The sequence below is a fragment of the Reichenbachiella ulvae genome (assembly GCF_025833875.1).
GTDB classification, from domain to species: domain Bacteria; phylum Bacteroidota; class Bacteroidia; order Cytophagales; family Cyclobacteriaceae; genus Reichenbachiella; species Reichenbachiella ulvae.
The window spans coordinates 4,946,201-5,052,500 of sequence record NZ_JAOYOD010000001.1 but is presented as its reverse complement, the minus strand read 5'-3'; the positions used below and the strand labels follow the sequence as shown (position 1 = coordinate 5,052,500).

The window sequence follows — 106,300 nt, the reverse complement described above, 5'->3', positions numbered from 1 at the left end:
TTTGAACCTCTTAAATGCTCCGAAAAACATCCAACCTCAAGGCTCAAAACCTTCATCATTTTGCCAACATTTCAATTCAAAAACAACCCTCTTAGCTGTCTCTCTCCCAAACGGGACGCAAAGATAAAAACACTCTGCGCTAACTTCCAAATAAGAATTGAGATTTATTTTTTTAATTTTTCTAACCCTTCAGAGATCTCCCTAACGCTTTATACCTGCTAGCTTCTCCCCTATCAATTCTATCCTTCTTCAGTAAACTTTCCAGCACTCTGCTAGTGCCTTTTCCCTCAAACGGGACGCAAAGATAAACACACTTTTCCCTCTTTTCCTAACACCGAAAACAAATAAATCTAAACTTTTAATACACATCACCTCAACCCCTTGAACACCTGAAACTTATAACCTAAATTATTTTTGAATACTGTTAACAGTGCACCTCAAAGACTTACTTATTGGTCCATTGACTATGGAAATACTTGGAAAGGGGTTTATCCTTTCTTTGGAATGTATGAGCACCGAAGTAATCTCTCTGCGCCTGAATAATATTAGCAGATGATTGCTCATTAGTAAAACCATTGAGATAATTCAAAGCTGCAGCATATACTGGCAATGAAAGAAACATCTGTAATCCCTCTGACACAGCTTCTGTCAATTCCTTACGACTTCCTTTTAACAAATCCACAAAGGAAGGTGCCAAAAGCATATGTTCTTCAGGAGAAGCTTTGAAGCTACTCACAAGCTCTTCCATCAAACTAGAGCGAATGATGCAACCATTGGTCCATATCCGAGCAAGCTGGGAAAGATTGATTCCCCAGTTGTTTTCTTCAGAGGTCTTCTTGATCATCTCAAAACCAATGGCATGGTTGATAACCCTAGCAGACTGATAGGCTTGTTTGATTTTGGGGATCAGTGTTTGCAAATCCCGTTCAATGACTGGCCTCTCACCGTAGAGCCTGGAAGCCCTTATCCTGAGCGGCTTTTGTGCAGAAAGGCATCGGGCCATGACCGATTCGGAAATCGTACTGAAAGGAACACCCACATCTAGCGCTGCTGTGGTAGACCATCCTCCTGTACCTTTTTGCCCAGCAGCATCATAAATCAGATCGATTAGGTATTCATCTCCATCCTTTACCGTCAGTAGATCAGCAGTAATCTCTAGCAGGTAGCTTTTTAAGTCTCCTTGATTCCAGTCCTCGAATAACTCAGCCATTTGATCGATGGGCATTCCTGCGGTTCTCAGCATAGCATAAGTCTCTGCGATCAATTGCATCTCTGCATATTCGATTCCATTGTGTACCATCTTTACAAAGTGGCCAGCACCTTCTCGTCCTATATAGGTGCAACAGCCTTCATCATTCTTGTCTCGGGCCGCAATCCGTTCTAAATAGGGAGCAATCTTTTCATAGGCCTCCTTATCTCCGCCTGGCATCATGGATGGTCCTTTGAGCGCGCCTTCCTCTCCACCTGACACACCGCAACCGACAAAGTGGATTCCCTTTTCTTTTAAATAGTCATTTCTTCGTTTGGTATCATGATAATGAGAATTGCCTCCATCGATGATTATGTCCCCGGGATCCAATGAAGGCAAAAGGTCTTCAATCACAGCATCCACGGCTGCACCCGCATTGACCATCAGCATAATCTTGCGCGGAATCTCTAGCTCAGAGATAAATTCCTTTAGCTGATTGGTTGCGCGAAGATTTGGCTTATCAGAATTCTCCGACAAAAACTGAGGAACAATGTGCTCTTCTCCTTCGGCCTGCCTATTATAAGCCAATACCTCTACTCCATGATTGGCCAGATTCAAGGTCAAGCTCTTTCCCATCACACCCAATCCTATCAATCCAAACTCTGATTTCTTACTGCTCATTGATTCTAAAACTGTATTAATAATCTCTTCGGGTGAATCCTCCACGTTCACCTCTATACCATATTTCGGCTTTTCGAGAGTTGCCAACTGAGAGTCCAGCAATGCGGGATTGAAAAAATGCTGCTTGCGCTGCTGCAATCTTTCGGTCAACACCTCCTTTGTCCCTGCCAAATGAACCCAATGGATTTTCTGATCCCCTGAAGACAAAATCTTCCTGTATTTTTCCTTCAGAGCTGAACAAGCCAACACCAAGCCTTTCTCCTTGTTCTCATCTATCAGACCCGCCAAGTCAAGTAACCAGGATTCTCGATCCTGATCATTGAGTGGCTGGCCTGAAGCCATCTTGTCTATATTCTTCTGAGGATGATAGTCGTCGGCATCCGCAAAGGGCACCGACAAATGCTGACTCAGGAGCTGACCAATGGTACTCTTACCAGACCCACTGACTCCAAAAACTATAACTATGGGCTTATCCGTTGTCTTTTGCATCTATCAATTCAAACTTCCCTTCTAATCCTTCTGCCGCATTGGGACCTATCCAAATCTTGAAGGTACCAGGCTCTAACACCCATTCGCCTTTTTGATTATAAAACTCAAGATCCTTTAAAGCCAATTCAAACGCTACGGTTTTACTCTCACCTGGAGCAAGGCTTACACGCCTAAAACGTTTCAATTCTTTGACTGGGCGTGTCAAGCTAGCAAACATATCCTGTGCATACAACTGTACCACTTCGGTCACTTCTTTATCTCCTACATTTTTTATAGAAGCAGACACTTTGATTGTCTCCTGATCTAAAGAAATCTCGGAAGGAAGTGAAAGCGCATCATATTCAACCTGACTGTAGGTCAACCCATAGCCGAAAGGATATAATGGATGAAACCCTTCGTCCAGGTAATGGGACGTATTGCCCAAGGAACTTTGCCATGCATGAATCGGAATGTCATCGATATGAACAAAACTTTCCTCGCTAGCTGGTCGCCCTGTACTCTTGTGATTATAATAGATCGGAATTTGCCCTACTGACTTTGGCCAGCTGACCGGTAGTCTGCCACTAGGAGAAGCCTGTCCTGTAATCAAATCGGCGAGAGCAGGCCCAGCCATTGTGCCAGGATGCCAGGCAAAAAGCACAGCATCCACTTTGTCTAAAACATTGCCCAACGTAATGGGCCTGCCCGCCAAAATAACCAAGACGATCTTCTTGTTCGTCTCGGACAGCTTAGTAATTAATTTCTCTTGTGCACCCGGCAAATTGATGTTCGCCCGGCTATGTGCCTCCCCTGATAAGATAGCCTCCTCTCCTGCAATGAATAGTACCACATCTGAAGCTTCAGCCGCTTTGATGGCGTCTGCAAATCCCTCCTCAGTCTGGTCTCTACTAAAACTTAAACCTTTGGCAAAGGTCATTCTCTTCCCAAAAGCTTCCGAAAGGCTGGTACGCGGGGTAACTGAATGTTTTTCATCTCCATCAAATATCCAGGTTCCCAATTGCTCCCGTGGTGCATCTGCTAAGGGACCAATTACGGCTACTTTCGACTTTTTAGGATTAAGAGGCAAAATATTGTCCTTATTTTTCAACAAGACCATGCTCTGCATCGCTGCTTCTTTGGCGTCTGCCAAATGGTCCTCTGCATAAAGTACGTCTTGTTCAGGATCGAAATAGGGATTATCAAATAGTCCCATTCTAAATTTGATCCGAAGGATGTTTCTCACTTTTTCGTCCAATTGATCCATGGACAAGCGCCCCTCCTCGATCAACTCTTTCATGTGCTTCTCATAAGCCTGGCTGGTCATCTCCATATCAAGTCCTGCCTTGGCCGAACTGAAAGCCGCTTCTTTGGCGTTCGGGCTGAAACCGTGTGCAATCATTTCTGTGATGCTGTTCCAGTCGCTCACCACAAAACCATCAAATCCCCAATCCTTTCTCAACACATCTTTTAATATGTATTCATTGCCTGTGGCTGGCACCCCATTGAGTTCGTTGAAAGAAGACATGAAGGTCGCCACACCTGCATCCGATGCAACTTTGAAAGGTTTCAAGTAGACATTGTGCAAAAGCGGGTCGCTGATATCGGCGGTATTATAGTCCCTACCTCCTTCGGCAGCTCCATATCCAACAAAATGCTTGGCACAGGCAGCCAATGAGTTGCCATTACTCAGATCATCAGTTTGAAACCCCTTAATGGCCGCTTCCCCCATAATAGAAGACAAATAAGGATCTTCGCCAGCTGACTCTGCGATTCGTCCCCATCGAGGATCTCGAGCTATATCGATCATCGGTGCAAAGGTCCAGCGGATCCCCTGAGAACTCGCCTCAATCGCCGCTACTCTAGCACCACGTTCTACTATATCTGGATTCCAGGTAGCAGCTTGTCCCAGAGGGATCGGGAAAATGGTTTTGTATCCATGTATCACATCTCGAGCAAAAATGAGCGGGATGCCATTGGGACTTTCCTCCACGGCAATTCTTTGGAGTTCCAGGATGGATTCCTTGCTCTGCACATTGAGAAACGAACCAACTTTTCCCGCTCTGACACTGGACTTAAGTTCTTCTGAAATTCCTCTTTCACGTGAGGACGTTCCTCGCTGGTTAAGTTGTCCTAATTTCTCCTCTAAAGACATTTTGGATAATAGCGCTTCGATGCGCTGATCTTCTTCGGGTCGAGAGGTATTAGGGTGATTCCAACTAATAGCGACCAAAGCAATGGCTATGATCACCAAAATCGCCGGATGTTTTAAGTACTTATGATTCATCTTGATTTATTCGAGTTTTCAGAAATCAAAACTAGAAGGACTAATCACGGAATCGTTGCATAAATATTTCAGATTGGAGGGGTAAATCTATCAAAGCGATAAAAACTCGCTTTTATCGCTTTGATAGCCTATTTATTTGGATTGAAAAATCTGCAATGGTCCTTGATTGCTGGCTATGGCAAACTTCTTTGATTCCATATCCAATAATTGAATCTTCTTGGTATCATGAGGAACTAACAATCCAGATTCAGCTAATGTCAGGGAGTTAAACGCTCCATTTCCATCTCCGAGCATCACTAACCCAATGCTGGAATCATTTCGAGGCGTTTCGACTTCAGAAGCATACAGTCCTCCCACCGCGATCAGATCCTTATTGCCATCATCATTTACGTCCAGAACCAACCAATCATTGATCGGTGAAAATTGGGCTTCAAACGGAAGTGCTGTGGAAATAAATTCACCCGCTCGGTTTTCTAAATAAATACTTGAAAAATCTTCGACTTGAAAATGATAACTGTTTGCCAGCTTTTCATCTCCGAAGATATCCTGAACGCTCGCAGTAGAGAAAGAATTGTAATCCTTGTAGGCCACTTTGATAGCAGGGATCTGCTGTGAGGAACACTGCCTACCGCGCACAGGGTATTCTTCCCCTTCACTGTGATAGCTCAATACAATATCGCTCTTTTCATTGTTATCAAAATCATCTGCATAAATAGCGAAAGGAGCCTCTTTACTCGCCTGGTATTTGTAATTCCTTCCCAGATTACCCAAGACATAATCCAAATCGCCATCTTGATCAAAATCTGCTTGCTCTATACTAAACCACCAGCCATTGGTATTCCCTGGGAATAGTTCGTCCGACTGATTTTCGAATCCTTGAGCTGTACTGACGAATGCAGTAATAGGCATCCACTCTCCTACTAGCAGCAGGTCTTTTCTTTCATCTCCATTCAGATCAGTCCAGAGCGCATCCGTCACCATCCCAATGTTTTGCAAACCATCAGCAATTGAGCCGGTCACATCTTCGAATTTCAATTGTCCAGATTCAGACTTGTTTTCTAATAAATAACTGTGTCCCGGAAAAGGATAATGCTGCGCTTCATGTCGACCACCCACAAACAAATCCAGATCACCATCTTGATCATAATCAAATGGACGAACACATGATCCACTATGATACATCATAGGTAGAGCCCCAGCAGCTAATTCAAAAACTCCATCCTGATTCAATAACAACCTATCCTGATAATTTTGATGACCATCGGCATCCTGATTGCCTCCGCTCACTATATATAAGTCCAGATCGCCATCCTGATCTGCATCGAAAAACGCTGCGTCTAGATCTTCGTGCCAAATATTTTTCTCTTTAAGTTCCTGTGCAGTAAAGGTCCCATCTGCATTTTGCAGATACAAACTACCTAAATAACCAGAAGCCGCTCCATAATAAAAATCCAACAAGCCATCTCCATTGATATCTCCTGAGGCCATAGCTGGACCAAAATTCGACATCTTATGAGGAAGCAGTACCTGCACCTTGAAATCATCGAAATCGTTTTCAACATGTTTGACTGGAGTAATCAGCTCATCGGTCAACTCTGTGAGCAGGACTTTTGTGGCTCCTTCCGATGGTCTTAGTCCTTTTGATTCTGAATTGGTGCTTATAGTTAGAGTCTGGTTGGCAGCTACATCATTCATTGTTTTGACCAACTGACCAAACTTGAATACCTGAATAGAATCCACGGTCGTATATTTCCCCAATCCAAAATGAAGGATTGGCTCTACGGATGACTGAAAGCCTCTGGATACATTGAGTTGCTGCACCTGATGCAAGCCATTATTATATAGGTGAACTTCTGAACCAATCGCCAATGGATTTTGCTTTGATCCTTCCAGCCTTATTTTCAGGTAATTTCCAAGAGCCAATTCATTGCTATTACTTTTATAAATCAAGGCTTCATCATCATAGTTGTTGATGATTATTTCTAAATCACCATCATTATCCAAATCAGCTGTAGCGACACCATTTGAAAAGCCCTTATAAGCTATCCCCCAATTCTCATTTTCCTTCTGAAAGCCCTTACCTGATTGATTGCTATAGATGTAATTCTGAATAGGTTCGGAGGGTAACAAATCCGTTAACTTCTTCAACTCCTGATCAGAGGCACGCGCAATTTCCTTTTCATGCTTTTTGAAGAAATCCTTGTTGTTAATTTCTTTTCTGGTGCCATTGGTCACAAACAAGTCTTTGAAACCATCCTGATCAAAATCTGCAAAAAGCGGGGCCCAACTCCAATCCGTAGAAGACACATCAGAGATCCATGCCACATTGCTCATTACTGGCACCCCATTCACAATACCACGGTTCAGTTGAAGAGAGTTATACATATACTGATAGTGAAAACCATTATTGACCGTAGACCAAAATAAGTCAGGATTCATGCTGGCCATATTGGCTTTTTGCCTTCGGTTATCTTCCGCAGACATATCTACCTGCATCAGATCAATCAGCCCATCATTGTTGATGTCTGCGGCATCTGTCCCCATCCCATAAAAAGAGGTTTGCTGGGTGATTTGCTGCAACTCATCCTTGAAAGTCCCGTCTCCCTGATTGATATAAAAGTAATCAGGAGAGCTAAAATCATTGGAGACATAAATATCCTGATAGCCATCCTGATTGTAATCCGCCACTGCTGCACTTAACGACAGCCCAAAAGACAGCAACCCTGACTCGATAGTTACATCTTGAAAATCACCTTCTCCATCATTTCTGTATAAATGGTCGCTCTTTTCTAATGTCACCGTGTTCATCATATGCTTGTACTGCATAGATGAGGTACTGAAACTGGTGATTGGGTAGTTAGCTATATAAACATCCAAATCGCCATCATTGTCATAATCAAAGAAACTAGCCTGTACCGAATTGCCAGCATCTGCCAGTCCATATTCCTCAGCGGACTCTGTAAAAGAAAAGTCTCCGTTGTTAATGTATAATTCGTTTTTGCGATCCTGACCCAGACCAGCGACACTCACATAGATATCCATCCAACCATCTGCATTGATATCCACCGTGGTTACTCCAGTGTACCATTTATGTTTTCGGCCCTGAATACCGGCTCTTTTGGATACATCTTCGAATCTGAGACCAGAAAGGTTTTTATAAAGTGCATTAGAAACCATATTCCCAGTAAAGAACAGATCTTGATAGCCATCATTATCAAAGTCTGCAATGGCTACTCCTCCACCCATGTAGAGATAGGGATATTTAAAATAGTTCAAAGTATCACTTTCAGTCACATCATTTGAGAATGTAACACCCGAATCTTCACTACTAATCGATTCGAATCGCGATACGTTTTGTTTTTTTTGGTCTGTCTGACAGGAAAATATTAGGGTGGAAATAAAGGTTACGAATAGTAAAGTATTGAATTTCATCATTCTGTTTTGAAATAAGAGGGTTTAAGCTAACAAAACAAAAATAGGCTGGACATAGCCAGCCTATTAATTTATTAAATCTCACAAAGTTCTTTCATCATTATTGTGCAGCTGACCATTCAGGGTTCTGAGTCAGATTTTCTGCAACATCAATAGCTCTCAAAGGAATTGGGAACACTTCGTGCCTATCCTGAACTGTACCAGTCACTAATGTAGAAACGGTTCTTACCTCATTGGTGAAAAATTCATTCATCACTTCAGGTAATATTCCCCATCTAGTCAAATCAAAGTATCTGTGACCTTCCATGGCCAATTCCAACTTTCTCTCGAATCTTACAAGCTCCACGGCATTAGCTGCAGTAAAATCAGTCGCCGTGTAAAGAGCAATACTATAATTAGCTGCATCGTTCGTTGGATTAGCTACATCTTTAACAGTTGTCATATCAATGGCTCGTTGTCTCACGCGATTCACCAATGCCATCGCTCCTGCCGCATCACCTAGTTCCGCTTTCGCTTCTGCTGCCATTAGCAATACATCAGCAAATCGAATCACATTATAATGAAGACCTGGAACCTGCTGTCCCCAGCCTGCAGTACCGCGAGTATTATCTTCACCAGCTTTGTAGGTATTCTTTTTAGGAAGATAAGGTCCAGCATCTGCCTGAGCTCTTACCCAGTCGAAACCCACATGCTCTCCCCAACCATTGTAGTCTATCCCTCTTCGGCCTACTGTATAGTCAATTCTCGGGTCCAACTCGCCCGCATATGGAGTAAATGGATCTGCAGAAGCTACACCATAATCATTATCTATATCCGAATTATTGTATGTGTTTGGTTGTGGAAGTCCACCTGTAGTTTTAAAAGCATTAGCCAAATCCTGTGTTGGCTGATAGAATCCACAGCATGAACCATAAGGTCCTCCACCTGGGAAATTCAACTCTCCACCTTTGTTACCATTACCGTTGTTGGTAGCACCATCATTCGCTTCATGTTGAATAGAGAACACTACTTCTATACCATTCTTACCCGCTCCATTGAAATTATCTACAAATTCAGCATTCAAATCATACGGTCCATTGTTGATCACATCATCAAGAATCGTCTCTGCATTGGTCCATTCCTCTTGATAGAGGTGAACCTTACCCATATAGGCCTTAGCTGCCCATGAATTGGCTCTACCCGGTCCAAGATCTTCAGGAAGGTTTGTGATTGCAAATTGAAAATCTGCTTCAATCTCATCCCACAATGGACCATTATTAGCCACGTCAGGATTTTCAATCGTTGCTATCTCATCAATATAAGGAACATTTCTCCAAATACGAGTTAACTCAAAATTGAAATGGCCTCTCAAGAAGCGAGCCTCCGCAATCTTCTGAGTCAAATCTACATCAGTGATACTGTTTGCTAGATTGATTACAGCATTACATCTATTTACACCTGCATATAGACCTTCCCATTTCAAAAAGAAATAGTTGTTACTGGTTGACCAATTGCTATAAGTCTGTAGATCATGAAGTATCGCCTGGTCACCATTCGTACTTCCTTTATGTGCCTCATCAGTCAAGACATCTATCCACCAGTTGTCTCCTGATCTTTCCCTGTTCTGTCCGTCAACCGAACCATCCAGTATACTATATGCAGCAGTCAATAGCAGATCGACTCCTGTTTCATTTTGAAGAGATTCATCACTAAGGGTACCTTTTTGCGTCCCTTTGAGAAACTCATCGCTACAGCCCATGCCTATGATAGCTGACAGAACTGTTAGAATGAATATTTTTATATTTTTTTGCATTTCTTTAGTTCTTTAAGATTAAAAATCAACACTTAAGCCTATAAGATAAGTCTGAGAAGTAGGGTAGCTACCGAAATCAATACCTGTATCAATATCATTGTTATTGAACCTTCCAATTTCTGGATCCAATCCACTGTAATCAGTGATGGTAAACAAATTAGAAGCTTGTAGGTAAATTCTTGCTCTCGACATCCCTACTGTAGAGATGATATCTTCTGGAAGAGAATAACCAATCTGCAAGTTTTTCAATCTCATAAAAGAGCCATCCTCTACATAATAACTACTTGGCTGTGTTTCATTATTTTGAACACTTTGGCTCAAGGCAGGAACCGAACCACCTGGGTTATCTGTCGGATGGAATGCATCCAATACCCTTCCACTTCTGTTACCATTGTAAAATGTTGGGAAATCTGTCAAAGCTTTGGTGTAGTTATAAATTTCATTGCCTTTAGACCCATTAATGAACAAGGCTAAATCAAAGCCTTTGTATTGAATATCAAGGTTAAACCCATAGGTAAAATCTGGGTTAGGGCTACCTAAGGATTTTCTATCCATATCATCAATTGAACCATTGCCATCCAAATCTGCATATTGGAATCTACCCACTCCATCGGCATCCGTGGCAAAACCATGATCCGGCGCAGCAGCTACTTCGGCCTCAGATCGGAAAATCCCTACTACCTCTCTACCGTAGAAAGAAGAAATAGGCCCCCCTACTTCAGAATTGGTAAAAGTGATGCCTCTGATATTACCGCCAACCAATGAATTGTCCTGCTCATCTGTTTTCAATATTTCATTTCGATAACGAGACACTTTTAGACCCACTTGATATTTCAACTCTGAGCTACTAGAATTATTCGCATAAGAAAGTGCCAGATCAATACCCTTGTTACTTATTTCACCCAAGTTGAAATAAGGATTAGTCGGTGCATAAGGTCCTGTGGTAACAGTAGGAGGAGCTATTATATTATCCTGACTGACAATGTCAAAATAATCAAAAGTGAACTCAACATCTCCACCCAGCACGGCGACATCCAAACCTAAGTTTTGCTGCACTGAAGTCTCCCAAGTCAAGTTAGGGTTACCAGGGTTTTGAAGAATAGCACCTGGTGTGTTAGCCCCACCAAAATTATAAAATGCGTATTCATCATTCAGAACACTTATATTACTAACAGGATTGGCAGTCGGTAAAGATTGATTACCCATCTGTCCATAAGACCCTCTTACTTTTAAATTCGCAATAAAATCAGGAATAAAAGCTTCTTCACTCAACACCCAACCCAAACTGAATGCAGGAAATACCCCAGTATTGTTTCCTTCTAAAAACCTAGATGTTTCGTCTCGTCTCAGAGTTGCTGAAAGTAGATACTTATTGGAGAAATTATAACTCAACTTACCAAAATACGAGAACAAAGAAGAGCTTGTACTCGAATTAGAACCTTGAGGTGCACTGATAGGACCTGTTCCAGCACCAATCAATCGGAAGTCCACTACATCATCACCAAGCAAGAAGTTAGTTTGCTGAATAACTGAGATCTCAAATGAATTTTTGATAGCCTCTACACCTCCAAAGAAAGAGACTGTATGGTTACCAAATTTCTTATCATAAGAAAGGTAATTCGACCAAACATATCCAGAACTTACAAATTTACCTGTCGACAACATATTGCTAGTAATGGCTTCACTATGCTCAGGATTCAAGGCTGTGTAGATATTTCCAACCCCTGTTCTGTAATTTACCCCGATGTTAGATTTTAATACTAACCCATCGATTGGTTCCACTTCTATAAAAGCATCACCATAAACTCTAAGATTTGCATTGTCGTTATCTTTTGCTCTAGTCATTACAGCCACTGGGTTTTGCGCATTACCCAACCCAGCTGAACTTGCAAATGTTCCAGCAAAATTTCCACCTTCATCATAGACAGGCATCAATGGACTGGCTCTGTAAGCCAATGCAATAGGACTGTCATCCCCATTCATACCTGGCTGCAACACTTGATTAGAATATGCTAAACTTAAATTCTGACCAATTCTTAATCGATCGTTTATAGCAAATTCGGTATTGGCGCGTCCAGTGTATCTGTCATATCCTGTCCCTAACAAAATACCTTCTCTCTCCATGTAACCCATGGACATCATGTATTTGCTAGATTCGGTTCCACCATTCACTGATAAATAGTAATTCTGATATCTCGCATCATCGAACAACTCGTCGAACCAATCAGTACCATTGCTAGTTCTTGCGAATCTGTTGTTGTCTGCATCATATGGCTGAGAGGAATCGAATCCAGGCTTACCCATAAATTGAGACAATTGTGGAGTATCACCATCACCGAACTGTGGATGTCCCCAAGCATCATCCGCACTGGTCAAACCATCATTTTCCATACTTTGCCAGAACACTTCACCTAGTTGCTCAGAATTAAGCATGTCGGGAAACTCTATTGGAGTTTGAACCCCATAAGACATATCAAATGTTACGGTTGGCTTGCCTGCGTTATAAGAACCCTTTCTGGTCTTAATTACAATTACACCATTGGTAGCTCTGGCACCATATACAGAAGCCACTGCTGCATCTTTCAATACCGTTACACTTTCTATATCACTTGTATTAAGATCTGTAAGAAAGTTCGGATCATTGGTTTGGAAACCATCGATGATATACAATGGATCATTGTTACCCGTAGTTGCGATACCACGTACTCTTACAATAGGAGCTTGTCCCGGGCTACCATCAGAAGTAACAGTAACACCAGTTAAACGTCCCTGGAAACCTTCGGCTGCAGATGTAGATGGAATAGAGAAGGCCTTCTCGGCATCTAAAGCATCAACAGATCCAGTAATGGTTTGTTTTGATTCAGAAGAATAACCTGTCACTATCACCTCTTCTAGTGATGCCACATCTTCTTCCATGGTAATGTTAATCACAGATCTGCCTCCGATAACTGCTTCCTGGGCCTTCATCCCAATGAAAGAAAATACCAAAATATCATCTGCTGAATTGGCTTTCAGGGAATAGTTCCCCTCTGCGTTTGTAACTGTACCTTGAGAGGTTCCTTTAATAAGAACACTCACCCCAGGTAATTCTTCGCCCATAGTGGAGGTAACCTTACCACTAATAGCTATGTCCTGCGCCATGGCACTATACCCAGATAGTGCCAGTAGCAACAGAGACATTCTCATTAGGCCATGCAACCTAACCTTAGTTTGTCTAAGTTTAATCATGCTAATAGATTTAAAAATTAGTAAATAGATTTAGTAATAATCGTATTCCAAACTTCCTTTTTAAATCATGGATTAGCACACGGGATTTATCACAAAGGGATGGGGTAATTGTTTCACACCCTGCTTAAATCACTCTATTTAAGGATTTTATAAGGTTTTTTCAGTTACCCCTTGCGAATATTCAGAAGGATTCATCCCATATTGTTTCTTGAAACAATCCCTGAAATACTGCAAATCATTGAATCCTACTTGATAGGTAATCTCAGAAATATTCAGTTCTCCTTGCTTGATGAGTTGCGCTGCTCTTTTGAGTCGAATGGTTCTGATGAATTCATTGGCTGACTGCCCAATCAGACCTTTGAGTTTTCTATATAGCTGCATGCGACTCATCCCTAGCTCTTTGCCCAGATCGTCTACATAAAATTCCGAATTAGAAATATTCTCTTCAATGATAGAAACGGCTTTTGTGATGAACTCTTCATCGCGCGAAGCAATTTTTACATTCTTAGGTTCTATATTCAGCGTATTGTTATTGAGCTGCCCACGGATTTGATCTCTGGTATTGAGTGCATTCCTTACTCTAAGACTCAGCAGTTTGGGATTGAAGGGCTTGGTAATATAATAATCTGCTCCTAACTCGAATCCATCCAAGGCACTGTCATTGGAGGCCTTGGCTGTTAATAGAATTACCGGAATGTGACTGGTCTTCACATCCGACTTGATGCTTTTGCACAACTCAAAGCCATCCTTACCAGGCATCATCACGTCAGTAATGATCAAATCCGGAATCTGTTCTTTAGCTGTCTCTATTCCTTGTACCCCATCTTCAGCCTGAATAACCCGGTATTCTGAATTCAAGATCCCTTTGATGTAGGTTCGAATATCAAGATTATCCTCTACCACTAATATAAGAGGTAGTTTTTTATCCTCTTCTTCTTCCAAGGACTCATTGGAAGAAGAAGACTGAATCACCGATTCCTCCAGTTCGTACACCCCTTGGTTTTCTCGACTCACCATGACAGCTGTCTGCTCTTGATGCTCAAAATCTTCCTCATCAAAATGAGCCTTTCCTTTGAAAAGGTGCACCTCAAAACTGGTCCCTTCATTTTCACGACTAGTAAATTCTATATGACCATGGTGTAGCTCAACCAACTCCTTAGTCAAGGAAAGCCCAATACCGGTACCTTTGCTTTTTTTCTTTTTATTGTCCCGAACTCTATAATAACGATTGAAAATAAAGTCCTGTTCCTCATCTGGAATTCCAATCCCGTCATCTTTCACCTCTAAAATCACCTTGTCAGGAAAGTCATGAAGCGCTACCTCTATCTTTCCAAAATCATTGGTATACTTAAAGGCATTGGAAAGCAGGTTAACTGCTATTTTCTCCAACTTATCCCTATCAAAAGACAATTCTACAGGTTTAGAGGGCATAACCACCTTAAATGCCATATTGTTTCTATTGGCCATGGATGAAAAGGAATGGATGATTGGTTTCAGAAACTCATTGACATTCATGGTTACTAGTTCTAGTCTCATCTTTCCAGACTCTAGCTTAGACAACTCCAATAGCTGATTGATTAGATTCAAAAGGTTTTCAGCATTGCGGAGCATCATGGCGACCTGCTCTCTGGTACTATTAAAATCCCCGTTTTCAATCATGGCTTTCAGTGGCCCCAGAATTAGGGTCAGAGGAGATCTAAACTCATGGGAGATATTGGCAAAAAAGCTGGACTTCATCTGATCCAATTCTTGCATCTTGGACAATTCCATATGCTCCAGCACCAGTTTGGTTTGGAGTCTTTCCCTATTCAAAACAGTCTGAAAGGCATAATAAAGAATCCCCATAACCAACAATCCATAGAGTAGGTAGGCCCAAATCGTAGCATACCATGGCGGACGAATAGTAATGGCCAATGATGCATGCTTCGTACTCCATTCTCCACCATTATTGGTTGCTTTCACCTCAAAAACGTAATTACCAGGAGGAACATTCGTATAGTAAGCCTCACGTCTGCTTCCAGATTCTTGCCATCCCTTATCATAATTTTTTAATCGATAAGCATATTGATTTTTTTGCGATTGATTAAAGTTGATCTGAGCAAATTCAAAATTGAAATCATTTTGATTGTAGTTCAATTCTACCTGAGCATCGATCATCAACTCACCAGAATATTGAATATCATCAATTTTCTTAACCGACCGGTTAGATAGTCTAAAGTCCACAAGGTAAACCTGTGGTTCATCAAAATCGTCAGACACCTGACCAGGCTCTATCACGTTGAACCCATCAACTCCACCAAATAACATCTGACCATCGGACAGTTTAAAACTAGAATGCTTAAAAAATTCCATGGCCTGAAGACCATCATTTAGATCAAAATTCCTAACCTTCCTGGTCTCTGGATCAAATCGAACGATCCCTTTATTGGTGCTAATCCAAAGATTGTTATTTTCATCGATCTGCATCGAGTGTATGACCTCATCTGCAAAACCGTTTTCTTCGCCATAATGGACAAAGGTTTGATTCGTTTCATCATAAAGATTCAAACCTCCAGAACTGCCTACCCAGATCCTACCCTTCGGATCCTCTATCACACATTGAACCGTGTTGTTACTTAAGGTCGTACTGTCATCCTGATTATAATAGAATCGCTTGAATTTACCTCGTGAAGGATCAGTCAAAACATTGAGACCAGCCCCTTCGGTACCAATCCAAAATCGACCTTTACTATCCTCGAATACATGTCGAACATCATTAGAACTGATAGAGCTTGAATCATATTCGTCATGAGCATAGCTTTGAAAAACATCACTCGCAGGATCATAGTACAACAACCCTCCCCTAAAAACCGCAAACCAGATGCGCCCTTGAGAATCCTCCTTGATTGCAAATACATTTTCACGGTCTCTCTGTAAATCAAAATTGTGTTCCATCTGAAAGGGCACAAAGTCCTTTTGCCCCTTTTTCTTAACCAAAGCTCCGCCTTGCCAATTCCCAATCCATACCGATTCGTTTCGATCTATCATCACACTCAGCACTTCATCCACCATATTCGGATTACTCTCTTTTCGATAGTGTTTGAAGGTATCCTTTTTCCTATCCCAATAATCGACTCCTCCACCATCTGTGGCGATCCAAACATTTCCTTGATCGTCTTCATAAAAAGAGCTGACAGCATTATGCGTCAAGGATTGCTCATCATAAGGGTTGTGCTTGTATACCGGAAACTTCCAATTTCCTTCATCCAATTTATAGAGTCCCTTATTAAAAGTACCCACCCAAATGATACCCTGAGAATCTTCCATCAGCGCCCATATAGAATTGTTTTTGATGCTGTATTCACTTTTGGACTGACTGGCATACCAGTGATGATCACCCGTTTCTAAATCGACTACACAGGCTCCATGATTTTCACTACCTATCCATAGTCGATCCTGGCTGTCTTCTAGTATAGTCAAAACAAAAGGGTCCTCTCCTCTATTACTCTTAATAGGCAGATGTTCAAATTCATATTTACCCGATCTATTGTAGGTGACTTTATCCACGCCTCGATCCGTACCTAACCACAGGGTACCATCATTTCCTTTGGCAAAGCACCGGATGATATTGGACTGAGGGCCATTGTCTCCATCCTTCATAAAATGAATAAAGCGCTTCGTATTGTTATCAAAAAGATTCAGTCCCCCGCCCCAGGTAGAAATCCATAAATTGCCTCGATCATCCCCTACTATGCCAGTTACTTTGTTTGAGGAAATTCCCCAGGCGTCATTTTCATTATGGCGATATTGAACAAAGACCTGTTCCTTCTTCTTCCACATGAATACTCCTCTATGTTCTGTACCCATCCATATATTCCCTTCTTCATCTTCGTAGAAGGTATTGATGGTTGATGTCGCTAGTTCTAGCGGTTCTTTCTTAGAAGGTAGCTTGGTGAATGTTTCGGACCTCTCGTCGTACACACAGTACCCTCTTGCCAATGTACCAATGATGAGTTTTTGATTTTGGGTCAGGTATAAACTCCTTATATAATTGCTGCAAATAGACAAGCTGTCTTCTCCATTGAACATGAAGGTTTTCATGTTGATCCCATCATAGCGATTGAGTCCACTTCGTGTACCGATCCATAGCAGGTCATTTTCATCCTGAGCCAATGCGGTCACCGTGTTTTGAGACAGTTCCTGTTGGATAGAAACGAACTGATAATCCGAAACACTCTGCTGGGCATTTATAGACGGAGCAATACACCAATAGAAAAGAAAAAATATCCTCGCTGCTTTCATAATACATTCTTTACCGTAAATATTTTCAAAATATTCCTTAGTGCGAAGGGGCTGAACAAATCACCTATGTTGTTTGGTATATATACCTCTCTACTCAGGATTTAGCCTCCAGCATCTTTGTGACACATATTTTTATTAATGTAGTTCACAAAAAATGATTTCAAAATATACAAAGAATATCGCGGCATTATTAGCGATTTCATTATTCTGTTTGATAGGATGCGAAACTCCTAGTTCACCGACTAGCGAGACAGCTTCATCATCAGCGAAAGATGAGCGAGTGGTAGAGCTCCTCAAAAAAATGTCTGTTGAGGACAAAGTGGGGCAGATGACTCAGATCACTTTGAGCATGCTCATGAAAGACAATCAACTCAATATCGAAGAGTTGAAAAATGCCATTATCAACAAAAAGGTAGGATCTATCCTCAACGTAAATGGTGTTCCGCTTTCATTGGAAGAATGGCATGATTTACTGACGACCATTCAGGACATTGCTACGAAAGAGACGGAACTTCAAATCCCTATTTTATATGGAATTGATGCCATACACGGAACTACATATACCAAGGGTTCTACGCTATTTCCTCACAACATAGGAATGGGTGCGACCAGAAATCCAGCACTGGTAAAAGCCTCCGCCAAAATCACTGCAGCAGAAACTCGCGCCTCAGGAATCCGATGGAATTTCGATCCGGCTCTTGGGATTGCCAGACAACCGCTATGGGCTAGATATGAAGAAATGTATGGGGAAGCCACCGTGCTTTCTTCTGTATTAGGCTTTGAAGCAATCAGAGGCTATGAAGAAGATGGTTTGGATCAAATATCAGCCGTGGCTTCATGTATGAAACACTATTTGGGTTACTCAGTACCACTGAGCGGAAAAGACCGTACTCCGGCTTACATACCTGACACTCAACTGAGAGAAATCTTCCTACCTCCATTCGAGGCAGCAACATTGGCTGGAAGTAGTACTGTTATGATCAATTCTGGCGAAATCAACGGCATCCCAGTTCATGGTAGCAAATACTACCTGACCGACATCCTGAGAGGTGAGTTGGGTTTTGAAGGACTGGCTGTATCAGACTGGGAAGACATCATTCGTCTACATAGCAGACACAGAATAGCAGCTACTCCTAAAGAAGCGGTGAAGATAGCCGTAAACGCTGGAGTAGACATGAGCATGGTACCGGTAGATTATAGCTTCTTCGACTTGCTAGTTGAATTGGTCAATGATGGCGAAGTACCCATGAGTCGCATCGACGAAGCGGTCTACAGAATCGTAAAGCTTAAATTCGACCTGGGTCTTTTTGAAAATGCTTACCCGGAAGAAGAAGCCATTGCTCTTTTTGGCAAGGATGCTTACAAAGAAGTAGCGCTTAATGCAGCGTTAGAATCTATTACCTTGCTGAAAAATGATGACAAAACCTTACCTCTCAAAGAAGGCGGAAAGGTATTGTTGATGGGACCTGCTGCTAATAGCAAAGGAGCTCTTCATGGATCATGGTCTTACACCTGGCAAGGAAGCGACGAGAATCAATTTCCAGAAAGTACGATTACAATCAAGCAGGCTTTAGAAAATAGAATTGGAGCAGCTAATGTGATTTCCAATTCTACCAATGATTTCGAAGACCCGAGCAACACAGATATTGCCTTTTTGAAGCAGAATGCAGCCAAAGCTAGAGTCATTATTTTGGCAATCGGTGAAAAGTCCTACGCTGAATCTCCAGGAGGAATTCATGATTTGAATTTGAATGACAATCAAATCATGTTGGCAAAAGCGGCCTACAGCACAGGCAAGCCAGTTGTACTGCTACTTGCACAAGGCAGACCGCGTGTCATCTCAAAGATCGTAGATGGTGCTGATGCCATTGTAAATCTCTATCGTCCTGCCAGTCAAGGAGCTGAAGCCACTATGCAGATATTGTATGGAGATGTGAACCCTTCAGGAGTTTTGCCTTTTTCATATCCAAGATACTCAGGTGATGTAGTACTGTATGATCGCAAACATACAGAGGAAGTAACTGAGTTCATTCCAGACTCTTATGGAGGAGGCGGATACAATCCTCAATGGAAATTTGGACATGGTCTGAGCTATACCACTTTCACATTTGGAGAAATTCAATTGGATAAAAAATCTTACACCAAGAGTGATGAGATAAAGGTAACTGTAGAAGTAAGCAATACAGGTGATCGTGCTGGTAAAGTAGCAGTTGATCTTTTTGTATCTGATCTCTACGCCTCGGTTACTCCTAGCTACAAAAAACTCAAAAAGTTCACTAAGATTTCCCTGGAAGCGGGTGAAAGTAAAAATGTGTCCTTTACACTCACTGCTGATGACCTAAGCTTCATCAATGCAGCCAGTGAAAAAACAGTAGAAGCAGGGGAGTTTAGTGTAAGTGTTGGTGATAAAAAATCAAATTTTGAATTGAAGTAACCCTTCAGTTTGATTTGGTTTTCGCTTTTTTGATTTTAACACTTAATAAAAGTACCAACCTACACTTTCCCTGTTTCTCATTTTAAGAAAAGAGGGTAAGCCGGGAGGGACACAGGATTGAACATTCAGCAGAGTTTTAAGTTTTGATCTTAAGAATGACCCAAGACTAATTTAAATCCTCTAATAAATGTAAAGCCAATCGAGTTCTCCCTGGCTTTTTCCAAAGACTGGTTAATCAACAGTTCAGTTTTTCATTCAACTAAAAGCCCCGAACCTACTTGGTTCAGGGCTTTTTTTTAGGGTCCTCTTAAAACAAAAAGCCTCTGGCAGAATTCTACCAGAGGCCTTCCATTTTTATTATTTCAACTATCAGTTAGCTGCTTTGAATTGATCAAATTCTGAAGTCTTCTCCACTCTTGGGAAGATATTGTCTTCAGTATTAACGTCAGCTGTTTCTTCCTTTGGATCGATCACGATATTGGTCACTTTCTTTTCTTTGACAAACACCTTCTTGACTACATTTTCATTCATTCTCCAGATTTCTGCTGGGATATACTCAGTCTCTACACTTCCATCTTCGTAAGTCCACTCGATGATGATCGGCGTTACCAAACCACCTTTGTTAGAGAATGTCAATTCATAGAAGTTCTTGTTTTCATTGGCCAACTTCACTGCATCGTCATCCACACGATTCATGAACTCACGATAACTTCTATCAGAGGTGTTTTGGAATTCGAACACATCCGCTTCATCAGCAAACTCAAAAACCTTTTCACCAGACTCAGAATTTTCTTCAGACACTTTTTTGCCTTTCTTCCCTTTCTTAGGCTTATTTTCCACTGTCTCTTCAGGAACACCCATTTTGTACCAGGTCACCTTGTCCAGGGACACATCCACATGATCCGTTGTATAAAACCAACCCTTCCAGAACCAATCCAAATCAACTGCAGAAGCATCCTCCATTGTACGGAAGAAGTCTCCTGGGCTCGGTCTCTTGAATGCCCATCTTTCAGAGTAAGTTTTGAAAGCATAATCGAACAACTCTGGCCCCATAATGGTCTCTCTCAACACGCTCAATGCCGCAGCTGGCTTGCCATAAGCATTGTTACCAAACTGAAGTATCTGCTCAGAATTAGTCATGATAGGACGGATAAACATTTTATCTCCTTTCATATAGTCCACTATCAACTTAGCCTCTCCTCTTCTCAAAGGCTTCTCTGGGTAGTACTCCTTTTCAGTCAAAGATTGTACGAATGTATTCAACCCTTCGTCCATCCAGGTCCACTGTCTTTCATCAGAGTTGATGATCATTGGGAAGAAATTGTGACCCACTTCGTGGATAATTACACCAATCATTCCCCATTTCAAACGATCAGAGAACTCACCATTCTCATCAGGACGACCATAGTTGAAACAGATCATCGGGTACTCCATACCTATAGACGCTGTATGAACGGAAATCGCTTTGGAGTAGGGGTACTCGATGGTGTGCTTAGAATAAGTCTTGAGCGTATTTACCACCGCTTTCGTAGACTCATCTTCCCATAGTGGGTTTCCTTCTTTAGGATAGTAAGACATGGCCAATGGCGTCTTGTCACCAATTTTCACCGCTTGCACATCCCAGATAAACTTACGAGAGGCAGCAAATGCAAAATCACGGATATCATCTGCCTGGAAAGTCCAGGTTTTCTTAGCAGTTGATCTTGAAGATTCGTTGGCAATCGCTTCCTCTTCAGTCACGATGAAAACTGGTTTGTCAAAAGTTTGCTTAGCCTTTTCGAATCTCTTCAATTGAGTAGCAGTCAAAACTTCTTTTGGATTCTGTAGCTCTCCGGTAGCAGCCAACATAAAATCAGCAGGAACCGTCAAATTCACTTCATAATCTCCGAATTCCAAAGCAAACTCTCCACGACCAAGGAACTGCTTATTTTGCCATCCTTCCAGGTCATCATAGACTGCCAATCTTGGGAACCATTGTGCAATGGCATAGAGGTAGTTATCATCTTTTGGGAAATACTCGTATCCTGATCTACCCCCCATGTTCATTCTGTCCTGAACGAAGTATGACCAAGCGATCTTGAAAGAAACACTCTCTCCACTCGCCAATGGCTCTGGTAAGTCTACTCTCATCATGGTTTTGTTGATCATGTATGGAAGCGCTTTATCCTTCGCATCCTTCACATATTCGATATTGAATCCACCTTCATAGTCAAATTCTTTGGTCAAATTCTGCAATGACTTTCCTGACATTGAGGATTTCATTTCTGATGACTCGACTAACGGTGTGTCTGAATCCTTTCCACGCATATTTTGATCCAACTGTACCCATAGATACCCTAATTGGTCTGGGGAATTGTTGGTATATGTGATGGTTTCTTTACCGATGATCTGATGAGTTTCATCTATCAGCTCCACATCGATATTGTAATCCACCTTTTGCTGCCAATATTTGACCCCTGGAGCTCCAGATGCATTTCTATAATCGGTAGGAGTAGGCAACATAGTACCTAACTGCTCAAATTTCTGATCCCATTCTCCCTGTGCCCAAGTAGTCAAGGGCAGCAGCGCTAGGGCTACAATCAAAATTCTCTTCATATAATTCATTATTTAAGTAGAATCCTCAGTGCTCACGCACCTCCGTATTATTTATAATTAATCACCAAAATTTAGTCTCTATCATCAAGGTCAGGGCAATGGCTGCAACTCCCGAAGAAACTGCCAGTATCCAATCGCGTCTTTGCACATGAACAAAGAAATTGAGCACGGCAGCAACTCCCATGAATATCAAAACAATCAATATCTGACCAAACTCCAATCCTACATTAAAGGCAAAGAGTTGGCCAATGATTTCGCTATCCTTTCCCAACAATGCCTTCAGGTAATTCGAAAATCCCATGCCATGTATCAATCCAAAAAACAACGCGAAGAAATAATTCGTTCGAGAGGTTTTAGAATGAAAATCTGTGTTGCGCTTGAAAATATTTCCAACCGCAGTGATAAAAATCGTCACAGGAATCAGGAATTCGATAATTGAAGAATTGACACTGATCACATCTAAAGTCACTAAGGCCAGGGTCAACGAGTGCCCTAAAGTGAAAGCCGTAACCAATATCAGGACCTTTTTCCACTCCGACACCTGATAGATCGTACATAGTGCGATCACAAATAAAATATGATCATAGGCCGTAATATCCATGATATGCTCTCGCCCCAACCCAAAATACAGCTCAAAATCTGTCATCTCTTTCCAATCACCGTTCGTAAAATACCTTCATCAGCTGGACCGATGTTTGCTTACATTTGCCCAAGCTATTATTGTAAACATAATTCAAAAAGCCATTTCAATGACGCTCTATTCATTTGTGTTGCTAATAAATTATATAAGCGGTATGCTCATGCACGATTTCCATGTATCGGTCATCGATTTGGAGCATGATACTAAGGCCCAACGACTGGAAATCAGTCAAAGAATATTCATCGATGACATGGAAAAAGCCCTCATCAATTTTGACAAGGACAAAGAGTACAACATCATAACGACAGAGGACTTTACTGAGCTCAACCCACTGATAGAAAAGTACATGCTTGAGCGCTTCAAAATCTATGTAGACGACAAAGAAGAAGAGATCAGTTACCTGGGCTCAAAGGTAGAAGGCGATGTGCTGATGTGCTTTATTGAGGTGCCAAAAATCAAAAAGATGAAATCCCTAAGAGTGGAAAATCTAGTTCTTTTTGAAATGTTTTCGGATCAGATTAATCTAGTGCACATCACTACGGAGGCTGGAAAAAAAAGCTTGAAACTAAGCGTTCGCCAACCATCCGACCAGCTGGATTTCAAATAATTAGAACTCTGCCAAGCGCTCCCACTTCTTATTGATGTTTTTTAGAAGTGTGAAACCCTTCACATTCATTACTGCCTCGAACTCCCTCTGAGAAAATTCTTCCATCACCTCGGGGAATAGAGATTTTTTCAAATCCCGAAAAGCAATGGTAATGTGGGGGTGAAAGCCCAGATCCTTGTAGGTATCATTAAAGATATTCAACTCACGACGCACATGGTCAGACAATTGTTTCTGAAGCAGACGTAGAGATTCGTTCTCATCCACATGAATAAACACCACTCTTGGCGGAAAGAAATCGAAATTCTTTAAACTAACCGCTATCGGAAAAGCCTTAAACTCGAATTGACTGATCGCCTGAATCAACTGCTGTTCACGATCTTCTCTCCACTGAAAAGGCATATGAAGCGTGATATGCGGTGGTGATTTGAGGGCAGCTTGTGAATGATACTGCTCTGCCGCTGATAATTTTATCTGGTGAATCTCCTTTCGCAAGCCCTCCTCGGGGATTATCGCTAAAAAATACAAATTCTTCTTAGCCATCGGCAAGTGATATGTTTAGACCTTCGCTGCAGTTTTGACAAATATCGATATTGGATCGGGATTTGAGTATAGCCCGACGAAAATTTTGATAAGAATCACTCGTCCATATTTCTTTCATGCTTTGTTGATTCAAATCACCCAGCACATGAGCCGCATCCTTGTCAAAGCAACAGGGCACCACTTTTCCATCCCAGGTTACCACACAGCTCTGCCACATCTTCCAGCATTCATTCAATAAAGGATTTTTCAACTCAAATTTCCCGTCTGATTTGCGTCTATATCTCGAAAATTTCTGGTTCGTTGGGATGAGATCAGAGCCATTTTCAAAATCATAGATTTGCGCAGTTTTAAATTGAATTTCATCTACCCCTACTTCCCTGGCCAGTCGTCGGGCCTCTTCGATCTGATGTTCATTGGGCCCCACCACCAAAAATTGAAAGATCAAATGAGGGGTCCTGCTTCTCAACCTGTGCTTTTCTTTCACCATGTTTCGGGTTCCCTCTAGCACTTTTTCCAACTTACCTCCTATGCGATAGTCTTGATAAGTCTCCTGTGTAGTACCATCTATGGAGATGATCAATCGGTCAATTCCTGACCTAACGGTAGCCTCTGCGTTTTCACGATCCAAATAATGGGCATTGGTACTCGTGGCAGTATAAATGCGCTTTTTGGAGGCGAAAGAAACCATATCCAGAAACTCAGGGTGCAGAAAAGGCTCGCCTTGAAAATAAAACGCCAGGTAAATCAGATGATCCTTCATCTGCTCGATCGACTGCTCAAAAAAGCCTCTATCCAGCATCCCAGTTGGTCTGGTAAAGGAACGCAAACCGCTCGGGCACTCCGGACACCTCAAGTTGCAGGAAGTCGTCGGCTCAAAAGCAATACTCAAGGGTAAGCCCGGTTGAACAGGCTCCGTTGTGCGACGGCTCTTCTCATAACTACGCCAGACTCGCCATGCATTTTGCAGTTTGGGATAATCTACCTTGGACAGCAGATTAATATAATCTCTTACTTGTGACATTCTTAGGGCTAAGTCTGCATTTTAGTTGATATAAAATTTGATTCAAAAATTGCGTCCTGTTAATTTACCATCCAAACAGACTCAATTACATGTTGCGCTATCACTCCCTATTATTTCTTGTTTTAATCCTATTTTGTGCTTCGACACTTCAAGCACAAGCACCAACCCTTAGCGATAAATCAGAAGTGATCCTGATGACGATGAGCCCGGGACAGGAAGAGCTGTATTCGGCTTTTGGACACAGTGCGCTCCGCGTTCGTGATGAGCCTAATCGCATAGACATTGTTTTCAACTACGGCATTTTTGATTTCGATCAGCCCAATTTCTATCTCAACTTTGCCAGAGGTAAACTGCTATACAAACTAGGTACGGGTCCTTACTCACGCTACAGAAGATACTACATGAGTATCAACCGAACGATCATAGAGCAAAGCCTCAATCTGAATCAAGAACAAAAGCAGGCCATTTTCGATCGACTGATTGAAAACGCAAAGCCTGAAAATGCCGACTACTACTACAACTATTGCTACGACAACTGCGCTACAAAAATCCGTGACGTCATCAACGCCACACTGGGAGATAAAATCAAATACAACTACAACTACGCCAGAGACTCCATGAGTTACAGAGACCTGATGGATCGCTACCTCCATGAGCAGCCCTGGGGTGATGTGGGGATCGACTTTTGTCTAGGACCCGAGATCGACAGAAGAGCGGATGGACCGGCATATATGTACATGCCCGAATACCTCAAAATCGCTCTAGATGGTGCAACTGTAAGGAACGATTCGACGCAAATTCCGCTAGTAAAAGAAAAGAAAACCATCAATGTAGCCGCAGACCAACCGAGTATGGCCAGTGCCATTCGTCCTTTCCATGTCTTTGTTTTGCTGTTTTTTGTTGTGGGGATCTTCATCCATCGCAGCATGAAATACCAAATGAATTATCGATTTGTCGATGTGATCTTGTTTGGTGTGACAGGAGTATTAAGTATTTCCTTACTATTCCTGTGGTTTGGAACCGACCACTTGTCGCAGCATAACTATAACCTGATTTGGTGCACCCCACTGAATCTAATTGCGCTCATACTATTGATACGCAAAAAGAAAATCAAGGCTCTCCGATACTATTTTATCACCTATGCGATTGTATTGATTGGACAGATTTCGTTGAGTGCTGCTCTTCCTCAGCAGCTCAATGATGCCTTTATCCCATTGTTACTGGCACTGATGATTCGAAGCTTTTATCTGGGATATTGGTTGAAAAACGTAGATCAATAAAAGAACAATAGAAAACCAAGCAATCCCACGATAGAGACACTGATTATCGCTGCTTTGATCTTTCTTCTGATTTCCCTTTTTCTTCTGTATTGCAGTTTCCGATGAAGCTCTGCCATGTATTCAGGAGTGGCCTCCTTAAACACACGGGGTTTCCTGGAAATGATATAATCGGTTATATAAGATTTATCGAAGTTCTTGTAAGTTGCATTACCATCTCCTCGTAATAACTGTCTATTGTTCTTGTTCGTTCCTGCAGCCCACCTAGCAAATCCTTCTCCTCCCATATAGTTAATGTTGTTTAGATCAAGATAGAAATTTTCCCACATCCTTACAAATAGGGAGACTTAGTAGCTCTCCTTATCGCTTGGAAAATTCTGATCCTTTACGTCTTTGATGTAGGCTTCTGCGGCTTCTTTCATCACTTGACCCACATTGGCATATTGTCTCAAAAATCTAGGCTGGAATTCCTGAGTTATTCCAAGCATGTCATGCACGACCAAAACCTGACCATCTACATGCGGTCCTGCTCCTATGCCGATGATTGGAATAGATACTTCTTCAGCCACACGTTTGGCCAGTTGACTTGGGATTTTCTCTAGTACGATGGCATAGCAGCCACACTCTTCCAGGATTTTAGCATCTGAGATCAACTTCTCTGCTTCTTCTTCTTCTTTAGCTCTTACGGTATAGGTACCAAACTTATAGATCGACTGTGGCGTTAACCCTAGATGCCCCATGACTGGCACACCTGCCGTCAGGACTCTTTCGATACCTTCTCTCACCTCTGCTCCCCCTTCGAGCTTCACACTGTGCGCACCCGATTCTTTCATGATTCGAATGGCCGACTCCAAAGCCTGTCTAGAATTGCCCTGATAGCTACCGAATGGTAAATCCACCACCACAAAAGCGCGTTTAATCGCTCTTACTACACTTTGGGCATGGTAGATCATTTGATCTAAAGTAATTGGGAGAGTCGTCTCATTACCTGCCATCACATTAGAGGCAGAATCCCCTACAAGTAACACATCCACCCCTGCCATGTCTAATATCTTGGCCATAGAGTAGTCGTAGGCCGTTAGCATGGAGATTTTCTCTCCACGGTTTTTCATCTCTTGCAGTTGGTGAGTGGTGACACGTTTAATGTCAGAATTGTGTACAGACATAGGGGTATAATGTTATAAGTCTAAGTTTCAAATTTAGATCAAACTGAAGCTTTAAACTTTAATTTTTAGGACTTAATTCGCTTTCCACTTGATATTGCAGCCCATACTCGGGAACTGTCCTCGATCAATTGGCAAGCCATCTACGAGCATATCTAAGGCTCTCCTCAAATCTTCTCCTGTCACAGGTTGGTTGTTGCCCGGAGTAGATGGATCCATTCTGCCTCGGTATACACACGCATCTGATCCATCAAAAACATAAAAATCAGGCGTACAGGCTGCCTGATAGGCTTTGGCAATCTCCTGTGATTCGTCGTAGAGATACGGAAAACTGAAACCATACTTATCAGCATGCTCTTTCATCAATTCTGGAGAATCATCCGGATAGTTCTCTACATCATTAGAACTGATCGCTACAAACCCCAATCCTTTTTCAGCATACTCATTCGCTATTTTCACTATTTCGTCCTGGACGTGAATCACATAGGGACAGTGGTTGCAAATGAACATGACGACTGTGCCTTTGTTTCCCTTGATATCTACAAAGGTCTTGTCAGTGGATGAAACAGTATCTGGAAGCAAAAATGCCGGGGCTTGCGTCCCCAAAGGCATCATATTGGATTCGGTTCTTGCCATGTGAATTTTAGTTAAGAGTTATTAGGGGAATAATAATAGGGTTAAAACTATTCCTTTGTTTAACAAAAAAGACATCAGAGCTATGCTCCAATGTCTTTTTTCATTTCTTAAAACACGATTGATTAACAGTACTCATCGAAAACGTTTACCAAATGATCAGCGATCATTTCAGCACTACGACCTTCGATGTGATGTCTCTCTACAAAGTGCGCCAATTCACCATCCTTGAAAAGCGCGATAGATGGAGATGATGGAGGGTAAGGTAGCGTAAACTCTCTTGCCTTCTGTACAGCCTCTGCATCTACACCAGCGAATACAGTTGCCAAATGACTCGGCTTCTTCTCGCTATTGGCTACAGCCATTTTCACTCCTGGTCTGGCAGCACCTGCCGCACATCCACATACAGAGTTAATCACTAATAGTGTTGTTCCTTTATGCTCAGTCAAGTGACTGGTAACTGCATCTGCAGTTTTCAATTCTTCAAATCCAACTGAGGTCAAATCCTCACGCATTGGGGCTACTAATTCTTCTGGGTACATAATTTTATTTTGTCTGCTGGTCTGCTGGTTTGCTGGTCTTCTCGACAGATCTTAATAGACCAGTTGACGAGAGGACTAGCCGACTAGTCGACCATGATTACATAAATCCTAATTCTAACTTGGCAGCTTCAGACATCATGTCTGTTTCGTATGGAGGATCAAAAGTCACCTCTACATTCACATCACCGATGCCCTCAATTCCCTGAATCTTCTGCTTAATCTCATCCGGAATCTGCTCAGCGGATGGACAGGCAGGAGAAGTAAGTGTCATCAACACATATACAGAGTTGACTGGGTGAATGCTGATCTCATAGATCAGACCCAGCTCGTATACATCCACAGGGATCTCAGGGTCATAAACCTGCTTGATCGCCTCTACTACTTTGTCTCTTAAATTATCTTCCATCTTAAGCCTCGATTTTTGCTTTCAATGCCAATGCATATATCTGCATTTGCTTTATCATCGCAGCAAATCCATTGGATCGCTGAGTCCCGATGAAACGGTTCATTCCGATGCGCTCCTTAAAGAACAAATCGGCATTCAAAATATCGTCCGGCGTCTGCCCAGACAAAATCGTCAACAACAAACTCACCAAGCCTTTGGTAATCGCCGTGTTGCTATCTGCTTCATAGACGACTTTATCGCCATCAAGTTTCGCATGAAGCCAAACTTTTGACTGGCATCCCTTGACAATATTTTCATCAGTACGCTGGTCTTCAGGGAAGTCAGGCAATTTACTCCCTAGCTCCATGATATAACCGATGGTCATTTCCATGTCGCCATCCAGCATTTCAAAATCTTCTATAATTGACTCTTGAATCGAACTAATAGTCGCCATATTACTTGAACATTTTAATGGCAGACTTTAAAGCCTCCACAAAAGTTTTAATTTCTTCTTTGGTATTATAAACAGAGAAAGAAGCTCTAACAGTTCCTTCAATCTCAAATCTCTCCATCAACGGCTGAGCACAGTGGTGTCCCGTACGTACTGCAATTCCTTTGGCATCCAGTATCTGTCCCAGATCGAAAGGATGAACCCCATCGATCAGAAAAGAAATCACACTTGCCTTATTATCTGCGGTACCTATAGCCTGAAACCCTTCCACCTCTGACAACAGCTCAGTAGCATACTCTAGCAACTCATGCTCATAGGCTGCAATGTTTTCCAAGCCTAACTCTGACACATAATCCAAAGCTGCCTTTAGCGCAATCACCTCACCGATATTAGGTGTACCTGCTTCAAACTTGTACGGGATATCATTGTATGTCGTACCTGAGAAACTCACATCTTTGATCATCTCTCCTCCGCCTTGATACGGCGGCATAGCTTCTAACAAAGCTCTTTTACCGTACAAAGCCCCCACACCAGTAGGACCATAAACCTTATGAGCAGAAAAAGCCATGAAATCACAATCCAGGCCCTGCACATCCAAAGTAGCATGAGGAGCAGCCTGTGCTGCATCTATTAGCACCTTCGCGCCTACACCATGTGCTTTGTCAATGATCTCTTTTACCGGATTGATAGTACCGAGCGCATTCGAAATATAATTGACCGATACTAATTTGGTCTTGTCCGAAAGCAGCTTGTCATACTCCTCCATGATCAGCTCTCCCTTGTCATTTACAGGGATTACCTTTAATACTGATCCCTTTTCCTCACATAGGATTTGCCAGGGAACAATATTGGAGTGGTGCTCCAATCCTGATATGATGATTTCATCTCCCTCACCTATGAATTTTCGTCCATAGGTAGCAGCCACGAGGTTAATCCCTTCGGTGGTTCCTTTGGTAAAGATGATTTCTTCTACTTCGTTGCTATTTAGGAATTCTGCCACAGCCTTTCTCGTGTTCTCGAAAGCAGTAGTTGATCGCTCTGCAAGCGTATGAATCCCTCTATGTATGTTGGCATTGTCCGTATTGTAGTAATGCGTCAATGCATCTATCACAGATTGAGGCTTCTGAGAAGTCGCCGCATTGTCAAAATAAATCAAAGGTTTCCCGTTGACTTCCTGATGCAGGATTGGAAAGTCCTTTCTTATTTTTTCAATATTCAAATCTGTCGTTACCATATATTCTTAAACGTGTAATCTTTCCATCACCTTGTCAGTGATTTCCATTTTCAACCAACCCAAATGCATCTGCTCAATTACCTCCGCAGCACTGGCTAGCAAAATCATAGATTTCGCTTTATCCTTATCAATACCTCTTGCTCTTAGATAGAAGATCGCCTCTTCGTCGAGCTGACCAGTTGTACAGCCGTGCGAACATTTCACATCGTCTGCCCAAATCTCCAACTGTGGTTTGGTATTAATAGTTGCAGTATCCGACATCAAAATGTTGCCATTAGACTGAAATGCATTCGTTTTCTGTGCTGCTTGTCGTACAAATATCTTTCCGTTGAACACACCACGTGCCTGATCATCAATGATACCCTTATACAACTCATTACTGTTCGTATTAGGCTGCATGTGATCGACAGAGGTATGGTTGTCTATATGTGTCTTTCCTTTGGCCAGGTACAATCCGTACATGTTGCTCTCACAACCTTCTCCATCCACTTTGATGTTTAGGTTATTTCTAACCATCTCACCATCGAATGTGAATACGTAGGAAGAAAACACGCTGTCTTTTTCCTGATACACGTTGGTGTTACCTACATAGACCGACTGGCTAGACTCTTCCTGTACTTTGTACAAGCCTACTTTAGCGTTGGCCTTTACCAAATAGTTCTTAGTCTCATTCACAAAAGTCGCTGCTTTGCCAGCAGAGAGGTGAAAGTGAACAAAGTCCGCCTGGCTACTTTCGTTTGCCAAATAGATATTCTTCACAAAGCCAAAGTTGGCACCATTGTCAACCGAGATATAATAACAAATCACCGGCTGTGCCACTTTCTTATTCTTAGGCACCTCGATGACTACCCCACTATTGACGTAAACATTGTTTTGCGCCTGAAACGGATCGCTGTTTTCTGCAATCCACTCATCTGCATCTGCTCTATCTGCCAACGAATCTATTCTCAATTCATCTTCTTTGGACACAATCTCGGAATGCTCCGTATTGTAAACCCCATTGATGAAAAACAGAATGTTAGCTCCTTTGTGTCTAGACTTTAGGTCTTGGATTTTCTCCAAAGGAAGCTCTTGATCCAGTATCGGCTTGGCAAAATCAAATTTCCCCGAAATGGCCTTTGTCAAACGAGTAAATTTATACTCCTCTGCCTTAGGTCCAGGAAAACCATATTCCTTCAAATAAGCCAGTGCATTGGTTCTGTTTTCTTTCAGGTGGGCAATTGCATTCCCATTTAGATTAGAGAGATACTGCTCAGCCTGATCTACCAGTTCCTGACCAAATATTTTTTCTTTACTCATGTTTATGCTTCTGCTCCTTCCAAATCCTTGATGATCCAATCGTATCCTCTTTCTTCCAGCTCCAGTGCTAGATTCTTGTCACCAGACTTCACGATTCTACCCTTGTACAATACATGTACAAAATCAGGCACGATATAATCCAACAAACGCTGATAGTGAGTCACTACGATGGTTGCATTGTCTTTGCTCTTCAAGGTGTTTACCCCATTCGCCACAACTCTCAATGCATCGATATCCAAACCTGAATCAGTCTCATCCAGTAGGGCTAGTTTCGGCTCTAGCATCGCCATTTGGAAGATCTCGTTTCTCTTCTTCTCTCCACCTGAGAATCCTTCATTCAACGAACGACTCAACAAAGATTGGTCAATCTCTACAAGCTTCATTTTTTCCTTCATCTGCTTTAAGAAAGCCACTGCATCCAAAGGCTCCAGTCCTTTGTGCTCTCTGATTTGGTTCAGAGCAGTCTTCATGAAGTTAGTAGTAGTCACACCAGGAATCTCAACTGGATATTGGAAAGCCAAGAAGATGCCTTCTCTGGCTCTTTCTTCTGCCGCCAGATCCAGAAGATTTTGTCCGAGATACTCTACTTCTCCTCCAGTCACTTCATATTCTTCACGACCTGCCAAAACGGATGCGAGGGTACTCTTACCAGAACCATTCGGTCCCATGATGGCATGTACCTCACCCGGCTTCACCTCCAAATTAATTCCTCTAAGGATTTCCTTCTCCTCTACTTTTGCTTGTAAGTTTTTTATGCTTAGCATAATATTATTTGATATTTGAGATTGGAAATTAAAAATTCACTAACCTCTACCTCTAAATTTATTCCCTTTTATATCTGAACTCTTCAAGTACTTGATAAATCCAGCTAAGTTTTTACTTAAAATTTCACCGTCACTTTTCAGTGACTCAAATTCATTTTCATTGATGTAATTCCGATCAAATGCTCTATAAAGCTGGGATCGTGTTTCACCAATGGACGCTTTGGCAATAGCTAAGAATTGAACAAACTCCTTATTACCTTCTCTTTCGAACCCTTCAGCAATGTTATCCATACAAGAACCTGCAGAACGGTTGATCTGATCAGATAGACTAAAGTCCTTTAATTCTTCTCTCAGCTTTTTTACTATTGGAAATAATTTCGAATTAAAATCTCGTGCCTTTTGCCAAACTTCTAAATCTTCGAATTTTGAAAAGGTCGCCAATTTCTAATCTCTAATTTCCAATTTCAAATCAACTTAACCCACAGACCCTTCAAGCGTTAATGCCAACAGCTTTTGTGCCTCTACAGCAAACTCCATTGGGAGCTTATTCAGCACTTCTTTGGCATATCCGTTGACGATCAAGGCTACTGCATTTTCTTCGTCGATTCCTCGCTGCGTACAGTAGAAGATTTGATCCTCTCCGATTTTCGAAGTGGTCGCCTCGTGCTCTACCTGAGCCGTCGAATTTTCAATATCTATATATGGAAAAGTATGTGCGCCACACTGATCACCGATCAGTAAGGAATCACACTGTGAGAAGTTTCTCGCTTTTTCGGCGCGCTTCATCACCTGTACTTGTCCTCTGTATGAATTCTGAGATTTACCAGCCGAAATACCTTTGGATACGATTCTTGACTTGGTATTCTTTCCGATGTGAATCATTTTGGTACCTGTATCCGCTTGCTGGTAATTGTTGGTTACCGCTACAGAATAGAACTCCCCTACTGAATTATCTCCTTTCAGTATACATGATGGGTACTTCCAGGTAACTGCAGAACCTGTCTCTACCTGTGTCCACGAAATCTTAGAGTTGTCACCAGCACAGATCCCACGCTTGGTCACGAAGTTATAAATCCCTCCTTTACCATTTTTATCACCTGGGAACCAGTTCTGAACGGTTGAATATTTCACTTCTGCATCACGATTGGCAATGATCTCCACTACAGCCGCGTGCAATTGATTTTCATCTCTTTGTGGAGCCGTACATCCCTCAAGATAACTTACATATGATCCTTCTTCTGCCACTATCAGGGTTCTCTCGAACTGACCTGTATTAGCTGCATTGATTCGGAAATAGGTAGAAAGCTCCATTGGACACCTTACTCCTTTCGGGATATAGCAAAATGAACCATCTGAAAATACCGCTGAATTCAAAGCAGAGAAGTAGTTGTCCGATACCGGCACAACTGAGCCCAAATGCTTTTTCACCAGTTCAGGGTGGTCTTTTACTGCTTCACTAAAAGAGCAGAAAATAATTCCTAATTCTCCGAGCGTTTCTTTAAAGGTCGTAGCAACAGAAACTGAATCGATCACAGCATCTACAGCCACACCCGTCAGACGCTTTTGTTCATTTAGAGATATCCCTAGTTTCTCGAAAGTTTCGATTAACTCAGGATCTACATCGTCAAGGCTATTCACCTTCTTTTTCTGCTTTGGCGCAGAGTAATATTTGATGGCTTGATAGTCTATCTTCGGGTATTTCACATTAGACCAATCAGGCTCCTTCATGTTCTTCCACTTAGCGAAAGCACTCAGCCTCCACTCCAGCAGCCATTCAGGTTCCTCTTTCTTTTTTGAAATAAACCGAACAATATCCTCGCTTAGACCCGCAGGAGCTTCATCAGCTTCCAGGTCTACAGACCAGCCATGTTCATATTCTTTTGAGGTGAATTCCTCTAATATTTGATCGTCATTGCTCATTCGCTACGAATTATTTGGAATTACTTTAAATAAGTGCAAAACTACTACGATTATCATAGGATGTCAGTTTTGAGCCTATAATTTTTTTCTACTGGCTGATAAACTACATTTATGACAACAAAACATTTAGCTTTGATTGGCGCATTTCAATACTCATATGAATCAGATCAAAACGCACATTCACGTACTAGTATTAATCGGCTTAGCGGCCCTGATGTTTCAATCTCAGCCCGCCTTTTCTCAAACAGACCTAAATGAGCTCAGGTTCACACGAGCTACTTTGATCGTTCGTGACCTCAAAACCTCTGCCGCATGGTATCGAAAATTCCTCCAGTTTAAAATAGAAGAATACCGCCCTAACAAGCATGTAAAAATGCGTAACAATGACTTTCAACTGATATTAACTCAGGGAAATGCCACTTTGCTGAAGTCACAAATTCGCTTCAAAGAAGGAAAGAAATACATCAATGGGATTACCAAAATAGGGTTTGACATCAACCAGTTTGACAGCTTGCATCTTTATCTCGAGAGATATGAACAAAAGTTAGCAAAAGACACTTACAAAGATAAAAACCTGAGCCTGAACACTTTCATAGCAGAAGATCCAGACGGCAATCTGATTCAATTTTTCGATGTTCCGGACAATAACACCAAATACACCGTTACCCCCAGTTTTTTCACTATCCAGTCCTCAGACTACATCAACACCTTGAAATGGTATACCAGTCACCTGGGCTTTGAAGAAATCGAAGTTGTGGACGATAGCAACATTCATTATCAAAACTTCCTTAAAAAAGATGACATCACGCTGGAACTGATTCATCTCCCATACGAATCGATGGAGACCACCGAATTTATGCCTGTAGACAGAGACCTGGCCATGATCGAGGAACTCACCTTCAAGATCGGAGTGGCGAAAAACAAGGCGTTTGAGCTTGACAATAACGGGAATAAAATTGTTTATATGAGATAATTAGATGCTAGAACCAAGACTCAAGACTTCTTGATTCTAAAAATCTTGATTCTTTCTTGCTTCCTAAAAAAACTCTGATATACCTTTGCAGCAGTTCTATTTTTAATGGATGACTTATCAAGAAAGGTGGAGGGACTTGGCCCTGTGAAACCTTAGCAACCCCCGCAAGACGGTGAAGGTGCTAATTCCAGTCTCGACAAAGGTCGGGAAAGATAAGCGAGAGGAATGACATCTTTTAGATCAAAATATATCATCCCTTCTGGCTTGTCTGGAAGGGATTTTTTATTTCCCGCCAGACACAAAATCCTTGAAAAGTCTCCTTGTAACTTTTAAACATTAAAGACATGCAAGAGACAACAAACATTCTCCACAGTATCCCAACGGATCCATTGACTGGTGCGCTATCCGTGCCGATCTATCAAACATCGACCTTCCAGCAGGAAGCGCCGGGTGTCAACAAAGGCTTTGACTATAGCCGATCCAATAACCCCACGCGAAAAGCGCTAGAAGACTGTATAGCGCAGTTAGAAAATGGGATAGCTGGATTTGCCTTTGCCAGTGGACTGGCTGCAGTGGATGCGGTGATCAAGCTATGCCAATCGGGAGATGAGATCCTGGCAGTAGATGACATCTATGGCGGCACATTTCGTTCGTTTGAAAAACTCTACAAGAAATTTGGCATCACAGCCCGCTATGTAGACACTTCGGATCTGGATGCGGTTCATCAGGCCATTCGACGCAAAACAAAAATCATTTGGCTCGAAACACCTACCAACCCGACACTCAAGATCAGCGATATTCAAGCCATTGCCGAAATAGCCAAGGTACATGGCTGTCTGCTGGTGGTGGACAATACTTTTGCCTCCCCGGCCTTGCAAAAGCCCCTGGACCTGGGAGCAGATATCGTGCTGCACAGTGGCACGAAGTATCTGGCGGGGCATTCGGATGTGATCGCAGGACTGATAGCGGTCAAAACACAAGAACTGGCAGATGAAATCAAATTCATTCAGAATGCTACTGGTAGTATTTTGGGACCATGGGACAGCTGGTTGACACTGAGAGGAATCCAGACGCTGGAACTCAGAATCGAAAAGCAATGCCGCACCGCTCTAGAGGTGGCCAGACATCTGGTATCTTTGGATGCAGTGGATCAGGTCAACTATCCAGGCCTATTTTTCCATCCTAACCACGAATTGGCTGGAAAGCAACAAAAGCAATATGGTGCAGTGATCTCTTTTTCTTTTAAAGAAGATTCAAAAGAAATAGCGGAAACCTTCGTCTGCAACACAAAACTGTTCAAATTGGCCGAAAGTCTGGGGGGTGTAAAGAGCCTCTGCTGTCATCCTGCTAGCATGACGCACAAAGGCACGCCTGCAGAAACCAGACAGAAGGCTGGAATCAGCGATTCGCTGGTGCGACTGTCTATCGGACTGGAAGCGCCAGAGGATTTGATCAATGACCTGGACGAAGCAATTAAGAAAATAAAAGTAGAACCTGAATTGGTTCAATAAAGCATTTAAAGCTGACAGGATTCTCTACAATTAGGCGAGAATCCTGTCAGCTTTTTTCACATAAGAATATAGAAATATGAAACTAGGAATTTTTGGTTTTGGAGTAGTGGGACAAGGTTTGTATCACGTCCTGCAGCAATCGAATTCGATCCAGGCAGAGATCGAAAAATTTTGTATCAAAGACATCACAAAGCCCAGAAGCCTGGACAAGGCCTTGTTTACCGACGACAAAAACGAACTGCTACACAATGACAAAATCGATGTGATCGTAGAGCTGATCGATGACGCAGAGGCAGCCTTCGAGATTGTAAAAGAAGCCATGAACCGTGGCAAGCATGTGGTCTCGGCTAATAAAAAAATGATTGCCGAGCATCTGGAAGAGCTCTTAGAACTGCAGAGAAAAAACAAAGTCTCCTTGCTGTACGAAGGGTCATGCTGCGCGAGTATTCCTATCATTCGCAACCTGGAAGAATATTATGACAATGACCTGATGACCTCTCTGGAAGGCATCTTCAACGGATCGACCAACTTCATCCTGACTAAAATGATCAACGAAAGTGCTTCTTATGAAAATGTACTCAAGGAGGCCCAAGATTTAGGTTTTGCGGAGAGTGACCCTACGCTGGATGTGGAAGGGATCGATGCACGGTACAAATTGTGCATCCTGCTTTATCACGCATTTGGTCTCATCACCAATCCTGATGAGCTCTTCACATTGGGCATCACCAAGATCAACACTTTCGATATTGAGTTCGCTCAAAAGAACAACTACGAAATCAAATTGATCGCCCGAGGCAAAAAAGTAGGTGACTTTATCGATGCGACGGTACTGCCTACCTTCGTGCATCAATCGTCCATCCTGGCTCAAACTAAAAACGAATACAATGCCGTAATTCTGGAAAGTGCCTTCTCCGAAAGTCAATTCCTTTATGGCAAAGGAGCCGGAGACAAACCTACCGGTTCGGCTGTACTGTCAGATATCTCAGCGCTAGGCTATGGCTACCGATACGAGTACAAAAAGGCCTCCCGTACCAATAACTTCGCGCTACACGAGGACTTTGAGATGAAAGTCTATGTGCGATTCAAAGACCAGCACCCGAACGAATCAGATTTTATCGAAGTGGTTGAAAAATACTCAGGCCCAGACGGGAACTACTGGATCGGCTATGTATCCAGACAGAAAATGAAAGATGCCAAATGGCTGGAAATTCCAGATTTGAATGTGATTGCTTTGGGGTAGATTTTAGATTGTTAGATTTTAGACATAGGACTTCTTGTTTTTTCAAGAAAACCCACCCCTGCGCCCCTCCGAGGAGCAGGGCTGTTGCATTCTAATTGATTAGTTTGTTTAGAGTCTCAATATCATTGGCTACCAGTCTGGTGGCCTTTGCTATTTGATTCATGCCTTGTTTTCTAAATATATTCATTGCACCATTTTTAAGCGTGGATATAATTGATGGAGCGTTGCCTAATCTGATTTTAGAGGCATCTTCTTTCATCGTTACATCTTTGGTCCAGTGTAGACTGTTTTCAATGTGCCAATGATTCCTTATCCCATAGTTGTATAATAATGCACTTCCATTCTTTATGCTGCTTAAATAATACGCGTTTTCTTCCCTGTAGCGTCCATTGACTTTTACTTCTCTTCTAATTTTGATGCCGTGTTGTGCACCAGTCCATTGTTTTTTTATTTCCTCTGGCAAATTGAACACTGTTACATCTCTATTTTCTATTCTTCCTTTGTTTCTCTCTAGCTGAGAATAATAACCTATAGGCTTTTCTTGGGCACACTTTTCGATGCTCTGGTAGAGTGTCTTTTGATTTTTCTTCACTCCAATTACATAATTATTTCCACTAGCTATAATCACTTCTACCGTTTTTTTTGACAATGAAGAGCATCCATAGTAAAGACCACATCTTTGAGATCCAGCATCTCTATTAATTGACGAACTACAGGTATTTCACTCTCTTTTGAGTTAATGACTTCTCCATTGGCTAATACCATTTTCTGTCTGGAAACGAATACGGTCACTAGATTGATGAAATTCTGATACGACTTTGAATAATCACTCATTGTACCACCGATGGCCTTGCCATCTACACTAAGCCACTCTCCAGACTCTATCGAAACATAGGCTTTACTCCACTGATAGAATTGATGAGAAAAGGAATCAAAATCCAATCCCATCAACACTCTTCGAATAGTATAAAAAGTCGGTAATCTGTCTTGTTTGGGCTGAAAAGTAGACAATAAGTTCTCTCTATTTCTTTCTATAAAATCTCCAATAGCACGATAACCATAGTAGCCGCTCATTACCGACATCAGCACGATGACCAGTACCAATTCCAGAGAATGTCGCTGACCCGCACCACGCCTGTGATCCTTCACTTTTCCTAAATACCAAATGATACTTTCTGATGCCATTTTTAATTTTCAAGTTAATCCATTTTTTAGAATGCAACAGCCCTGCTCCGAGGAGGGGATTATGGCAGATTGAAAACCAATGCTGAATCCGGCATTCTAGAGTCAAGATTTTTAGAGCCGAGAATATAGACAGTTCTAAGAATCAAAAAGGATTGAATCCATTTTTGACCTTCATGTAAAAAAAGAAAATCGTCATTCCCTTGGGGTCAAGCAAGGAGAATGACGAATGTTCAATTATCGAGTTCTTTAATGAGCCTTATAGTTGACCTCTGTAAACATCGAGGATTTTCTTTCTAAAGACGATTCTATATTTGGCATTGACCAGTTCGATCTCTGCGCGATTTTTATTGTTTAGGCTCTCCAGATAGGTGTAGAAATCGGTATTACCATTTTCGTAACGGGTGGCCACATATTCGAATGATTGGTTGAGGGCCATCAAGTTTTCCTCAGCTGCCTTGTATGTTTCTTGTGCTGACACCAAATCCAAATACACCTGCTGAATGGTATTGGTCATGTCCAGTTCTGTCTGTTTCAAATCCAATGAAGCATTTTCTCTGTTGATCTTCGCGACTTGTGTGGCGTTGCGCAGACGCCAGTTGTAAAAGATTGGAAGAGACACCGACAGATTCACATAATCGTAGCGGTTCCAGTCCATCTGCTCACCAAATGTCGCATTCGCATCGTTCACACCATTTTTAGGATTTCTGGCACCATTAGACGAATAGGAAGATCCTATGCGAGCAAAAAGTGAAACAGTCGGGAGGTGTTGAGCTCGTGCACTCTTGAACTGATAGCTAGCCGATTCGGCATTACTCATGGCTCTTTTGATTCCGGGGGAGTAGGCTATCGACGACTCTAGCACTTCGTCGAAACGCTCGATCTCTACCAAATCAGGATCCAAATCAAAATCATAGGGAGCCACGTCATAGTCACGAGACACCTCCAACTGCAAGGTCTGCAAGAGTCGGAGCATATCGGTCATCAGGGCGTTTTTTCGGTTGACCAGGGTTAGGTTTTCATTGGCCAGTTGGGACTGAAAGTTGTAAACCTCCTCCAGATTGCCCACCCCAATTTCATTTCTTTTCTTCTCTCTCAAGAGCTGCGATTCGAGCAGGGCAATTCTTCCTTCAGAGATTTTGATGTTCTCTTTGTCCAATACCACGCTGAGGTAGGCTGCCAGCACATTGGACTCTACGCTTTGCTTTTGCTCCTCCACGGCATAGGTCGAAGCTTCCTTTTGATTCAGGGCCGATTGGCGGTTGTAGTGGGTACTGAAACCATTGAATATCGTCCAAGAAGCATCCAGTCTGGGACTGGAGGAGTTGGTCACTTCGGTCACTTGCCTGGCGGCTGTATTATCAAAGAAAGTACCATTGTACAGATCATAGTTCATGCTCACTCCTACTGATGGCAAAAACTCCATCAGGCTCTGAAAGTAGTTGGCATCTGCGATGCGAGCATCGTTCTGCACACGTTTCAGCTGAATGTTGTTGTCCATAGCTACCTGCATGCACTCGTCCAGCGTCAAGACTCTCACCTCACGATTCAGAGAATCTACGGGCTGCGCACAAAGCCAATACCCCATCAACAACATGATTACTACTAATATACTTTTCATTTTTCTTGGGCAAAAGTGTTCCAGTCCAACAGGGATGCCCGCGTATCACGAACGGGCATCCTGAGGATTCTACTTATCACTAAACTAATTTTTACTTGACCTTGGGGCTGGTTTTACACCAGTACTTTGTCCTTGCTATTGATGTTTTCAGATACAATCTGACCATCAAAGAGATGAATCACACGGTGTGCATATTCTGCATCGATCGGTGAGTGCGTTACCATGATTACTGTGGTTCCTTTTTCATTCAGCTCGTTCAAAAGCAACATCACTTCCTGACCATTGGCTGAATCCAGGTTACCCGTAGGCTCATCGGCCAAAATCATGTTAGGCTTGGCTACTACTGCTCGAGAGATCGCCACGCGCTGCTGCTGTCCACCTGACAACTGCTGTGGAAAGTGATTGCGGCGGTGCATGATCTTCATTTGCTCCATTACCTCCTCCACTCTTTTCTTTCGCTCAGCAGCAGAGTACTTCAAGTAGATCAATGGCAATTCGATGTTTTCGAATACTGTCAATTCATCGATTAGGTTAAAACTCTGGAATACAAAACCAATGTTTTCTTTTCTTAGGTCGGCTCTTTTTCTTTCGTTGAAGCCGGAAATTTCCTGATCCTTGAAGAAGAACTCCCCTTCAGAAGGATTGTCTAATAACCCCAGAATATTCAGCAAAGTAGACTTGCCACATCCTGATGGTCCCATGATCGCCACGAACTCCCCGTCTTTGACCTCAAGGTTCACGCCTGCCAGTGCAGTAGTTTCGATTTCGTCCGTAAAGTAGATTTTCTTTAAGTCGTTCGTTTTGAGTAGTGTAGTAGGATTTTCCATTGTTATATGATTTGATTTTGAGTTCTTTTTTTCTTCTATCGATTAAGAGATAAGATACTGAGTCTAAAAGTTGTATCTCGGCTCATTTTTATTTTTCAATTACTTGAATACCAGTCGATCTTTGTCTTCATAGCCTTCATATGAGGATACCACCACCTGATCTCCCGCTTCCAGTCCTTCCAGCACTTCATAGTATCTCGGGTTTTGTCTACCCAGTCTTATCTTCTTGCGAACTGCATCGCCACTTTCCTTGTCTATGACAAATATCCAATTGCCCCCAGTCGTCTGATAAAAACTGCCCCTTGGGATCTGCAAGGCCTGAATATTTTCGCTCAACTGCAACTTGATCGGACGAGTCAAACCTCTACGCACGCCTTCTGGCGCTTTGCCTTCGAAGGCCAGGTCCACAGAGAACAAACCGTTGTTGACTTCAGGGTAGATCTTGTAGATCTGCAGCTTGTGACTGCCTCCATCAAAATCAAAAGTCCCCTGCAAGTCCTCATAGATCCTGGCGATGTAGTGCTCATCGATATCCGCTCGCACTTTGAATCCGCTGAGGTCATCGATCTGACCGATATTCTGTCCACGTTGGATAGACTCTCCCACCTCTACGTCCACAGATGATAGCCTGCCTGAGATCGGCGCTTTGATATACAAGTTCTCCAGATTCGCTTTGATCAGGTTCAGGTTGTTGCGGGTTCTTTTCAGCGTTTCTTCCGTTTGTCTGATCTGAATTTTAGCATTCTTCGCATCAAAAGCCTGAGATTCGATCTCAATCTTGCGGGCTGAGGTCAAACGCTCATAAGCGCGCTGTAGTCGAAGAAACTCCTGCTCAGAGATCACTTTTTCTTCTCTCAGCTTCTTGCCTCTTTCATAGTTATCCTTAGCATCCGCTATATCATAATCCAGCTCGATCAACCTGCGCTTGAGTTCGAACTGCATGCGCTGCAGGTCGAGCTTGGTATTCTCCAGATTATTGACCAGGATGAAAGCCTGTGTTTCTTCCCGGATGAAATTTTGAACCAGGTCATTGTTGGCTAGTTTCAGGATTGTGTCACCCTCTTCTACCAGAATTCCTCCTTCATAGTATTTCTTTTCTACTACACCTCCTTCGATCGCATCGAGACGGATGGTTTTGATCGGCACCACGGTACCATCTACGGGTATAAACTCACGGAACTGGTCGTTCACCACTGTGGCAATTTTGATTTTGTCTTCGTTGACCTTGAGCTTGACGCCCTTGTCCGCAAAAATGAAATTGTATAGAACAAAGCTCAAAACCAAAACGCCTCCACTGATCATTGCGATCTTCTTGGTAGTCCACTTCTTCTTTTCAATAACTCGATCCATTCGGTAAATGTAGTTTTCTAATGTGTTCACTATATGCCAACAAGGATGCCAAGAATATAACTAACTGATTTATTGATACTTAATTAAAACACCCAAAATATAATTTGGCGTTTTTTGTTCAGGAACGTGACACTAGTGTTCGGTATCGTTCACTGTAGATAATTGAAAGCTTGCCCGCCGGAGGAAGGCTGAAAGCTGATATGATAGAACTGATTTGAGATTTGAGATTTGAGATTTGAGATTTGAGATTTGAGATTTGAGATTTAGTAATTATTATTCCTGAAAATAAAAACCGGATATGCCTTTCAAGATATACTTTTTCAAAACCGCCACAATCACGATGGCATTATTACTTTGGAGTTGCGACTGTCATAGACATGCTGAAGGAGTAGTCTTAGATGCTCAGACCCAACTTCCTATTGCAGAAGTTCAAATCGTAAATGACCGAGACTTTGAAGAGGGGATCACCAGCCAACTCATCCTGACAGATTCGACTGGGTACTTCGAATATTCTGACATTTCAGGAGGCTTATTTGGCTGCCCGGATCTGGTATTGGTCTTCTCCAAAAGGGGCTACAAAATCCATAGGCTTAACCTTTCGGAAAATAATGGTTATCAAATCGACACAGTTTTTTTGGAGCAATAATCATCCTTGCTCCTTACTTTTTATCCTTCAAAATACAATTGAAATAAAGTGCCCTGGCCTTTTCGTGTCTTAACCTCTATTCGAGCATTCATTTTGTCCATGAGTTCCTTGCATAGGACTAAGCCTAATCCCGTTCCTTTCTCGCTGGAGTTTTGAATATCATGAGCGACTATCTCACCAGTTAGTAGCTGATCCACTTCCTCTTGATCCATCCCCACTCCAAAATCCTGAATAGTTAACATTTGAACATTGGTCTGATCTTCTACCTTTATAGCTACTACCGATTTGTGGTCTGAAAATTTTAAAGCATTGCTCAGAATGTTTCTTACCACTATTTGTAGAAAATCTCGGTCAGCTCTAATCTTTTGCTCCGTATGATACTCACGCTTTATCTCTATTTCCTTGAGCAAAGCAACCGAACGCAACTCGCTGACTACTCCGTCTACTACATCCCTGGTCTCTACTTCAGTGGGTTTGTATTTCAATTGTTGGGTTTGTGATAAGGCCCACTTTAATAAGTTGTCCATCATGTTCTTGACGTCCTGCGAAGAATCCCTCAGAGAGATGATGAAATCTTTTAGCTGCTCTTTTTCTAAATTATCCCAATTGTCAGACAAGCCACGAGTGATGGTATGAAAGGAAGAAAGTGGACTTCTCAAGTCGTGAGAAATGATCGAGAATAATCGATCTTTAGTATGATTGAGCTGAGCCAGCTCCTGATTCTTTGTATCCAGAATCGAATTGTTCTTTTTCTTGTCTCGGTACCTAAAATACAGCATAGCCAAAGCCACTATCAGCAGCACGGCGGCTATTAAAAAGAAAACAATCAACTGCTGCTGCCTCTCGGATTCCAGTTCATTGATTTTACCTTCCTGCTCCAACCGGGCAATCTGCTGCACCTTTTTCTCCGTTTCGAATTCAGTATTCAGCTCATTGATACGATTCCTAACATCCACATCACCGATCGAATCGCGCAGGGCAGTAGCCAAGCTTAGGTACTCAAATGCAGTTTGGTATTGTTTTCTCCTCCTGTTGGCTTCAGTCAGTTTTTGATAGGCTTCCGCTTGACCTTTAATCGAGTTTTGTGCGATTGAAACCTGCAAGGCACTGTCATAATATTGTATGGCTAGCCCTAGTTGATTCTGTTCTTCCCATAGCTCTCCCATCTGTATCATCAGGTCGGACATTTGATAGCCAATCAAAGCTCCAACGCTAAAAGCACGATCCATGTATGCCTTTGCTGATTCAATATCTTGCAGACCTTTGTGCGCCATCGCATTGGCGAGATGACAATGAACCAATGCTACGGAATCTCCAGCTTCCAAAATCAGCTTTTCGGTGACCTGAAGGCTATCTAGTGCCCGCTGAAATTGTCCCAACTGATTGAGAATGGTTCCAAATTTGAGATGTCCACGAGGTCTTAAATTACCCGTACGATAGGCTATCTGTGTACTTTGAGTGCTGAATTCCAAAGCCTGATCATAATCCTCCAGCACGGAATGAATGCCCGCAATATTGCTCAATAACATGACCCTGAACATCCCCTGATTGTTGACCTCCAACACCTCCAGCTGGTCCAATGCCCTGTGGTAACTCTTCAATGCCAATTGATAGTAATCCTTGGCCCAATACACATTGCCTTGTGCCATCAGCACTCCTATGATCCCATCTGACAATTGATGATCCAACGACAACTGAAGTGCCTGATCCAGATACTGAATCGAAGGATCAAAATTGCCTAATTGCCCATGAGCCCGGCCCAGATGATAATAAATTCTTGATCTCAAACTGTCATTGCTACAAAGGGAGTAGTCTATTGTATCGCTCAGGATCTTAAGTACAGTATGTGGGTTTCTGTTCTGTACGATAGCTTCTAATAGCTCGACATAGGTACTATCCTCCTTTTGGATAGGAAATCGAGTAGGATTGGCAAATAGCTGATGGACACAAAAGATGAAGAGAACGGCTAGTCGGATTTTCATATGTTAATGCAATAATTGATTCAGCTAATCTATAGTATAAGGTAGTTTTCTCCTACATACAGATTGATTTGGGTTAGCCCATTCTCATTCAGGGGTCAATAAGTTATTAGACGCGTCAAACACTATTTCGAATACTTTTCAACAAACCGCTGGACTTGATCCTCATTTAACATGACGGAAAGCGGCTTAACTCCCCAATCGGTACATCCACTACAAGAATACACTTCAGCATCACTAGCAAGGAGTTCATTCATTTGATTTTTAATTTTTGAACCAACAGGCACCCCTTCAGCTTCAATTAATGCAAATCCCAGATAAGCATATGCCTGACGGACGGGGCTAATACTATTCAACCATGATTCTAACTCGGTCAAATTCCTGTTTTCTACAAATTCCAGCATAAGCTGTCCTTCATCAGGCAAGCCAGCCCCTGCACTACAGGCCAATCCAAAAGTCGATCGGTAGGGTAAGCGCGTAAGATGATTGGCATTCAACTTCTTATTAGAAAAATACTCCCTACTATTCGAACTTAGTTCCTGATAAATCCAAAATGGTTCATTTTCTTCATCATCTAGAAAGTGGCTGTTGCCATCGTATCGATAAAGCTCTGAATAGACAATCTTAGAATTGAATGAAACTACCAGTAAACAGACTCTTTCCTGTTTTCTCCTTCTACTCAGCTGATAATTATACTGAACCAAACCATAATTCAATCTATCCCAATGTTGCCTCTCAAATTTATATTTTCCATTGACCGATTCTATCTCTTCAATGTTCTCCGCATTTAGAGCTGCCTGAATGACCAGATCCTTATCCGATTGACCATATGCAAGACAAACCAATTGTAGAAATATAAATAGCATATAGATTTTATAGAGCCTCATAAAAAATCACTGGCACTAAGTATTCATGAAAGTAAATATATTATCAATTATGTATTTATCTCAACAGCATCATATTCAGCACCTATCGCATCCTTGACCATTTGGATGTGCACCGGATCACTCCAGCCCATTTTTGCTAATTCCTTTTCTAAGCCTACTTCAGACTTACCTTTAATCACCTGATAATGTGCGAATTCTTTTACCTCTACAGGTACCCGCTCAGATACATATTTCAAAATAAGTTTGATTAAATAGAAATAACCGAAAAAATAAATAATAAGAAGTTGCAGAGCATACACCACCAGCCATCCTACCCATCCAGTATTGATTTTTCTAAAATGAAAGCCATGATCTATTCGGGCTATTATAAAGTCAAAAAAAGAAGCGTCCAATATGTTGTATTTATTCAAGATCCATAAATATTGAACATATTGACTCCCTATTACAATCCCTATAGTGACTAAAATCATGGTCGCTTGGTTGTGATCAAAATAGTTCGACCTCTTCATTCCATCATACAAGACATAAGCAACACCAAGTGCGACCAAGGATTCAAACAACATAATTATGTATAAAAACTGAGTAATGAGACCGAAAATTGCAGAAAACAACAGGATGGTCATGATACTATAGCCAAACAAAAGCATCGCATTAGGATGACTATACTCAGGAGGATTAGGCAAGCTATCAGGAACCACATAGTCATCCATGTTGACTCTTCGATTATGCTGCTCTGTTAATTGTTTAAGTCCTTCCTCCCCCTTTTCTTGTATTACCTCCTCTATTACATGGGCAAATAGTTTTGCTCTTTTTGAGTTTCTACCCATGTCTAACATTTGACTACCAATGGTTGAAGATTTTATTTTCCACAGTCCATTTCCTTTTGACTCAACCATTATGTCTTCGGTCCAACTATCATCTAGTCGTCTCTTTACTAGTGCAAAATTTTGATCAAGCTGAATCAAATCCCAGCACAACCTATTCGCAACTTCCTCTACTATTGCTCCAAAAGATCCCTCAGGAACGTTTAGATTAATGCTCTCCTCATGTCTGGGTGTCCATCCAAAATGTACGTTTGAATCTAAGTCTCTTACAAAGTCCTGGTATCTCGCCTCACATTCCAATGGTCTTGTCTTTTCTTCCTCTTCCCTGTCAAGCACCCCATTACTTTCTCTGCTTTGCAATTCCAATTTAGCAGCAGAGATGGCTTCTGGCACATGTGCGTTTGATTCAATAATCTGCCTCAAATCATCCGAGGACTTTTGGCTCATCTTAGAGCTGAACGGGTTAGCTTTATTCATGTTAGTCACTTTCAATCACAAGAATACTGATGTACATCTCCAATTTCAAAAACATCAATTAAAGACAATAGGTGATTAATGGTTAATTTTTGAATTCCCCTCCAACATCTCTTCTAGCTCCCTGAGTTTTTCCAGGGGAAGCTTGCGTAAGTCCTCCAGGCTAAAGTTGTCATCTACTCGCACCAGCTCCTGGATGGGGTGTTCATCAGAAAGAGAGGATTGGGCATTGTCCCATTCCATCAGGTCGTTTGGTGTGCAATGCAGGGCGAGGCAGATCCTCTGCAATTGATCCATCTTCACGCCTTTGGATTTGCCAGACAGCAGTCGATTCACTACGGCATGGCTGATGCCCTGGTCTCTCAAAAATTTGTAAGGGTTGCGGATGCCACGGATGCGCATCACTCGAGATATATTCAGTCTTAGCATAGGTTGTATCGCCTTTCTCTCGTCCAGCGGGGTTGATTATCAATCGAATATAATAAAACCCAACTAAACCCATTCAGTCAAAAACAGAAAAGTCCCATTCTCTCACATATCCCTTACTTTTGATACTATTCCCATCCTTTTGCTCACATATTCGGTTAATTCCCTCACATTTTATTGGTCTGGAATGAATTTTTAGTGATCCAGAATGAATTTCTATTCGTCCTAAGTGAATTTTTAGTGAGACTTTGGAACTGATCTTGTAGGGAAAATCATATTCTAGTAGGATATGATACCTCTTAGGTAGGGAATATTGTTCCCTGGTTTATTTTGATACCTATTAGTGAGACTTTGATCCTAAATAGCGGCACAATGGAACCTATCCGGTACACTTTGAGACCTATCTAGTACACTTTGGAACCTCAAGTGATTTTTTAGCCTTATAGAATACGGTAGATGTGATTTTGAAGCCTTCTAGTGTGAGGTATCAGGCGGTAGATGTGATTTTAGATACTGGAAATGCGATTTACCAGAAGGTAGAGCTTTCATAAGGGAAGATAAAATCAGTATTTTTATATCGAAGATTGAGGTTTAGGACAAAACCTAAGGCTCTAAAGAAACCATCGCCCAGAAAGATGGTCCTTAAAAATAAAAAATGCGACTCCAATTACTCCCCTTGTTTCTTCTATTCATTCATCCACTATTCGGTCAGAGTGGCTTTCCCACTGATCCCACTCAGGCACAATTGGTCACTTCGGACATTCCTCTGTTTTGGCAAGCCTTTGATCAGCTGGAGGGCAAAGGCAATCCCTTCGACAGCTATCTGGAACAAGGCAGTCAGGGAGTGAAGGATTTCATTCCTTACAGAATCGAGAGTCCCAGAAACCTCAAAAAAACAGTACAAAAAAGAAAAGAAGACTACCTGAAGATCCGTGAAAAATCCCTAACGATCGAGACGCACCTATCCCCTATTGAGGGCTACTATCTCCGATTGGACTCGATATATCCGGATGCTGTTTTCCCTCCTGCCTACTTTGTGATCGGCGCATTCAACTCCGGTGGCACCTCCTCCAAGAACGGCATCATCATGGGTGTCGAAACACAACAGGACATGTCCTACCTCCCTATCATCGTGGTGCACGAATTGATCCATTTCAATCAAGTGGACATAACCAAAAACACGCTCCTCGCACAGAGTATCAAAGAAGGAGCTGCGGACTTTCTGACCGAGTTGGTCACTGGCATCCGTATGAACCAACCCGCTGCAGACTATGGCATGGCGCACGAAAAGGTGCTGTGCGAAGAGTTCGTTCAAATCATGAACGATCAAAAATATCATGGCTGGCTCTATGGCAGTGCCGGCAAGGACAATGACCGCCCCAATGACCTGGGCTACTGGATGGGCTACCAAATCTGCAAGGCCTACTACGACCAGGCCGAGGACAAAAGTCAGGCTATCATCAATATACTGGATCTAAACAAACATCAAATGATCCTGGAAAAAGGAGGGTATTTGGCGGGCTATCTTTAAGGTAGCATTTCCAACTTACTACATACGATTACACCCATTAGCCAAACACACATTTATCTTACGAAATACTTAAAAAACAATAATAGCAGCGATATACTGCTTTTTGTCTGATTCTAATTATTTAAAAAGTGGTATTGGACAAGAAATTGCTCTTTCGCTAAAATCAATAAGAGCATTATTATGGCATGCTTTGAGATGGTCAAAACATTCCTTTTCTTTATCCCGTGATTCGTTTCATCGCCAGGCATATTACCAGACCGCTCAGTGTGCTACTGAGTATTTACATGATCAACCTCTCTATGGATGCCGCTGATCAGGAAGGTCGCTTCGATCCTAGTGTCAACGAGATCGAATCCATCGTAGAGTTTGTCTATGAGATTGTATTGGATCAAACCAATTTTTTCCCGGAACAAGACGAGCCTGATCCGGAGAACAAAACCTGTCTCTTGCATCTGTATCCTATGGTCTGTGCTGATTCGTTTCAATTAAGAGACCCTTTTGGATTCCCTATTGATATCAAGGGTAATTGGCCGAGGATTAATTATACAGACCCTTTCTTATCTATTACACTTCCTCCGCCTCGGAGCTAATCGATTTTCTTCTTGCATGTAGAACCCGAACGCATGATGTCCCGGTTCTTACAGCTCCCCCTACATCCTATAGTGATCTCTAGTGCTACAGTATGCACATGCATGCTATCTGTAGTAGCAGTATAGGTCATCCATAGGCAGGGAACTATTTTCTAATACTATATGATAAATCGAATCCTATGAAAATCGCTATGGGACTCCTGTCCCTCCTATTTCTGGTACCTCTATATGCCATTGTGAGAAATCGTGGCATGTTCATCATCCTACTAACGGCCTGTTTTATCCGAATGCTGTATTTCATTCACACCACTATACTAGTAACATGATCTGGATCGTAATCTTTTCTATCGGCATCACCCTGCTAGGCGTCTGGATAGGCTCTAAGCAAGGAGCTCAAAAATAATTTTATTCATGCTATTGCACGCCCCACTTTTCACACCATTTGGGGTAGTCCTCTACTAGCGTCTGCTGTGGCCAACTGCCGAACCATCGGTAGCCCACGCGGCGTTCGTAGCTGATCTCTGATAGGGAATACAAAACGATAGACCGGCGATCAGAGAAGATCGGATAGTTAGTGCCGATTTCATAAAAGCGTGCCCAGAGAGGCTCGGCATTCATGGGATCGAAGGCTACCAATTTGTCAAAACCTCTGGGTAGGGTATCATCTTCCTTTCGAATGATTCGAACATCGGTCAACTTCACTTTTTCGAACCATGCAACTGCTCCTTTCACTGCTGCTATGACTTCAGGACTGGGATTATCGATGGACATGAGATACTTTAGGATTCCCACACTCTCACTGCCACTAAGGGAGATATGTTCATAGGCACGAGCCTTGGCAGGCGCTAAGGTCACAGGGTCATGCTGGGCACACCATACGGTGAGCTCAGCATTCACTTTTACCTGCATCTTCAGGATCACCTCTAGCCCCTTGTCAATGGCTTCTTTTGCGCGCTTTATTCTGGTGGGATCTACGAAATCATAGGCTCCATCCACGACTTGACGGAGCTGCCACATGACACCCATCATAGCTCCATCATTGAAAGTGATATTTTCATAATAGCCTTTCTTCAATGGATAAAACTGCGGCCAGCCTCCATTGTCATATTGCGCCTCCAGGAGATAATCTAAGCCTTTTAAGAAGGCCTTCTTGTACTTCTTCTCACCTGTCCTTTCATAGACACGAGCTAGAAATCTCATCTCGGTATGTGTAGCGCCATTGTCAATCGTAGTTTCACTTAGATCGCTATCCGGGTTACTTTGTTCTTGCTTGATCGCTTTGATTTGGGCTGCATCCAGTGGAGCGGCCATGTCGACATTCTTAGCCCATCCCCCATTAGGGTGCTGATAGATCAACACCTGATCGGCGATCCTTAGCGCCTCCGGACTTCCGTACCAATCGGCCTCCTGTCGCAGGGCTTGTCGCCAGGTCATTGGGGTGTCTTGGGCATTCACTTTGTATAAGGAAAACAAAGCCGATACCAGTACAATTAGTGCTTGAGGAAAAAAGTATTTTGTCATAGTCAATCAAATCTGATGAGCAATTTACTGTTAATCATGAAAGCAAAAAAGAGGCTGTCTCAAAAGTCTTTCTTTGCCATGTTGAAAGGCTAAGCCTTAGTTTTATAAGGCCACAAATGCTAAATGACCTAATAGTAAAAGATGCTAAAACATTGGCTATTACTAATACGTCATTGGTACCAGTGGGAGACCAGCTTACCGGACAGGCAGGAATCTATAAGCGATCCACAGATCAAGAAACGCAAATTACATTCTTGTCTTTGTAAGACTGTTGGATTTGCATTTATCGCTTAGATTCCTCGTGCGTCGGAATGACACAACGACTGTGGCATATGCTAGCATTTGCGATTGAAAAAACTAAACAGTTCTGTCCTTCCAACGATAGGAGGAACCCGAGGCGATCCACAAATCAAAAAATACAAGTTTTACTAACACGTCATTAGTAGCCAAGTCGAAACATTAGTTACACTTTTCAAAGGTACATTTCCTGGGCGTCCGACAGTCGGGCGACTAAGCTCAATGTGTCAAACTCTATTTTCTGAATCTATTGAGACAGCCTCTTTTACATGAGAATTCCTTTTAAAGCAAGGTTTCTGAGACGAACTCTCCCTCTTCATAAACCTCCTTTTTGGCCTGGTCACCATTTTCAGTATAAAACACCTGCTCGCCTATTTTCTTTCCATGGTCAAAACTCGCCGTACTTTCAATCGCTCCATTCTCAAAATACCACGTCCACTCACCATGCTGCTCACCCTGAACCATGATCCCCTGAGACATAAAGCCTCCACTTTCGAAATAATTGGTATATGCTCCGTCCATAAGCCCTTCTTTATATTCAATCTCCGATTGCATCACTCCCGAATTGGGAAAATAAGTAGTCCAGATTCCCTGTCTCAATCCATTAGATATCAATCCTTCTTCAGAAGCAAACTCCGACTCTGGATAAAAGGAAACATATTCCCCTTCACCATTCTCCACCATTAGTTTACCTATTTCAGACCAAGCCGATTCTATGACAAACAGATCATCTTTATACTCTCCCAATACGCTAGCCTGACCATTGGCATGGTATGACTTCCAGATCCCTGATCTTTTTCCCTTTTCAATCTTACCCTGCTCTGAAAGTTGGCCATTGGCATGATAGTATCGGACGGATCCCACACCTTCTTCTACCATTAGCCTTCCGTCTCGATCCCAATCTTTCATTATTTTGGCACCATCCGCATCATAGATTACTTCCTGACTAATGTTACCTTCATAAGTATAAAACTTCCATAGCCCCTCATTAGATCCTTCCTTGAACTCACCTGTTGCACTCAATTTCCCATTATCGTGATAGAATTTCCAAATGCCTGTTTCCTTTCCTCGATAATAACTGCCTTCACTCGCCACCTGACCATTCTCGTAAAAAGAGAGGGAGGCACCCGATTTTCTTCCCAACTCAAAGTAAACTGAGTCGGTCATTTGTCCTTCCGGAACATAATGGCGATACAGGCCATGAAAAAGGCCATGCTGGTAACCGACAGATTTCATTAAACTACCGTCTTCATAGTAGTACAGCCAGGTTCCTTCTTCCCGTCCTTCTTTATAATCCCCCTGTATCTGAGTCTTGCCATTGGGATAGTAGTAGATCCAGGTTCCCTCCTCTTGACCATTCACCATTTCTCCTTTTGACAGCAACTCTCCTGTTTCGTAATAGTATGTCTGAGGTCCCGACACACCCCTGGATAGTGAGTAACCCGAAATAGACAGCAACACAAAAGCCCCAATCACCAGCGGCAAGCGGAGTTTGGCATATTCGGGAGTTAAGTCATCAAGATGTTGTGCATTTTCAGGAAGTTTTCGAAAAGCAAACTTATATCCCTCTACTATGGCAAATCCATAAAACAGTAGATCCATAGGACTAAAAGAATCGATAAAAACTTCCACTATCAAGTCAAGATCCATCAGCATCAGGGTATTCCAATAACTGAGCTGCTGATACTCTGCAATAAAGCCGACCTGGCTAAACAAATTGCCAAGTGCACAACCAAGCAAGGCATAAAAAGCCCCAATGAATCCATAAATCGATTCGACCCCTGCGCCAAAAAAACGTACACCAACTCCTGCAGCCAAACCAACTGCAATCGCCATATAACCTATCTGATATTCGGTCGCCACTGTAATAGCTGCCCAAATGAAAGCACAAATCACCGATACGAAGAGCCCCCCTACCAAAGCATAGACAATATCCTGATGAGATTTTAGCTCAAGTATCTTTTCGTCAGACAAACCCGGAATCGCTTCATGAACTGATAGCTCTTCATAATTGACTTGCTCTTTTACAGATTCGTCCTTGTCAAAATCTTTACACTCTCCTTCGAAGTCTGCCTTTTGGTCTGTAAGGCTACAAAGCAAACCTTGCTGAAGGTCCATTTTCCTTTTCGTACATTTCTTGCAAAATGCCAGTTGTTCCTCTCTTGTCATTGTTATTGATGTTAAAGTCAATAGATACCAAACTCGCCCGGTGAAATACTTTATCACCGAACTGGGTTAATCCAACAAAAATCTTCTCGAAATGCTGCGGGAGGCAGGGCATATACCCTGCCTGGTTTGTCAAGAATAAGACAAATAATTGAGAGTCGCAAGCCCGAAAAAGCTACTTACTGAGAATGAACACTTTAGAAACAGCAGCTTTCAAATCAACACTTTTGATTAAATTCAAAGCATGAACAACAACACCCGACACACATATACCGACTACCAGCGCCGGTATTGCCAGCAATTCACCAACCCCTGGAAACTGAGACTTTATCTTCTGGCCAAACTTCCTATGGGATGGCTGAGCGGCATGCAAGTGTTGGAGATTAATGAGGAGAGAGCGGTAACCACCGTAAAGCATCGCTGGCTCAATCAAAATCCTTTTGGATCGATGTATTTTGCCGTGCAGGCCATGGCAGCAGAACTCTCGACTGGTGTGCTGGCACTTACAGCTACCAAAGGGGTCAAACCCAAAATCTTAACCATCATTACTGCGAATGATGCGGAATTCGTCAAACAGGCAAAAGAAAGAATTTACTTCAGCTGTGAGGGAGGACAGGAAATATTAGCGGCAGTAGAAGAGGCTAAGAACAGCACAGATAATGTCACTGTCAGCGTGAAGGTAGAGGGTAAAACAAAAAATGGAACACTGGTATCAGCGTTCCATTTTTCCTGGAGTTTTAGGGCTGTTCAGCCTTAGTTCATCCAAATTTCAATTGGTAATCTTCGATACTTTTCTTGACGATTTCCATGGCGACTTCTTTGTTCTGAAAATCTTCTACCTGTACAGATTTGTTTTCCAATTTCTTATAATCCTCAAAGAAAGATCTCAGTTCTTTCACAAAGTGGGGAGGTATCTCAGAAATGTCCTGATAGTGATTTACACTCATGTCATTAGAGGCTACCGCGATGATTTTATCATCTGCTTCGCCTTCATCCAACATGCGCATCACACCGATTACATTGGCCTGTACAATACACATCGGTACTACCTCGATCTGAGACATGATCAGGATATCCAATGGATCTCCATCGTCGCAATAAGTACGAGGGATAAACCCGTAATTCGCCGGATAATTGATAGAAGAATAAAGTACACGATCCAATTTCAATAGACCGCTTTCTTTGTCCAATTCGTATTTTGCTCTTGTATTTGTTGGTATTTCTACGATACCCGTTACCACTTCTGGTGCTCCTTGTCCGATGCGGACATCATGCCAGGGGTTCATCATAATATTCAGTTTTGTATTGATTGCGGCGCAAAGGTACTACTTCAAACGGAAAGCAGCACACATCCGCCATAAAATGACTATTTTGGAGAAATCGCAGGTTTTGAACCACCCTGGGATCATAGATCCTTGAGTAGTTTGTTGTTGGCTGACGACTCCCTTTCACCTCTCAGCAGTTTCATCTGCTGATGGATAATTCCAACTTCTTTATTTCTTTCGTCGTAGAGACCGTCCACTCCATATTCATCCAACTTTCTGAGGACATAGTTCATATCAATTTTGTTGATATCCAAAGAAGGCACATAAACATGCGCCGACTCATCCTCACTAAGACTCTTGGTCAGCACACCGCAAGTCACGAGCTTATTGACTGCATTGGAGACAAAACGATGAGGAATCCCCAGATGATTGGATAAAGACATTTTGGTATAGGCCGGCTCTCCTGCTTCGAATGCTTTGACAATCGCATGCATAACCGCAAGAGCAATTTTTCTTCTTTCAGCCAGACTAAATTGAATATTTTTTTCTTCAGGAATAAACTCAGACTCCACCTGAACTGCATAGGACAATTCGCCTCCTACAAAAACAATCGTCCAACTGAGCTGGTTAAAAACAAAAAACAATGGCAGCACAGCCAAACCGCCATAGACAGCTCCATAGTTACCCATCAGGAATGAGAAATTAATGAAGCCCCACTGAATCACCTGAAACAAGGAACCTGCTATCACTCCAGCAATGAAACCACTTTTGAAACTGACCTTGACATTGGGCATGATCACATAGATCATCGTAAAAAGCAGCCAAATCAAAACAAATGGAGATAACTGCACGAAGAAAGAAGCCACGGGTGTCATCACGTCTTCGAATGCACTATTGGCACTAATAGATCTCAGTTTGTTCTCTACAAAGATGGTCACCCCACTCGACATGATAATCAATATCGGAGCGATGGTCAACAGAGCCAGGTAATCAGTAAATTTTCTAATGAGGTTACGTGAGCGCTGCTTGCCCCAGATGTCGTTAAACACCTCCTCTATATTATTGAGCAAACGCATGACTGTATAGAAAAGAACAAGTACGGACACCCCTACAATAATTCCTCCTTGTGTATTGTCCAGCATGTTTTGTGCATAGCCGAAAATGGCATCCTTCACCACATCCTGACCCAAAAACAATCTATCCAGTTCCTTTTCTATCATTTTCTCCAATCCAAAGCCCTTGGAGATGGCAAACACGATAGCAACCAATGGCACAATCGAAAGAATAGATAAATAGGTAGTGGCAGAGGCTTTCAGAATAATTTTATCCTTCTTGATCTCATAAATGATGATCAGCAGAATACGCATCAACTTATTGGCAATGGCTTTGATACCCTTTTCGTTGGATCGCTTCCAAACGTCCGACTGGATATATTCCATTCCTCTGTCCAGGTAGGTCTTTAACTTCATATCTAGTTGTTGTAACTAAATTTTCCTTTAGAAATGTTCTTTTCGTATAGGTAGGTCATGATACCATCTTTGAGACCGATATTCGGAACGATGATCTCTTTGGCACCTGCCAGTTTCATAGCCGTGATATAGATCTTAGAAGCAGGAACAATAACGTCTGCCCGGTCGGGGTTCAGTTTCAGTTTGTTCATCCTTTCTTCATATTCCATTTTTAGGAGCTTCCTGCGCATTTTCTCTAGCTCATCGAGTTGTACCACGCCGCCCTTCACTCCATTGATCAATTCAGACAGTTTTTTGATGTTACCCCCTGTACCCAGCGCGATGATTTCTTCATGATCAGGCAGGTGGTCGGCCACCCAGCTCTCCATCTTCTCCCAGGTCTCTTTGTTCTCTCCATATTTCAATAGACGAACCGAACCGATCTTGAAGGAGCGTGAGGCAATCTTTTCACGATTCTTGTAAAGAATCAGCTCTGTACTACCCCCACCCACATCGATGTGCACGTGATTCTTTTCTGTGATATGAAACATGATCACCCGATTGATCATATCTGCCTCCATCTTACCAGAGATGATATTGATCTGTAGACCGCAGGTTTCTTTTACCCGGTCGATCAGTTCCTGGCCATTTTCTGCCTCACGCATGGCAGAAGTGGCTATAGCAAAACAATCGTCCACCTTATAAAGATCGACGATTGTTTTGAAGGCAGTCATCAACTGAACGAAGCGATCCATGGTCGATTCGCTCAGGCGTTGCTCACCTTCGAATACATCCGCACCCAATCGCAAAGGAAACCTCATGAAGTGAAGTTTTTTGAAGGTGGTTTCATCTCCATATCGGATGACATTCGTCACCTGAAAACGTACACCATTGGATCCAATGTCGATTGCTGCTAGTTTCATAGGCTCACTTTTATTGTACTTCCGGACCGGAAGTCTCTTCCATCAAGAAAGCCTTAATATAATCATTTAAATCACCATCCAGTACATTTTGAACATCCGTTCTTTCTACACCGGTACGAGCATCCTTGATTAATTTGTAGGGGTGCAAAACGTAGTTTCGAATCTGGCTACCAAAATCAATTTTCATCTTGCTGCTTTCGATCTCGTCGCGTTTAGCATTTCTCTTTTCTACCTCTTTTTGATAGAGCTGAGATTTCAGCATCTTCAGCGCGTGCTCCTTGTTGGCCAGCTGCGATCGCTCGATCTGACAGACAATTACAATACCGGTCGGCTTGTGTGTCAACTGTACCTTGGTTTCTACCTTGTTTACGTTCTGACCACCGGCACCTCCTGATCGGGAAGTTTGCCATTCGATATCGCCCGGATTGATTTCGATCTCAATCGTATCGTCCACTACAGGATACACATATACCGAAACGAAAGAAGTATGTCTCCTTCCTCCTGAGTCAAATGGTGAAATCCTTACCAAACGATGCACACCGATCTCAGATTTGAGATAGCCATATGCAAATGGGCCTTCGAACTCCAAAGTAGCCGCCTTGATACCCGCAGTATCTCCTGCCTGGTAGTTGACCTCTTTGACTTTGTAGCCATTTTTCTCCCCCCACATCACGTACATGCGGTAGAGCATACTGGCCCAGTCCTGACTCTCGGTCCCTCCTGCGCCCGGATTGATCTCCATCATCGCACCTAATTGGTCCTCTTCACCACTCAGCATGCGCTTGAATTCGAGTTCCTCTAGAGCCTCCAATGTTTTCTTATACTCAGCATCGACTTCTGACATTTCTACCTCGTCTGCTTCGTAAAACTCATATAGGGTATCTAAATCGTCGGCAAGTCCTTTGACTTTTTCGAAACCATCAGTCCAAACTTTTTTGGCTTTAATCAGCTTCAGTATTTTTTCAGCCTCTTTTGGGTCATTCCAAAAATCTGGCTGTGTCGTGATCGACTCCTCTTCTTCTACCTCTTTTACTTTGACATCATAGTCAAAGATACCCCCGAAGTGCTTCGACTCGGGCCATTATTTCCTTCAGTTGATCTGCTGTCATTCTCTTTTTCGATTCTATAATTGAAAGGCCAAATTTATAAAGCCCCTCTGACATAGCCCTCAGATAAGTCGGAATGTTAGAAAATAATCCTTTTAGTATAAATTAGATTCTCTAATTTTGCACTCCCGAAGGCAAAACCTTAAATAATAAGGTCACAAATGGTGGATGATTTATTTTGAATCTATAACAACAGATCTCACAAATACGTCATTAGTAAACAGGCAAGGGCTTAATCAGCACTTTTTTAGCACAACCCATAATTGAGTAATGAAAAAACTGCACGAAGCGGAAGACGGAATTTTAGAATTTGACGAAGAAAAGTCGACCTTGATTTTCACCTGGAAAGGTGAGGTCAGTGAAGACACAGTGGTCAGGATTTTCAAACAAGCAGCCAAGGCGGCCATGATGGTGGATTCGATCCATTGGTTGATCGACCGTCGAAAATTAGAAGAATATGATGCTGGAGCGAGAATCTGGATCAAGAATGATTTCATCAACAAATACGGCGAAGAGCTGATCGAAAAGACTGACAAGATCGCAGCGGTAATCTCCGACAATGCAATGGCCCAGGTATCCTCCAACGTATTGATAGATCTGATTGCTGAAAAGAATCCGGAAATCAACTTCCAGCAGTTTGATACACCCATACCTGCGAGCAATTGGCTGATCGGACAAGTCCCAAAAGAAGAACCTAAGAAGAAAAAAGGTTTTTTCAGAAGGGGTTAATTACTGAACTCAAAAAAATAGACATAAAAAAGGCAGCCCTCTGAGCTGCCTTTTCTTTTATACTTTATAAACCCATCCGTGTGGGTCGGGCTTTCTACCCATTTTGATATCGTCCAGTTCTTGAAACAGCTTGTCAGCCAAAGGAGTCTCTGTTGGCAAATCATACTTCTCACCTTCGAAACCAATCATCTTGATTTTCGAAATGGTTGCCGCCGTACCTGCTCCGAAAGCCTCTTGCACCTTTCCTGCTTTGAATGCTTCCAAAAGCTCATCGATACTCAGACGTCTCTCTTCTACCTTCATCCCCCAGTCACGAGCCAAAGTCAACACACTGTCTTTGGTGATTCCATTCAGGATACTATCGCCAGCCGGTGCTGTGATCAAGGTATCATCGATGTAGAACAACAAATTCATGGTTCCTGCCTCCTCGATGTACTTATGCTCTTTCCCATCTGTCCAGATCAACTGGTGATACCCTTCCTTCTGAGCTTGAAGTGCCGGATACAAAGATGCCGCATAGTTACCAGCAGTCTTAGCAAATCCCACTCCACCGGAAGCTGCTCGGGTATAATGTGTCTCGATCTTCACATTGACAGGTTCAGAGTAATAAGCCCCTACCGGCCCGGTAAAAATCAAAAATTTATAAGTCATAGATGGACGAATCCCCACATAAGGATCATCAGCAAAAATGACAGGTCTAATGTAAAGTGAAGTATCTTTTCTCGTTGGGATCCAAGCCTCATCCAATCTCAAAAGCTCTGACATAGCCTCCATAAATAGATCTTCAGGAATCGGAGGTATACACATACGCTCTGCGCTGATGACCATTCTTTTGGCATTGGCTTGCGGTCTGAAAACATGAATATCCCCAGAATCTGTCTTATAAGCTTTTAAGCCTTCGAACACAGATTGGGCATAGTGTAAAGTAGCATTAGCCGGGCTGATGGATAAATTCGCATAAGGCTCTATCCTAAAATCTTTCCATTCACCATCTGCATACTCTGCCACAAACATATGGTCGGAGTACACTTTGCCAAACTCTATATTGTTGAAATCAACCTGACTAATCTTAGATTGCTCCACTTGTTTGACATCAAATTCAATTGTGCTACTGCTCATGTCTATTCAATTTTATTTTCGCTCTTTTTCGATAGAAAAAAAGTAAAGGCTAAGATACGGAATTTAGCACGGTTTCAGCCTCAGCTTTTTTGAATTTTCATTGCAATTAATTGCTTTCCGGTCTCCAGGGCACCTCTTCTACATGCAATCTCAGGGACATCCACCTACTCAATACAAAAATATAATCCGAAAGCCGATTGAGATAAACCTGCACTTCGTTAGAAACAGTATCCTTTTGCCAGAGGGCAATTACGTTCCGTTCTGCCCGTCTGCAGATCGTTCTGGCGATATGCGCAAAAGATACAGATTGATGCCCACCGGGTAACACAAAATGAGTCATGGGTGGCAATTCCTGATCCAGCTGATCGATCGCCGCTTCCAATTCTTCGGTAGCCTGCCTGCTGACCGGCGGCTTTTTTACTTGCGTTTTCGCTGGATCTGTGGCCAAGTCTGCCCCCACCACAAAGAGTTGATTTTGGATACTGATGAGCAATTCTTTGTGCTCCTTATTTACTTCCTGATCACGAAGCAATCCCATAAAACTATTGAGCTCATCTATGGTTCCGTATGCCTCAATTCTCAAGTCTGATTTGTATAGTCGGGTCCCTCCCAATAAACTGGTTTGCCCCTCATCGCCGGTCTTTGTATATACTTTCATTTTTTGTACTGATCTAAGATTGATTGTCGGAGTATAAATTGTTTATTCTCTCCAAATATCGTAAACTTATAACCTACTTATCAGAAAACATTTCAAAAGCAGCATTGAATGAAAAATTTCGTTTTGCTATTAGCTATGACCCTATGGCTATTGGCCTCATGTGAAGACAAGCATCCCAAGGCAGATCTTGTCATATTCAATGCGACGATTCACACCCTCAATTTGAAGGAGCCAAAGGCAGAAGCTGTGGCTGTCAAGGATGGCAAAATTGTATATGTAGGCAACAACCTAAACGCCAACAACTGGCTGAGCGACAGCACGAAAGTGTTGGATTTAAAAAATAAAACCATCATTCCTGGATTGATCGATGGCCATGCCCACCTCATGGGTATCGGCTACAATCTGATGAACCTTGACCTGTCTAAGACCGAGAGTTTTGAACAAATCCTGGAGGCCGTCAAAGAAAAGGTGGCTGGTGCCAAGAAAGGAGAATGGATCATCGGTCGAGGTTGGCATCAGGAGAAATGGGATAGCCTACCGGTACTTACCGTACAGGGCTTTCCTATCCATGACTCACTCTCAGCGATCTCCCCCAACAACCCCGTGGTTTTATCTCACGCCAGTGGACACCTGGTTTTTGTGAATCAAAAGGCCATGAAATTAGCCAAAATCACAAAGAAGACAGAAAACCCTGAAGGAGGAGAAATCCTAAGAGATGAAGACGGCAAACTCACTGGAATTTTTAATGAAGCAGCAGTTGATTTGATTTATCGAAAAATCCCTGAACCCACAGACGAAAAAAATATTCAGGCCTTGAACATGGCCATAGAGGAATGCCTTAAGAATGGCATCACGGCCCTTCATGATGCAGGCGTCAGCCAAAGAGAAATTTCGCTCTATGAGTCCTTTTACAATCAAGGGATGCTGAATATGAGAATATATGCCATGCTGGACGGAAGCGATAGAGATTTACTGAAGCTATGGTTCAAAAAAGGCCCCATGACTGACAATGAGTTCCTACAAGTAAGAAGCATTAAAATCTATGCCGATGGGGCTTTGGGCAGTCGAGGGGCTCTGCTGATGGAAGAATATAGCGATGCGCCAGGCGAAATGGGCAAAAAGATCACCCCTCCTGACGAGATCTTAAGAATAACAGAAAAAGCCTTCGAAACGGGTTTTCAGGTCGCCACTCACTGCATCGGCGATCGCGCCAACAAGGCTCTTCTCAATATTTATAAAATAGTATTGAATTCTGACACGACTAAAGCCAACCCACGCTTCCGAATAGAACATGCACAGCATTTGACCGAGGATGACATCCCTCGCTTTGGAGAGATGGGCATTATTCCTGCGATGCAGGCCATACATATGTCATCGGATCGTCCATGGGCCATCCATCGATTGGGAGAGGAGAGAATAAAGGAAGGAGCCTATGTATGGCGCAAATTGATCGACTCTGGGGCAAGAATCTCTAATGGAACAGATGCTCCTGTAGAACCAGTGAACCCTATTGCGAACTTCTATGCCGCAGTGACTCGAAAAACCCTGGATGGTGATCCGGATGGTGGCTATGAGCCTGATCAGAAAATGACGCGTGAAGAAGCGCTACTATCACTCACCTACAACAATGCCTACGCCTCATTTCAGGAGGACATAAAAGGTAAAATCGAAGCAGGAAAATTGGCTGACTTCACTGTGCTATCGCAAGATATCATGACCGTAGATGAAGACGAAATATTAAATACCGAAGTGGAATACACCATCGTAAATGGTGAAATCAAATACCAGAAAAATTAGGCCCTTTTCAATTCCAGGATCGTTATTTCAGGTAGAATACCGATCCTTCCCGGATAACCTAAAAAACCAAAACCACGATTGACATACAAGTATTGGCTGCCTTCTTGATATAAATCGGCCCACTGTTTGTACATGTACTGAGACGGGCTCCATCTAAAGTCACCTATCTCTACCCCGAACTGGAAACCATGGGTATGTCCAGACAAGGTTAAATCTATATCAGAAAATTGTGGGCGCACCTGAGCGTCCCAATGACTCGGATCATGCGAGAGCAATATTTTAGTATCTGCCTCTACATTTTGAGCGGCTTTTTCCAGATCTCCGTATTTCGCAAACCTGCCTTTACCCCAGTTTTCAACTCCAATGAGAGCCAGCTTTTCTCCATCCACGGTAACATATCGATGCTCGTTGAGCATGATATCCCACCCCATATTTTTATGCGACTCAATCAGGTCTTGTAGGTTTTGTTGCTTGGCACCCGCAGAGCGCCAGTGTTTGTAATCCCCATAGTCGTGGTTACCCAGCACTGAAAATTGACCTAAAGGCGCTTTGACCTTGGAGAAGATATCCATGTAATCCTTCACTTCTCTGGATTCATTATTCACCAGATCGCCAGTAAAAAGAAACAGATCCGGTTTTTCCTTCAAGAGAAGATCGACTCCACCCTGCACTGCCTTCTTATTGTAAAAACTGCCGCTGTGGATATCGGACAGCTGCGCTACTTTTAAGCCATCAAAAGCTTTTGGCAAATTCGATAGGTAAATGGTTTTCCTTCTTACTCTGTAATCATAAGCGCCTGAGAGAATCCCATAACTCATCATGGCAAATGGTACCGCACCAGCCACGATTGCCGACTGGGCCAAAAACTCTGATCGAGTAATCCCTTCTGTCGCCTGATTTACTGCACCATTCTGTACTACTCCTCTATAAACATACTTACCCAATCGAATGATATCATCAAAAAACACGATGATTCCTGAAAGCAGTTTTCCGGTCAGATTCATGACCATGCCCGAAGCAACAAAACTCCGAAAATGTGCCAATTCGTAAGTATCCATCCTATTCCAAAATAGTATGCCTACCAAAGTCAAAAGAGTCAGAGACCAATAGATGACGTAAACACTATTCTTAAGCCAGGGATTCTGCTGCTGAAAGAGAAGTCTAATTGCCTGAAAAACATAATAATCCAGTGCAATGAAAGCCAGGAAGACCAGAAAGAGAAAAGCGAATCTATGCATATCGATTATCCTACGTGGATAAACACCGGAGGTTCATATATTGCCTCACTCATTTTCTGTCCTGTTATTTGACAATTGGTCAGGGATGTTAACTTTGCCGACTGAAAAGTAGACCATGGAAAATCACAGAACCGAAGTAACCACCGACATTCAAAAAAGTATTAAGCAGTTTCTTTCTGACAAAAAGTATAGTCAGATTGCTGTGATTGTGGATGAAAACACTGAAGAGCATTGCCTTCCCTTGGTTTTGGATGCACTACCCGAGCATTTTTTGATTTCCATACCTAGTGGTGAGGAAAACAAAACGCTTTCTACTTGTGAAAGTATCTGGATGGCGCTGACCGAGGCAGGTTTTGACAGAAAAGGTCTGATCATCAATTTAGGTGGCGGGGTAATCGGAGATATGGGAGGCTTTGTAGCAAGCACTTACAAACGCGGGATGCAGTTCTTGAATATCCCAACCACTCTGTTGTCTCAAGTGGATGCCAGCGTAGGTGGGAAACTCGGAATCGATTTTCACGGGTTCAAAAACCACATCGGAGTATTCAACGAACCGCAAAACGTTTTGATCTACACCGGTTTTTATGAGACTCTACCAAAGGAAGAACTTCGATCTGGGTTTGCAGAAGTGATCAAACATGGGCTGATCTATGATGCGGCCTATTGGAAAGAAGTGAAAAACATCGACCCATTTAATCATGACTGGACAGACATCGTAGCACACTCCATCGAGATCAAAAAAAAGGTAGTAACCGAAGACCCATTCGAATCGGGCCTGAGAAAAATTCTCAACTTTGGACATACGATTGGTCATGCGATCGAGTCTTATTTTCTAGAGATTCCCGGCGAAAGACTCCTGCACGGGGAAGCCATAGCGTTGGGGATGATCGCAGAAGCCTTCCTTTCACACAAACTAACGGGTCTCACCAAAGAAGAACTTGATGAAATAACCTCATATCTTGTCAAGACTTATCAGCCAAAATCAATCGACCCGAAGTTATTTGAGGAAATCCTACGATTGACCACACAAGACAAGAAAAACGAAGGGGGTGTAGTACAATTCAGCTTGTTAAAAAATATTGGAGAGTGTACCATCAACATACCTATAGGTATTCCTGACATGGTTGATAGTCTTTTCTACCTGAACCAAGCCATAGGTTAAATTTTTAATACTTAAGAAAATCACCTAATTACGTCCAGAAAAGCCATCAAAAGGCCAATTCTGCTTTTTGTTCATTGATTTTTTACTAGCTTTAAGTCATCCTGATGCCTTATTATCCTAGACTAGATCCTTCATGAATGAAAGACGAAGGAATCTTACTTACTATTAAACATACAAAGCATGAAGAAAGCAGCAATAATTTTACTATTGACCCTAACCACATTCCTGTCTTTTGGGCAGACCAAGGTAGGGTTGTTATTCGATCAATTCGCCAGTGTACGCTGGAAGAATGATGCCAGATTTCTGGAAGAGAATTTTTCAGAACAAGGGGTTGAAACCATCTTAAAAGTCGCTCACTCGAGTTTAGACAAGCAATTAGAGCAAACACAAGAATTGATTGACGAAGGTGTAAAAGCCATCGTTATCGTAGCAGTAGACGGTACCAACTCTGAGAAAATCGTTTCATTGGCCAAAGCAAATAAAGTTTTGGTAGTGGCATATGACCGTCCAGTTATGGATGAAAATGTAGACATCTATGTTTCCTACAACGGGCTGGAATGCGGTAGACAACAGGCCAAAAGCATGGTAAATGGTATCAAAGAAGGAAATATCATTATGATCAACGGGCCAGTTTCTGATATAAACGGGATTCAGTTTAGAGAAGGGCAACTAGAAGTGCTTCAGCCCTACATCGATGAAGGACGTATCAATGTCAAAGGTGATTGGGTATTGGATAGCTGGAATGAAATGAGCGCGTTGATGAAGTTTTATGAAGAGACACCTGATCTTTCTGAAATTGACGGGGTATTATCTGCAGCAGACTGGTTCAACGATGCGTTGAATGAATACGCGGAAAACGATCCACTAGTAGATAACATCTACAAAACAGGTATGGATCCAACTATTGATACAATAGACAAAATCAAAAAAGGAACGCAAAACATGTCTATCTACAAGCCTTTGGAGCCTTTGGCTGAAAAAGCTGTTGAGCTAACTATGGCTAAACTGAATGATAAAGATGCTGAGATCGCCGAGATTCAAATCATGGATTTGACTTTCCACGGATACCTTTTCGATCCTATCGTCATCGATAAAGACAATGCCAGTAACTTCGCTTCGAAGCTACAAAAGTCAGTCGTTGCTGAATAAAATTTCGAATAAGTGAGAAAAGAAAAAGCCCGGTACTCCCGGGCTTTTTTAATTCCAAATCTATAGACTTAACCAATATTTTTATTTCACTTCAATGGGGTTTCCGAATATCTGAGCCTGCTGCTCCATCACCTTGGAAAATCCTTCCTGTGTTTCGAACATCGGATCGGTCAACTCCCAGCCTGCTACAAAATAGAATTTCCCTTCATTAGTTACAGTATAAAAGGTCTCTGTCACTGCAGCTGCTGAATCAGGCGCCTGAGTAGAAAGTAAAAAGGAATCCTTGTTTACGACCAAACCCATTCCCATGTAATCCTTATTTTCTGATTGCTCATCGTAGGTATAGATGTACTTAGTGCCGTCTGTTTGTCCTTCGATCATTTCCTTACTGTGCTTATTGACTATGCCCGAAACCCACTTGATACCATCTATATCAGTGATCAGCTCTTCCTGGTAACCATACTGACCAGCCCATATGCTGATTCGTTCAGTCACATCGATAGATCCTAGTGGAGTATCCCAGCCCTTTTGTCTCACTTCGAAAATCGTCCGAACTGGACCTTCTATCAAAGTTTCGTATTCGCCCGAAGCGGTGTTTCTCAATGGTACTAGAGTATCTGCATGTAGCATCGCAATAGCTCCTGCACCCAGACTATTTCCTACCTTGAGAACGTCCATTCCCCAGTCGTCTAATTCGTGATAATTCTGTTTTTTCGTTCCTGCTCTTGACAAAACCATTTCAGCAGTAGTCTTACCGAAAATATCCTTCCCATTTCGTGAATCGAAATAGAGCCTAAAGCCCACCTTGTCATTCTCCCATGCAGGCCCTTCCATCTGATACATCATTGGATATTTCATCGCAATGTTTTCCGGGCTTCTAACTTCACTATCCTTCTCTATGAAATTATCAGAACGTTGGTAATCTATACCCAGATAAACGCTTGTTCTTTGATCAAACACCGGATATTCTTCTGTCTTATTCAACTCTAATTGTACTGGCGTATTCGCCTGAGTGGGTGCTATGAGGGCTATTTCGTCCCATTCTCCATCCCCATCCAGATCATCCAGTTGCTGTGGAAATAGCTCAGCGCCTTTCATCACAACGGGAAACTCTCCCTCCGTCAATTGAAGCTTGGCCTCAATTGCTGATCGACTAATAACGATCGGGGTCTCCTCCACATCTATTGGAAGAGAATTATCCACTATCAGTACAGGCGTTTGCTGACAAGCTGCCAGCAAAGCCATTCCTGCAATTATTTTCAGATTTCTCATCAGTCCTCGTTGCTTGGTTTCCCGATAGTAGCCAAGATACCTCCATCTACATAGAGTACCTGACCATTCACAAAGTCACTCGCCTTAGAAGACAAGAATATGGCTGCACCTTCTAGCTCAGAAGGATCGCCCCACTTACCCGCAGGGGTACGGTTCACAATAAAATCGTTGAACGGATGTCCATCTACTCTAATAGGAGCCGTCTGACTGGTAGCAAAGTAACCTGGCCCTATTCCGTTGGTTTGAATATTGTGCTTGGCCCACTCGGTAGCCATGTTTTGTGTCAGCATCTTCAGACCTCCTTTGGCAGCTGCATAGGCACCTACGGTGTTTCTTCCTAGCTCGGACATCATCGAACAGATGTTGATGATTTTTCCAGCCTTGCGAGCGATCATTCCTTTCACTACATGTTTAGAAACGATAAAAGGACTCACCAAATCGACCTTTATTACCTGCTCGAATTCGGCAACTTCCATTTCTTCCAAAGGCACACGCTTGATGATCCCCGCATTGTTGACGAGGATATCAATGTTACCAACTTCTGATTCTATTTTGGCAATGCTGTCTTTGACTTGTGACTCGTCCGTTACGTCAAATTTGTATCCCACAGCTTTCACACCTGCTGCTTCGTATTCTTTTAGTGCATTGTCAATTTTTTCTTGCGAAGAGTTCCCATTGATCACAACAGTTGCTCCAGCTTTGCCTAAGCCCATGGCCATTGCCATACCCAGACCATGAGTAGCGCCCGTTACCAGCGCTACTTTTCCTTTTAGATCAAATAAATCCATATATCTTCTATTATCTTAATTCTGAAATAGGTGAAATATCCATATCGGTATAATCCAGGTTTTCGCCAGCCATACCCCAAATGAAGGTGTAATTAGAGGTACCTGAACCTGAGTGAATCGACCATGCAGGAGAAATCACCGCCTGCTCGTTTTGCATCCAGATGTGTCTTGTTTCTTTGATTGGCCCCATGAAGTGACTTACTGCCTGTCCTTCTGGCACCTCGATATAGAAATATACTTCCATTCTTCTGTCGTGTACGTGCGCGGGCATGGTATTCCATACACTACCGGTTTTTAGCTCGGTCATACCCATTTGTAGCTGACAAGTTTTCACTACTTCCTTCACTAGCATCTGGTTTACCGTTCTGGCATTCGCAGTCTCCAGAGATCCCAATTCCAGTTTCTTCGCTTCTGCTTTGGTCACCTTAGTAGTAGGATAAGCCTGATGTGCAGGAGCTGAATTCATGTAGAACTTCGCTGGCTTGCTACCATCCTTGCTCTCGAAAGTCACGTCCTTAGAGTCTTTGCCTACATAAAGCGCATCCTTGTAAGTCAACTCATACTTAGTACCATCTACAGTCACTACTCCGTCACCACCTACATTGATCACACCTAGTTCTCTCCTATCCAGGAAATTTTCCATTCTCAGTGGGTCGATGGTTTCCAATTTCAATGCCTTAGTAGCTGGTACGGCAGATCCTGTAATGAAACGATCAAAGTGTGAATAAACAAACACCACTTCGTCCGGCTTCATCAAATTATCAATCAAGAACTCTTCTCTGAGCTCTGTTGTATCCATTTTTTTTACAGCATTTGGGTGAGAAGCATATCTCACTTCATAAGAAGTACTCATATTCTATTTCTTTAAGTTTCAAATCCTTTGACTCAAAGGTAACTAATCAAAAATACAATCGATTGTATTTTTGATCTAAATATTATAACTAGAACAGGAGCCTTGAAAATCGGTTCATCGGATTTTTTGCTTTTAACAAGAGAATCAAAAATTACCTGAAAAACTTATCTAATTAGCCTTGATAGCGCAAGTAATTAAAATAATCGACTCTACTTTTCGGAGAACCATTTTCATTAGAAATAGGCCTTAACTTCTCATTATTTTGGTCCAAATCAAATATTAGATAAAACCTTATTATATTTACATTTGTAATATGTATTATATTTAGTATGGGTTATTCATTGTCATTTTCGAAAGCGGTTCTAGTAGTTATTTTTATCTCTGATAAAATCAGACAAGGTCAATATGAGTTTCTATCAACCAAATCCCTATCAGAGATACTTCATATACCAAAACCGACATTGGTAAAAATCCTGCAGAACCTTTCAATCGCTGGTATAATTGAGACTAAGGAAGGAAAACAAGGGGGGATTAGGTTGTTGAAACAGCCATCTCAGATTACTATTCTAGATATTCTTAATGCTATGGAAACCGGAAAACCCTTGTTTCAGACATCCTTCAACATTATGGCAGAGGGAAAAAGACCAGATAACGCACAAAGATCAATTGCCAATTTACTAGGTAACGCGGAACAACAAATGAAAAACATATTGAATCAAAAAACAATCGAGGAAGTACTCATTGAAATGGACGACTGATATTTTTTTTCACTTAACTATATATTCTTAATATTTCGTTTAATCATTTAATTACTATGAAAATCTTAAAATCAATTATTTTATCTGCTACTTTGGCCCTATTACTTCAACACCAAACATTGGCACAACCTTCTGATTCGAGCACCAAAGTCAAATTAAGTATTGAAATCGATCCTGCTACCTTTGTATTCAATGGATATGGGATTCATTTACGGTTTCAACCCAAAAATTCCGAACATCTTCTCCTTGGATTAGGTACTTACGGGATGAATATGCCTGACGCTCTGGTAAATTTCAATGAAAAGAACAGAAATCAAGGTTGGTATGTCAGAATCAATCAAGGCTACAGCTTGTTTGCGGAACACCACTTCGCCGAGGTAAATAAAAAGTGGTTTGTTGGTACACAGTTTGGCATTCAGGAGTATAAAATCAAAAATGCAGATGTCCTGGGTAAGCAGGACTTCAGCAATATGCTAGCCATGGTATATTTAGGTTATACGCTCAAACCCTTCAGAAATAATTTGTACATCAAGCCATGGGCAGGAGTAGGTTACACAACCAAAGTATCCGGAAACAATTCTTTAGAAACCAAAGTGTACGATATAGAACCTATTACTATGTTTGCCACGCTTCATCTTGGGTACACATTCTAAATCATACGATGCAAAGTCAAACATTGTAGTCAATTCTAAAGGCGATTGACTACAATGTTCTATTTTAAGACCAGACTCCAAGTTATGAAATCTAAATGCTAATATTGCCAGCAGGAAAGATCGATGAAGAAAAAGGCCACCATACACGACATAGCCAAAGAGCTGAATATCAACGCCAGCACCGTATCGCGCGCACTGGCCGACAGCCCTCGAGTCAAAGCCAAAACCAAAGACCTAATCCGAGCCAAGGCGCTGGAAATGGGCTACTCTCGCAATCATTTGGCATCTAACCTTAGGAGGAGAAAGACCTCCACGATCGGGGTGATCGTACCCAATATTTCTCGATTCTTTTTCTCTACCGCCATTGCTGGAATGGAAGCCATTGCCTCGCAGCAGGGCTACAATTTGATCATCTGCCAGTCACATGACAGTACAGAGCGGGAAGCCCAACTGATCGAAACGCTGCTGGCTCATCAGGTGGATGGCCTGATGATCTCTATTGCTATGGATGGGGATGATCGCTCACACCTCCAGCGAATAGAAGACTATGAAAAGCCAGTGGTATTTTTCGACCGGGCCTGCCACACCATCAAAGGGCATAATGTATTGATCGATGATTATGCCCGGGCCTTTGAAGCCACCGAACAATTGATCCAAAAAGGATGCAAACGCATCGTGCACTTTGCTGGACAAGGAGATGTAAGCATCTATAGCGAAAGGATCAAGGGCTATCTAGCCGCTATGGCAAAACATGGGCTGGAGGTAAAAGAGGAATGGATCATGAAATCCAGATTGAAAAAACTGGATGGTGAAGAAATGGCCTGGAAGCTCATGTCTATGAACCCGCGTCCAGACGGAATCTTTTCTGCCAACGACATAGCGGCTATATCAGCAATAGACGCTCTCCGGGAAGCTACCCTATCCATTCCTGAAGATATCAAAGTATTTGGTTTCAGTGGGGAGCCTATTTCTATGTTTACCTCGCCCAACCTGAGCACCGTGGATCAAAATCCAGAACTGATGGGAAACAAAGCAGCCGAAATCCTACTCAAACAAATCAATGGAGAAGAGATTCCTGATTCTCCCACAGTCATCGAATCAAAACTCGTCCTGCGTCAGTCTTCCAACTAGCAGAGTGTCAACCCTTTTTAGTGCTCACAATACATCAGGTTCTCCTTGGTGATAATGTCCAGTGGAAGAAACTGTTCCTTCTTCACTTCCGCTTTCAATAGCAAATGCTGATGCAAAGCCTGAATCGCCTTATAGCCTTGTTGTCTAGGTTGCTGATGTATCAGGTAATTGATAATTCCATCTCTAAGAAAATGCTTATTCATATCGATCAGGTCATAACCGATCATTCTCAATTGCAATTGTTTTTTGATTGGCGCCAAATCACTCGCCAATAGATAGGATCCCGAGTTTGGAACAAAAAGCCGAATTTTCTTACCGGAGGACTTCATCTCCTCCAAAATATCTGCCACTCCTCTCAGATCTCTCTCCAGGTTGATGTTAATTATTTCAGGAGCATTTTCCTTATTCTTATAGTAACTCTCCAATCCTTTGATGCGATTCACCACAGACTTGTTGTAAAGATGAACTGCCTGAAAAGTAATGACATAAACAGCATAATCATCGCTATAGCCTTCATCCAAGAGGTTGCCTGACATCAATCCACTCTGAAAAGCATCCTGCCCAATAAATGAAATGCAGTTAGACAATTCTATCTCTGAATCTACTTGTACTACAGGGATTTTACTTTCATTCAGTTTCTGGATCACCGGGCTATTTTCATTCAGAAATATGGGAGCGATCACTATTCCATCTGGCTCATCTTGCAGGACCTGCTCCAATACGCCTTCTATTCCATCTTGCCCCTCAGACTCCAGATCATACTCATAGAGTTTGGTAGTGAGGTAGTCAAACTCCTCTAGTGCCTTGGCCACACCATCACTGTGCTTGGCCCAATAGGCATTGCGCTGGGGTAGAATTACCGCAATAGAAAAAACACGGTTAAGCTTCAAACTCCTGGCATAAACGTTAGAAGAGTAGTTGCCTTCGCGTGCGATCTTCATCACCCTTTCCTTGGTTTCTTCAGCTACCCTGCCTCTATTGTGCAACACCCGATCGACGGTACCAATGGACACCTCGGCTTTCTTTGCGATTTCCTTGATCGTAATCTTTGACTTCATACTCATCTCCTATCCAGTATGCAATTCTAATCATTCATCTGGCATTTTATTCAAATCCCATAGAAAGAAGCCTGGATGACATCTCTGTCGATAAGAATTGCTTCAAATCATTTTGAATTCACTGGCAATATAGTACATTTGTCCAGATTACGTTAACGTACACGCAACTAAAAAGTAGGTTGCGTGTTTTTTTAGCCAACCTTGCGGTAACGTACACTCAAATCCGGTTTTCATTCCCGATATTAAGAAATAAGTAAGAAAGCCAGGAATTGAAGCATAGACAGAAGATTGATTAAGGAAACAGAAAAGAAGCAGTGATGAAAAAGTTTTTAGATGAAGATTTCTTGCTAACCAACAAAGTAGCTGAGGAACTCTATCACGAGCATGCCAAAGACATGCCGATCATAGATTACCATAACCACTTATCACCAAAAGACATAGCCGAAGACAGACACTACAAAAGCATAACCGAAGCTTGGCTGGAAGGAGATCACTACAAGTGGAGAGCCATGCGTGCCAATGGGATTGACGAAAACTTCATCACAGGTTCTGCCAGTGACAAAGAGAAATTTCAGAAATGGGCCGAAACGGTACCTTACACTTTGAGAAATCCACTTTATCACTGGACTCATCTCGAATTGCAACGTTACTTCGGAGTAAATGACCTGCTAAATGGCCAATCAGCTGAAGCCATATATGAAAAAACCAGTGCCCAACTGCAAGAAAAAGACAAAGGCTGTCAGGGATTATTGATAGGAATAGGAGTAAAAGTGGTGTGTACCACGGACGATCCTATCGATAGTCTGGGGTACCACAAGGCCATTGCGGAATCAGGCATCGATTTGAAAGTATTGCCTACTTTCCGTCCAGACAAAGCCCTAAACGTAGTAGATCCAAAAAGCTATAACAAGTACCTAGGCCAACTGGCTGAAGTAACCGGAGTGGAAATCAAATCACTGGACGATCTATTGGTTGCCTTGCAGCAGCGTGTAGACTTTTTTGATGAGATGGGCTGCCGATTGTCTGATTTAGGATTCAATACCATTCCGCTTTACAGCCACAAAGAGACAGACTATGATGGCTACTTTGCAACAGTAAGAGCTGGACAGGCACTCACGAAGGACAAAGCGGAAAGCTTGCAAGCTTACATCCTATTGGAGCTATGCAAGATGTACCATGGCAAAGGGTGGGCGCAGCAGTTTCACCTCGGAGCTTTAAGAAACAACAATGCCAGAGCCTTAAGAGAATTGGGTCCAGATACCGGTTATGATTCGATGGGAGACTTTAGCCATGCAGTGGCGCTTTCTACTTTCATGAACAAGCTGGATGACTCCAATCAACTGGCCAAAACTATTCTTTACAATTTGAATCCTAGCGACAATGAATTGTTCGCCACGATGACAGGTAATTTTCAGGATGGAAAGACCATTGGAAAAATACAGTTTGGTACAGGTTGGTGGTTTTTGGATCAGAAGACCGGGATGATCAACCAAATGAATGCCCTATCGAACATGGGACTATTGAGTAGATTTGTAGGGATGTTGACTGACTCCAGAAGTTTCCTTTCATTCCCAAGACATGAGTACTTCCGCAGAATCCTTTGTGACCTGATTGGTACGGATGTGGTCAATGGTGAATTACCATACGACATGGACTTGTTGAGCGATATGGTTAAAAACATATGCTACAACAACGCCAACAACTATTTTGAATTTCAATAATGCGTGAAATGAAAAGACTAAATATACTATTGGCACTGTGTATGACAGTGTTGATATTTTCTTGTAAACAGGAACAGAAAGAGAAGACCCTGAAACTGGCACATGCGCTCAACGAGCAACACCCTGTGCACAAAGGCATGATGGAAATGGCAAGAATCCTGGAGGAAGTATCCGAAGGACAGCTCACCATGGAGATCTATGCCAATGGTCAATTGGGACAAGAGAGAGATTTGTTGGAACTCCTTCAGATCGGCAGTTTGGACATGACCAAAGTATCTGTAGGTGCTTTGGAAAATTTCGTACCTGAGATGAAGGTGCTTACGCTTCCCTACATTTTTCGTGATTCAGCGCATACCTGGAGTGTACTACAGGGACCAATTGGTAAAAAACTACTCGCTAAAGGTGAAAGCTATTGGCTGAGAGGTTTGTGTTTTTATGATGCAGGTAGTCGCAGCTTTTACTCTAAGGCAAAACCTATTTTGTCTCCAGAGGATTTGAGTGGAATGAAAATACGTGTAATGAACAGCCAGTCAGCTTTTGACATGGTAAACGCGCTAGGTGGCTCGCCTACTCCTGTTTCTTTTGGAGAGTTATACACCGCATTGCAACAAGGTGTAGTAGACGGGGCAGAAAATAATGCGCCTAGTTTTTACACCTCAAGACACTATGAAGTCTGCAAGTTCTACTCGATCGACGAGCACTCGACTATTCCTGATGTACTGATCGCCAGCACCTATCTATGGAAAAAACTCAACGAACAAGAAAGAGAATGGCTACAAGAAGCAGCTGATCGTTCGGTGTTTTACCAGAAAGAAGTTTGGGCAGAATCTGTTCAAGAATCTCTGAAAAAAGTGACCGCAGCTGGAGTAGAAATTTTCTATCCAGAAAAAAGTCCTTTCCAGGCCAAAGTGAATGGGCTTTATTCGGCGTTTGACTCCAAACCAGAATTGAAAGAATTGATTGATGACATTCAAAATGTAGGTAAATAACAATAGCAAGATGACACTGAGACAAAGACTAGATTCCTACTTAGAAACCGTACTGAGCGTATTGCTCGGCATCATGGTACTGAACGTACTCTGGCAGGTAGCTTCACGCTATTTGCTCAACGACCCGAGTGCTTTTACAGACGAACTTGCTCGATACCTATTGATATGGGTTGGGCTGTTAGGTGCGGCCTATGCTACAGGCAAACACATGCACGTATCCATCGATCTACTGATCAGCAAAATGGACCCCAAGCATTTGGAGCTGCATGGCAAAGTGATTCGTATAATTATTCTATTTTTCGCCATCACGGTATTGATCATTGGAGGTACCCGACTCGTGTATATCACATTCATTTTGGGACAGACCTCATCAGCGATGCAGTTATCGCTCGGCTATGTGTACATGGCATTGCCACTCAGCGGCCTGTTGGTTTGCTACTATACCATTTGTGACATTTTTAAAATTGACTAAGCCATGGCGCATTTAGAAATATATATACTCGTTATCAGTTTTGTACTTTTCTTGCTATTGGGTGTACCGGTAGCTTATAGTGTAGGACTTTCATCCTTATTGACCATTTTGGTCAACATCGAAACTCTTCCAGCTTTTACCACTATAGCACAGCGAATGGGTACAGGCCTGGACAGTTTCTCATTGCTTGCCATCCCCTTTTTCATCCTGGCAGGGCAAATCATGAACCAGGGCGGGATCGCCCAAAGGCTCATAGCCTTTGCCAAGGCACTCGTCGGGTCATTTCCTGGAGGTCTGGCTTATGTGAATATCATTGGCGCCATGCTTTTCGGTGCGATCTCTGGATCGGCTATGGCAGCTGTATCGGCCATCGGAGGTACTTTAGGTCCTCGAATGGAAAAGGAAGGCTATGAAAAATCATATAGTGCTGCTGTAAATATCGTTTCGTCTACTACCGGATTGGTCATTCCTCCTTCCAATATCCTGATTGTTTACTCCTTGGCCAGTGGCGGAGTATCCATTGCAGCGCTGTTTTTGGCAGGGTATGTACCAGGCATCCTGATGGGACTGGTATTAATGCTAGTGGCTGCAGTCTATGCGAAAATAAAAAACTACCCACGAGGAGATCAATCTTCATTCGGTACTATCCTTAGAACTTTTGTTGATGCTTTACCGAGTTTGATGATGTTGGTAGTCGTGATCGGTGGTATTGTAGCAGGGATTTTTACTGCTACCGAAGCATCAGGTATTGCAGTGCTTTACACCTTTGTACTTTCCTTGATCTACAAAGAGCTATCCATTGAAAAAATTAGACAAATCGCAGTGAGCTCAGTCAGTACCACAGCGGTGGTGACATTGCTCATCGCTTGCTCGATGAGTATGTCATGGATCATGGCTTACCAAAACATTCCACAAGCAGTAACTGACGGTATCCTCAGTGTCTCTGACAACCCTATTGTCATTTTGATTCTGATCAATATCATTCTGCTTTGTGTTGGGATTTTTATGGACATGACCCCTGCAGTATTGATCTTCACCCCGATATTTTTACCTGTCGTAGAAACCATCGGAATCGACCCTGTACACTTCGGTATCATCATGGTAATGAACCTGTGTATTGGACTGTGCACGCCTCCAGTAGGATCTGTGCTCTTTGTGGGTATAGGTGTAGCAGGCATACCGCTAGAGAAAGTCATCAAACCATTGATCCCGCTTTTCATCGCGATGATCGTAGTTCTAATGTTGATCACTTTCTTCCCAAGCCTGACTATGTTCTTGCCAAACTGGTTAGGGTAAAAGAATTTAACTAATTTGATTGATTACATAAGCCCTGGCAGAAATGTCGGGGCTTTTTTATAGGTTTTGTTCTACCGCTTACTCAACCAGGCATTGAATAAGTCGAGTCTTTTTGTGTTGGCCTTGAGCCAGGCCTGCGCCTCAGGGTTGTCGGATTGGGAGATGTAGTAGCAGTAGGTCTCCAGATGCCAGGTCTGTGCCATATCGTAATAAAAAGGGACATAGAACTCCCACCAGAGCCCTCTATACTTCTTTTTCTTTATCTCACCGAGGATCTTGAAAAAGGATTCCGAATTGGATACAAAGAGCTCTTCGGTAGACTTGTCCTTATTCTCCTCCAGGTTATTGCTTGCTGCCAGCATCGAAATCATCAATTCAGCTGACCCAAACTCGTTTTTCTTGTCCAATGATCCTGAGGATAGGTTAATGGTCACATCAGAACCTCCACCCTTTTCGACATTACCATAAAACTGATCTGTAAGTAGGTCAAAAGCACCTTTGGATCGGCTGGAATGTGGTTCGAGAAACAGAAAATAATGCAAGGACAATATACTCTGCACTTTCTTCTCCTGATCACGCAGCAAATAGCCAAGCAGCAAATGACTACTGGCATGCTTAGGGTTGATGCGAATCGCCTGGAGCGCTGCGGCCTCTGATGCCTCCGACCTATTCATGTTGTAGTAGGTAAGGGCCATGTTGTAATAAAGCAGATAGTTATCACCTAAACGTGCCAAAGCCTCCTGGTAAGTCTTAATTGCCTCCTCACTTTGGCCCATGGCATCCAGACAATTACCCTTGGTGGTGTAAGCAGGTATCAGGTATTTCTCATTCAGCTGTATCACCTTGTCGGCATGAGCTAAGGCCTTGTCGTATTGTTTGGCAAAGTGGTAGGTCATGGCGATTTCATAATTAACCAGATCCGAATTCTCATTGATCGCCAAGGCTTGCTGATAGGCCTCTATCGCCAGATCATATTGACCTCTGTCATGATAATCGATACCTTCCTTCACATATTCTTCCATGGTCTTCTGAGCCCAAGCACTCGTACCATTCAATATCAAACAAAACAATACTACCCTCTTCCAGTACATACTTTTCATTTTTAAGTCAATCCTTTTCCCTAATCTCATCCTCTACTCTTTCCTTCACTTTTTCCATCTCAGACAAGATGAGCTTATATCTGGACAGTTTCATTTTTCGATTGTTCTCCAATCGCCACAAATAACTTAGTATCTCCTTTTTCTCACTTTCAGTCAATGCTTCAGGGTTGGTTATCAGAATTAATTCTCCCGCTTCATTAAATTCCATGTAAGGATGCAAAAGTTCATTGACTGCAGCAAAGTAATTTTCGAATGACTGCATTTCGAATACTTTGTCCAAAATCTCAATTATGCCATAGTAGTAGTCATAAAGTGATATGATCTCGAAACGCAAAGAATCATTACTAATGGTTTTTAGCCCTGCTTCTTTAAGGGATTCATACCCGGACCGATTGATCACTGGGGTATAATCTCGAAACAAAGTCGTGTAATACAATCCGATAGAATCCTGATTAACTGTATCACCTATGATCAAGTCTCTAAAGACATCTATGGCACGTAGGCTTAACTTATGCCCTCCCACGTTTGAATTAAAATCCTTGAGATCAAATCCAATCCCGTTTTTAATCTCAGTGAGGATTTTCAACTCAGAATGCTCACTGTTTCTATTGTCATTCCAATTAGACAAGGCAAAGGCTGATATCACCGCCACAAAGACAGATAGAAATTCTATGGCATATTTCTTCCAGTTGGTGCTTTTCATATTTCGGGAAACTTTTAGTGAACTATTGAAAGCCAATTCAATAAGCCTTAAAAATATCCGATTGGTTCTGGCTTTGCAAATGACCCTGAGTCACTACTCCAGCACAAACCTAAAACCAACTATCAGCCAATCCTGCCCAAATGCGTATTCTTGAAATGGTCGAGGTACTTGAGACCATATCCAAACACCCGATCCAGCGCAGAATGACCAAACAACAAAATCCCAATCAAAGCTGATAAAGAATTACCGAACCAAAACCCAAAAGCCATCAGGGCAATGGCCAGCAATTTGTGATGGATCAGATTATACATCCAGGCTCCCACCTTAGAGTTGATCAGGTAACCCAGCATGGACAAGTAGAAAAGCAGGGTAAACCCACCAGGCATAATGAAGTTGATTGAATAGTAGAATCGATAGTAGTAGTTGGGCGAGTTCTTCTAGTTGGAGCAATTGTTTCATTTCCTTTGTCATGATTTTAATGATTGATAGGAAACAAAGTTCCGAAGCAATCCCCTCAGTCCTCTTGATAAAAATCAAGAAAGCCAGCCATCTAACAATTTTCTCCTCTTATGGCTCATATTTAGTCTTGCCCCTCGGCCTGTTTTTTTCTGATGCGACTAAAAGTCTCAGCTGACATACCGAGTACTGATGCGATGTATTGGAGCGGCACTTGATTGAACAAGGCCTTGTTCTGTTCATAGTACAGTTCGTATCTCTTTTCGGCTGACATGGATAGGTGGGTGAACACCCGGTTTTCCAACATCATAAAGCACTTGGCCAGGAAGCGCTTTTCTATCTCATGCCATTTAGGAAATTCCTCACATAGCTTCTGATAATCCGTCTTGGTAATAGTGAGCAAAGAAGTATCCGTTAAGGCCTGAATACTCCATCGGTTGGGCTGATCAAAAAAGAAGCCTGCAATCTCCGTCATCAAATAGTTTTCCGTTGAGATCCATTGTGTTACCTCTTTACCCTCTGACAATGTAAATACCCTGAGAATCCCTGACTTAACCAAACTCAAGCGATGACAATACTGCTGAGATTTGGTGAAGAAGTCGTTTCTTTTCAGTTCCTCATCCTTAAAGTAAGAACGGATTATTGCTAGCTCCTCCCTGGACATCTGTCCGAAATACTCCTGAATGATTCCCTCAAAATTTCGCATGACTTTGACTCATTAACTGCCCCTAGAAAATTGCTTTTTCTTACTCCTTTAGACAATTTACTCATTCTCACCAACCTCTCCACGGATCTCCTCTATATCTTGAGATAGGCCTCTATTAACTTCTCTGCACATTTTTCGCCATCAATGGCTGCAGACATGATACCGCCCGCATAACCAGCGCCCTCTCCACATGGGTAGAGACGTTTGATCTCGACATGCTCCAGCGTATCCCGATCGCGGGGCACATGAACGGGCGAAGAGGTACGGCTTTCCACTCCCAGCACCTGAGCCTCATTGGTGAGATAGCCCTTGGACTTGCGACCGAAGTTTTTGAAGCCAAACTTGAGACGTTCATAGATGGACTCTGGTAAGAAATCACGCATATTCACAGAGGCCAGTCCGGGCTGATAAGAACAGTCAGGCAAGGAGTTGGATACCTTGCCATGCACAAAATCAACCAATCGTTGAGCTGGGGCCGTTTGGGTACCACCAGCTATGGCACAGGCATTTTTTTCCACTTCTGATTGAAATGCCAGGGCTCTGAACTCCCCCTCCTCAGCATATGCCTCCAGATCCTCATTCTCGATGGCTACTACGATTCCTGAGTTGGCAAATTTCGAATCGCGTCTCGAGGGGCTCATGCCATTCACCACCACTTCGCCATCGGCAGTCGCAGCAGGCACGATGAAGCCTCCCGGACACATGCAGAAAGAGAAAACGCCCCTCTTCACCTCCTCGAAATGCGTCTGAGTAGCCAGTGCATAAGCAGCTGCAGGGAGATATTCTCCTCGATTGTCACAGTGGTATTGGATTTGATCGATGATTTGCTGAGGATGTTCCACTCTGAGACCAAGCGCAAAAGGTTTCGATTCGATTTTGACTCCTGATTTGTCTAGAAGATAAAAGATGTCTCGAGCCGAATGCCCAGTAGCCAGGATCACGCCTATGCCTTCCCAGGTAGCTCCATCCTGCGTCTTCACGCCTCTCAGTTCCCCCTCCTTGATGACAAAGTCTTCCACTCGGGTATCGAAATGCATTTCCCCACCTCGACTCAATATCGTTTCGCGAATGTCAGCGATTACTTTGGGCAGCTTGTTGGTACCGATGTGTGGATGTGTCTCGACCAGTATATTTTCATTAGAACCATGGGCGACCAATATCTCCAAAATACGAGTCACATCTCCGCGCTTCTTGGATCGGGTATACAGCTTCCCATCTGAATATGTGCCAGCTCCCCCTTCACCAAAGCAGTAGTTGGAATCGGGGTTGACCTTATGTTCCTTGTTGATGGCAGCCAGGTCTCTCCTTCTCGCCTGCACATCTTTGCCACGCTCTAGTATGACTGGTTTCGCACCCAATTCGATACAGCGAAGTGCGGCGAAAAGTCCTGCAGGCCCAGCGCCAACGATGATAACTGCTGGCTTGTTCTCCACATGATTGTCCGGCTTCTGGTAGGCAAAGGGTCTGGGGTCCTCTCCATTTTCAGAAAGGGCGATTTCGACATTGACCTGCACGCACTTACTTCTCGCATCAATGGATCTTTTGAAGAGTTTCCACTGTGCGCCTTCTCCCACTTTCCCTTTTACAAATTCTTCGAATCGCTGCTCATCGAGCGCAATTTCCGGCTTCAGCCTGTATCGCAATATTTTTGTCATGTGATTATCTTACTGGGCCGTTGGTTTGATATTTTTTGAATCCGAGATAGCCTATGTTCACGCCAAAAAACACTGGCACGTTGATTCCCTCTCCCGGAACACTTTTAAATGAACTGTCGAAATTTCGATCGCTGTAGTCTCTGGACTTGTTTCGGTATCCCAATCCAAAACCGATATAGGCATCAACGGTAAAGCCCGCATTACCCGGATTCTTCATCCAGCGATCTCCTACGATCACGCCATAATAATAGTTCTGCTCGCCCATACTTACAGTCTGGAAGTTGCCAGAGCCTTCGTTGATTTTCACGCTATGCTTGTCAAAATTGGCCCCTATCAAATGACCAAAGTACAGCATGCCATATTTCTGATCTTTGCTATAAAACTTCTGTTTGAACTTAAGTCGGTGTCCCTGTGTGAAAACATCATCAGTACCCACACCCTCCAGGGAAGAGAAAAACGGATCACGTCTATAACTATACATCAGCTCATAGCCCAGTCGCTCCTGCAGATAATACTCCACTGATAGCGGCGCATGACCAGCAAAAAGCATCAGTGGATTGGTGGCAAATATCACACCTTTGTATTCGTTGACCACTGGAGTGAAATTCCTGGATTTCTTTCTTTTGAATTTGTATTCGGGCTTTTCATATTCTTCTTGATTGCTGCCATCATTGAGCCGCTCTTCGGTCAGGAAGACGGGATTGTCATCCTGATATACAGGATGATATTTACCTGCTATCTCTCCATTTTTCTTGTAGAGCGTCCATTCCCCAACTCGACGACCTCCGGCGATCTTTCCTGACATCTTGATGCTGCCATCCAGATAGTAGCCAGTATATTGGCCCATCCCCTGCTCAAAATCTGCCTCTCCTTCGATGTGCCCTTCTTCATCAAAGTAGGTCCAGTGCCCATCATTCAATCCATTCAAAAAATGCCCGTTCACTTTGAGCTTGCCACTGACGTAGTACTCATTGTACTCGCCCGTCCCTTCGTCAAACTCACCGATACCCTTCATCTCACCTGTCTCGTAAAACATCTTCCAGTAGCCATCTTTCTGACTGTTCTTTTGGAGACCTTCCGCACTCTTCGCACCATTCTCGTGATAGTAAATCCAGTTACCAATCGTCTGGCCTTCTTCATAACCGCCCTGGGCTGAGATTTCACCATTCTTGTAGAAATATTTCCAAGGTCCGGTCTTCAGGCCTTTTTTGTAATAACCCTCCGCCATTCGTTCGCCCGATTCGAAATAGTAAGTCCACAAGCTATCACTTTTGCCATTGCGGTTGAGCCCCTCCATCTTGAGACTCCCAGAGAGGTAAAACTCCTTGTAATCTCCTTTACCGTTTTTAAAGATGGCTTGTGCCTTGAGACTGCCCTCCTCGTAATAAAACTTCCAAAGCCCATCGCGTATGCCATCGAGGTAGGTTCCTTCGCTCTTCAGACCGCCATCCTCAAAATAAAAAGTCCATTCGCCTGCTCGCTGATTGTCCTCCAGGATTCCTTCCGATCGCTTGTTTCCATTCTCGAAGTAGTAAGTCCATATACCCACCGATCGACCTCTGAAGAAGGACCCCGTGTTTCGGATGTTCCCATTTTCGAAATAGTAAACCCAATCTCCTGTCGCGCGATTGTACTGGTACTCGCCTTCTGATTTGACCTTTCCAGAGAGATAGTAAGAGCGATAGGGACCATTGAGCAGATTTTCGATGGTGTCGTTGACATAGAAAACCTCCTTCAGCACCTGCTGGTCCTGATCGTAGTAGGTTCTGACCTCCACGCCCTGCGCCCATATACTCCCGATGAAAAGGAAATAGGCGATCCATGTTCCAAACGCTCTTTTTCTACTCACTTATTTTTTCAAATTAAAAACCGTCTCTTCGACCCAGCTCTTGCCCCAGTCTTCGATCTCCTTTTTAGACCAAAGCTCTGGATAAAAGATAACTTTTTGAAATCTAGGAGGCAAATACTGCTGCCAGTTGGTACCGCCTGTCGCGGCTATGATATCCGGATCCTTCTGCAAGTAGCGAACGGCCGACTTATAATGCGCCAATCGCCAGTTGACATTGGCCAGCAAATCCAGATGCCTCAGCTGCTCCACGATCTCTGCATTCGCCTCGCCACCTTCATAGCTACTCTTATATTTGGACCAAATATTGTCCGCTGCATAGCGCTGCGCGTGTCTCACAAATTCGTCCGCATACTTCTCTTCAAATTGCCTCAGCGTCAGTGTCTTTTTGCCAGTCGCTAGCTCAGTAGCCCCTTTCTTCCAGTACAGATGCGGGTATAGGCTTTCGATATCCTGCCCTTCCAGCTCAGCTCGCACGCTTCGCTCTGTCAGGTTGATCATCGGAGTGGAAGAAAACTCGATCAATCTCAATTGCCCGGACTGAAAACCACTGGCCGGCAGCAAGGACATCCTGAACTGCAAGAACTGGTTTTGGTCCATCCCGTCGATCATCACATCAAAGGAATCCACCAAATGCAGCAAGTATCGGTTTACCCTTTTCAATCGAGTCAGAAACAGGGCCGCATCCTTAGGATCCTCAAAAGCCAATTGCTCGATCTCGTTCAGGATCAGCTTGAAGTATAGCTCTGTGATCTGATGATAGATGATGAAAATTTTCTCATCAGGAAAATGCGTTTTGGGATTCTGAAGACTGAGCAAAGTGTCCAGATGAATATAATCCCAGTAAGTCAGGTAGTCCGAATGCAAAAGTCCATCGAGATAGGAGGACAAATCCTGCCCCATCGCCTCATACTTTTGCTCGAGTTTCTTGACTTGCTCTAAAATTTTTGGATCGATATCCTTCATTATCATTTTGGGTTGTTAATTGTCGTTGAGGGTGTAAATTTGATACAATTAATCGACATAGCGGCTGAAAAGCCTTAACAACATAAGACCCGAACATGAAAGACACATTTGAATCTCCAGATTTTTACGCACTCGACGACCTGCTGACCGAGGAGCACCTTTTGATCCGTCAGAGTATGCGTGATTTTGTCAAAAAAGAAATCAGTCCCTACATCGAAGATTGGGCCGAGCGCAATCATTTTCCAGAAGAGATTGTGGGCAAATTCGGAGAGGTCGGCGCTTTCGGCCCTCAGCTACCTGCCGAGTACGGCGGTGGCGGCCTGGACTATATCTCCTATGGCCTGATCATGCAGGAGATCGAAAGAGGGGATTCGGGCATGCGATCAACTGCATCCGTACAGGGGTCTCTGGTGATGTATCCTATTTTCAAGTTTGGCTCAGAGGAGCAAAAGAAGAAATACCTACCCAAACTGGGCTCAGGCGAAATGCTGGGCTGCTTCGGTCTGACAGAACCTGACCATGGCTCTAACCCGAGCGGCATGGTCACCCACTTCAAAGATGCCGGCGACCACTACCTGCTCAATGGTGCCAAGATGTGGATCTCCAACTCACCCAAGGCTGACATAGCGGTCGTCTGGGCCAAAAACGAGGAAGGAAGAATCCACGGGTTGATCGTAGAGCGTGGCATGGAAGGCTTCAGCACGCCAGAGACACATGGCAAATGGTCGCTGAGAGCCAGCTGTACAGGAGAGCTCGTGTTCGACAATGTGAAAGTGCCCAAAGAAAATCTACTGCCTGGCAAATCAGGCCTGGGAGCACCGATGATGTGCCTGGATTCGGCCCGCTACGGGATCGCCTGGGGCGCCATCGGAGCAGCGATGGATTGCTACGACTCTGCGAGACGCTATGCAATGGAGCGCCAACAGTTCGACAAGCCCATCGCGTCCTTCCAACTGATTCAGAAAAAACTGGCAGAAATGCTCACCGAAATCACTAAGGCCCAGTTGCTCAACTGGAAGCTAGGAAAGATGATGGATGAGGGCAAAGCCAGTACGGCACAGATCTCCATGGCCAAAAGGAATTCGGTCGCTACTGCGCTGGATATCGCTCGAGAAGCCAGGCAGATCCACGGAGGCATGGGCATCACTGGCGAGTACCCCATGATGCGCCACATGATGAACCTGGAATCGGTCGTCACCTACGAGGGTACTCACGACATTCACCTGCTGATCCTCGGACATGAGATCACAGGGATATCGGCTATTAAATAGCAGCCTTGTCAGTACCATTGGCAATGTTGTCTGTATGACCCACAGAGTTGTCAGTGGCATTCACAATGTTGTCTGTGTTACCTTCTAAGCCGTCTGTATCATCCACTAAGTAGTCAGTATCACCTACTAAGTAGTCTGTGGCATTGACAAAGTCGTCGGTACCACCTTCTAAGTGGTCTGTGGTATTCACTAAGTTGTCGGTGTTACTGGCTGAGTTGTCGGTATCACCCGCTAGGTCGTCTGTGGCATTCGCTAGGTTGTCTGTATCATCGACAGAGTCATCGGTAAGATTGGCAAGGTTGTCAGTATCATTCGCTAGGTTGTCTTTGCTATTGGCTGAGTGCGCGGTAGGGGTGACGGGGTTGGCGGGGGTAGTTTCCATAAACTCAGAATTTTCTCATAGAAGTCCCCACGCAAGATGCCTAACAAAATGCTATATTCCTTTCTTAACTTTTAGTCAAACACAATACTTTATGGACATAGATTTTATTAAAGCTTGGGAACTTTGGTTTCAAGGAGTTGGGCTAACAAATTATAGACTATTTGGTGTGTCAATCTTCTGGCTAGGACGAATTGGTAAAATTATTCAGTTCTTAGGAGGATTAATGGTGATTTTTGAAATTATTGGATTTACTAGACTCTCTAAGTTTAGTGCTAACCTTAAGGAATTAATAAATTTTCGAAACATTCGTCAAATAGCGTTTTTCGGTCTTGAAAACACAAGAAAGTGGTATCAAAAAACTACGAGTAAAAAACTCACCAAAGAGGAAAAGGATGTACTTAAAATTGATTCTTCATATACATTGATGCTAATTATTGCAGCTCTTATTTCTGCCTTGTATTGCTCAGTAAAGCTTGCTGAATATATGAATTGGTTCTGGGCCATTTTTTTGGGGAGTTTTGCCTTTTCCTTCTCAGGCTTAATAATTCCAGTTATTATCTCGCTTTTTGCTCTGTTGTTTTATTGTATTTCTTACGCTCTAAACTTTTTTCTAATAAGTCCAATTGTTTGGGTTTTAGATAAAAAGAGTCTTAATTCAATTGTAAAGGTGATTGCATTGATGTCGGTAATTGTGGGAACAATTTTTGATCTTTTGGCATCTTAAAATGTACTGATGAAAATAACATTAGTAGGTATTTTAATTTCATAGATCAGTTTAGTGCTCTATAAACTGTTGCCCTAAAATAAGGGATAAATGTGACTTGGGGAGTTTGGAGGGCAATGGTTTATGGACTCACTGTTGAACTATGCCTGTGTAGGGTGCTATGGTTGTCCCTTATTTCATTACTAGTCCAATACACTTTATAAGCACTCAACGAGTCAGTGAAATTGAGGGTTGACTCAATTGGTAATTACTGATTTAAGTTGGATTATAGAATCTTTTAATACACCCAACCATAAATAGAAACATTAAGCAGCTCAAAGCTGAAATAAACATATGCAATTGATTGATCGGGAATAATAGAATAAAATCATAATCCTTTATGGTTGCAGAGTAACTGGAGACACAAAAAGGAAATAAAAAGAGCCTTATTTTTATCCATATATCCTGTTTCTTACCTTTTTGAGTGGTAGATAAAATAAGTGCAAATCCAATGATACAAGATATACCCAGGGAACTAGTCCATAAACTGGGAGAAGGTTCAAAATAAATGGTAATAATCACTACATACCAAATCAAATAACACCACAGAATCAGCTTTTGACCTTTGATATCTTTGAAGTATTGTAAAACATTAACTAACATCTATTTTGTTATAGTTGGCAACCGTTTGAACAATAAGCACTACAAATACTATTTTAATGCATTATGAAAACAGTTGCCATTATTTCTTTATTAATACTTGCTGGGGTAAGCAGTCTGATGAGCTGCCAGGAATGACCAAACTAATTCATCTAATCGAAAGAAGCCAATTGGGTTTAATTGAGTTGCAATCGATCCTGGTACCATATATTCGAGGAGCTGAACTAATCGAAGACGAGACCATGGCATAGCCTCAAAGTTTCAGGGGTCTAGAACTATGATGGACTGTAAGGATAAAGATGTCAACATTCCCAACCTCATAAATAATCCGGTAATTTCCTTCAATGAGTTCTCTCAAGTTTTCCTTCTCTGTCTCTGGAACTTTTCTTCCCATTTTTGGATACATAGAAAGGACTTCAACTTTGTTATAAAGCTTGTTAACTGTTAATTCAGCATACTTTGGAGAATCAACTTCAATATATTCTCCAATTTCGCTCAAATCAGTAAGAGCATTACTGGACCAAATTACTTCAGCCACTTACTCAGTTTGGTTTTTGCTTCTTCATGCGAAAAAGTTCTTCCAGCCTCAACATCTTTGCGTCCTTTTTCAATTTTATCAAGAATCACCAACCTTTCAATGAATTCCTCAAGTTCGAAATCCTGCGGCATATCTTTCAAGGAGTCTATTGCTGTTTGCTTGTTCATAAATTAAAGATACTGAATTGGATGATAAATGTGGACATAGGCGGAGGATGACTACTAGTTTTGTAAAGGCATAGAAATCTGGAATTAACCATTAACTAATAACCAAATAACTAATAACTATTACCCCCTACGGCTTCCAATACTTCTCTATCAGGGCCTTGGTCTTTTTGATGCCTTCATACTCGGAGACTCCATCCCCTTCGAACTCTACTCCCACCCAGCCATCGAAATCGCTGGCATTGATGATGTCAAACATCTTCTTGTAGTCTGTCTGAATCGCCTCTCCATTTTCATCAAACTCAAAGGTCTTAGCACTGATGCCATAGCTGTAGGGTAGCAGATCCTTCACACCTTGATAGCGGTCATATTCGGCAAAGTTGCCAAAATCAGGTAAGGCGCCCACATTCGGATGGTTCGTTTCTTTCAGGGCATTGGATAGATATTTACCATTGCTGGAGAAGGAATTGAAGTTCCAACTACCATCAGGCATACTGATGCCGTGATTCTCTATGATCACCATCAGCCCGCGCTTTTTTGCCTCATCACCTAGCTCAGTCATGGACTTGACCAAAGCTGCTGTGACCGCTTCTACAGATCCAAAACCATTGCCATTGACGCGTACCGATTCACAGCCTAAAAATGCAGCAGCATCCAGCCATCTCATGTGGTTCTGAACGGCTTGCTTGCGAGCGGTTTCTGTCGTATCGCCCAAGTTACCCATGTGATCAATCATGATCATGGTACTTTTGACTCCATATCGATCACAGCTGTCTATGAGTTGCTGCAGATAGCCTTTGTCAGTCGTATCATCGGGGAATAGCTGCGAAACATATTCCACTGCATAGATGCCAAACTCCTGCGCTGCAACCCTCGGGAAATCCAAATTGCTCATCTGTCCCCCACGAATCGCCCGATTGAGTGACCATTCGGCCAGGGATATTTTCAATTCCTTCTTTTCCTCCATGTTTTCTGTTTTTGATGGCTGACAGCCTGCCAGGACGAGTACCAACAAGAGCACACTAAAATAGTTTTTCATAGTAATTGTCATTTCTGAGGTACCAAAACTACAACTCCAGCCCTTAAACACTGAGGGCAATTTGCACAAAGAAACTAGGGTACTGAACCATTTGGACACAAAAAAACCCTGAAGGAATCCTCCAGGGTTTAATATTTTCGATTGAAATAATCTTACTTCAACAAAGTTTGATCACGATCTGGACCTACAGACACGATATTGATCGGTAGACCTACAGCCTCCTCGATATACTTCACGTAATCTTTCAATGACTGTGGCAATTCCTCATAAGATTTCACCCCTGTCAAATCCTCAGTCCATCCTTTTACCGTTTCGTATACTGGCTCGAAATCTGCATCTGCCAAATCGTATGGCAAATGATCCGTCAGACTACCATCCTTGGCTTTGTAGTGCGTACACACTTTGATTTCTTCAAAACCTGAAAGCACATCGGCCTTCATCATATACAGACGAGTAGCGCCATTGACCATGATCGCGTATTTCAATGCTGGCAAATCCAACCATCCGCATCTGCGTGGACGACCAGTCGTCGCGCCAAACTCTCCGCCGTTTTTTCTCAAAGTCTCACCGGTTTCGTCGTGCAGCTCAGTCGGGAATGGACCACTACCCACACGTGTACAGTAGGCTTTGAATACCCCGAAGATCTCTCCGATCTTGTTGACTGCTACACCCAGACCTGTACAAGCGGCCGCAGTAGTAGTGTTAGAGCTCGTCACAAATGGGTAACTACCAAAATCGATATCCAGCAATGATCCCTGAGCACCTTCTGCCAAAATATTGTCTCCAGCATCCAGGTGTCCATTGAGCACATACTCACTGTCGATCAAATCGAAAGTCTTCAAGAACTCCACTCCCTTCAAGAAAGCTTCTTCCAGTTCGGTCAGATCAAATTCGAAATCATAATGACTCAGAATATCCAAATGTCTCTTTTTGGATTTCTCATACTTCTCCATGAAATCAGCTCCAAGCGTATCTCCCGCTCTCAGGCCATTTCTGGAAATCTTATCTTCGTAAGTCGGTCCGATTCCTTTCAAGGTAGAACCAATCTTGCTATCTCCTTTGGCATTCTCATAGGCAGCATCCAGGATTCTATGTGTCGGCAGAATCAGTTGCGCCTTCTTCGAGATCTTCAATTTCGAAGAATCATAGTTCTCGAATTTCTCAAGAGCCAAAATCTCTTTTTGGAAAATCGCCGGATCCAAAACCACGCCATTACCGATTATGTTGAGGGATCCCTCATGAAATATCCCAGATGGGATTTGGTGCAATACGTGTTTTGTATCTCCAAATTTCAATGTATGACCTGCATTCGGTCCGCCCTGAAAACGGGCAATCACCTTGTATTTAGGTGTTAAATAATCTACAATTTTTCCTTTACCTTCATCTCCCCATTGGAGTCCCAGCAATACATCTACAGCCATGCTTCTTTATTTATTCAGTTCCTCTTTTGCTTGATCCAGATCATCGACTATCGTGAATATGGCATTCAGTTTAGTGATAACCAGTAGTTTCTTTACATGATCAGAAGGGTTAATGAGTACGACCTCACCACTTTTATTTCTAAACTTGGTCAAAATCGTGATCAATACGCCAATGCCGCTACTGTTGATATAGCGAACCTCGGAGATATCCACGGCGCATTTGGTTATGTTGTTGCTTAGGGTATCGTTGACGTGCTCTATGATCTCTGGGCCATTTTCTTCCCCGATCAGATCACCTTCGAATCGAATGATCGTCAGATCATTGTCCTGCTTGAAATTAAATTTCATTGCTTTCGTAAATTAATTTTGCTTCTTGTCTTTTTTGCTTTTAGCGAAAAAGTAGAGCGAGTGATGGGTGATATCTATATCAAACATCTCCTCTAAAGTCCTCTTGATATTTTGGATTCTAGGATCACAAAATTCAAGCACTTCTCCGCTTCCTTCCATCAAGATGTGGTCGTGTTGTTTGAAGCCATATGATTTTTCGTACTGAGCCAGATTCTGACCAAACTGATGCTTGGTGACTAAATCACACTCAACCAACAGGTCTAGCGAATTGTAAACCGTCGCTCTACTGACCCGGTAGTTTTTGTTCTTCATACTGATATACAAGGTCTCCACATCGAAGTGTCCCGACTTGCTGTATATCTCCTCCAATATGGCGTAGCGCTCAGGAGTTTTCCTTAGCGATTTGTTCTCTAAAAAGCGGGTAAAGATGTTTTTTACCTCCTCGAAGATCTTAGATGTCGCCTCTGTATGTCCTTGTGTTTGGTTCAAATTTTAATCTATCAATGATTTTTTGACTTCCAGCGTGCAAATATAGTTTTTTATAGGTATTAATCTTCAAATAAATCAAAGCGGTGCACACGTTCTACTCCGTCGATAGCGGAAAGCTTATGAATCATCGTTTCCAGATGCTGTGTATCATCTACATAAACCTTGATACTCCCTTCAAAAATGCCATTGTCAGTATCGATACTCATGGATCTCATATTGACTTTCAGATCATTAGAAATAATCTGGGTAATGTCATTGATCATACCCATTCGGTCTGTCCCGATCACCTTGATACCCGCCAGGAAGGCAATCTCCTGCTGAGAAGTCCACTTCGCCTTGATGATACGGTAACCATAGTTAGACATCAGTTCGGTGGCATTCGGGCAGCTTGTTCTATGGATCTTGATTCCTTCGCTCACAGTCACAAATCCAAAAACGTCATCCCCGGGTATAGGTTTGCAGCAATTGGCGAATTTGTAATCCACCATATTCATATTGTCGCCCAGTATCAAAGGGTTATCATTAACCTCCTTGGCTTTTTTAGTGGCCTTGAGTACTTCCTCGTTAAGTACAGGTCGCTTTCTGTGGTGATGCTTTTTCTCCTCTTTGATCTCGCTGATCTTCTTGATCTCCTTAGGATCAATTTTACCTTTGCCGACATCATAAAAGAAGTCCAGTGGGGATTCTGCCCCGAAGTAAGCGATCATTCGATTGATCGTGTCATTGTTCAATTCTAGCTTGATCTGCTTCAGCTTGCGAAGCACAATCTCTTTACCCTCTGAGGCCGCCTTTTTCTTTTCTTCCTTCAGGTAATCCTTGATACCAGATATGGCCTTTGAGGTGACAACATATTTGAGCCAGCCCTCGTTGGGTTTTTGTTTGGACGAAGTAAGTATTTCTACCTGGTCACCATTTTTGATCAGCGTATTTAGAGATACCAGTTTCTTGTTGATCTTGGCGCCAATACAGCTGCCACCCACTTCGGTATGGATATCAAATGCAAAGTCCAAAGCGCAAGCGCCATTGGGCAGCGTGATCAATTTCCCCTTAGGGGTAAAGGCATAAACCTCCTCCTGAAAAAGATTGGAACGAAAATCATCGACAAACTCTATGGCGGAAATGTCATTTTGTTCCAGAGATTCCCTCACCTTGGAAATCCACATGTCGAGAGAAGATTCAGAATCTTTGGCTGAACCATCTTTGTACTTCCAATGCGCCGCATATCCTTTCTCAGCAATATCGTCCATTCGCCGAGTCCTGATTTGCACTTCCACCCACTGTCCTCTGTTGGTCATCACAGTGGTATGGAGCGACTCGTATCCATTAGCCTTCGGGATACTGATCCAGTCTCTGAGGCGGTCCGGGTTTGGCGTATAAAAATCGGTCACTATGGAATATATATGCCAGCAGGCCGCCTTTTCATTCTCCTCCTCTACATCTACAATGATCCTGATCGCAAACAAATCATACACCTCTTCAAAAGGAATGTTTTGTTTCTTCATTTTATTGGCGATGGAGAAAATAGATTTGGGTCGGCCTTTTATTTCTACTTTGTAGCCCTGATCCGAAATCGTCTTTTGCATCGGACGGATAAAACTCCGGATGAATCGATTCCGTGCTTCCTTGGTATCATTGATCTTTTTAGCCAGATAGTTATAGTCATCTGGGTCGCGGTACTTCATTGACAGGTCCTCCAGCTCTGTCTTGATCGCATACAGTCCCAGCCTGTGCGCCAGCGGGGCATATAGATAAAAAGTCTCAGAAGCGATCTTGAGCTGCTTGTGTCGCTGCATGCTCTGCAGTGTACGCATATTATGAAGTCGATCTGCCAACTTGATCAAGATCACTCGGGTATCTTTAGAAAGAGTGAGAAGCATTTTACGAAAGTTCTCCGCCTGCTCAGACATGCTTTCCCCCGGTACACCACTGATCTTAGTTAGACCATCGATGATCCGCATGACCTTGTTTCCAAACTCTTTTTCTACATCGGTGAGCGTCCAGTCGGTATCCTCTACTACATCGTGCAGCAAGGCAGATACGATAGATGTGGTACCCAGTCCGATTTCGGCCACACATATATAGGCCACTTCGATAGGGTGATAAATGTAAGGCTCGCCAGTTTTCCTGCGCATATTCTTATGCGCTTCAGCGGCAGTATAAAAGGCTTTTCTGATGATTTTGGCATCATCGTCCTTCAAAAAAGGTTTGGCCCGTCTGAGCAACCGCCTGTACCTCCTCAGTATTTCCTTTTTCTCTTCTTCTACATCTACGAGCAGTGTCTCTCCCATTGATTAATGTTGGCTAAAAGCGATACAAAAACTCTTCATACAAAGATGACCATAAGGGCTGAAGAATCAATCAAGATTCTTCTTGAAATATTTTTGAGATTGATATTGACTAATTCGTTTTTAATACTACCTTTGCACTTCCAAATTTTTCGATCACGCGGATGTGGCGAAATTGGTAGACGCACTAGACTTAGGATCTAGCGCCGCGAGGCATGGGGGTTCGAGTCCCTCCATCCGCACAAACAAACACCCTCTACCTGTAATCAGGCTAGAGGGTTTTTTAATTTTGTACATAAAACAAGCATAGTTTTGGACATTCAACTAGATCAAATCTCAAAGACAGAAGCCCTAATTAAAATTAATTTAAAGGAGGCTGATTATCAACCTAAAGTTGAGGAAAAGATCAAAGAGTACAGCAAGAAGGCCAACATCAAAGGTTTTAGACAAGGAAAAGTACCGAAAGGAGTTATCCAAAAAATGTACGGAAAGTCTATCCTGGTCGACGAAATCAACCACATGGTTTCTCACAAAGTGATGGATTACATCAAAGAAAATGAAATCGAGCTACTCGGCGAGCCACTTCCTAATCAAGAAAAAGTAGAAGGACTGGACTGGGACAACGGATCAGAATTTGATTTCGAGTACAGTATCGGTATGGCACCAGAGTTCGAGGTGAAGGTGGATAGCAAGGTAAAGGTGGACACCTTTTCTATCAAAGTAGATGATGCTTTGATCAACGAAACGCTAGACAACCTGAAGAAACAATTCGGCGAAATGACTAATCCTGAGCAATCAGCTGAGGGAGATTCGCTTTATGGCTTCATTCAAGTAGAAGGTCAAGAAGAGCCAGCAGGCACTACACTTGATTTGACGAATGTTGAGAAAAAGAGCTTGAAGAAATTCTTAGAGCAGAAGAGCGGTGACGTGGTGGAATTTGATGTAGAAAAAACCATCAAAGATGAAGCAGCTCGTGCTCAGTTCTTAGGAGAGAACAAAGATTTGACTGGAAAGATCAAATTTGAGATCAAAAACATCAACAGAACTATCCCTGCTGAATTGAACCAGGAATTGTTCGACAAAGTATTCGGTAAAGACGCAGTTAAAACTGAAGAGGAATTCATCGAGAAAGTAAGAACTGCGATCTCAGAAAACTACAACAGAGAAACTGACGGATACACTCAGTTGAAAATCAGAGACAAATTCATCGAAGATACTAAAATCGAATTGCCAGACGAATTCCTTAAGAGATGGTTGAAACTATCTAATCAGGAAATTACTGACGAGCAAATCGAGCAAGAATATCCGCTTTACACTAACGATCTGAAATGGTCGATGATCAAAAGTAAGATCGCAAAGGCTAATGAAATCAACGTAGAGCAGGAAGAAGTAGTGGAAGCAGCTAAGAACATGATTCGTCAGCAATTCGGATCTATGGGAATGTCGGAGCAGATGGAAGCCAACATTGATACTTTCGCAATGAACTATCTACAGGCTGAAGAAGGCAAGAACTACAGACAACTGCAAGAAAACGTGTTTAACGACAAGATTATCTCTTTCCTAAAAGACAAAGTGACCATTAAGTCAAAAGAAGTCACTGCTGAGGAATACAAGGAAAAAGCATAAACTTTTAAAGTCTAAGATCGTCTATTGGAAAAGTCCTTTGATATAAGGGCTTTTTTTGTTTTTTTGTAACCGTATCTAAAACATGAAATCATGGACAAAAAAGAGTTTAGAGATTTTGCCGTAAAAGGCCAAAATATAAATGGCAATACCTTTGATCAGTACACTGGGTTTGTAGAAAATATGACCCGATCAGTGATCGAAGAAAGGCCGACAAGATTTGCCGAAATCGATGTTTTCTCCCGTTTGATTATGGATAGAATCATCTTCCTGGGAACTGGAGTGGACGACAACATTGCCAATATTATCACAGCTCAATTGCTGTTTTTGGAATCAGTAGATTCTCAAAAAGACATTCTTCTGTATGTCAATAGCCCAGGAGGATCTGTATATGCAGGCCTTGGCATCTATGACACGATGAATTATGTCAACCCAGACATCAACACCATCTGTACAGGCCTGGCGGCTTCTATGGGGGCTGTATTGTTGGCTGGAGGCGCAGCTGGTAAGCGTGCCGCTCTGCCACATGCCCGAATCATGATTCACCAACCTATGTCGGGTATGCAAGGGCAGGCTTCAGATATGGAAATATCATTGAAGCAAACATTGTCTGTAAAAGAAGATCTTTACAAAATCCTTTCATCACATAGTGGCAAATCTTACGAGCAAATCGAGAAAGATTCTGACAGAGACTATTGGATGAAAGCAGCAGAAGCCAAAAAATATGGCTTGATTGATGAGGTACTTGAAAGAGACACCAGTAAATAATTAGTATATTTAAGGTAAAGAAGAGGAAATGGCACAAGTAACATGTTCGTTTTGCGGGAGAAATAAGAAAGATGTGGATTTGATGATCTCAGGCATCCATGCGCATATCTGCGATAAATGCATCAGTCAAGCCAATCAGATTCTCAGCGAGGAACTGAAAACAAAAAATGACGTTTCCTCTCCTAACTTTAATCTGATCAAGCCTAAAGAGATGAAGGAGCACCTTGACCAATACGTAATTGGGCAGGATGAAGCTAAAAAAGTCATCTCTGTAGCGGTGTACAACCACTACAAACGCTTGATGCAAGAGACCAAAGATGATGATGTGAAGATTGAAAAATCAAACATCGTGATGGTAGGAGAAACCGGAACAGGAAAAACCTATTTGGCCAGATCTTTGGCAAAAATCCTACAGGTTCCATTTTGTATCGCTGATGCGACGGTACTGACCGAAGCGGGTTATGTAGGTGAAGATGTAGAAAGTATCCTGACTCGACTGCTTCAGGCAGCAGACTATGATGTCGAAGCAGCAGAAAGAGGAATCGTCTACATCGATGAATTAGATAAAATTGCCAGAAAATCTGACAACCCATCTATCACCAGAGATGTAAGTGGCGAAGGGGTTCAACAAGCGCTTTTAAAGCTATTGGAAGGGACATCAGTAAATGTACCGCCTCAAGGTGGACGTAAGCACCCTGATCAGAAAATGATCAATGTGAACACTGAAAACATCCTGTTCATCTGTGGTGGGGCCTTTGACGGTATCGCGAGAAATATTGGTTCTAGACTGAATACACGTCCGCTAGGATTTAACTCTGCCTCTAAGGAAGACGAGATGAAGGATGTGAATAAAGAAAACCTATTACAGTACATCACGGCTCAGGATTTGAAATCATTTGGTTTAATTCCAGAATTGATTGGTCGTCTACCAGTTTTAACGCATCTGGATCCATTGGACAAATCAGCGCTCAAGAAGATATTGACAGAGCCTAAGAATGCTTTGGTTAAACAATACACGAAGCTTTTCGATATGGAAGGCATTGAAATTGAGTTCAAGAAAAGTGCACTGGACTACATCGTAGAAAAAGCGCTGGAATACAAGCTGGGAGCCAGAGGGCTAAGATCTATTTGTGAATCGATTGTAAACGACGCAATGTTCGAGATGCCATCTGATGACAAGAGCAAAAAACTGGTCATCAACAAAGCCTACGCTGAAGAGAAATTCGAAAAATCTAAGATTAATAAGTTAAAAGTGGCTTAAGCCACTTTTAACATTAGAAAACATACTGAAGAGGTTCTACTTCTCAGTCAGTTTCTTTGAATAGAATGCGAGAAGATCGATAAAATCTTCCTCTCGATCTATGTCAAAATTCTTGTGTCCCTTTAGATATTCTTTGATGTCTACCTCTTTCCCGAGCACCCTGGCAACTCCCCGAAGAGATCTCTTCAAATCCTTGGGGCCTTCCTTATCTATAAGCACGTACTTTCTTGGGTAATATTTGTAATCATCAAAGTCAGGCCCATAATTATAGGCCGATGACTCTTGCCTCCTTTCTAAAAACTTACTTCTTCTTTCATAGAGCATGAACTGATCCGAAGTATAGAACAACAAATAAAAGCCTGAGCTTAACTTAGTACCTTCTGATAAGTTTAAATATTGAAACTTTAAACCCTCCATTTCAATGCTTTCAACTATCTGAGCATCCAGTACCTGAACATCAAGAGTCTTCGGTTTAAAAAGTACCTGATCCTTTTCTAGGTCCAACAAGATGGGGATACCATCATACACTTTGCCATTATCCAATCGAAGAGTGGCATTTTTCCAGTCACCGAATAAGTAGGGATGCCCTTTAATCCCCTCGTAGGACTGATCAAAGACCATTTGTGTATTAGTAGTAACTGTATTCGTTACTCCTGAAACTGTGTTGTATTTGTCTCTGGCTTCAAAATCAGTTCCTTGAGCCATAGAGGAATGAATGGTAAAAAATGCCAACCCTGAAACGATCAGAGCTGGCATTTTTTTAATATCCCGCGTTTTGAGGGATGTCATAAATCTCAATCTCTCTTTGAGGAATAGGCAACACGAGCTCATTGGCATCATAAGGCAATGAACCCACTGACATTTGCCAACGTTTGATATCATGCAACTTATGACCTTCAAAGGCTAACTCCCGCATTCTTTCTAGTCTGATTTCATCAATGGTAACAGTGGTCAAATCAGTCAATCCAGCACGGTTGCGAATCGCATTAATATCCGCTAATGGAGTAGCACCCACATTGGTTCCTGCTTCAAAGTTTGCCTCCGCACGAGTCAAATACATTTCAGGTAATCGAACAATCTGAATATTTCTTTCACTGTCCTGGTATTTAGCGCATTGGATCTGACCTGAATTTTGTCCACCTACTCCTATGTAGTACATTTCAGTTACCGTACCAGCAGTTGCTTCGTCTGACAGGTCATCCTGTAGGCCACTTCTTAAATCACCAGTCTCATAATTTGTAAAGTGGGTGGCTTGCACTTGTACATCTCCCCGACCGCTACCAAACAACCTTGCATAAAAGGTAGCTAAACCACCATTACTAGTCCCCGAATTACTCAATGCAGTCTGCTGGATGGTAAACACATCTTCGGGTCCATTGGAGACATTATTGAAGGCTTTGATCGGGTCATCTCCTAGTGTATACTCTCCACTTTGAATGACTCTGTCCGCTTCCTGAGCTGCCAAAGCAAATTCACCGCGTTGCAAATACACTCTGGACAGTACCGCCGAAACCGTGTAAGTCGAGATACTCGTCCCATTCTTACCATAGCTCACATCTATGAGACCTTTAGCCTCCAACAGATCGTCCAGCACCTGCTGATAGCCTGCTGCAACGGTAGACCTACCTTGCTCCATTAGAGCATCAGCATCTTCTACTGTGATCGTAGGAGTCAATACCAAAGGAACCCCTGGATCAGAAACCTCAGAACCAGTACCATAAGGTTGGGCCCAAAACCTTAGCAATTCGAAATACATGATACCACGAATCGCCAGCGCCTGACCTTCAATCCAATCACGTTTTTCATCCGTTTCTGCTAAATCCAGGTGAGCCAAAACATTATTCACAGAATTGATCACGTCGTAGGCTCTGATCCAATTGAGAGAAATCGCTGTATTGGTAACTGTGATCTCCTTATCGAAAACTTCACGATAAGCAGTAAAGGAACCACCCCAAACTACTTCATCAGTAGCGGCCAGCATTTCACTAAAAACCATATAATCCCCTCCATACATTTCGCCACCTTCATTGTTGCCGAAGGTGCCTTTCATTCCTGCATATGCCCCGAAAAGCACAGCCTCTAAATTCTCTTCATTTACCCAAACCAGGTCAGAATCCAATACTTGTCTAGGCTCTATATTCAACTTATCATCACACGAAAGAGTAAAGACAAGTACTACCAGTATATATATCTTGATATTTTTCATTTTTCCGATTTTTAAATTCCGATATTAATACCAAATGTGATTGTGCGAGCTTGTGGTGCAGTGTAAAAATCCACACCCTGCAGAATATTAGCAGTAGTAGGCGTTCTACCAGTTCCGCTCCAGGACACTTCAGGATCCCATCCTTCGTAATTCGTAAATGTCAAAAGGTTTTGACCAGACACATAAACTCTTGCACTTCTCAGTCGTGCCTTGCTGATCCAATTTTCTGGAAGGGTGTATCCTAAGGTGACAGTTTTCAACCTCAAATAAGACCCATCGGACAGGTATCTGGAAGAATGATTGTCCCCAATTCCTCCAACTAGCTCTGCCCTTGGCACATCTGTAATATCTCCTGGTTGAATCCACCTATCTAATTGGTCTCTGGTTTGATTATCCACAAAACCAGAAGCATTGTTTGACTGATAAATTCCCGCCTGGTTATAAATTTCATTTCCATAGACGAATTGCAAGAAGAAGCCTAAGTCAATGCCTTTATAGGACAGCTTGTTATCTAGACCCCCAACGAAATCTGGATTTGGAGAACCGATCACCACATCCTCAGCAGCATTGTAGCTGGCAGTGACATATTCATCACCGATGTGATCTACGGTAAACACAGTTCCATTGTCAATTTCTGTTTGCGTAGGCTCCCTATTCACGAAATACAAAGCATCCCCATTATCTGGATTAACACCTGCATATTCTCTAGCTACAAACACACCAATTGACTCACCTAACCGTACCCTATTTCGTCCCGAAATAATATCTGAATCACTATTGAGCTTGGTGATTTCGTTCTTATTGACCGCTATATTGAAACTGGTAGACCAGGTAAACTCACCCACCAAATTTTGAGTGTTCAAAACAAGTTCAAATCCCTTGTTGTTCAGTTCACCAACATTTTCAAAAATCGAATTGTAACCGGATATAGCAGGAATCGGCCTACTTAACAATAAATCCGTAGTGTTTTTGATGTAGTAATCTCCTTCGATAGTAATTCTATCGTTGAATAACCCAAAATCAATCCCAATATTCAGTTGAGCTGTTTTCTCCCATTTCAAATCAGGGTTGGCCAAAGCCCAAGGTCTCAAACCTGAAGTAGTAGTGTAAGGTGCGCCGGCATAGGTTCCCAAATGAGCTCTATTGGCAGAAGGTGCATTGCCAGTTAAACCATAACTCGCTCTCAATTTTAAGAAACTCAACAGGCTATTTCCTGCCAAAAATGATTCCTCAGACACGATCCAACCTGCAGAGGCAGCAGGAAAGAAGCCATAGCGATTATTTTCACCAAACTTAGATGAACCATCCATTCGACCACTAAAACCTACTAGATACCTATTGTTCAGCTTATAGTTAAACCTACCGAAGTAAGAAAGGAATGAAAATCCATCAGCACTTGAATATTGATAGATATTCTCTGCAGCACTCGCTACAGTATTCAAATCATCCGTAGGAAAGCCTGTCGCCTGAAGACTCAACGAATTATCATTTGACTCTTGATAACTTGACCCAACTATTAGATTGATGGCATGCTTATCGCTAAATGTCTTTGCATAATCCAGAGTCCCTGTAGTGGTGTAGTTAATCACTCTTACGGCACGACTATCCACCTGACCTCCAGGCGATCCATCCTGTGTTACACGCCCCTTGTAGACATCTTCTTGCTGATCCAGAATATCCAATCCATATTCTACTCTGGCAGTTAGTCCATCTACAATTTGGTATGATGCATTGATGTTGCCCAAAGTTCTAAATACGGTCGTTGTATTCGTAGAATTATCTCTTTCAGTCAATCCATTATAATAGATCGTATTTGGATTGGCTGTACCGTCATCGAGATAGGCTGCCTGAGTTGGAGCTAAAGCTATGAGCTGAAGTGGAGTAGCGAAAGCATTGTCATTCGAAACTCTATCCAGCTCACTTCTAACTACATTTAGGCCCATTCCCAATTTCAGCTTATCAGTTACCTTCTGATCCAAATTTAACCTTGCACTCGCTCGGGTAAAGTTGTTATCGATCAAGATACCTCTCTGATCATTGTAAGAGACACCTGCATAATACTGTGTTGCATCGTTTCCACCACTCATATTTACGTCTAGTTGACTAAATCCTGCATCATCTGCAAAAGCCTCAGACTGCCAATCGGTATCAGTTTCCATATCACTAGCAAAACCATCAACTAAAACCGCCTCTAGGAACTCCTGAGCATCTGTCACATCCTCAACAGTCGCCGTAACTGGATCAACACCAAGATATCGCAAAGTAGCCTCTGTGTAGATCTCACGATATTCTTCCGCATTCATCCATTCTCTGAGACGAGCAGGTTGGGAAGTACCCACCTGATAGCTTATGTTAATCTGAGGTTTTCCTGATTTACCTCTTTTTGTAGTAATCAGAACGACTCCATTCGAAGCTCTTGATCCGTAAATGGAAGAGGCATAGGCATCTTTGAGTACTTCAATCGATTCGATATCATTGAAATTGATATCAGCCAATGGGTTCGTAGGTTGGTTGTTATTGATCGATTGGTCTTCAGTAGTGATTGGAATACCATCGATTACATAAAGTGGCTGATTGTTACCCGAAATGGAAGAAGTACCACGAACGCGCATCTTGATCCCTTCACCTAACTTGCCACTCGCCTTCTCAATGAATACACCTGAAGTCTTCCCTTGAATCGCAGACTCAAAACTATTAACGGGAATATTCTGAATATCCTCACTAGATACACTGGCAATATTACCTGTCAGGTCTTGTTTCAGCTGAGTACCATAGCCCACGACAACCACTTCTGTCAGCTGTTTAGCATCAGCGGACATTTCCACATCAATAACAGACCTGGCACCTATCTCGGCTTCCTGTGTCATCATACCTATATATGAAAACACCAAGACGCCTCCATCGCCTGGCACAGCAATTCGATAATTACCATCAATATCCGTAGTAACACCACGAGAGGTGCCTTTTAGGATAACATTTACACCAGGGAGTGCTTCTTCTCCATCAGTGACACGACCCGAAATGGTCCTGTCCTGAGCAAAAGCTGAAGAAATCCCAAGCGCAACAAATAATAAACTAAGTAGAATGTTTCTCATATCGCTTAGATTTAAATAGAACAATTGATTTAACAGTCCTATAAAACCTAAGCGATCAAATACCCTTATTCCTTTCCATAGAAAATTTGGACATAAAAAAACCTGCACCAATGGTGCAGGTTTTCAATATTATTATTTGAAAATGAATTAATTCACATCCCAGAAAATCTTAGATGAAGCCTCATCACCTCCTGTAAGCTTAGCTTGAGCAGCTGCTAATGAAGTTCCATTCAATGTCGCCTCTCTCAAAGGATAAGTCATACGATTTGGAATATCAGCCATGGTCATTCCTGGAGGAGGAGTAAATCCATCAAAATCTAATCTTCTCCATGTAGACCAACCCTCTAAACCTTGGTTGTATAACCCTAACCACATTTGAGTACCAATGATTTGTTTCCAATCACCAGATCCACCATCAGCAGTAGTGTATGCCACCTCTGGTCTCGCCAAATAAGTAGCAACACCTGCAACACCCCATTGATCAAATGAAGCTGTAATAGCAGCATTATAATGAGCTTCAGCAGTTCCTGCCACAGTATAACCACCTCTTTCTATCATTTCGGCCATCAAGAAATGAGTCTCTGCAGCATTGTAAAGCGTACCAGGATAAGAAGGTGTATGTAATATATCCCCAACTTGAGAATTGGTAGAGTAAGCATTGGCATCACCATAAGTCCCTCCTTTATACATAGTCACTTCACCTAGAGTTGCCGAATCAGCAGCAGCTAAAGTAAATGGAGCTACCATAAAGTCTCTACTGGTCATTTCACCATCTTCATCATAGTATTCAATGATCATATTAGAAGTGAATGTTGAATCCTGAGCCATTCCATTGTCATCTACATTCCAGCCATAATCAATTGGATTTCTTGTGAATGTCATCAATCTTGGGTCCAATCTTTCATTCAAAGCATCTACTAAAGTGTTAGACGCAACAAAATCAGCACGTCCACTTAATACTAAATCCTCATGCAGTGGGCTTGAGTTTGGTGAAGATCCCTGGTAAGCCATTGAAAAATTCTGAGCATTAGTAGAAATAACTCCTGCAGCCATAGCCTCATTAGCCCAAGCAATTGAAGTTGCAGCATCAACATCAGCTAATTTCATTGCCATTCTCAATTTAATTGAGTTCGCAAATGTAGCCCAAGCATCCACATCTCCACCATAAACCAAATCAGAAGAACCAAATCCACCTGCGGCTGTATTGGCAGCAAGTAAAGTACTAGATGTAGTTAAGATGTCTTCTACCGAATTGTAAATAGATCTTGCATCATCATATACTGGATCTAAATTATCTGGATCCAAAGCCTCAGAATAAGGCACATCACCAAAAATATCAACCAAAGTGATGTAAGTATAACCCATCAAAATATCGATAACTGCCATTTGGTTACGCAATGTTTGCTCTGGGATCACATTAGTAGGATCATCTAATTGAGCCTGTATTCCAGTTTTAGAATCCTTTAGATCAATCAAAACATCTCTGTACTGATTAGTATAAATACTTAAAGGTATCTCTCTGGCAGTCATAGTATACTGACTTTCGTCAGGATACGTAGTTTGAGCCCACATTTGAGAATACAATCTAAATGGATTGTCATTCACGCTCATGCTCACAATATTGTCTACTACTTCTCTAGTAGCAGAAGCAAACAAGGCCTCTGGAGGAAAAGTTGATGGATTCTTTTTATCCGTATTCAACTCATCCAATCTATCATCACAGCTCACAAACACAGTAGATGCAAGCAGTAGTGTATATAATATTTTTTTCATATTCTAATTAATTAAAATTTGAATTTCACATCGAAACCTACTGATCTAACAGCTGGATAAGCACCTGACAAATACCCTTGTGAGAACTGTCCGCCTAGTCCAGATTCTGGATCCGCATAAGGAGTGTTTTTGTGAATAATCCAAAGGTTTCTTCCCACCAATGAAAGATCAACACCTTGAGACCAAGACCCAACTAGTTTTTCAGGCAAGCTGTAAGTCAATCTCAACTCTCTCAATTTCACATATGATGCATCATATACTGTCAAAGAAGCTGGGTTTCTAGATGAATTACCCCAGTAGTAAGCACCACCGTAGTAATCTGCACGAGCTCTAATTGTATTTTCAGAACCGT

The 106,300-nt window shown here is 42.5% G+C and carries 87 protein-coding genes, 1 tRNA gene, 1 pseudogene and 1 riboswitch (1 of these 90 only partly in view); of the genes and pseudogenes, 27 read left to right on the top strand and 62 right to left on the bottom strand.

Translation table 11 applies throughout. The annotated features are described in order from the left end of the window. Nucleotides 1–445: 445 nt before the first annotated feature. From gnd to N7U62_RS20765, 6 genes are all read right to left on the bottom strand, one after another. A complete protein-coding gene (gene gnd / locus N7U62_RS20790) occupies nucleotides 446–2,359 on the bottom strand; it encodes a decarboxylating NADP(+)-dependent phosphogluconate dehydrogenase (protein WP_264140043.1) in 1,914 nt (637 codons plus the stop codon). Further along, nucleotides 2,340–4,622: a beta-glucosidase BglX gene (gene bglX / locus N7U62_RS20785; RefSeq protein WP_264140042.1), complete on the bottom strand. Its 2,283-nt coding sequence runs from the start codon at nucleotides 4,620–4,622 to the stop codon at nucleotides 2,340–2,342. The genes gnd and bglX overlap by 20 nt, the downstream gene beginning before the upstream one ends. 132 nt (nucleotides 4,623–4,754) lie before the next feature. After that, nucleotides 4,755–8,057, bottom strand: coding sequence for a VCBS repeat-containing protein (locus N7U62_RS20780; RefSeq protein WP_264140040.1), 3,303 nt, complete (start codon nucleotides 8,055–8,057; stop codon nucleotides 4,755–4,757). Nucleotides 8,058–8,154: 97 nt separating this feature from the next. Next, nucleotides 8,155–9,846 (bottom strand): RagB/SusD family nutrient uptake outer membrane protein, encoded by a 1,692-nt coding sequence (locus N7U62_RS20775; RefSeq protein WP_264140039.1) that lies wholly within the window; start codon nucleotides 9,844–9,846, stop codon nucleotides 8,155–8,157. Between the two features lie 18 nt (nucleotides 9,847–9,864). Further along, nucleotides 9,865–13,074 carry a SusC/RagA family TonB-linked outer membrane protein gene (locus tag N7U62_RS20770; RefSeq protein WP_264140037.1) on the bottom strand — a complete coding sequence of 1,070 codons (3,210 nt, stop codon included), beginning with the start codon at nucleotides 13,072–13,074 and terminating at the stop codon, nucleotides 9,865–9,867. Nucleotides 13,075–13,221: 147 nt separating this feature from the next. After that, nucleotides 13,222–17,355: a two-component regulator propeller domain-containing protein gene (locus N7U62_RS20765; RefSeq protein WP_264140036.1), complete on the bottom strand. Its 4,134-nt coding sequence runs from the start codon at nucleotides 17,353–17,355 to the stop codon at nucleotides 13,222–13,224. A 154-nt stretch (nucleotides 17,356–17,509) separates the two neighbouring features. Here N7U62_RS20765 and N7U62_RS20760 point away from each other — a divergent pair, with 154 nt between their 5' ends. After that, a complete protein-coding gene (locus N7U62_RS20760) occupies nucleotides 17,510–19,789 on the top strand; it encodes a glycoside hydrolase family 3 N-terminal domain-containing protein (protein WP_264140035.1) in 2,280 nt (759 codons plus the stop codon). 369 nt (nucleotides 19,790–20,158) lie between these two features. Here N7U62_RS20760 and N7U62_RS20755 read toward each other — a convergent pair whose 3' ends face one another. Together N7U62_RS20755 and N7U62_RS20750 are read right to left on the bottom strand one after the other, a co-directional pair. Beyond that, a complete protein-coding gene (locus N7U62_RS20755; protein ID WP_264140034.1) occupies nucleotides 20,159–22,384 on the bottom strand; it encodes a M1 family metallopeptidase in 2,226 nt (741 codons plus the stop codon). Nucleotides 22,385–22,445: 61 nt separating this feature from the next. Beyond that, nucleotides 22,446–23,030, bottom strand: coding sequence for a HupE/UreJ family protein (locus tag N7U62_RS20750; protein WP_264140033.1), 585 nt, complete (start codon nucleotides 23,028–23,030; stop codon nucleotides 22,446–22,448). Nucleotides 23,031–23,184: 154 nt separating this feature from the next. Here N7U62_RS20750 and N7U62_RS20745 point away from each other — a divergent pair, with 154 nt between their 5' ends. Beyond that, nucleotides 23,185–23,631, top strand: a complete 447-nt coding sequence (locus tag N7U62_RS20745) for a DUF6702 family protein (protein WP_264140032.1) — start codon at nucleotides 23,185–23,187, stop codon at nucleotides 23,629–23,631. Here N7U62_RS20745 and N7U62_RS20740 read toward each other — a convergent pair whose 3' ends face one another. Both N7U62_RS20740 and N7U62_RS20735 read right to left on the bottom strand, forming a co-directional pair. After that, nucleotides 23,632–24,171, bottom strand: a complete 540-nt coding sequence (locus N7U62_RS20740; protein ID WP_264140031.1) for a 2'-5' RNA ligase family protein — start codon at nucleotides 24,169–24,171, stop codon at nucleotides 23,632–23,634. Then, entirely contained in the window at nucleotides 24,164–25,192 is a 1,029-nt protein-coding gene (locus N7U62_RS20735) for an SPASM domain-containing protein (RefSeq protein ID WP_264140029.1), read from the bottom strand. Before N7U62_RS20735 ends, N7U62_RS20740 begins: the two co-directional genes overlap by 8 nt. 89 nt (nucleotides 25,193–25,281) lie before the next feature. Here N7U62_RS20735 and N7U62_RS20730 point away from each other — a divergent pair, with 89 nt between their 5' ends. Next, the gene (locus N7U62_RS20730; protein WP_444875408.1) at nucleotides 25,282–26,472 is read left to right on the top strand and encodes a lipoprotein N-acyltransferase Lnb domain-containing protein; all 1,191 of its coding nucleotides are present in this window, start codon (nucleotides 25,282–25,284) and stop codon (nucleotides 26,470–26,472) included. Here N7U62_RS20730 and N7U62_RS20725 read toward each other — a convergent pair. The 11 genes from N7U62_RS20725 to sufB form a co-directional block, all read right to left on the bottom strand. Continuing rightward, the gene (locus N7U62_RS20725; protein ID WP_264140027.1) at nucleotides 26,466–26,756 is read right to left on the bottom strand and encodes a hypothetical protein; all 291 of its coding nucleotides are present in this window, start codon (nucleotides 26,754–26,756) and stop codon (nucleotides 26,466–26,468) included. The genes N7U62_RS20730 and N7U62_RS20725 overlap by 7 nt on opposite strands. A gap of 60 nt (nucleotides 26,757–26,816) precedes the next feature. After that, nucleotides 26,817–27,635: a 3-methyl-2-oxobutanoate hydroxymethyltransferase gene (panB, locus tag N7U62_RS20720; protein WP_264140026.1), complete on the bottom strand. Its 819-nt coding sequence runs from the start codon at nucleotides 27,633–27,635 to the stop codon at nucleotides 26,817–26,819. A 72-nt stretch (nucleotides 27,636–27,707) separates the two neighbouring features. Beyond that, nucleotides 27,708–28,268 (bottom strand): thioredoxin family protein, encoded by a 561-nt coding sequence (locus N7U62_RS20715; protein ID WP_264140025.1) that lies wholly within the window; start codon nucleotides 28,266–28,268, stop codon nucleotides 27,708–27,710. A gap of 122 nt (nucleotides 28,269–28,390) precedes the next feature. After that, nucleotides 28,391–28,807 carry a BrxA/BrxB family bacilliredoxin gene (locus N7U62_RS20710; protein WP_264140023.1) on the bottom strand — a complete coding sequence of 139 codons (417 nt, stop codon included), beginning with the start codon at nucleotides 28,805–28,807 and terminating at the stop codon, nucleotides 28,391–28,393. Between the two features lie 97 nt (nucleotides 28,808–28,904). Continuing rightward, nucleotides 28,905–29,213, bottom strand: a complete 309-nt coding sequence (locus N7U62_RS20705; RefSeq protein WP_264140022.1) for an iron-sulfur cluster assembly protein — start codon at nucleotides 29,211–29,213, stop codon at nucleotides 28,905–28,907. A 1-nt stretch (nucleotide 29,214) separates the two neighbouring features. Continuing rightward, entirely contained in the window at nucleotides 29,215–29,646 is a 432-nt protein-coding gene (locus N7U62_RS20700; protein WP_264140020.1) for a SufE family protein, read from the bottom strand. Nucleotide 29,647: 1 nt separating this feature from the next. Then, on the bottom strand, nucleotides 29,648–30,877 hold the full coding sequence (locus N7U62_RS20695; RefSeq protein WP_318840733.1) for a SufS family cysteine desulfurase: 1,230 nt from the start codon (nucleotides 30,875–30,877) through the stop codon (nucleotides 29,648–29,650). Between the two features lie 6 nt (nucleotides 30,878–30,883). Next, nucleotides 30,884–32,176: a Fe-S cluster assembly protein SufD gene (gene sufD, locus N7U62_RS20690; protein WP_264140018.1), complete on the bottom strand. Its 1,293-nt coding sequence runs from the start codon at nucleotides 32,174–32,176 to the stop codon at nucleotides 30,884–30,886. A gap of 2 nt (nucleotides 32,177–32,178) precedes the next feature. Beyond that, the gene (gene sufC, locus N7U62_RS20685) at nucleotides 32,179–32,940 is read right to left on the bottom strand and encodes a Fe-S cluster assembly ATPase SufC (protein ID WP_264140017.1); all 762 of its coding nucleotides are present in this window, start codon (nucleotides 32,938–32,940) and stop codon (nucleotides 32,179–32,181) included. A gap of 39 nt (nucleotides 32,941–32,979) precedes the next feature. Continuing rightward, complete coding sequence (locus tag N7U62_RS20680) at nucleotides 32,980–33,381, bottom strand: four helix bundle protein (RefSeq protein WP_264140016.1); 402 nt, start codon at nucleotides 33,379–33,381, stop codon at nucleotides 32,980–32,982. 33 nt (nucleotides 33,382–33,414) lie between these two features. Beyond that, entirely contained in the window at nucleotides 33,415–34,860 is a 1,446-nt protein-coding gene (gene sufB / locus N7U62_RS20675; RefSeq protein WP_264140015.1) for a Fe-S cluster assembly protein SufB, read from the bottom strand. Between the two features lie 157 nt (nucleotides 34,861–35,017). On the opposite strand from sufB, the gene N7U62_RS20670 reads away from it, so the two are divergent. The 3 genes from N7U62_RS20670 to N7U62_RS20660 all read left to right on the top strand — a co-directional run bounded on the left by N7U62_RS20670 (nucleotide 35,018) and on the right by N7U62_RS20660 (nucleotide 38,584). Next, nucleotides 35,018–35,833, top strand: a complete 816-nt coding sequence (locus N7U62_RS20670; protein ID WP_264140014.1) for a VOC family protein — start codon at nucleotides 35,018–35,020, stop codon at nucleotides 35,831–35,833. 111 nt (nucleotides 35,834–35,944) lie between these two features. Continuing rightward, nucleotides 35,945–36,052: riboswitch (SAM riboswitch) on the top strand. Nucleotides 36,053–36,177: 125 nt separating this feature from the next. Next, nucleotides 36,178–37,344, top strand: coding sequence for a trans-sulfuration enzyme family protein (locus tag N7U62_RS20665; protein WP_264140013.1), 1,167 nt, complete (start codon nucleotides 36,178–36,180; stop codon nucleotides 37,342–37,344). A gap of 76 nt (nucleotides 37,345–37,420) precedes the next feature. Continuing rightward, nucleotides 37,421–38,584: a homoserine dehydrogenase gene (locus tag N7U62_RS20660; RefSeq protein WP_264140011.1), complete on the top strand. Its 1,164-nt coding sequence runs from the start codon at nucleotides 37,421–37,423 to the stop codon at nucleotides 38,582–38,584. A 91-nt stretch (nucleotides 38,585–38,675) separates the two neighbouring features. Here N7U62_RS20660 and N7U62_RS23305 read toward each other — a convergent pair. The 4 genes and pseudogenes from N7U62_RS23305 to N7U62_RS20635 form a co-directional block, all read right to left on the bottom strand. Then, nucleotides 38,676–39,769: pseudogene (locus tag N7U62_RS23305) on the bottom strand (ISAs1 family transposase). Between the two features lie 256 nt (nucleotides 39,770–40,025). Then, nucleotides 40,026–41,387, bottom strand: coding sequence for a TolC family protein (locus tag N7U62_RS20645; RefSeq protein WP_264140009.1), 1,362 nt, complete (start codon nucleotides 41,385–41,387; stop codon nucleotides 40,026–40,028). A 113-nt stretch (nucleotides 41,388–41,500) separates the two neighbouring features. Next, a complete protein-coding gene (locus N7U62_RS20640) occupies nucleotides 41,501–42,214 on the bottom strand; it encodes an ABC transporter ATP-binding protein (protein ID WP_264140008.1) in 714 nt (237 codons plus the stop codon). 99 nt (nucleotides 42,215–42,313) lie between these two features. Next, nucleotides 42,314–43,564, bottom strand: a complete 1,251-nt coding sequence (locus N7U62_RS20635) for an efflux RND transporter periplasmic adaptor subunit (protein WP_264140007.1) — start codon at nucleotides 43,562–43,564, stop codon at nucleotides 42,314–42,316. 298 nt (nucleotides 43,565–43,862) lie between these two features. On the opposite strand from N7U62_RS20635, the gene N7U62_RS20630 reads away from it, so the two are divergent. Continuing rightward, nucleotides 43,863–44,210 carry a peptidase associated/transthyretin-like domain-containing protein gene (locus N7U62_RS20630; protein ID WP_264140006.1) on the top strand — a complete coding sequence of 116 codons (348 nt, stop codon included), beginning with the start codon at nucleotides 43,863–43,865 and terminating at the stop codon, nucleotides 44,208–44,210. Nucleotides 44,211–44,230: 20 nt separating this feature from the next. Here N7U62_RS20630 and N7U62_RS20625 read toward each other — a convergent pair whose 3' ends face one another. From N7U62_RS20625 to N7U62_RS20610, 4 genes are all read right to left on the bottom strand, one after another. After that, nucleotides 44,231–46,192 (bottom strand): ATP-binding protein, encoded by a 1,962-nt coding sequence (locus N7U62_RS20625; protein WP_264140005.1) that lies wholly within the window; start codon nucleotides 46,190–46,192, stop codon nucleotides 44,231–44,233. A gap of 122 nt (nucleotides 46,193–46,314) precedes the next feature. After that, nucleotides 46,315–47,055: a hypothetical protein gene (locus N7U62_RS20620; RefSeq protein ID WP_264140004.1), complete on the bottom strand. Its 741-nt coding sequence runs from the start codon at nucleotides 47,053–47,055 to the stop codon at nucleotides 46,315–46,317. Nucleotides 47,056–47,123: 68 nt separating this feature from the next. Continuing rightward, entirely contained in the window at nucleotides 47,124–48,377 is a 1,254-nt protein-coding gene (locus tag N7U62_RS20615) for a hypothetical protein (protein WP_264140003.1), read from the bottom strand. A gap of 75 nt (nucleotides 48,378–48,452) precedes the next feature. Beyond that, on the bottom strand, nucleotides 48,453–48,803 hold the full coding sequence (locus tag N7U62_RS20610) for a helix-turn-helix domain-containing protein (protein WP_264140002.1): 351 nt from the start codon (nucleotides 48,801–48,803) through the stop codon (nucleotides 48,453–48,455). 652 nt (nucleotides 48,804–49,455) lie between these two features. Here N7U62_RS20610 and N7U62_RS20605 point away from each other — a divergent pair. Then, complete coding sequence (locus N7U62_RS20605; protein ID WP_264140001.1) at nucleotides 49,456–50,331, top strand: DUF2268 domain-containing putative Zn-dependent protease; 876 nt, start codon at nucleotides 49,456–49,458, stop codon at nucleotides 50,329–50,331. Nucleotides 50,332–50,555: 224 nt separating this feature from the next. After that, nucleotides 50,556–50,921, top strand: a complete 366-nt coding sequence (locus tag N7U62_RS20600) for a hypothetical protein (protein WP_264140000.1) — start codon at nucleotides 50,556–50,558, stop codon at nucleotides 50,919–50,921. A 414-nt stretch (nucleotides 50,922–51,335) separates the two neighbouring features. On the opposite strand, the gene pelA is transcribed toward N7U62_RS20600, so the two are convergent. Both pelA and N7U62_RS20590 read right to left on the bottom strand, forming a co-directional pair. After that, entirely contained in the window at nucleotides 51,336–52,442 is a 1,107-nt protein-coding gene (gene pelA / locus N7U62_RS20595) for a pectate lyase (protein WP_264139999.1), read from the bottom strand. Nucleotides 52,443–53,021: 579 nt separating this feature from the next. Next, a complete protein-coding gene (locus N7U62_RS20590; protein ID WP_264139998.1) occupies nucleotides 53,022–54,908 on the bottom strand; it encodes a toxin-antitoxin system YwqK family antitoxin in 1,887 nt (628 codons plus the stop codon). A gap of 241 nt (nucleotides 54,909–55,149) precedes the next feature. On the opposite strand from N7U62_RS20590, the gene N7U62_RS20585 reads away from it, so the two are divergent. Further along, nucleotides 55,150–55,662, top strand: a complete 513-nt coding sequence (locus tag N7U62_RS20585; protein WP_264139997.1) for a PaaI family thioesterase — start codon at nucleotides 55,150–55,152, stop codon at nucleotides 55,660–55,662. A gap of 1 nt (nucleotide 55,663) precedes the next feature. Here the strand turns inward: N7U62_RS20585 and N7U62_RS20580 are convergent, their stop codons facing one another. The 4 genes from N7U62_RS20580 to prfB all read right to left on the bottom strand — a co-directional run bounded on the left by N7U62_RS20580 (nucleotide 55,664) and on the right by prfB (nucleotide 59,650). Further along, the gene (locus N7U62_RS20580; protein ID WP_264139996.1) at nucleotides 55,664–56,194 is read right to left on the bottom strand and encodes an inorganic diphosphatase; all 531 of its coding nucleotides are present in this window, start codon (nucleotides 56,192–56,194) and stop codon (nucleotides 55,664–55,666) included. Nucleotides 56,195–56,310: 116 nt separating this feature from the next. Continuing rightward, the gene (locus N7U62_RS20575) at nucleotides 56,311–57,639 is read right to left on the bottom strand and encodes a YihY/virulence factor BrkB family protein (RefSeq protein ID WP_264139995.1); all 1,329 of its coding nucleotides are present in this window, start codon (nucleotides 57,637–57,639) and stop codon (nucleotides 56,311–56,313) included. Nucleotides 57,640–57,641: 2 nt separating this feature from the next. After that, entirely contained in the window at nucleotides 57,642–58,541 is a 900-nt protein-coding gene (locus N7U62_RS20570; protein WP_264139994.1) for a Ppx/GppA phosphatase family protein, read from the bottom strand. A 10-nt stretch (nucleotides 58,542–58,551) separates the two neighbouring features. Further along, nucleotides 58,552–59,650, bottom strand: a protein-coding gene (prfB, locus tag N7U62_RS20565; RefSeq protein WP_264139993.1) for a peptide chain release factor 2 whose coding sequence is annotated in 2 segments (ribosomal slippage) — nucleotides 58,552–59,589 and nucleotides 59,591–59,650 — 1,098 coding nt in all. Because the reading frame shifts where the segments join, the coding sequence is not laid out codon by codon here. Nucleotides 59,651–59,917: 267 nt separating this feature from the next. Here prfB and N7U62_RS20560 point away from each other — a divergent pair. Next, nucleotides 59,918–60,376, top strand: coding sequence for a hypothetical protein (locus N7U62_RS20560; protein WP_264139992.1), 459 nt, complete (start codon nucleotides 59,918–59,920; stop codon nucleotides 60,374–60,376). A 57-nt stretch (nucleotides 60,377–60,433) separates the two neighbouring features. Here the strand turns inward: N7U62_RS20560 and N7U62_RS20555 are convergent, their stop codons facing one another. Next, a complete protein-coding gene (locus tag N7U62_RS20555) occupies nucleotides 60,434–61,495 on the bottom strand; it encodes a branched-chain amino acid aminotransferase (RefSeq protein WP_264139991.1) in 1,062 nt (353 codons plus the stop codon). Nucleotides 61,496–61,601: 106 nt separating this feature from the next. Continuing rightward, nucleotides 61,602–62,153, bottom strand: coding sequence for a cob(I)yrinic acid a,c-diamide adenosyltransferase (locus N7U62_RS20550; RefSeq protein ID WP_264139990.1), 552 nt, complete (start codon nucleotides 62,151–62,153; stop codon nucleotides 61,602–61,604). A gap of 108 nt (nucleotides 62,154–62,261) precedes the next feature. Between N7U62_RS20550 and N7U62_RS20545 the strand changes: the two genes are divergently transcribed. After that, the gene (locus N7U62_RS20545) at nucleotides 62,262–63,950 is read left to right on the top strand and encodes an amidohydrolase (protein ID WP_264139989.1); all 1,689 of its coding nucleotides are present in this window, start codon (nucleotides 62,262–62,264) and stop codon (nucleotides 63,948–63,950) included. Here N7U62_RS20545 and N7U62_RS20540 read toward each other — a convergent pair. Then, complete coding sequence (locus N7U62_RS20540) at nucleotides 63,947–65,188, bottom strand: metallophosphoesterase (RefSeq protein ID WP_264139987.1); 1,242 nt, start codon at nucleotides 65,186–65,188, stop codon at nucleotides 63,947–63,949. The two genes, N7U62_RS20545 and N7U62_RS20540, sit on opposite strands and share 4 nt — an antisense overlap. Before the next feature lie 115 nt (nucleotides 65,189–65,303). Here N7U62_RS20540 and aroB point away from each other — a divergent pair, with 115 nt between their 5' ends. Next, the gene (gene aroB, locus N7U62_RS20535) at nucleotides 65,304–66,350 is read left to right on the top strand and encodes a 3-dehydroquinate synthase (protein ID WP_264139986.1); all 1,047 of its coding nucleotides are present in this window, start codon (nucleotides 65,304–65,306) and stop codon (nucleotides 66,348–66,350) included. 180 nt (nucleotides 66,351–66,530) lie between these two features. Further along, nucleotides 66,531–67,499 carry a substrate-binding domain-containing protein gene (locus tag N7U62_RS20530; protein ID WP_264139985.1) on the top strand — a complete coding sequence of 323 codons (969 nt, stop codon included), beginning with the start codon at nucleotides 66,531–66,533 and terminating at the stop codon, nucleotides 67,497–67,499. An 81-nt stretch (nucleotides 67,500–67,580) separates the two neighbouring features. Here the strand turns inward: N7U62_RS20530 and N7U62_RS20525 are convergent, their stop codons facing one another. From N7U62_RS20525 to kduI, 3 genes are read right to left on the bottom strand one after another with little or no spacing between them, the layout of a single operon-like run. Continuing rightward, nucleotides 67,581–68,771: a DUF4861 domain-containing protein gene (locus N7U62_RS20525; RefSeq protein ID WP_264139983.1), complete on the bottom strand. Its 1,191-nt coding sequence runs from the start codon at nucleotides 68,769–68,771 to the stop codon at nucleotides 67,581–67,583. Next, nucleotides 68,771–69,559 carry a gluconate 5-dehydrogenase gene (locus N7U62_RS20520; RefSeq protein WP_264139982.1) on the bottom strand — a complete coding sequence of 263 codons (789 nt, stop codon included), beginning with the start codon at nucleotides 69,557–69,559 and terminating at the stop codon, nucleotides 68,771–68,773. The genes N7U62_RS20525 and N7U62_RS20520 overlap by 1 nt, the downstream gene beginning before the upstream one ends. Before the next feature lie 10 nt (nucleotides 69,560–69,569). After that, nucleotides 69,570–70,412 carry a 5-dehydro-4-deoxy-D-glucuronate isomerase gene (gene kduI, locus N7U62_RS20515; RefSeq protein WP_264139981.1) on the bottom strand — a complete coding sequence of 281 codons (843 nt, stop codon included), beginning with the start codon at nucleotides 70,410–70,412 and terminating at the stop codon, nucleotides 69,570–69,572. A gap of 329 nt (nucleotides 70,413–70,741) precedes the next feature. Here kduI and N7U62_RS20510 point away from each other — a divergent pair, with 329 nt between their 5' ends. The 3 genes from N7U62_RS20510 (at nucleotide 70,742) to N7U62_RS20500 (ending at nucleotide 72,954) form a co-directional block, all read left to right on the top strand. After that, entirely contained in the window at nucleotides 70,742–71,170 is a 429-nt protein-coding gene (locus N7U62_RS20510; RefSeq protein ID WP_264139980.1) for an RrF2 family transcriptional regulator, read from the top strand. A 56-nt stretch (nucleotides 71,171–71,226) separates the two neighbouring features. After that, on the top strand, nucleotides 71,227–71,823 hold the full coding sequence (locus tag N7U62_RS20505; protein WP_264139979.1) for a hypothetical protein: 597 nt from the start codon (nucleotides 71,227–71,229) through the stop codon (nucleotides 71,821–71,823). Nucleotides 71,824–71,946: 123 nt separating this feature from the next. Further along, nucleotides 71,947–72,954: a LacI family DNA-binding transcriptional regulator gene (locus N7U62_RS20500; protein WP_264139978.1), complete on the top strand. Its 1,008-nt coding sequence runs from the start codon at nucleotides 71,947–71,949 to the stop codon at nucleotides 72,952–72,954. A gap of 17 nt (nucleotides 72,955–72,971) precedes the next feature. Here the strand turns inward: N7U62_RS20500 and N7U62_RS20495 are convergent, their stop codons facing one another. Next, complete coding sequence (locus N7U62_RS20495) at nucleotides 72,972–74,012, bottom strand: LacI family DNA-binding transcriptional regulator (protein WP_264139977.1); 1,041 nt, start codon at nucleotides 74,010–74,012, stop codon at nucleotides 72,972–72,974. A 317-nt stretch (nucleotides 74,013–74,329) separates the two neighbouring features. Here N7U62_RS20495 and uxaC point away from each other — a divergent pair, with 317 nt between their 5' ends. Genes uxaC through N7U62_RS20475 form a run of 4 tightly spaced genes read left to right on the top strand, consistent with a single transcriptional unit; the run spans nucleotide 74,330 to nucleotide 78,490 of the window. Then, nucleotides 74,330–75,733 (top strand): glucuronate isomerase, encoded by a 1,404-nt coding sequence (gene uxaC, locus N7U62_RS20490; RefSeq protein WP_264139976.1) that lies wholly within the window; start codon nucleotides 74,330–74,332, stop codon nucleotides 75,731–75,733. 8 nt (nucleotides 75,734–75,741) lie between these two features. Beyond that, nucleotides 75,742–76,722: a TRAP transporter substrate-binding protein gene (locus N7U62_RS20485; protein WP_264139975.1), complete on the top strand. Its 981-nt coding sequence runs from the start codon at nucleotides 75,742–75,744 to the stop codon at nucleotides 76,720–76,722. A gap of 10 nt (nucleotides 76,723–76,732) precedes the next feature. After that, the gene (locus N7U62_RS20480) at nucleotides 76,733–77,194 is read left to right on the top strand and encodes a TRAP transporter small permease (protein ID WP_264139973.1); all 462 of its coding nucleotides are present in this window, start codon (nucleotides 76,733–76,735) and stop codon (nucleotides 77,192–77,194) included. A 3-nt stretch (nucleotides 77,195–77,197) separates the two neighbouring features. Next, nucleotides 77,198–78,490 (top strand): TRAP transporter large permease, encoded by a 1,293-nt coding sequence (locus tag N7U62_RS20475; RefSeq protein ID WP_264139972.1) that lies wholly within the window; start codon nucleotides 77,198–77,200, stop codon nucleotides 78,488–78,490. A 71-nt stretch (nucleotides 78,491–78,561) separates the two neighbouring features. On the opposite strand, the gene N7U62_RS20470 is transcribed toward N7U62_RS20475, so the two are convergent. The 7 genes from N7U62_RS20470 to N7U62_RS20440 all read right to left on the bottom strand — a co-directional run bounded on the left by N7U62_RS20470 (nucleotide 78,562) and on the right by N7U62_RS20440 (nucleotide 85,928). Beyond that, nucleotides 78,562–79,581 (bottom strand): tetratricopeptide repeat protein, encoded by a 1,020-nt coding sequence (locus N7U62_RS20470; RefSeq protein ID WP_264139970.1) that lies wholly within the window; start codon nucleotides 79,579–79,581, stop codon nucleotides 78,562–78,564. Between the two features lie 16 nt (nucleotides 79,582–79,597). After that, nucleotides 79,598–80,293 (bottom strand): hypothetical protein, encoded by a 696-nt coding sequence (locus N7U62_RS20465; RefSeq protein WP_264139969.1) that lies wholly within the window; start codon nucleotides 80,291–80,293, stop codon nucleotides 79,598–79,600. Nucleotides 80,294–80,415: 122 nt separating this feature from the next. Then, nucleotides 80,416–80,679, bottom strand: a complete 264-nt coding sequence (locus tag N7U62_RS20460; RefSeq protein WP_318840731.1) for a DUF4260 family protein — start codon at nucleotides 80,677–80,679, stop codon at nucleotides 80,416–80,418. Nucleotides 80,680–80,873: 194 nt separating this feature from the next. Beyond that, the gene (locus N7U62_RS20455; RefSeq protein ID WP_264139967.1) at nucleotides 80,874–81,455 is read right to left on the bottom strand and encodes a Crp/Fnr family transcriptional regulator; all 582 of its coding nucleotides are present in this window, start codon (nucleotides 81,453–81,455) and stop codon (nucleotides 80,874–80,876) included. 92 nt (nucleotides 81,456–81,547) lie between these two features. Next, complete coding sequence (locus N7U62_RS20450) at nucleotides 81,548–83,110, bottom strand: NAD(P)/FAD-dependent oxidoreductase (protein ID WP_264139966.1); 1,563 nt, start codon at nucleotides 83,108–83,110, stop codon at nucleotides 81,548–81,550. A gap of 4 nt (nucleotides 83,111–83,114) precedes the next feature. Further along, nucleotides 83,115–84,959: a toxin-antitoxin system YwqK family antitoxin gene (locus tag N7U62_RS20445; RefSeq protein WP_264139965.1), complete on the bottom strand. Its 1,845-nt coding sequence runs from the start codon at nucleotides 84,957–84,959 to the stop codon at nucleotides 83,115–83,117. After that, nucleotides 84,960–85,928, bottom strand: a complete 969-nt coding sequence (locus N7U62_RS20440) for a tryptophan 2,3-dioxygenase family protein (protein WP_264139964.1) — start codon at nucleotides 85,926–85,928, stop codon at nucleotides 84,960–84,962. Nucleotides 85,929–86,017: 89 nt separating this feature from the next. On the opposite strand from N7U62_RS20440, the gene N7U62_RS20435 reads away from it, so the two are divergent. Further along, nucleotides 86,018–87,193, top strand: a complete 1,176-nt coding sequence (locus N7U62_RS20435) for an acyl-CoA dehydrogenase family protein (protein WP_264139963.1) — start codon at nucleotides 86,018–86,020, stop codon at nucleotides 87,191–87,193. Here the strand turns inward: N7U62_RS20435 and N7U62_RS20430 are convergent. Continuing rightward, nucleotides 87,186–87,575, bottom strand: a complete 390-nt coding sequence (locus N7U62_RS20430; protein WP_264139961.1) for a hypothetical protein — start codon at nucleotides 87,573–87,575, stop codon at nucleotides 87,186–87,188. The genes N7U62_RS20435 and N7U62_RS20430 overlap by 8 nt on opposite strands. Nucleotides 87,576–87,666: 91 nt before the next feature. On the opposite strand from N7U62_RS20430, the gene N7U62_RS20425 reads away from it, so the two are divergent. Then, on the top strand, nucleotides 87,667–88,299 hold the full coding sequence (locus N7U62_RS20425; protein ID WP_264139960.1) for a hypothetical protein: 633 nt from the start codon (nucleotides 87,667–87,669) through the stop codon (nucleotides 88,297–88,299). 892 nt (nucleotides 88,300–89,191) lie between these two features. On the opposite strand, the gene N7U62_RS20420 is transcribed toward N7U62_RS20425, so the two are convergent. The 7 genes from N7U62_RS20420 to N7U62_RS20390 form a co-directional block, all read right to left on the bottom strand. Next, complete coding sequence (locus tag N7U62_RS20420) at nucleotides 89,192–89,476, bottom strand: type II toxin-antitoxin system RelE/ParE family toxin (protein ID WP_264139959.1); 285 nt, start codon at nucleotides 89,474–89,476, stop codon at nucleotides 89,192–89,194. Beyond that, a complete protein-coding gene (locus tag N7U62_RS20415; protein WP_264139958.1) occupies nucleotides 89,464–89,643 on the bottom strand; it encodes a hypothetical protein in 180 nt (59 codons plus the stop codon). The genes N7U62_RS20420 and N7U62_RS20415 overlap by 13 nt, the downstream gene beginning before the upstream one ends. Before the next feature lie 127 nt (nucleotides 89,644–89,770). Continuing rightward, entirely contained in the window at nucleotides 89,771–90,679 is a 909-nt protein-coding gene (locus tag N7U62_RS20410) for a sugar phosphate isomerase/epimerase family protein (RefSeq protein WP_264139957.1), read from the bottom strand. Nucleotides 90,680–90,831: 152 nt separating this feature from the next. Further along, nucleotides 90,832–92,100 (bottom strand): adenylosuccinate synthase, encoded by a 1,269-nt coding sequence (locus N7U62_RS20405; RefSeq protein ID WP_264139956.1) that lies wholly within the window; start codon nucleotides 92,098–92,100, stop codon nucleotides 90,832–90,834. 6 nt (nucleotides 92,101–92,106) lie between these two features. After that, nucleotides 92,107–92,448: an STAS domain-containing protein gene (locus tag N7U62_RS20400; protein WP_264139955.1), complete on the bottom strand. Its 342-nt coding sequence runs from the start codon at nucleotides 92,446–92,448 to the stop codon at nucleotides 92,107–92,109. Nucleotides 92,449–92,460: 12 nt separating this feature from the next. Continuing rightward, nucleotides 92,461–92,937 carry a Fur family transcriptional regulator gene (locus N7U62_RS20395; protein ID WP_264139954.1) on the bottom strand — a complete coding sequence of 159 codons (477 nt, stop codon included), beginning with the start codon at nucleotides 92,935–92,937 and terminating at the stop codon, nucleotides 92,461–92,463. Between the two features lie 59 nt (nucleotides 92,938–92,996). Next, a complete protein-coding gene (locus tag N7U62_RS20390) occupies nucleotides 92,997–95,225 on the bottom strand; it encodes a RelA/SpoT family protein (protein ID WP_264139952.1) in 2,229 nt (742 codons plus the stop codon). A 157-nt stretch (nucleotides 95,226–95,382) separates the two neighbouring features. Between N7U62_RS20390 and N7U62_RS20385 the strand changes: the two genes are divergently transcribed. The 4 genes from N7U62_RS20385 to clpX all read left to right on the top strand — a co-directional run bounded on the left by N7U62_RS20385 (nucleotide 95,383) and on the right by clpX (nucleotide 98,874). Beyond that, nucleotides 95,383–95,464: transfer RNA gene (locus N7U62_RS20385), tRNA-Leu, on the top strand. Nucleotides 95,465–95,534: 70 nt separating this feature from the next. Next, the gene (gene tig, locus N7U62_RS20380; RefSeq protein WP_264139950.1) at nucleotides 95,535–96,848 is read left to right on the top strand and encodes a trigger factor; all 1,314 of its coding nucleotides are present in this window, start codon (nucleotides 95,535–95,537) and stop codon (nucleotides 96,846–96,848) included. A gap of 87 nt (nucleotides 96,849–96,935) precedes the next feature. Then, complete coding sequence (locus N7U62_RS20375) at nucleotides 96,936–97,613, top strand: ClpP family protease (protein WP_264140453.1); 678 nt, start codon at nucleotides 96,936–96,938, stop codon at nucleotides 97,611–97,613. 28 nt (nucleotides 97,614–97,641) lie between these two features. After that, nucleotides 97,642–98,874: an ATP-dependent Clp protease ATP-binding subunit ClpX gene (gene clpX / locus N7U62_RS20370; RefSeq protein WP_264139949.1), complete on the top strand. Its 1,233-nt coding sequence runs from the start codon at nucleotides 97,642–97,644 to the stop codon at nucleotides 98,872–98,874. 36 nt (nucleotides 98,875–98,910) lie between these two features. Here the strand turns inward: clpX and N7U62_RS20365 are convergent, their stop codons facing one another. The 5 genes from N7U62_RS20365 to N7U62_RS20345 all read right to left on the bottom strand — a co-directional run. Beyond that, complete coding sequence (locus tag N7U62_RS20365; RefSeq protein WP_264139948.1) at nucleotides 98,911–99,630, bottom strand: hypothetical protein; 720 nt, start codon at nucleotides 99,628–99,630, stop codon at nucleotides 98,911–98,913. 4 nt (nucleotides 99,631–99,634) lie between these two features. Next, a complete protein-coding gene (locus N7U62_RS20360) occupies nucleotides 99,635–101,080 on the bottom strand; it encodes a RagB/SusD family nutrient uptake outer membrane protein (RefSeq protein ID WP_264139946.1) in 1,446 nt (481 codons plus the stop codon). Nucleotides 101,081–101,091: 11 nt separating this feature from the next. Beyond that, nucleotides 101,092–104,175, bottom strand: a complete 3,084-nt coding sequence (locus tag N7U62_RS20355) for a SusC/RagA family TonB-linked outer membrane protein (RefSeq protein WP_264139941.1) — start codon at nucleotides 104,173–104,175, stop codon at nucleotides 101,092–101,094. Nucleotides 104,176–104,322: 147 nt separating this feature from the next. Next, complete coding sequence (locus N7U62_RS20350; RefSeq protein ID WP_264139940.1) at nucleotides 104,323–105,948, bottom strand: SusD/RagB family nutrient-binding outer membrane lipoprotein; 1,626 nt, start codon at nucleotides 105,946–105,948, stop codon at nucleotides 104,323–104,325. 11 nt (nucleotides 105,949–105,959) lie between these two features. After that, nucleotides 105,960–106,300, bottom strand: partial view of a SusC/RagA family TonB-linked outer membrane protein gene (locus N7U62_RS20345; protein ID WP_264139939.1) — the 3' portion only. Its footprint extends 2,929 nt past the window's final position; 341 of the gene's 3,270 nt are visible here — the last part of the coding sequence; its start codon lies beyond the right edge, outside the window — the gene reads right to left on this strand; it ends in the stop codon at nucleotides 105,960–105,962.

What these genes read in the sequence shown, in the direction of transcription:
- gnd (WP_264140043.1), bottom strand. Translation starts at nt 2,359, where the DNA reads ATGCAAAAGACAACGGATAAGCCCATAGTTATAGTTTTTGGAGTCAGT.
- bglX (WP_264140042.1), bottom strand. Translation starts at nt 4,622, where the DNA reads ATGAATCATAAGTACTTAAAACATCCGGCGATTTTGGTGATCATAGCC.
- N7U62_RS20780 (WP_264140040.1), bottom strand. Translation starts at nt 8,057, where the DNA reads ATGATGAAATTCAATACTTTACTATTCGTAACCTTTATTTCCACCCTA.
- N7U62_RS20775 (WP_264140039.1), bottom strand. Translation starts at nt 9,846, where the DNA reads ATGCAAAAAAATATAAAAATATTCATTCTAACAGTTCTGTCAGCTATC.
- N7U62_RS20770 (WP_264140037.1), bottom strand. Translation starts at nt 13,074, where the DNA reads ATGATTAAACTTAGACAAACTAAGGTTAGGTTGCATGGCCTAATGAGA.
- N7U62_RS20765 (WP_264140036.1), bottom strand. Translation starts at nt 17,355, where the DNA reads ATGAAAGCAGCGAGGATATTTTTTCTTTTCTATTGGTGTATTGCTCCG.
- N7U62_RS20760 (WP_264140035.1), top strand. Translation starts at nt 17,510, where the DNA reads ATGATTTCAAAATATACAAAGAATATCGCGGCATTATTAGCGATTTCA.
- N7U62_RS20755 (WP_264140034.1), bottom strand. Translation starts at nt 22,384, where the DNA reads ATGAAGAGAATTTTGATTGTAGCCCTAGCGCTGCTGCCCTTGACTACT.
- N7U62_RS20750 (WP_264140033.1), bottom strand. Translation starts at nt 23,030, where the DNA reads ATGACAGATTTTGAGCTGTATTTTGGGTTGGGGCGAGAGCATATCATG.
- N7U62_RS20745 (WP_264140032.1), top strand. Translation starts at nt 23,185, where the DNA reads ATGCACGATTTCCATGTATCGGTCATCGATTTGGAGCATGATACTAAG.
- N7U62_RS20740 (WP_264140031.1), bottom strand. Translation starts at nt 24,171, where the DNA reads ATGGCTAAGAAGAATTTGTATTTTTTAGCGATAATCCCCGAGGAGGGC.
- N7U62_RS20735 (WP_264140029.1), bottom strand. Translation starts at nt 25,192, where the DNA reads ATGTCACAAGTAAGAGATTATATTAATCTGCTGTCCAAGGTAGATTAT.
- N7U62_RS20730 (WP_444875408.1), top strand. Translation starts at nt 25,282, where the DNA reads ATGTTGCGCTATCACTCCCTATTATTTCTTGTTTTAATCCTATTTTGT.
- N7U62_RS20725 (WP_264140027.1), bottom strand. Translation starts at nt 26,756, where the DNA reads ATGGGAGGAGAAGGATTTGCTAGGTGGGCTGCAGGAACGAACAAGAAC.
- panB (WP_264140026.1), bottom strand. Translation starts at nt 27,635, where the DNA reads ATGTCTGTACACAATTCTGACATTAAACGTGTCACCACTCACCAACTG.
- N7U62_RS20715 (WP_264140025.1), bottom strand. Translation starts at nt 28,268, where the DNA reads ATGGCAAGAACCGAATCCAATATGATGCCTTTGGGGACGCAAGCCCCG.
- N7U62_RS20710 (WP_264140023.1), bottom strand. Translation starts at nt 28,807, where the DNA reads ATGTACCCAGAAGAATTAGTAGCCCCAATGCGTGAGGATTTGACCTCA.
- N7U62_RS20705 (WP_264140022.1), bottom strand. Translation starts at nt 29,213, where the DNA reads ATGGAAGATAATTTAAGAGACAAAGTAGTAGAGGCGATCAAGCAGGTT.
- N7U62_RS20700 (WP_264140020.1), bottom strand. Translation starts at nt 29,646, where the DNA reads ATGGCGACTATTAGTTCGATTCAAGAGTCAATTATAGAAGATTTTGAA.
- N7U62_RS20695 (WP_318840733.1), bottom strand. Translation starts at nt 30,877, where the DNA reads ATGGTAACGACAGATTTGAATATTGAAAAAATAAGAAAGGACTTTCCA.
- sufD (WP_264140018.1), bottom strand. Translation starts at nt 32,176, where the DNA reads ATGAGTAAAGAAAAAATATTTGGTCAGGAACTGGTAGATCAGGCTGAG.
- sufC (WP_264140017.1), bottom strand. Translation starts at nt 32,940, where the DNA reads ATGCTAAGCATAAAAAACTTACAAGCAAAAGTAGAGGAGAAGGAAATC.
- sufB (WP_264140015.1), bottom strand. Translation starts at nt 34,860, where the DNA reads ATGAGCAATGACGATCAAATATTAGAGGAATTCACCTCAAAAGAATAT.
- N7U62_RS20670 (WP_264140014.1), top strand. Translation starts at nt 35,018, where the DNA reads ATGAATCAGATCAAAACGCACATTCACGTACTAGTATTAATCGGCTTA.
- N7U62_RS20665 (WP_264140013.1), top strand. Translation starts at nt 36,178, where the DNA reads ATGCAAGAGACAACAAACATTCTCCACAGTATCCCAACGGATCCATTG.
- N7U62_RS20660 (WP_264140011.1), top strand. Translation starts at nt 37,421, where the DNA reads ATGAAACTAGGAATTTTTGGTTTTGGAGTAGTGGGACAAGGTTTGTAT.
- N7U62_RS20645 (WP_264140009.1), bottom strand. Translation starts at nt 41,387, where the DNA reads ATGAAAAGTATATTAGTAGTAATCATGTTGTTGATGGGGTATTGGCTT.
- N7U62_RS20640 (WP_264140008.1), bottom strand. Translation starts at nt 42,214, where the DNA reads ATGGAAAATCCTACTACACTACTCAAAACGAACGACTTAAAGAAAATC.
- N7U62_RS20635 (WP_264140007.1), bottom strand. Translation starts at nt 43,564, where the DNA reads ATGGATCGAGTTATTGAAAAGAAGAAGTGGACTACCAAGAAGATCGCA.
- N7U62_RS20630 (WP_264140006.1), top strand. Translation starts at nt 43,863, where the DNA reads ATGCCTTTCAAGATATACTTTTTCAAAACCGCCACAATCACGATGGCA.
- N7U62_RS20625 (WP_264140005.1), bottom strand. Translation starts at nt 46,192, where the DNA reads ATGAAAATCCGACTAGCCGTTCTCTTCATCTTTTGTGTCCATCAGCTA.
- N7U62_RS20620 (WP_264140004.1), bottom strand. Translation starts at nt 47,055, where the DNA reads ATGCTATTTATATTTCTACAATTGGTTTGTCTTGCATATGGTCAATCG.
- N7U62_RS20615 (WP_264140003.1), bottom strand. Translation starts at nt 48,377, where the DNA reads ATGAATAAAGCTAACCCGTTCAGCTCTAAGATGAGCCAAAAGTCCTCG.
- N7U62_RS20610 (WP_264140002.1), bottom strand. Translation starts at nt 48,803, where the DNA reads ATGCTAAGACTGAATATATCTCGAGTGATGCGCATCCGTGGCATCCGC.
- N7U62_RS20605 (WP_264140001.1), top strand. Translation starts at nt 49,456, where the DNA reads ATGCGACTCCAATTACTCCCCTTGTTTCTTCTATTCATTCATCCACTA.
- pelA (WP_264139999.1), bottom strand. Translation starts at nt 52,442, where the DNA reads ATGACAAAATACTTTTTTCCTCAAGCACTAATTGTACTGGTATCGGCT.
- N7U62_RS20590 (WP_264139998.1), bottom strand. Translation starts at nt 54,908, where the DNA reads ATGACAAGAGAGGAACAACTGGCATTTTGCAAGAAATGTACGAAAAGG.
- N7U62_RS20585 (WP_264139997.1), top strand. Translation starts at nt 55,150, where the DNA reads ATGAACAACAACACCCGACACACATATACCGACTACCAGCGCCGGTAT.
- N7U62_RS20580 (WP_264139996.1), bottom strand. Translation starts at nt 56,194, where the DNA reads ATGATGAACCCCTGGCATGATGTCCGCATCGGACAAGGAGCACCAGAA.
- N7U62_RS20575 (WP_264139995.1), bottom strand. Translation starts at nt 57,639, where the DNA reads ATGAAGTTAAAGACCTACCTGGACAGAGGAATGGAATATATCCAGTCG.
- N7U62_RS20570 (WP_264139994.1), bottom strand. Translation starts at nt 58,541, where the DNA reads ATGAAACTAGCAGCAATCGACATTGGATCCAATGGTGTACGTTTTCAG.
- N7U62_RS20560 (WP_264139992.1), top strand. Translation starts at nt 59,918, where the DNA reads ATGAAAAAACTGCACGAAGCGGAAGACGGAATTTTAGAATTTGACGAA.
- N7U62_RS20555 (WP_264139991.1), bottom strand. Translation starts at nt 61,495, where the DNA reads ATGAGCAGTAGCACAATTGAATTTGATGTCAAACAAGTGGAGCAATCT.
- N7U62_RS20550 (WP_264139990.1), bottom strand. Translation starts at nt 62,153, where the DNA reads ATGAAAGTATATACAAAGACCGGCGATGAGGGGCAAACCAGTTTATTG.
- N7U62_RS20545 (WP_264139989.1), top strand. Translation starts at nt 62,262, where the DNA reads ATGAAAAATTTCGTTTTGCTATTAGCTATGACCCTATGGCTATTGGCC.
- N7U62_RS20540 (WP_264139987.1), bottom strand. Translation starts at nt 65,188, where the DNA reads ATGCATAGATTCGCTTTTCTCTTTCTGGTCTTCCTGGCTTTCATTGCA.
- aroB (WP_264139986.1), top strand. Translation starts at nt 65,304, where the DNA reads ATGGAAAATCACAGAACCGAAGTAACCACCGACATTCAAAAAAGTATT.
- N7U62_RS20530 (WP_264139985.1), top strand. Translation starts at nt 66,531, where the DNA reads ATGAAGAAAGCAGCAATAATTTTACTATTGACCCTAACCACATTCCTG.
- N7U62_RS20525 (WP_264139983.1), bottom strand. Translation starts at nt 68,771, where the DNA reads ATGAGAAATCTGAAAATAATTGCAGGAATGGCTTTGCTGGCAGCTTGT.
- N7U62_RS20520 (WP_264139982.1), bottom strand. Translation starts at nt 69,559, where the DNA reads ATGGATTTATTTGATCTAAAAGGAAAAGTAGCGCTGGTAACGGGCGCT.
- kduI (WP_264139981.1), bottom strand. Translation starts at nt 70,412, where the DNA reads ATGAGTACTTCTTATGAAGTGAGATATGCTTCTCACCCAAATGCTGTA.
- N7U62_RS20510 (WP_264139980.1), top strand. Translation starts at nt 70,742, where the DNA reads ATGGGTTATTCATTGTCATTTTCGAAAGCGGTTCTAGTAGTTATTTTT.
- N7U62_RS20505 (WP_264139979.1), top strand. Translation starts at nt 71,227, where the DNA reads ATGAAAATCTTAAAATCAATTATTTTATCTGCTACTTTGGCCCTATTA.
- N7U62_RS20500 (WP_264139978.1), top strand. Translation starts at nt 71,947, where the DNA reads ATGAAGAAAAAGGCCACCATACACGACATAGCCAAAGAGCTGAATATC.
- N7U62_RS20495 (WP_264139977.1), bottom strand. Translation starts at nt 74,012, where the DNA reads ATGAAGTCAAAGATTACGATCAAGGAAATCGCAAAGAAAGCCGAGGTG.
- uxaC (WP_264139976.1), top strand. Translation starts at nt 74,330, where the DNA reads ATGAAAAAGTTTTTAGATGAAGATTTCTTGCTAACCAACAAAGTAGCT.
- N7U62_RS20485 (WP_264139975.1), top strand. Translation starts at nt 75,742, where the DNA reads ATGAAAAGACTAAATATACTATTGGCACTGTGTATGACAGTGTTGATA.
- N7U62_RS20480 (WP_264139973.1), top strand. Translation starts at nt 76,733, where the DNA reads ATGACACTGAGACAAAGACTAGATTCCTACTTAGAAACCGTACTGAGC.
- N7U62_RS20475 (WP_264139972.1), top strand. Translation starts at nt 77,198, where the DNA reads ATGGCGCATTTAGAAATATATATACTCGTTATCAGTTTTGTACTTTTC.
- N7U62_RS20470 (WP_264139970.1), bottom strand. Translation starts at nt 79,581, where the DNA reads ATGTACTGGAAGAGGGTAGTATTGTTTTGTTTGATATTGAATGGTACG.
- N7U62_RS20465 (WP_264139969.1), bottom strand. Translation starts at nt 80,293, where the DNA reads ATGAAAAGCACCAACTGGAAGAAATATGCCATAGAATTTCTATCTGTC.
- N7U62_RS20460 (WP_318840731.1), bottom strand. Translation starts at nt 80,679, where the DNA reads ATGCCTGGTGGGTTTACCCTGCTTTTCTACTTGTCCATGCTGGGTTAC.
- N7U62_RS20455 (WP_264139967.1), bottom strand. Translation starts at nt 81,455, where the DNA reads ATGCGAAATTTTGAGGGAATCATTCAGGAGTATTTCGGACAGATGTCC.
- N7U62_RS20450 (WP_264139966.1), bottom strand. Translation starts at nt 83,110, where the DNA reads ATGACAAAAATATTGCGATACAGGCTGAAGCCGGAAATTGCGCTCGAT.
- N7U62_RS20440 (WP_264139964.1), bottom strand. Translation starts at nt 85,928, where the DNA reads ATGATAATGAAGGATATCGATCCAAAAATTTTAGAGCAAGTCAAGAAA.
- N7U62_RS20435 (WP_264139963.1), top strand. Translation starts at nt 86,018, where the DNA reads ATGAAAGACACATTTGAATCTCCAGATTTTTACGCACTCGACGACCTG.
- N7U62_RS20430 (WP_264139961.1), bottom strand. Translation starts at nt 87,575, where the DNA reads ATGGAAACTACCCCCGCCAACCCCGTCACCCCTACCGCGCACTCAGCC.
- N7U62_RS20425 (WP_264139960.1), top strand. Translation starts at nt 87,667, where the DNA reads ATGGACATAGATTTTATTAAAGCTTGGGAACTTTGGTTTCAAGGAGTT.
- N7U62_RS20415 (WP_264139958.1), bottom strand. Translation starts at nt 89,643, where the DNA reads ATGAACAAGCAAACAGCAATAGACTCCTTGAAAGATATGCCGCAGGAT.
- N7U62_RS20410 (WP_264139957.1), bottom strand. Translation starts at nt 90,679, where the DNA reads ATGAAAAACTATTTTAGTGTGCTCTTGTTGGTACTCGTCCTGGCAGGC.
- N7U62_RS20405 (WP_264139956.1), bottom strand. Translation starts at nt 92,100, where the DNA reads ATGGCTGTAGATGTATTGCTGGGACTCCAATGGGGAGATGAAGGTAAA.
- N7U62_RS20400 (WP_264139955.1), bottom strand. Translation starts at nt 92,448, where the DNA reads ATGAAATTTAATTTCAAGCAGGACAATGATCTGACGATCATTCGATTC.
- N7U62_RS20390 (WP_264139952.1), bottom strand. Translation starts at nt 95,225, where the DNA reads ATGGGAGAGACACTGCTCGTAGATGTAGAAGAAGAGAAAAAGGAAATA.
- clpX (WP_264139949.1), top strand. Translation starts at nt 97,642, where the DNA reads ATGGCACAAGTAACATGTTCGTTTTGCGGGAGAAATAAGAAAGATGTG.
- N7U62_RS20365 (WP_264139948.1), bottom strand. Translation starts at nt 99,630, where the DNA reads ATGCCAGCTCTGATCGTTTCAGGGTTGGCATTTTTTACCATTCATTCC.
- N7U62_RS20360 (WP_264139946.1), bottom strand. Translation starts at nt 101,080, where the DNA reads ATGAAAAATATCAAGATATATATACTGGTAGTACTTGTCTTTACTCTT.
- N7U62_RS20355 (WP_264139941.1), bottom strand. Translation starts at nt 104,175, where the DNA reads ATGAGAAACATTCTACTTAGTTTATTATTTGTTGCGCTTGGGATTTCT.
- N7U62_RS20350 (WP_264139940.1), bottom strand. Translation starts at nt 105,948, where the DNA reads ATGAAAAAAATATTATATACACTACTGCTTGCATCTACTGTGTTTGTG.